We start from the raw sequence: 115,343 nt of genomic DNA, 5'->3' as shown, positions 1-115,343 counted from the left end.
GCCATGTTTACCGGCATAACGTGCCGAATATATGCCTGGCTCGTTATTAAGCGCCGCTATCTCCAGACCGCTATCATCACCAAAACAATTAAGGTTATATTTTTGGTAGATGTAACGGCTTTTAATGGATGCATTCTCATTAAAGGTTAAGCCGGTTTCTTCAATATCATCGTGGCAGCCAATATCATCAAGGCTAACTATTTTAAAATGGTCGCCAACTTTGGCCTGTACCTCTTCAAGTTTGTGGGCGTTATTGGTAGCAAATACTAATTGCTGCATATTACAAGGTTTTCATGTGTTCCCAAAATAGCTTTTTGTTATCGTTGCTACTCATCATCTCATCAAAACTAAAGCTGTACAACACGTGTGTTTTTTTGCCTTGTAAGGGCTGGTTCAAAGGCAATTTACCAATGCCCTCGGGTAATGAATCGGCACCCATAATAACCAGCTTTTTTGGCGTAAAGTGTGCGGCCAGTGCGGTAAGCTTTACAGGCGCGTATTTGTTAACGTTCAGTATTGCAACATCGTCAAGCGTAAGGTCTTTACGTTTCAGTATACTTTCCAGCGCGGCAAGGTGTGATGCTGCAATATGTTCTTCATTTGCATAGTTTACCAGCACCACAAAGTTCTTATTGTTTTTACCCAGATAATTAAATTCGTTATCAGGCGTTTGTACAATTGGCTGGGGTGTTATTGGTGTGTTAAGCACAGGGGTTGCAAGGGCCATGGACTGTTCTGCTGCTACAAGCGCGGCAGGTTGTGCAGGACTGTGTACCGGGACGGTTTCCGTAGGGGCTTGTTCTTCTATCGCACTACCTGTACACAGCCCCTTATCCTTGTTAAGCAGGTAAATTTCTTCCTGCATAATATAAGCGAAGGCCTGTGGGTTGTCAACTTTCATATTTAACATATTTTAACCAAAAATACCTATTCCTGTTAAAGCATTATAAGCATATTCGCATTACGGCTTAATTATACACTTATTATTAATAAATTTACCGAAATTCGCATTTTTAACGGATAAAATATCCGTACTAATTAGTTTAAAAAAGTACATGAGAAAAATCGCACTGTCCATTATAACTTCTTTAATATTTCTGTCATTTGCCCAGGCACAGGTACGCACACTTGATAAGATTGCGGCTGTTGTGGGCAGTGGTATAATTTTACAGTCAGACATCGAACTACAATACGCCCAATACCTGGTAAGCGGTCAGCAGCCGAACCCCAGCGTTAAATGCTATATTTTACAAAACCAGCTTACCCAAAAATTACTTGCCCAGCAGGCGGTTATTGATAGCGTGCAGGTAAAAGACGAAGAAGTTGATGCCGAGGTTGACCGCCGCATGCGTAGCTTTATACAACGCGCAGGCAGCCAGGATAAGTTGGAGGGCTTTTTAGGCCGCTCTGTAATTCAGTATAAAGATGAGCTTCGCCCGGATATTAAGGAGTCGCTTGTTGCCCAGCGCATGCGTTCAAAGATCACCGAGAAGGTGAATACCACCCCACAGGATGTAAAAAAATACTTTGAATCGATGCCTAAGGACAGCTTGCCATCTTATAATAAAGAGATAGAGGTTGGCGAGATCGTGTTTTCTCCAAAGCTTAACAAAGACGAAAAAGAGTTTTACAAACAAAAGGCAGAAGATTTAAGGGCAAGGGTAAAAAAAGGCGAAGACTTTGGCACATTAGCAAGGCTTTACTCGCAAGACCCCGGCTCTGCACCGGAGGGTGGTGACCTGGGCTTTTTTGACCGTACTGCCATGGTTAAAGAGTTTACAGCAAATGCTTTTAAACTTAAAACCGGCGAGATCTCCAATGTTTTCGAGACCGAAAATGGTTTCCACTTTTTACAGGTAATTGAGCGCCGCGGCGAGCAGGTGCATGTACGCCACTTGTTAGTTATCCCGGCTGTAACCGAAGCCAGCCTGGAACGTGCTAAAACCACTGCCGATAGTGTTTACAACGTGATGATGAAGGTTAAGAAATTTGATTTTAGCGCAGCCGCAGCTTTTTATTCTGATGATAAAGAAACCAAGTTTAATGGTGGTATGATGCTGAATGCCGATAACGTGCAAACACGTTCTACCTACATCCCGACAGATAAGCTTGATCCGCAGATAGCACTCACTACCGATACCATGAAAGTTGGTTCGGTATCAAAACCACAGTTATTTACCGATCAGCAAACCGGTAAAAAAGCGTATAAGATCTTATACCTAAAATCTGTCACTAACGCGCACAAAGCTAATTTAGAGCAGGACTTTGCAAAGCTTAAAGAGGCGGCTACCAACGATAAGCTAAGCCGTACCATTAGCCAGTGGTTTGACAAACGCCGTAAAGAAACCTTTATTAAAATTGACCCTGAGTACCAAAGCTGCCCGCCGTTAAAAGGCTGGATAACTGCTGAAACAACCGCGCAAGCTAAAACGGAATAAGTATGCCATACCGCTCAGATGTTGAGGCCGCCGATGCTTTAAAGAATTCCTATCAGCAAATACGCGCCGAAATTGGCAAAGTGATAGTAGGCCAGGACGAAGTAATTAAGTTTGTACTGATCTCCATCTTTAGCAACGGGCACTGCCTGCTTGTTGGCGTACCGGGGCTTGCCAAAACACTGCTGGTACAAACCGTAGCACAGGTTTTAGACCTCGATTTTAAGCGGATACAATTCACCCCCGACCTGATGCCGTCTGACATCGTTGGTTCGGAAATTTTAGGCGAGGACAGAAATTTTAAATTTATAAAAGGCCCGGTATTCTCTAACATCATCCTGGCCGATGAAATAAACCGCACACCGCCAAAGACGCAGGCCGCGCTGTTAGAGGCCATGCAGGAAAAAGCGGTTACAGCAGCAGGCGTTACACACACACTTGGTAAACCGTTTTTTGTATTAGCTACACAAAACCCTATTGAGCAGGAAGGAACTTACCCTTTACCCGAGGCGCAATTAGACCGGTTTATGTTTAATGTAGCTTTAGACTACCCTACGTTTAAAGAAGAATTGCAGGTTGTAAAAAACACCACCAGCACAGCCAACGTTAAGGTTGAAAAACAGCTCAACGCGGAGCAGATCATCTACTTCCAACAATTGGTTCGAAATATCCCCGTAAGTGATAATGTTTTGGAGTACGCCGTTAAACTGGTTAGTAAAACCAGGCCTAATGGCGAGTTTGCAAGCCCGCAGGTAAAGCGCTTGTTAAACTGGGGCGCTGGCCCGCGTGCTTCACAATTTCTAATCCTGGGGGCTAAATGCCACGCTGTACTCAACGGCAAGTACTCGCCGGATATTGAGGATGTACAGGCAGTAGCCAAGCCTATACTAAGCCACCGCATTGTACGCAGTTACCACGCCGAAGCCGAAGGCTTAACCGCGAATGATATTATTGAGCAGTTGTTTTAACAGTCCCGATAGCTATCAAGACCAAACGCTAAAGCTAATTCTGAATAGCTAAAAATCTAAAATCTTTTAGTTTTCTACCGTCGAGAAGATCTCTAACAACACGTTCCACCTGTGGTTGGCGTCTATTTCCCAAATACGCACATAGTTGTAGTTATTAACGATGTTGCCTTTTTTAATGCGGGCTGTGCCATAGGTGTAGGCAAGATCGTTACTGGTAGAGCGGCCAACATTAACCGTTTCGGCAAATATGCTGATGCCCTCGTTATCAATAAACTTCAATATTTTATCGGTACCCGCCATTGGTTCAAAACCCGGGAAGTAATAACGTGCTTCAGCGCTTAAAAATTCTTTATATCCTGCCAGCGTAGACAGCTCTAACGAGTGGTTGAGCGTTTTATCGGTAGCTATTAAAACATTCTTGCCGGCAAACGGGTCTTTGCTTGGTGCTTTTTGTTTGGTAAGGTCGGGCTCCTTAAAATCAGTTATTGCTTCCTGTTCAGGCTCGGGGTGTTGAATACCTAAGTTTAAAAGCAGCTTAAATTTTCGATCGGCATTATCCAGGCGCCATAAGGACACGTAATCGCCATAAACCTTGTCATCATCGTTTTTGCTGTTCTGATAAACATACGGGCCCGCGGTAAAGCCCAAGTCGCCATTGGCAGATATACGCGCGAATTTTGGCTGCGAGGTAAGTTTGCCGGGCTGCTTTTCTATACCGCTGTAAAAATCGGTTATTTTAACGGCATTAGGTTTAAACACAATGCCTTCGGCATCGGCTACGGCCAAAAAGCCGTCTTTAATTCCTTTACGTTCAACTGTTTTATTAAAACTTTCTTCGGCATTTACAACAGAGGCTACTTCTACCTTGGTTTGCGCATTTGCTGTAAGGTTAAGGCCCGATAATATAATAGCACTTAATAATAATTTTCTCATGTGTTTACGTAGTATAGATTTTGCCAGGGCAATTTAGTGATTATTTTAACTGATTAACATAAAGGCAGCCCGGCCCTAATTGTTTTAGTATAGTACTTGTTTTAACGTTTATTAACAAGAAGGCGTTTAGATCCTTACCCAGTCGGTTGTCCCCTGCTTACTGTCGTTTAGCTGAAAACCAATATTCTTTAGCCCTTCGCGTATCTTGTCAGATGTAGCGTAGTCTTTGTTTAATTTAGCTTCGTTACGGAGCTTAATAATCAGGTTCATCAGATCGTTTGTATCAGCATTCTCGTTATCGTCCTGCTTTAACCCTAAAACATCGTAAAAGAAATCATTATAAGTTTTCTTCATCCGTTCAAAGGTCTCCGCAGTTATTTCGCCCGAATTACGGGTAGCGGCAGCATACGAATTGATCCACTTTGACAGATTATTTAGAGCATCTAACGTTTTTGGCGAATTAAAATTGTCGTTCATGCTGTTGTAGCAATCATCGCAAATATCGTTTATGGCTTTATTTGTTTCTTCGTCGACGGTAGTTAACTCATTCTGTTGCAGCGAAGCAAGCTTCTTGGCGCTCTCGGCCAGTTTCTTATAAAATATCTCTGCCGCCTCAATAGCCTCGTTACTAAAATCTACCGTGCTGCGGTAGCTGGCCTGCATAAAAAAGAACCTTACCGTCATAGGGCTATAGCCCTTTTTTAACAATGGATGGTCGCCGGCGAATAGCTCATGTGGCAAAAAGCTGTTCCCTAGTGACTTAGACATCTTTTGCCCGTTCATGGTAAGCATATTGGTATGCAACCAGTACGATGCAGGGTTTTTGCCACAGCAAGCTACATTCTGCGCAATTTCGTTGGTGTGGTGTGTAGGCATCAGGTCGATACCTCCACCATGAATATCAAATTGGTGGCCGAGGTATTTATTACTCATGGCCGAGCACTCCAGGTGCCATCCCGGGAAACCCATCCCCCATGGCGAGGGCCATTGCATCAAATGTTCGGGCTTGGCTTTTATCCACAGTGCAAAATCAAGTTTGCCGTGCTTTTCGGCCTGCCCGCCAAGGCTGCGGGTATTGTTCAGCATATCTTCCAGCTTGCGGCCGTTCAGTATACCGTAATCTTTACTTTGATTATATTTTTCTACATCAAAATAAACCGAACCGTTTACTTCATAGGCATAACCTTTATCAAGAATGTCCTTTACCAGTTCAATTTGCTCAATAATGTGCCCCGTTGCGGTTGGCTCGATGCTTGGCGGAAGGGTATTAAACGTTTCCATCACCTTATGAAAATCTACAGTATATTTCTGTACAATTTCCATCGGCTCTAACTGGGCTATTTTTGCTTTTTTAGATACTTTGTCCTCGCCCTCGTCACTATCGCCCTCCAGGTGGCCTGCATCAGTAATATTACGCACGTAGCGCACTTTGTACCCAAGGTGCAACAGGTATCTGTAGATCAGGTCAAACGAAATAAAAGTACGGCAGTTGCCTATATGCACATCGCTGTATACGGTTGGCCCGCAAACGTACATACCTACGTGGCCTTCGTTCAGCGGCTTAAACTCTTCTTTTTTACGTGTTAAAGTATTGTAAACAAATAATTTTTGTTCCATAAGCGCAAACTTACAATTTTAGGCGTGGAGTTTAATTTGGATGTTATTATTTTAATGTAAGCAACGTGCTTAAAGGATAATGGTCTGACAATTTTTTTTCGATGATCTTATACTCCGCCACATCAAACTGGGGGCTTACCATTACATAATCTATCTGGTAGTTAGGGAAAGCGCCGTTGTAGGTGCGGCCTAACCCAGCTCCTTTTTCCCTGAACGCGTTTTTTAGGCCCCTGGCCATTTGATTTACAGCGAATGATGATGGCGTATCATTGAAATCGCCCGAAATAATATACGGATAAGGACATTGCCTGGCATGATCCTTTATCTTAAATACCTGCTCGGCACGTTTCTGGAAAGCGGTCTTCAGTTTCCATCCTACCCGTTTGGTGGCACCAATATCTGTTTTGCCTTTGCTCGAAAGGTTGCCCAGGTATTTATAATCCTGCGGTTCAAAAGCTATCGATTGCAAGTGCACGCTGTAGATCCTTAGCATAGTACTATCTTTTTGGACATCCACATATACACACTGGTTACCGCTTTTAGCGGTAAGCTGTACTAAACCATACGCTTTAATGGGAAACTTTGAAAATATAGCCATGCCTATAGATTCGCTGGCGCTGGTCATGGTGGGCTCAAAATAATAATGAGTGGCCCGCATTACTTTCTTGATAGAATCTATCATGGCATACTGCCCTTTTTTACGCGTAAAAAACTCCTGTATGCCTATTACATCCGGTAGCTCCTGGCCTATAAGGTCGAGTATCTCGTGCCTGGTAGAAACATCATTTTTAGCGCCGTACCTTTTAAAATCGTGCACATTGTAGGTCATCATACGCAACTGCCTTTTAGGCGCTGCCTGGCTTGCACCTGCAGGCAGCCGGATGCCAATATTATTATTAAGCACATTCCAGCCTATTAATATGGTAACCAGCGACAATCCAATAAACCAGCTGCGGCGGATAAGCCAGTAAAACATAATGATAACATTGGCTAACAGAAAGGGCGGATAAGCCAACCCGAAAAACGCGATGGGCCAAAATGTGCGCGGATCTATATACGGCGCCATGTAGCCCAACAGCAGAGCGGCGCACAATGCATAATTTATCCAAAGGAAAACACGGTCAATAAAGGGTAGCCGTTTATTCTTAGCCATTTTATTGCTTGCTCAAATTATCGAGGGTTTCCTTTTCCTGTTTGCTTAGGCTATCGTAACCCGTGGCTGATATTTTATCGAGGATACGATCCAGGTCTTCCTGTTTTGGCGCGGTTGAGGCTTTCCGTTGATTGGTATTATTGCTCACTACCCGCAATTTAGGTTTCGGGGCGAATAACTTATTGATACCAAGTATCCAGTCGTTGCCGCGTTGCATTTGTTTAATGTAAATAAAGCCAAACAACGCGCCGCCAAGGTGGGCAATCTCGCCGCCAGGATTATCTTCTGCAATCAATATAAAATCAATAATCACCATAAAAATCACCAAGTATTTTAATTTAACAGGGCCGATCAAAAACAATCCTACTGTGTAATTGGGAAGCAACGTAGCAGTAGCTACAACAACAGCCATAACACTGGCAGATGCACCAACAACCGAGCTAAAGGATGCCGCCTGTATATTTGTAAAAGCCGGCAATAAATTATAACAAGCTACAAACAACACCCCGCCTGTTAAACCTCCAAAAAGATACAAACCTATTGTGCGTTTGTTACCTAAAAAATCCTCGAATATCTGACCCATCCAGTATAACCATGCCATGTTAAATAAAACATGCATAGGCCCGGAGTGCATAAACATATAGGTAAAGGGTGTCCAAAAACGGTGGAGCAGTTTTGGCAACGACGCAGGGAGGAATAAATATTCATGAATAAAAGCCAGAATATGGCTGTTACCAAAACCTGTAATAAAAAGCTGTTCGGCAACAGCCGGCACGTTAATGATAAGAAAAACAATAATGTTTATACCGATAAGCCAAACAAGCTTATTGCCCGATCTTATCATTTTATATTGGATTTCTTGCCAGAGTGTCATAACCCGATTTTAAACTTATTTAACAGCCGCTAATAAAAATTGTTAGGGCGTTTTACTCCCCAAAGTTTAATTAACAGGAAGCCGAACAGCGCTCCGCCCAAGTGGGCGAAGTGGGCAATTTCGTCCCCTGCGAAACTTCCTACCCCGGTAAACAATTCAAGTGCGATATAGCCTATAACAACATATTTGGCTTTAATTGGTACGGGAATAAACATGATCATCATTTCCAAATTGGGGAACAACATAGCAAAACCAACAAGGATTCCGAATATTGCCCCAGATGCACCAACTAATCCACCATTGTAAAGGCCATAAAGGTGCTGGGCCTGCAATCTGTCGCCATATGCCAAAAATTGGTCGAGGTAGCCAATTTCGACATTTGGAATAGAAAAGGCCCCTACCGCAGCATGTATCGCTACCGCAGTCCATATAGTGTTAATTATATACCCACCAATACCTGTTATAAAGTAAAAGTTGAAAAACTTTTTAGACCCTATCGTATATTCCAGCATCGGTCCAAAAGAAACGAGTGCGAACATGTTAAAAAAGATATGGCCAAAACCGCCATGCATAAACATGTAAGTGATGGGCTGCCATGGCCTAAACAACGGTGAAGCAGGATAATGCGCTCCAAAAAGGACGCTCATATCTACTAAACTGGCTAAAGCATAAGTGGCAATAAAGAAAATAATATTAATGATAAGCAGGTTTTTTACAACCGGCGGCATATTGGCAAATGGTGATTGCATTTTGTGTACGTGTAAATATGGTTTAAGCTGTTAAGCTATTTTTCAAATCGTTCTGCTAACTCGTTAAGCGTAAAGGTACTAATTACGGGCTTGCCATTTAACGCAAGGTTTGGCATCTGGCAGGCAAAAAGCTGGTCTACCAGTTGGTTCATCTCTTCCATGCTAAGCTTTACACCAGTTTTTAGGGCGGCGTTGCGTGCCAGCGAGCGGGCAAGGTTATCGCGCTTATCTAACTTCAATATGCTCAGGTTGTTTTTAAACCCTTCCAGTAGTTGCTCAAGCAATTCATTCTCGCTGGCATTGGTAATATCTGCCGGGATGCCCTCTACCACAACGGTGTTACGGCCAAACTCGCGTATATCAAAACCAAGCGCGCGTATATCAGGCAATAGTTCTTTCAATAACTCAAAATCGCTGCTGTTTAGTGTAACAGATTGCGGAAATAAACTCTGTTGACTAACCCCGCTATGGTTTTGCAATTGCTGCAAAAAACGCTCGTACAAAATACGCTCATGGGCGGCCTGCTGGTTAATGAGCATAAATCCCGACTTTATCTGCGACAAGATAAACCTGTTATGCACCTGGAAGAATTGCTTCTCGCTGCTTTTGCTTATCTCCTGCTCATTTACCGGGATGCTTGCTTCCTCGTGCATCTGGTGCTGCAGGGTTTCTTCTTTCTTGCTTATTTCGTACAAAGTATCCCAGTTACGTGGGATAGCGGTTTGATGGCTTTGCGTATCGCGCAGGAAAGGGATCTCGCGGTCACTTGCCTTTTTTTCGCTGGCGAAGGGATTAAAATCCGGGTTAAAAGCAATTGTTGGCTGTATTATCTCTTCAAAAGGTTTTGGAGTGATAAGATGGCCTATGCTGTTCTCCTGGTCAAAATCCAATGTCGGCGTAATATTGTACTTACCTAATGAACGTTTTACCGCTGAGCGGATAATAGCGTAGATAGATTTTTCGTCCTGGTATTTTATCTCCGTTTTTGTAGGATGCACGTTGATATCTATCTTGGCCGGGTCAATATCAATAAAAAGCACATACAGCGGAAAGGTCTCATCGGGCAATAATTCCTGGAAGGCTGTTAACACCGCGTGGTTAAGGTAAGCATCCTTAATAAAACGGTTGTTTACAAAAAAGAACTGCTCGCCGCGGGTTTTACGTGCAAACTCGGGCTTACCTACAAAACCACGCAGGTTGATGATGGTGGTTTCTTCTTCCACGGGCACCAGCCGCTGGTTATAGTTATTCCCAAACAGATGTACAATACGTTGCTTTAACGCCGCGGCAGGCAGGTGATAAACTTCTTGCCCATCATGATGCAGCGTTAAAAAAACCTGCGGGTTTGCCAAGGCCACACGCTGAAACTCATCAATAATGTGGCGCATCTCTACCGGGTTACTTTTTAAAAAATTACGGCGGGCGGGCGTATTATAGAATAGGTTTTTGATGGATATGGAGGTGCCAAAATTGGCAGAGCAGGCCTCCTGGCTTATCACTTCCGATCCTTCTATCTGAATGCAGGTACCCAGCTCATCCTCGTGGCGGCGGGTTTTTAGTTCCACCTGCGCAATTGCTGCAATAGACGCCATAGCCTCGCCCCTGAAACCCATAGTACGGATGGCAAAAAGGTCTTCGGCCTTGCGGATCTTCGATGTTGCGTGGCGTTCAAAACACATGCGCGCGTCGGTAAGGCTCATACCGCAGCCGTTATCAATCACCTGCATCAGTGATTTACCCGCGTCCCTTAATATCAGCTGAATTTTATCGGCTCCGGCATCTATCGCGTTCTCTATCAATTCTTTTACTGCGGATGCGGGGCGTTGTACTACTTCGCCCGCGGCAATTTGATTGGCAACGGCATCCGGTAAAAGCTGAATTATATCTGGCATTAAAAATATTTCCCTTCCGGCACCCAAAACGGGCGCATCAATTAAGACGCTAAATTAATTATTTGATTGCATAACTTTACCTTTACATACTTGTATATAGTATTTACATTACTATTATTTACATCTACCTGTTTATTAATATGAAGAAACTCTGGCCCGTGCTGTTTTTGCTGGTGGCGGCATGTAAACAAAAAGAATACAATGCCGACCTGATCGTAAAAAACGCCCTTGTATATACTGTAGACAGTTCCTTTTCTACCGCTAATGCCTTTGTAGTGAGTAATGGCAAAATAACAGCCGTTGGTGATATTGACACCCTCGAAAAAAAATATTTAGCCCGCGAAGTAGTAGATGCCGGCGGCAAAGCTGTATATCCCGGCTTTATTGATGCCCACGCGCATTTTTATGAGTATGGATTAGGCTTGCAAAATGTGAACCTGGTTGGCCTTAAAAGCTGGGAGACTGTTTTAGATACCGTTAAAAGCTACGCCTCACATAACACCGAAGGCTGGATTGTAGGCGGCGGTTGGGACCAGAACATCTGGGCTAACAAAGCATTCCCTAATAAAGCTAAACTCGATTCGTTGTTCCCGGTACGCCCGGTAATATTGAACAGGGTTGACGGGCACGCGGCGATTGTTAACCAGGCAGCTCTGAATATAGCGGGGGTAAAACCCGGTCAAAAAATAATTGGCGGCGAGGTAGAAACCGTTGGCGGAAAACTTACCGGTATTTTGGTAGACAACGCAGTGGGCATTGTTACCCGCAAGATACCTACCCCAACCGAGCAAATGGTACAAAGCGGTTTGCTTGCCGCACAAAAAAATTGCTTCGCCGTTGGGTTAACTACCGTTGATGATTGCGGCGTACCATACCAGTTGATAAATGTTATTGCCGCCCTGCAGCACAAAGGCGACCTTAAAATGCGCCTTTACCTGATGCTTGCCGATCAGCAGGAGAACTACGATTACCTGTTTAAACGCGGCGCTTATAAAACACCGGGCTTAAACGTGCGCGCGTTTAAAGTTTATGCTGATGGCGCGCTTGGCTCGCGCGGGGCTTGTTTGTTGCGCCCCTACACCGACCAGGCAAAATGGAGCGGTTTTCTATTGAGCCCGAAAAGCCACTTTGAAGAAGTAGCTAAAAAGATAGCCGAAAAAGGTTTCCAGATGTGTACCCACGCTATTGGTGACAGCGCCAACCGCGTGATGCTTAAAATTTACGCCGCCAACCTAAAAGGGAAAAACGATAAACGCTGGCGGATAGAGCACGCGCAAATTGTATCGCCGGAGGATGTAAAAATATTTGGTGAGAATAATATCGTCCCATCCGTACAGCCTACCCATGCTACATCAGATATGGCATGGGCCGTAAAACGCCTTGGCGCCGACAGGTTAAAAACAGGTTATGCCTACAAAAACCTTATGAAACAAAATGGCTGGATTCCGCTGGGGACCGACTTCCCGGTAGAAAACATAAACCCCATGCACACGTTTTATGCTGCTACCGAGCGCAAGAATTTGCAGGGGCAACCGGGCGATGGTTTCCAGATGGAGAACGCTTTGAGTCGTATGGAGGCCCTGCGCGGCATGACCATGTGGGCAGCCAAAGCCAATTTTGAAGAAAAAGAAAAAGGCAGTATAGAGGTTGGCAAATATGCAGACTTTATAATACTTGACCAGGACATTATGAAAACCAAAGGCAGCAATTTGCCAAATGTTAAAGTTTTAAAAACGTATATAAATGGTGTTAAGGTTTATGAGAAAAAATAAGCAGCGTATCTATTTCCTGCTGCTATCGGGGTTTGCATTTTTTAATTCGGCTTGTGCGCAAAACCCACCATTAACGGGTAAGGCATACGTTAAAGAGCAACAATTGGTAGAACAGGCAACCGTTTTACTGAATAACGAAAAGCAGCTTATCCCCCTCCAAAACGTGGATAATAATAAAATAGCCAGCATTCACTTTTCATCTGTTTACAGCACCTCATTTGATAGCCTGCTGAATAAATATGCCAAAGTAGATGCTTTTAACGGCACCGACTACCTAACCGTTAAAACTTTGGAAATGCTGGCCCAGGATACCAAATTTTATAACACGCTCATCATACAGTTAACAGATGCTGAGGCGGGCAACCCGGGCATTATCAGTTTTATTAATGATAACCAGAAAATGAAGAACGTGTTGGTTTCCTTATTGGGAACCAACACGGCACTGGCTAAATTAAATGATGTGGTTTCGCCCATTGTATGGTCGTCTAAAAATTCTCAGATAGGCGCTTTCTACAGCGCCCAGGCTATTTTCGGCGGAGTAGCCATCACACAAAAGCTAACCAAAACGTATTCGCCAAAATACGCTGTCAACACAGGTTTCCTTACATCTAAAACCCGCCTGCAATATACCGTGCCCGAAGATGCCGGTGTTAATGCCGATAACCTGAAAGCCATTGATGCCATTGCGCAGGAAGCCATCAGCAGCAGGGCCACCCCGGGCTGTGTGGTGCTGGTAGCTAAAGATGGCAAGGTAATATTTAACAAGGCTTACGGCTATCACACCTATGACAATAGCATCCCCGACAAGATAACTGACATCTTCGACATCGCCTCCATGACCAAGATCTCGGCAACTACCATGGAGGCCATGCAACTATACGATCAGGGTAAGCTAAATCTCGATTCGACATTGGGAACTTATTGGCCAATCACTCGCAACACCAATAAAAAAACACTTACCGTGCGCGAGATACTGGAACACCAGGCCGGGCTGATCCCGGATATTTCCACCTTTGAAGTGATAAAGCCAGCCGACCATAGCACCGATTCATCTGCGGCCTTTCCTGTTAAGGTAAACGAAAGATATTATGTTCGTAAAGGTTACTTTAACGAAGTAATGTTGCCGGCTGCGTTAAGGTCTGCCGTTAAAACCCGTGGGCAGTACGTTTACAGCGATGTGGGCATGATATTTATGCAGCAAATTGAGGAAGCCATTACAGCCATCCCTTTAAATAAATATGTGCAGGAAAAATTTTACAATCCGCTGGGAATGCAAACCGCTGGCTTTTTGCCGCTATACCGTTTCCCTGCTGACCGCATCCCACCAACCGAAGACGATAGAAAAGACCGCAAAACCCTGATTGACGGTTATGTACACGACCCAACAGCCGCCTTGATGGGTGGCGTTGCCGGCCATGCTGGTGTGTTTGCCGGCGCCAATGATGTTGCCATTTTATATCAAATGATGCTTAACCGTGGCACTTATGGGGGCGTACAATACGTTAAACCCGCCACGGTAGACATGTGGACTTCCAAGCAATCGGCAATTAGCCGCCGTGGTTTAGGTTTCGACCGCTGGGATCCAATTGCCGACAGGCATTACCCTTCTAAACTGGCATCAGACCAGGCCTATGGTCACACCGGTTTTACCGGTACCTGTGTATGGGTAGATCCTAAATATGGATTGGTTTACATATTCCTGTCAAACCGGGTGCATCCTAATGTTAGCAATAAATTGGGCAGCCTAAACATTCGCCCAAGGATACAGGACGCGGTTTATGAGGCGATACAGAAGGGAATGTAAAAATCACCAAGGAATTAATCAAGCATCTTTAACAAGAGTCACCAATTGAAGTTTATTTAAAGTGGAATAACCCAAATATACAGAGAACCAGTATATTAACGCTATTATAAGCGATATGCCAGACACTAAAGCAATTGAGAACGCAACAGCGAGAGCACCGCAAATTGCATTTACCATAGTTGCATAATACCAAAGATATCGCTTATGTCTATACTTGGTGAAGTTAAATTGTAAAAAATAGACTACCGGGCAAAGTAACCAAAGCGCCACTAATAAAGCTGCTATATAATCTGACCATATTCTAATATAGCCGTCTTGCGGTTCGTAGTCAAACAACGCATAAAATAAACCTATCAAAAAAACGGTTGGAATTAAATGGATCCAAAAGAGTATAGTCGCAGCTTTTTTGATTGTAAAATTCATTCTAATCTATCCACTCAAACTTCGTATAAGGCACAAGCACCTCCGGTACTTTAATACCTTTATCGGTTTGGTTATTCTCCAACAAAGTAGCAACTATACGTGGCAAAGCGAGGGCACTGCCATTAAGTGTGTGGGCCAGTTGTGTTTTACCTTCGGCATTGCGGAAACGAAGTTTAAGTCGGTTGCTCTGGAAAGTTTCGAAGTTTGATACAGATGATACCTCTAACCAGCGCTGTTGTGCCGCACTCCAGGTTTCCATATCGTAAGTAAGTGCTGATGCAAAACCCATATCGCCACCGCAAAGGCGCAATACACGGTATGGCAAGCCAAGCTTTTGCAGCAGGCCTTGCACATGGGCGCTCATACCCTCTAAAACGTCGTAAGAATTATCGGGATGTACTATTTGTACTATCTCTACCTTATCAAACTGGTGCAAACGGTTCAAACCACGTACGTGCGCACCATAAGAACCTGCCTCGCGGCGGAAACATGGCGTATGCCCGCAGTTCTTTACAGGCAGCTCATCACCTTTCAGGATCACATCACGGTACAGGTTGGTAATAGGCACCTCTGCGGTGGGTATCAGATAAAGCTCGTCCTCATTCACAAAATACATCTGCCCTTCTTTATCCGGCAACTGCCCGGTTCCAAATCCTGAAGCAGCATTAACCATCAATGGAACGCTTACTTCACTGTAACCCGCTTTCTCGGCCTCATCAATAAAAAAGTTGATGAGCGCGCGTTGCAGTTTAGCACCTTTGTTCTTATAAACCGGAAAACCTGCACCCGTTATTTTAACACCGAGTTCAAAATCTATCAAATTATATTTAGCGGCAAGTTCCCAGTGCGGGAGGGCATTGACCGGTAACTGCGGCTTTTGGCCATTCTCTAATACAACTTCGTTTTCCTCGGGTGTTAAGCCTTTTGGTACTGATGAATGCGGCAGGTTGGGTAGCAATACCAGTTTATCCTGCAATTCGGTTTCAAACACGGCCAATTGTTCACCAAGCTGTTTGATTTCTTCTTTCCACTTGCCGGTATTGGCTTTTATGGCTTCGGCCTCGTCCTTTTTACCGTTGCGCATCAGCTCGCCAATTTGTTTGGCAGCGGCGTTAGCCTGCGACGATACGGTATCCAGCTGGTTCTGTGTTTGGCGGCGTTTCTCGTCAAGGCCAATCACTTCATCTACCAATTCGGGCTGTTTAAAATTTTTTACAGCCAAACGTTTTAAAACCTGTTCCCTGTTATCGCGGATATAACTAACTTGCAGCATTGATTTTATTTTAAAAAGCAAATATAACAGTTTGCAGTTTGCCGCAGGCAGTTTACAGTTTTTTTGTAGGCGCGGTGACGCTAACTGCAAACAGCCAACCGCAAACTGAATGACCGGCAAACTATATTTAGTACCTACCCCAATTGGCAACCTGGAGGACATGACCTTTAGGGCTATCCGTGTTTTAAAGGAAGCCGACCTTATACTGGCTGAAGATACCCGCACTTCTGCCCCTATGCTGAAACATTTCGACATTCAGAACAAGGTGTTCGCGCATCATCAGCATAACGAGCGCCAGGCCAGTAACGAAATTATCAAGTTCCTGTTAACAGGGCAAAACATAGCGCTGATAAGCGACGCGGGTACGCCGGCCATCTCCGACCCGGGTTTTTACCTTGTACGCGAGGCTTTGAAATTTAACATTGCGATTGAATGCCTGCCCGGCGCTACGGCATTTGTGCCGGCGCTGGTTAATTCAGGTTTCCCTACAGATAAGTTTTGTTTTGAAGGATTTTTACCGCTTAAGAAAGGCCGACAAACCCGTTATAAGTTCCTGGCGACGGAAGAGCGTACCATGATACTTTACGAGTCGCCGCACCGTTTATTGAAAACACTTGAGGAAATGGCAACCTATTTTGGCGCCGACAGGCAGCTTTCCGTATCGCGCGAGCTTACCAAGATGTTTGAAGAAACCGTACGGGGAACCGTAACCGAAGTGAAAGCGTATTTTGAAACGCATCCCATAAAAGGTGAATTTGTACTGTGCGTTGCCGGTGCCGTGCCTGCCGAAGGGGATAAAAAGAAAAAAAAGTATGGGGATGATGAGGATTAGTTTCTTCCAATTAATAAATATGTCATTGCGAGGAGCGATAGCGACGCGGCAATCTCGTCGCATGCAAATTAAACTTTATGCAGATAAATGAATTTGCTGTCTATATCATAACTAATAAAGCAAATACCGTGTTTTATATTGGCGTAACAAGCGACATACAAGGGTGAATTTTGCAACATAAACAAAAAATTTATAAAGGCTTTTCTACAAAGTATGATTGCAATAAATTGGTTTACTTTGAGGAGTTTCAGTGGATACAAGATGCTATTGACCGGGAAAAACAGCTAAAAGCAGGCTCGCGAAGAAAGAAAATAGATTTGATAATTAAAGATAATCCTGCCTGGAACGATTTAAGCAATGGCTGGTATGACTAAGCGGCTAGCATTGGCTACGAGATTGTCACGCTATCGCTCGCAATGACATATGGGGTTATTGCATAATTGATATTATACTAAATGAAAAAAAACTTACTACTCTCTATATTCTCCGGACTGCTGCTTTGGATAGCATGGCCGCCTACGCAGTACACCACATTCTTTTTATTTGTGGGCTTAGTGCCGATGCTGATCGCTATGGAAAATATTATCCGGGCTGATGTTGCCAAAAAGGGGAAAAAGATCTTCGCAACTACCTTCATTGGTTTCTTTATCTGGAATACGCTTTGTGTTTACTGGGTTTATAATTCGTTAAAAATAATTGGCCCGGTAGCGGCTGCGCCGATTTCGCTGATACCCTACTCGCTTGGGCCGCTTTTGATGGCTACGGCATGTTGGCTATACTACAGGGTAAGGCTAATCTCCAACCGGGCGCTTTCGTTGGTTGCTTTAGTTTGTTTTTGGATAGGTTACGAATACCTGCATCAAAGCTGGGATTTGAATTTCCCGTGGATGACGCTGGGTAACGGTTTTGCCACCTCGCACAAATGGGTGCAATGGTATGAGCACACCGGCGTTTATGGCGGCACCATCTGGATATGGGCAATCAATATTTTACTATTCCTGCTGTATGTCGGTTTACGTGAGCAACAAGGCAAAGCTACCCGCATCAAGCTTATAATTGCATCATTTTTAGTTTTGGTATTGCCTTTAAGTTTGTCTTTGTTTAGATACCACAGTTATAAGGAGCAGATAAACCCCTCAAACATTGTGGTGGCGCAGCCAAACATCGACCCATACGAGAAAGAGGGCATCATCCCCATTCAAACACAGATAGAAGCGCTTACCAGCCTTTCAGATTCAATCGGCCAACGTAATACCGAGTACTTTATTTGGCCCGAAACCGCGCTTTCGCAGGACATGGACGAAGACCATATTTATACTGAGGTCAGCTACCTGCAGGTACGGAAATTTTTAAATCGTTTTAAAAATGCCAACGTTTTAACCGGCGGGGAAACACATAAATTCTACACTAAACGTAGCACCAAAACAGCAAGCGAAATGCCTAACGAGCCGGGAATGTTTTACGACAGGTTTAGTTCGGCAATCAATATCGAAAATTCATCTAAGGTTCAGTTCTATCATAAATCGAGGTTGGTGCCGGGTGCCGAATCGCTGCCTTTTGGTAATACCTTATCGTTCCTGAAACCGGCCTTTGAGCATTTGGGCGGTGCTACCGGGGCTTATGGTATGCAAACCGAGCCAACCGTATTTTACTCGCAAAGCGGTATAGGCGCCGCACCGGTCATCTGTTTCGAATCCATTTGGGGCGAATGGGTATCCAAATATGTAAAGCAGGGCGCCCAGTTCATCGCCATTATAACCAACGATGGCTGGTGGGAAAATACATCTGGTAAAGACCAGCACCTCGATTACGCAAAGCTCCGCGCTATTGAAACCCGCCGCTGGGTATGCCGCTCGGCTAACACGGGTATCTCAGCATTCATCAACCAGCGTGGCGATATTGTGCAGCAAAGCAAATGGTGGGTACGCACCGCGTTAAAGCAGGACATTAATCTTAATTCCGATATAACGTTTTATGTACAATACGGCGATTACATTCCAAAGATCGCCAGCTTTTTAGCGGTGCTGGGGATATTTATGATCGGGTTAAAGAAGGGATTTAAGCATTGACGATAAACCCTATCCTCTTTTCAAAATAAACTCCAACAGATCGTTTATCGGTTGGCGGATGATCTTACCTACATGCACATCATTTTCTTCGCAAACGGCTTTTAGCTCATCGGCAAAAACATAGGCAATAGAGCCTACAAAGTGGCATTTAAATTTGTTGTATTGTGGGTACGATTTGATATTGGTATCAACAAACTCCAGCAGGCCTTTCTTAAGCAGTTGCTGCCCGTATTGTGTGTTGCGGATCTCGGTTAAAAACTTAGAGAAAATTGCCAGGTAAGAGTTCCCCCGCGGCTTTTGATATACGTTTACAATTACGTCTTCCTTTTTTAGGTTGTAAGCGGCCTTAAATTTAGCATTGATATCATCGGGCATATTGCCGTACAGGTAGTCGGTTACCAGGGCTTTGCCAAACCATGTGCCCGATCCTTCATCGCCCAGTGCATATCCCAGGCCATGCTGTCCGTCGTGAATATCTTCGCCATCAAAAAATGAGATGTTTGAGCCTGTACCTAACACACAGCAAAACCCTTTTTCGTGTCCGCAGGTTGCATACGCCGACGCCAGCAGGTCGCTGTCTACACTTACATATGCATTAGGTATTAAACTACTAATGGCGTTAGACACTATCTCGTGCCTGTCGGGGCTGGAACAGCCAGCGCCAAAAAAGTAGATCTCGGTAATATCCGCGGCTAAAGCCACCATATCAGGTACTTGCTCCTGTATGATCCTGGCTATTTCTTTTTCGGTTAAAAAATATGGGTTTAGTCCGGCGGACTTAAATGCTTTGTTTTCCTGTCCTGGTACTGATAGCAACCAGTCTGTTTTAGATGATCCGCTGTCTGCTACTAATATCATGTACTAAGTTCCTCAAGCGCCTGGTGCGTAAGCGGCTTATGAACAAAACGGGCAACATATTTATTGCCCATTGATTTATTCATATCGGTCGGGTCAAGAGACGAGGAAAGCATAAATATCTTCACTACGCCTTTGTTATCCAGATCAAGCGCTTCGTATTCCTGTAAAAACTCAAACCCACTCATCATGGGCATACGTATATCCAAAAAAATAGCGTCGGGCTTAATGCTCCCATCGCGCAAGGCGTTTATAGCATCTTGTGCTGATTGTATTACAATTATGTTATCTGCGTACTTGCCGCTCTCTAAAATTTTGCGCGTGACAAAGTTGTCAATATAATTGTCATCTATGAGCAGGCATGTATTGAAGTGAACAGGCATCGTTGTTCAAAAATAAACTTTTAATACAATTAAAAGTAGTTTATTGAATATTTATGCTGTTTGTTATCTGCTGCAGGGTAACCTCGGCCATTTTCGACTGGTACTGCGCCGAAAAAAACTTCGATTGCGCGTCCAGGTAGTTCCTTTGGGCCTCGCGGATCTCTAACTGGGTGATATTTCCTATTTTATATTTCTCTAACGATATGTCAAGGTTTTTCCTGGCAAGCTCTACGCTCGACTGACCGATCCTGATCAGGTCTAACCCCGAAAGGTAGGCCACATAAAAGTTGCTTATCTGCGCTTCAACATCAAGCATTACCTGCTTTTGGCTCAGCTCGGCATTGGCAATTTGCAGCTTGGCATTACGTTCGCGGCGCCATTGATTAAGCCCGTCGAATATATTTACCGATGCTGTTAAGCCGTAAGCAAAACCGTGGGCATTCTGGCTTAAAGTGAAACCTGCCGGGGTTTTGCTGTTGCTGAATGTATAACCGGAGGTAACCCCAATTACCGGGTAACGGGTTGACTTTACCTGGCGAAGGTTTATCTCGGCCAGGCGCTTATTTATCTGCGATGATAATATATCGGGGTTTTGCGCCTGCGCTTTAGCTAAAATATTTCCTAATATCAGTGTATTATTTACAACAATAGTATCCCCTACGGTAAAGTCTGTTTGCAGGTTGCGTACCAGCAACTGGTTCATCTGGATTTTAGTTTGGCGATATTGCTGAAGCTGCGTTATAAGATTTGATGTATCGGTATTTAAATTCACCTGTGCATTATAAACATCCAATCTTGATACCCGGCCAACCGTAAATTTATCATTTGAGTAGCGGAGTTGGGTACGCGAAATCTCTATAGCGCCACGCAATGCTTTTATCTGCTCGGTTTGGCTGATAAGGTTGTAGTAAGTATTGATAACATTTGCAACAGTGCTTTGAATGGTATCCTGCAAACGGATGGCGCCCAGCTTATCTTGCTCCTTTAACATGTCGTAATTGGCAAACATGTTAAAGCCGTCAAAAATTGTCCAGTTAAGGTTTACGCCGTAATTGTTGTTACTGTTATTGGCAGTAAGGTTGTTCACTGTACCATCGTTACGGGTTTGCTTAATTTTCTGGTTGCTTTTATTTAAAGCAGCATCTCCTGTAACTAATGGTAAAAAGCCGGCGTTGCCCAGCGTAACGTTATTGCTGGCAATGGTCGCGTTGTTTTGTGATAACCTTATGTTATAATTATTCTTCAGTGCTATTTCAACGGCATCTTTCAAGGTGAGCAAAGGGGCATCCTGCGCCCTTGCAACCGCAAAAGCAGCAACGCAAAAGATCAAGCAAATAATTCTTTTAATATTCATATTGCTTAAAGTTTTTCAATTAATAAGGGCGCTTTAGGTTCAACTTCCTCTTCCGGCTCATGATCGGGGTCGCGGCGGGTTTTAGCAGCAAATATCATGTACATGGTTGGGATAACATAAAGCGTTAACACCAACGAGAACAGCATCCCGCCAATAATCACAATACCTAACGATACACGGCTTTTAGCACCCGCACCCAATGCCAGCGCAATAGGTACCGAGCCCAATACTACCGCCAAACTGGTCATCAATATAGGGCGTAAACGCGATGTAGCCGCTTCAACAACCGCCTCATATTTGCTTAAGCCATGCTCCATTCGCTGGTTGGCAAATTCCACAATGAGGATCCCGTTCTTGGTTACCAAACCTACCAGGGTAATGATACCTATCTGGCTAAAGATATTAAACGTTTGATCGAACAGCCACAGCGACAGAAATGCCCCCGAAATAGCCAATGGTACCGTTAACATGACAATAAACGGATCCACAAAACTTTCGAACTGCGCGGCAAGTACCAGGTATATCAGCAACAAAGCAAAAACAAACGCGAAAAGAATGTTTGATGAACCCTCGGCGTAGTCACGTGAAGGGCCGCTAAGCGCTGTACTAAAGGTATCGTCAAGCAACTTCGCTTTAATACGTTCCATTTCGGCTATACCATCGCCTACGGTTTGGCCGGGCGCAAGGCCGGCTTGTACCGTTGCCGATTTATACCTGTTAAAGTGATAGATAGACGGCGGGCTTGCGCTTTCCGCAACCTTCACAACGTTATCTAACTGTACCAGACCACCTTTTGTGCTACGTACATAAACCGATTTAAGGTCTAAAGGTTGGTCGCGGTTAGCGCGGTCTACCTGGGCAATTACCTGGTATTGCTTACCGTTGATAAGGAAATAATCTAACCGGCCGGCGCTGTAATAAAGCTGCAGAGTTTGAGCGATATCATCAACAGATACGCCCAGGTCGCGGGCACGGTCGCGGTCGGTGGTTACCCTTAGCTCGGGTTTGGTGAATTTCAAGTTCACGTCCGATCCCTGGAAAACCGGGCTTTTAGATACTTCAGCAAAAAACTCCGGCAGTACCTTTCTTATCTTTTCAAAATCCTGGTTCTGTATAACGTATTGTACCGGCAACGAAGTACGCGCCCCGCTACCGCCGCCGCTTATGGTTTGTTCCTGCACCACAATAGCGCGGGCATCCGGCATTTTGGTCAATTTTTTATTGAGCCAGTCGGCAAGTTCCTGCTGGGTACGCACACGCTGGTCTGGGGCTACCAAACCTACACGGCCAAAGCCGGAGTTTGCAGAGCCACCACCACCAAATGATGGCGATACTATCTCCAGGTTTACATTTGCTTCGGGGATAGAGTCGGCAACCAAATTTGCAACCTTATCCATATAGCGGGTCATGTATTCGTAAGTAGCACCTTCAGAACCGGTTACCGAATACCGCAGCAAGCTGCGGTCATCAAGCGGGGCTAATTCTGACGGGGTAATTTTAAATAGTACGCCCGTCATGAGCAAACAGCCTGCAAGTATCACCCATGATACCCACGTTTTTTTCATAAACTTAACCAGGCTTTCGGTGTAGCTGTTGGTCATGTTTACAAAGAAGGGCTCGCTCCAAACGTAAAATTTCGATTTCTTTTGGTTCTTACGGATCAGCTTTACATTAAGCATCGGTGTTAGCGACAGCGACACAAAGGCCGAGATCAACACCGCCCCGGCGACAACGACCGCGAATTCGCGAAACAGCCTTCCTGTAAAACCCTGTAAAAAAACGATAGGAAGGAATACAGCCGCCAGCGTAACAGATGTTGATACCACCGCGAAGAAGATCTCGGCACTACCCTCAAAAGCCGCCTTACGGATAGCCATACCGGCCTCTACCTTTTTGTAGATATTCTCGGTTACAACAATACCATCATCTACCACCAAACCCGTTGCCAGCACAATGCCCAGCAAGGTTAGGATATTGATAGAAAACCCAAACACATACATGATAAAGAATGCACCTATTAAGGATACCGGGATATCTATCAGCGGGCGGAAGGCAATCAGCCAATCCCTAAAGAAAAGATAAATGATAATTACTACCAGTATGAATGAGATCAACAGGGTTTCCTTTACCTCGGTAATGGAGTTGTTGATAAAACGAGTATTATCTAAAGCCACCTTAACAGAAATATCCGGCGGAAGGTCTTTTTTTATCTGATCTAAGCGTTTGTAAAAATCTTTAGCTATCTGCACATAGTTGGCGCCCGGCTGTGGCACAATAGCTAAACCCACCATGGGCACGCCCGACTCCTTTAACGATGTTTCTTCATTAGCAGAACCTAACACCGCGTAACCAATATCGTTAAGCCTGATAACCCGGTTGCTATCTGCGCGGATGATAAGGTTATTAAAATCTTTTTCGGTAGTTAGCTTGCCAAGAGCACGGATGGTGATCTCGGTATTATTACCCTCAATTTTACCTGCAGGTAATTCCACATTCTCGCGCGAAAGCGCGGCACCAATATCGGTAGCAGTAAGGCCAAGTGCAGACAGCTTATTAGGATCTATCCACAAGCGCATGGCATACTGACGCTGGCCCTGTACGTTAATGGTACTTACACCGGGGATAGTCTGCAAACCTTCCAGCAGCACATTCTCCGCGTAATCATCCACTTGGGTAATGTTACGGGTGTTACTGCTTACGGTAAGGGTAATAATTTGATCGGCACTGGCATCGGCTTTGGTAACTACCGGCGGGGCGTTAATATCCTGCGGCAACTGGCGCTGGGCCTGGCTTACTTTATCGCGCACATCGTTAGCGGCAGTCTCAAGGTCGGCATCCAGATCAAACTCTACCGTTATATTGCTTGACCCCACCGAGCTTGTTGATGATATGTTACGGATACCCGGCACACCGTTAATTGCTTTTTCTAAAGGCTCGGTAATTTGCGACTCGATAACATCTGAGTTAGCCCCCGAGTAACTGGTAGAAACAGAAATAATAGGCGGATCGACCGACGGGAAATCGCGCACGCCCAAAAATTTGTACCCTATTACACCAAATACTACTATCACAACAGACATTACTGTTGCCAATACGGGCCTCTTTATACTTACGGAAGATAAACTCATATTAGTTATTTGATAACTTTAAGGATCTTAACAGGTGCTTTCGGGCGGATCTGAATTAAGCCTGATACAATGATGCTATCGCCGGCTTTAAGGCCATCTACAATTTGTATTTTGGTATCGGTACGCAAGTCGGTCTTTACATTCTGCGCTACCGCGATGCCATTTTTATACAAATAAATTTTGCTGCTTTTTAAATCTGGAATAACGCATTCGGTAGGCACCATAATGGTTTTCGGGATTTGATCCAGCGTTAGATTTATTTTAGCGAAAGCGCCCGCTGTTAAAACATTTTTAGGGTTTGGCGCCTTTGCACGCACGGTAATGGTACGCGAGTTTGCATCCAACGCGGGTTCAATAGCGTAAACAGTGGCGTTAAAGTTGTCGCGCGAGCTTTCTACCGTAAAGGTAACCTTGCTACCTGTGCCAATAATAGGCAGATAACGCTCGGGCACCGAAAAGGTAACCTTTGCCGGATCTATATTCACAAGGGTAGCAATTGGGGTTGATGGCGATAAGTAGCCACCCGGGCTAACATTTCTTAACCCAATAACACCGGAGAATGGCGCGCGGATCTCGGTGCGGCTTATTTGCGCCCTCACCACATCTGCTTGTGCCTGTAAAGATTGCAGCGACGATTGCGAGGTTTGATACTCCTCCTTGCTTACGGCTTCTTTTTGGTATAATATCTTGTTGCGGTTATTAATATCGCGGGCAAGCACCATTTGCGCTTCATATTGCTGTAACGATGCCTGGAGGTCTTGGTTGTAAACCTTAACCAACAGTTGCCCTTTTTTTACGCGGCTACCTTCGTTAAAATAAATGCCGGTGATATTACCTGCGGTTTGGCTAATAAGGTTTACCCTTTCGTTGGCATCAATAGTACCGGTAATATCTATCTGGTTGCTAACGGCGGTATCTTTAACAATCATCACGTTAACAGATACGGGGCCGTTTTTACGTTTGCCTTTACCCGCGGTAGCGGCAGCGTTTGCTTTACCTTTTTTACTAAAAAATTTATTATAAACTAAGAATGCAACAAGCAGCGCAAGTAAGGTATATATAATGTATTTGGCTTTCATATGTGCATGTTAGGGGTATATGTATTCATTTATAAGCGGTTATGATACAAACTTGTGTAAACATAAATTGTTAACTCATCACCACATGAATGGCGATGCCAAACAATTTAAACTGCAATATTAACCCCTTATATATCAATTTGATTGCATGTATCAACCATTTTACATCGCAACTGTTTTTACCCCGTTTAATTTAAAAACATAAATTTTATAACTTGCCGCATGAAAAAATTGCAATTAACCGCACTGGTACTTTTAACCCTCTTTTTTATGGACCCTAAATCGGGCAACGCTGCCGGCCTTGCTAAAATATCGTACAAGGTTAGTTTCCCAGAAGCCCAGGCACATTATGTAGATGTAGAAATGACCGTTTCTAATCTTGCACAGCCGTCACTTGAAGTTAAAATGCCTGTTTGGGCGCCGGGTTCGTACCTGGTACGCGAATTTGCTAAAAATATCGAATCACTTACCGCGAGCGCGAATGGCAAGGCCGTTTCTGCACCCAAGATCAATAAAAACACCTGGAAGCTGAATACTACAGGCCTTTCATCGGTAACCATAAAATATAAGGTATATGCTTTCGAGTTATCGGTACGCACCAGCTTTATAGATGTATCGCACGCTTTCCTTTCTACAACGGGTATCTTCCTGTTCCCTAAAGGAATGCTGGCACAACCATCAACCATTACCATAAAACCTTATAAAGACTGGAACAAGGTATCTACCAGCCTTGAAATGGTTAAGGGCGATGTATTTAGCCGCACCGCGCCAAATTTCGACATTTTGTACGATTCACCTTTAGAAATAGGTACGCAAGACGTGTTTGATTTTGACGTGGCAAATACGCATTACGAAGTAGCCATGTATGGCGGCGGCAATTACGATAAAGAACGCCTTAAAAAAGACATGGCCAAAATAATTGAGGCTGAGGCAGCCGTTTTTGGCGAGAACCCTAATAAGCACTACACCTTTATTGTGCATAACAAGCAGCGTAACGGCGGAGGCTTAGAGCATTTAAGCTCTACTGTTTTAGGCGCTTCGCGCGATGGCTACACCAATGAGCGCGTTTATCACGGCTTTTTAGGCTTGGTTGCGCATGAGCATTTCCATCTTTGGAATGTAAAACGCTTACGCCCAATTGCCTTAGGCCCCTTTGATTACGACAACGAAAATTATACTACCAACCTTTGGATAGCCGAAGGGTTTACTGCGTATTACCAAAACCTCATTTTGCGCTACGCCGACCTTGCCGATACCCAAACCTTTTTGAGTGATATGGTAAGCGATATTAACACGGTTGAAAACCAACCCGGCACCAAGGTGCAGCCGTTGGCCGAGTCGAGTTTTGACGCGTGGATAAAAAGTTACCGCCCTAACGAGAATTCATATAACACCGGCATCTCCTACTACGACAAGGGCGCGGTAATAGGTATGCTGTTAGATCTTGAGATCATTAACAACAGCAACGGCAAATACAGCCTTAACGATGTAATGAAGTATATGTATGACACGTATTACAAAGGAAAAAAACGCGGATATACTGATGCTGAATTTAAAGCAGGATTTGAAAAATTTGCAGGCAAGAACCTTAATGATTTTTACGCGCAATACATTAATGGCTTAGCTGCCATAAAGTATGATAAATACCTGGGCTATGCCGGTTATAAACTGGTTGATGAACTGGCATCTACCAATAACGCCGACCTTGGTGTTGCTGTTAATACCCGCAACATTATCACCACTGTTTTCCGCGACGGGGCGGGTTGGGTTGATGGCCTTAACGTAGGCGACCAGATCACCAACATTGACGATACTCCGGTTACCGATCTATCGGCTATAAAAGGTAAAAAAGTAGACGATAAAATAGTGGTTACCGTTAGCCGCGATGGACAGGCGTTTAAAATCCCTGTCACCCTAAAACGCAATGATAACGTGAAATATACCATTACCGAATTACCAAATGCTACACCACAGCAACTGGCTGTACGCAAAAAATGGTTAAAATTATAATTGTAACATACCTCATTACAAGGCCCTACCCGTTTCAGGATAGGGCCTTTTTTGTTGCCTTGCTTTGTAATATTGAGGCTTTGCAAGCATCCCTTTCTTTAAAAGAAAAAAATATAAAACATTTTTTATTGATTTAACATTTGTATAATAAACCAAAAAAAACCATTTAATACATTAACCATGAACTCATTATTATACACCATAGCAGTCATACTTGTAATAGGCTGGGCAATTGGCTTCTTCTTTACTGCTGTAGGCAGTTTAATTCACATTTTGCTTGTAATTGCGGTTATATCGGTAATATTAGGCATTATACGCAGGCCAACAGCAGTTTAAAGCGCCTGTAGAAAAAGTTTTAAAGGCCGGGCTACCCGGCCTTTTGTGTATCAAATCACCTGTTGCGTATTTAGATCATTTATATGAAAATTCCATTCACCCCGCAATTACTTGGCGACCTTATTGAAAAAGGCTATACCTATGTTTTGGCAAGCACAGCTACCGAAGCATCAAACATTGTATTAAAACCGGTGAGGGAAAAGCCAAAGTTGAACACACTCCCAGAGGGGTTTGATACTTTTTACAGAATAACGCGGGAACCTATGCAACTGGCTTGTGGTGTAGATGGGATAAATGTTGAAGTTGATTATGCCACGCTTAACCCAACCATTACCGGCGAGGATGTTTTTGAAGATAGTTATTTTAGAATGAGCGAAGATTTCTTTCGGCAGGTACTGGATAGTATTGAAGACTATGCTGTATTTACTACCGATAAAAATGGCGACGTAAATAGTTGGAACAGCGGCGCGGAACGTGTTTTAGGTTATACAGAAACTGACGCTATTGGCAGGTGCGCAGATATATTTTTTACGCCCGAAGATGTAGCAAAAGGCGCACCTGGTGTAGAGCTTGAAACCGCTAAACAGAAAGGCCGCGCAATTGACGAACGCTATCATGTGCGTAAAGATGGCTCGCGCTTTTGGGGTACCGGCCTTGTATTTCCTTTACTTGACGAAGACGGGATTCACCGTGGCTTTACCAAAATCATGCGCAACCTGGGCGAGGAAAAAGAAGCGCAGCGTGAGGGACCAGAGTTATAATAAAAAGCCGGTCTGTTTACATACAGGCCGGCGTAATTAAACTATAACTAACTGGTCATTTCTCTAACAGGCTCTTCTTTTTTGTTGTTATTAGTACAACGCCATTTTCTCCCCCCGAGCCGTAAAGCGCGGTTGCCGATTTATCTTTAAGTACTGTTATACTTTCAATAGAGCCTGCATTCAGGTACTTCATTTCACTTTGCTTAATTATTGTACCGTTAAGTACATAAAGCGGGGTTGTACCATATCCATTTCTTATTTTTATCAGAGGCGATGTTTTGTCGGTATCTCTCAAAAAAATTTCCGGGCCTTGTGCCGGCATATAACCTGTGGTTTTACCCTTTTTATCATTGTCAGCAGCAAGCGCAAAACTTAGTGGCACGCTGTATGCTACTTTAACTGGGGTACCATTGTCTTTTCCCGGTATCCACTTCGGGCTGCTGTTCATAACGCGCAGGGCTTCTTCGTCAATATCCCTGCTAACGCCTTTAACCACCCTTACACCAGTAAGCCGGCCATCTTCTTCAACCACAAAACTTACAATAACACGGCCCTGGATATTAGCTTCGCGCGCGGCTTTAGGGTATTTAACATTAGCGGCAAGCCACTTAGAAAAAGCTGGCAACCCACCGGGGAAGCTTGGCATATGTTCAACAGTGTTAGCAACTACGCCTCCCGAATTGTCGGCAGGCGTAGTTACCGCCCCTATCTTGTTATTGTTCATTGTAAAGTTTATGGGCACTGTGTATTGCACGCGTACTTTACGTTTGTTTTGTATGCCGGGGTTCCATTTTGGTGATGCTTTAAGCACCCTTATCGCTTCTTCATCGGTGCCGCTGCCTACAGACCTTACAACTTTGAAATCAGACAACGATCCGTCTTTCTCCACTACAAAAGTGATGATAGAACGGCCCTGAACATTATTTTTTACAGCCTCTGCAGGATATTTTAAATTGCTTGCAAGGTATTTTTCAAACGCCGCCTGCCCGCCCGGGAAAGTTGGTGAATGTTCAACCGCCGTAAATACCTGATTTTTGTTTTCATCCGGTACGGTATCAGCAGGCAGCTTATCTTTCGTTGGGTTGTAAGTAATAATAGTGGTTTTATAAGTGGTATCTGTTAATACCGCTTTTGCAGGTGCATCAAAAACCTTTTCGGCTTTGTTGTGAATGGCGCCGATGGCGTGGCTGTTTTCGATAGTTGCTGAGGATAGTATCAGCATCATAATAAACAACGGTGCCGAGAGGCCATATTTGATCAGCTTAACGCGCTGCGATCTGTTTTTTTGTAACATCATGATCCGTTTTTTTAGTAAACTGTGATTGTAAAATGGGTTAACTAACTGGTGTGCCGGCGTGTCAAACGTTTGGCTCAGCAATAACAATGCGTACTCTGCCTTGTCAGTACCTGCTTTAAGCGTATGCCTGTCGGCGATGTACTCGTGCACGTGTTTAATAGCATATCGGTACAGGTAAACCACGGGGTTAAACCAATTGATGATCATCACCGCTTCTATGATCAGCACGTCTGCTGAATGGAATTGGCGGGCATGCACCAGCTCGTGGCTTTCTATCACTTCCTTGCCATTTATACCATCGCTTATCTTTATCTTGTTAAAAAAAGAATAAGATACTGATGGTGAAGGGTCTTTAATTATTCGTCTTAATAATATCAGCTGGATGATTAGCTTAACTGCTAAAACTACTACCCCTACCGTATATAATGCAACCAGCACCTGCCCAATGGTTACGGGGTTGTTTTTTATAGGGGCTAAATCTGTTATGGTAATGGCATTGCCACCGTAAATACTGTATTGTACCTTTTGCGTTATAAACAGGCTTTTAACCCATTCGCTTTGTATCAGGGGGATAAAAAACGATAGTGTGGCTGTACCCACCAGGTAAATGCGGTTAAGCTGAAAGAACGTTTCGCGACGCAACAATAAACTGTAAAAGCCAAAAAACAGAGTCAGGTAAATATTTACCAGCAATAAATAATGCCACCAGTTCATAACTATTTATCTTTTAATTTCTCAATCAGTTTCATGATCTCATCGGCCTCTTTCAGGTTAATTTTCTCTTTGTTCACAAAAAAGGAAAGTATCCTGTTTACCGAGTTATCAAAGTAGCCGCTTAATAATTTATCGGCTGCAAAGTTTTTATATTGCTCTTTGCTCACTATAGGGTAATACTCGTGGCTTTTGCCAAAAGCTGTGTGGTCTACAAAGCCCTTGGTCTCTAATATCCTGATGATGGTTGATACCGTGTTATAGGCAGGTTTCGGCTCGGGTAAAACATCTAAAACATCTTTTACGAAGCCTTTTTCCAGCTGCCACAGCACTTGCATAATTTGCTCTTCGGCGCGGGTTAGATCTTTAATTTCCATTTAATAAGATGATTATTGTTATGTGAATACTAAGGTATACGATATAAACCAAATTAACAACTAAATGTTTAGTTTATTTTTTATTAAACTTTTATTTGTCTATTTGGTTCTCCAACACAACCTATTATAAATGGATATTACATTTCACGGAGCCGCCCGAAACGTAACCGGCAGCAAACACTTATTACGCTTACAGGATGGCACCGGCATATTATTAGATTGTGGCATGTTCCAGGGCCTTGGCGAACAAACCGAAGATATGAATGAGCACTTTGGCTTTAACCCAAAAAAGGTTGACCACCTCATACTCTCGCACGCGCATATTGACCATTGCGGCCTGATACCCCGCCTGGTTAAAGAAGGTTTTGAGGGGCCTATTTATTGTACTGCCGCTACTATGGATCTTGCACGGATCCTTTTAATGGATTCAGCCAAGATTCAGATGCAGGATGTAGAATATAGCAACAAGCAGCGCGAAAAAAAGAACGAGCCGCTGTTAGAAGCTTTATATACCGAAGAGGACGCCATAGCCGCATTAAGCCAGTTTAAGATTGTTGATTACCACGAGGAGTACCATATTAACCCAAACCTTAAATTTAAATTTACGGATGCAGGGCACGTACTGGGCAGCGCGGCGGTTCATATTGCCGCAACCGAAAATGGCAAAAAAACATACATAACCTTTAGCGGCGATGTTGGCCGTTACGGCGACCTGTTGTTAAAAAGCCCCCAAACCTTCCCGCAGGCCGATTATATATTGCTTGAATCTACTTACGGCGATTCGCTGCATAAGGATATAGGCCCAATTGAAGATGCTTTATTAAAAGTTATTAAACAAACTTGCGAGGTGAAAAAAGGCAAGGTTATTATACCCGCCTTCAGTGTTGGCCGTACCCAGGAATTACTATACGCCCTAAACGCGTTAGAGCTAAAAGGCCAATTACCAGATGAACCTTATTACGTAGATAGCCCACTATCTGAAAAAGCAACACAAGTTTTAAAGAACCACCCAGAGGTGTATAATAAAGATGTAAAGGAAGTGATGAAGGTTGATGCCGACCCATTTGGGTTTAAGGGACTTCGCTTTATACAAACAACAGAAGAATCCATCGCGCTGAATGATGATGTAAGGCCGTGCGTTATCATTTCCTCATCGGGCATGGCCGAGGCGGGGCGCGTTAAGCACCATATAAAAAACAATATCGGCAACCAAAAAAACACCATATTAATGGTTGGCTACGCCGAACCAAACTCCTTAGGAGGTAAACTTGCCCGGGGCGAGAGAGAGGTTCATATTTTTGGCGAGCAATACCAGGTAAACGCCGAGGTACAATCCATCAAAAGCATGAGCGCTCATGGCGACTATGAAGACCTGCTGCATTTCCTATCCTGCCAGGACCCCGCTTTAGTTAAAAAGATCTTCCTGGTACACGGCGAGTACGATGTGCAACAACACTTTGCCGAAAAACTAAAAGAGAAAGGTTTTGATGATATTCAGATACCTTACCAGCACGAAAAGTTAGTGTTAGATTAAAATTTAGGCCCGTGATACTTAAATCACGGGCCTAAATTTAATGCTTGTTAACCGCTTCAGCAGCACGGCAAATATCGCCCACTTTTGCTATCTCCTTGTTTTTGCCAAGGCTGGTTGCCATTTGCTCTAAGGCGAAATCTGATATTTGCCAGCCTAAAGGCAGCACAGGCCATAACTTTTTCCCCACGCCGCCAATTGGCTGTGCTGTAGGTCGTATCTCCAAATAACCATAACCTTTGCGTTTTGCAAGCGCATAATTTTGCACTTCCCTCGCTTCGGCTCCTCCATTGTACCGATTCGCTCGTGTTTATTTCCCATGATAAAAAGCATGCAGGCAAAAATGCTGCGATTTAAAGCACCAAACAAAAATTCAAATGTAATATGAACCTGAGCATAACAATTATTGCATTAATGCCAAAAATGAACATTTGAGGTAAGCATGGCATGTAGAATATTAATTGTATGACTTTATCATGTAAACAATCAAATCAGCAAATTTAATTCGTAAATAAAAACTTATAGTTATTAAAAATTTTAAAAAGTATTGTTTTTATATTAAATTTATTCACTAAATATGTAAAAGATTTATAAACCTGTATGCCTATTATTAAAAACTTTTACCTTCATAGCAATTTAATAAAGCATCATATTATTCACGGGCCGCTATCAATTAGCGAGTTAAGTGAGTTAATTAAACGCAGTATCCCATCAGTTACTAAAACCGTTAACGAATTAGTTGAAAAAGGGATATTGAAGGAAGACGGGGTACGTTCATCAAACGGTGGTCGCAGGCCTGCTACGTTTTCGTTAGTTAATAATATGGTTTATATACTGTCTGTAGCCGTAAACCAGCGTACCACACGCCTTGCAATAGTAGATATTAGCAACCATAATATCATTGAAGAGTTGGAGTTTAACCTCGACCTATACAACCACGAATATGACGCTCAAAGACTGGCCGATGGAGTTAAAACATTTTTAGAAAAAACAACCGTTCCTGCCGATAATATATTAGCCGCGGAAGTAACTATGCCCGGATTTGTAGATGCAAAATTGGGTACAAACAATTCATTTTTGAAACCGCCATACGGCACTCTTGCGGAGTTTTTAACAGATGAGGTAGGCTTACAGGTTTTTATTGATAACGACTCTACAGCCATTGCACTTGCCGAACAGATGTTTGGCGATACCAGCGCAGCTAAAAATTCAATGATAATTAACCTGGGTTGGGGCGTGGGCTTAGGCATGATCATGAACGGACAAATTTTTAGAGGCCATAGCGGGTATGCCGGCGAGTTTAGCCATATGGCTTTATTCCGTAACGGGAAATTGTGCCGCTGTGGTAAATATGGCTGTTTAGAAACGGAGGCATCCTTATTGGCCATAGAAGAAAAAGCGCGCGAGGGTGTAAAGGCCGGTAACAATACCAGCCTTTCAACCTATAAAAATATTGACTTTGACGACATCATAAAAGAATCGTTACGGGGGGATGCATTTTGTATTAAGATAATTTCTGAGGCCGCTTATAGTGTAGGGCAGGGATTAGCAATATTAATACACCTGATGAACCCCGAAAGTATTATACTAAGCGGTAAAGGAAGCGTGCTTGATAAATTATGGCTGGCGCCAATACAACAGGCATTAAATGAACATTGTATACCACAGCTTACAACTGATGTAAACCTGCTGGTTTCAAAGTTAGGGGCAAACGCCCAGTTTTATGGCGGCCTGGTATTGTTAGCCGAAAATTTACAATATATAAACCCAAGGCCCGTAGCTGAGAAGCGACCGGTTGCGGCAGGTAAAGAAATATACAATTAAGGAAACCCTTAATGTTTAAAGAATTTGATTTAGATTGATTATGAGTGGGCTGGTTAATTTTTTCCGGCTCACTTTTTTCCTCTACATCTATTACAGTTAAAATTAAATTTAGAAGTGAAGAGATCATGATACCCCATTTCATTCATATCTGTATTTTAATTTTTGCTTCGCCATTAATGGCGTGGTATGATGCTGCGCGTTATAGTATAGCTTTATTTCCCAATCAGCAAACAGTGCCTGTAGGTAATTTCATGATCAACAACCTTAGGCTTTCAAAAGATTTTAAGAGAATTATTAATACAACCAATGTTCTTAAACCGCTAAAGAACTACCGGGCGCATTGCGCCCTATTGAAATATAGTGGATTATATATTTAACCTAACTTAAAAAGTGCCTATGGGATAAAAAAATTACAAAAAATGGGCTGCTACCGGATGGTAACAATCCTGACATTAAAAAATTATGCTTACTCATGCATTAAAAAAAACGCTATTAATCACTTAACAAATCAAACTATGAACCATTTAACACATCCATCGGGTGTAAAAAACAAATACTGGCTGCAAAAGCCCGTATTAGTTATGAAACTGGTATGTTTTTTTACGGTAGCTTTTAGCCTCCAATCGGTGGCAAAGGTTAATACATCTAAAAACTTAACCCTTGATATAAAATCAAAAGTAATTTCTGATAAAAACAAATTAACTAACGCTGCCGTAATTACCGGTAAAGTTGTTGACGAAACCGGTATCGGCCTGCCTGGTGTAACGGTTAAAATTAAAGGCACCAATACAGCAACAGTAACCGATGCTTCGGGTAACTTCACTATTAACGCGCCGGATAATGCTGTATTGGTAATTTCATTTTTAGGCTACCAAACACAAGAAGTAAGTGTTGCAGGTAAAACAACCATTAGTGTTAGGTTGGTTACTGCAAGCACCGGCTTAAACGAGGTGGTAGTAACCGCGTTAGGTATAACCAAAGAGCAAAAGAAACTGGGATACGCGGTATCTACCGTTAAAGGCGAAGATTTAAACAAAGCCAAAGAAACCAACGTTGCCCTATCATTACAAGGCCGTGTTGCCGGTTTAAGCGTTGGTGCGTCAAACGCTGGTCCGGGTTCATCTGCACGTGTATTACTGCGTGGATTAACGAGCTTTACAGGCAGCAACAGCCCATTATACGTTATAAACGGTGTACCAATGGATAACACACAAAGAGGTGCATCCGGCGAGTGGGGCGGTGCCGATTATGGTGACGGTATCTCTAACTTAAACCCTGATGATATTGAAACAATGACTGTTCTTAAAGGCCAGTCTGCATCTGCGCTGTATGGTTCACGTGCTTCAAACGGTGTAATTTTAATAACTACCAAATCAGGTAAAAAGAACTCTGGTTTTGGTGTTGAGTTTAACACCAACATTCAGTTTGACCAGCCTGTTGATAATACAGATTTTCAACAGGTTTACGGCCAGGGTATACTTAATGCAGCGGGTGTAGCTGCAAAGCCAACTTCGCTTAACGAAGCCCGTAACTCTGGTAGCCTTGCATGGGGTACTAAAATGGATGGCAGCATGGTGCCTCAAATAGATGGTAAAGACCACCCTTACTCTCCGGTAAGCAATTATATTGATTTTTACCGTACAGCACCTTCATTTACCAACACTGTTGCACTTACAAATGGCGGTAAAGATGGCGCATTCAGGTTATCATTATCAGATCTACGCGCCAACTCAATGGTGCGTAACAGCTACCTTGATAGAAAAACGTTTAACTTTAACGGCTCACAAAACATCACCTCAAAACTTTCTGTCAACGTTGTTGCCAACTATGTGTTGGAGAATTCTAAAAACAGGTCTGGTTTAAGTGATGGTCCGGGTAACCCAAACAACGTACAGTTTTTGGCTCCAAACCAGGATCAGGCTACATTGGCTCCCGGAACAACTACCGGCGGTAGAGAGTTAACATTTACTGATGACAGTTATGTAACCAACCCTTATTTTGCCGCCAACTATTTCCAAAAAAATGTAAACAGGAACCGTTTAATATCATCTATATCTACCAAGTACGATTTTACTAAATGGTTGTTTGCACAGGCACGCGTTGGTTACGATCAAAGCAACGATAAAAGGGTTGATATTGAGCCAACAGGCACCGGTTATCGCGGCGATAATGGCACAATGAACCAAAGGAACGAGCAGATAACAGAGTTTAACGCCGACGTATTGGTAAACGCCAAACATAACATTGTTAAAGATTTCTTAGACCTTGACTTGAGCATTGGTGGTAACATACGTAAATCTGACTACACCGGTACTTTCATCAATGGCCAGGGTGGTTTTACACTTCCTTACTTTTACAGCTTAAAAAACTTCAAATCACGCGATTCGGGTCCGATCAACGAGCTTAGCAAAAAGCAGGTAAACTCAGCCTACTATTCAGCAGACTTTTCTATTAAAGACTTCCTGGTATTAAGCACCACCGGCCGTTACGATTACTATAGCACTATAGGTAAAGATGTTGGCCCGGGTATATTCTCGCCGTCGGTTTCTGGTAGCTTTATCTTCTCTGAGCTTTACCACATGAATGGCGTTGATCTGGGTAAACTTCGTTTGTCATTCGCGCAAACCAGTAATGATGCATCAGCCTTTGCTAACCGCGTTTATTACGACCTGAATAACTCTATAAATGGTGTACCAACAGCAGGTTTCAGCAGCCAACTGCCAAACTTGTTTTTAAAACCATTTACCTTAAAAGAGATCGAAGCAGGTTTAGAAATGAAGTTCTGGGGCGACAGGTTAGGTTTCGACCTTACTTTGTTTTCGCGCAAAACCAAAAACGAGATCGTTAACGGCAACTTAGACTGGTCAACCGGTTACAGCAACCGTTACATCGGTACAGGTTCTACACAAAACCGCGGTATTGAGTTAGAGTTACATGGTACACCGGTTAAAGGCTCGGGCTTTAGCTGGACTCCATCATTTAACTTCACTTACGTTAAAAACAAGATCCTTCAAACCGATGGTATCACCAACGATAAAATAGATTTTGGCAGGTTCCGTCCGTCAGCAAGCTCTGGCTTTGCAATCACTTCGATAGTTGCCGGTTTACCGGGCCCTCAAATTTTAGCTACCGACTACAAACGTGACGCCTCAGGTAACATTGTTTACGATGCCCAGGGCCGCCCTCAGCGTGGTAACCTGATCCCTATGGGTTCAACCATCCCTAAAATTTATGGTGGTCTTAACAATACATTCAACTACAAGCAGTTTAACTTAGGTTTCCTTGTTGATTACCGCTTTGGTAATAAAGTATTATCTGCAACTGAATATAGCAGCATATACAGAGGTTTAAATAAACTTACACTTGAAGGCCGCGAAACCGGTGTTGTTGGTGTAGGTGTTACCGAAGCCGGCACACCAAATACAGTAAGCACACCGGCACAAACCTATTACCAGGCTTTGGCTAATAATGTTGGTGTAGTAGATGTGTTAGATGGCAGCTTTATTAAATTACGCCAGGTTACTTTAGGTTATACATTCAACGCGGCTTTCTTAAGGGGCACCCCTTTCAGCAGCATAGGTGTATCGGCAGTTGCACGTAACCTTTGGACTATAATGAAACATACCAAAAATATCGATCCGGAGTCAGGTTTCTCAAACGATATTAAGTATGCGGGTATTGAAGGTGCAAGCTTACCTTTCGCCAGAACTTATGGTTTAAACGTAAACTTCAAATTTAAAAACTAAACAGATGAAAAAACGATATATCCTTAGCTGCCTCTTAGCGGCCGCTATGTCCATAACCAGTTGTACAAAAAACTTTGAAGAAATAAACACAAACCCCGATAAAACAACGGGAGAGTTTATTGACCCATATTTGTTCATACCACAGGCACAGATCACATTCTCTCAAACCGGGTACGATCAGTTGCTTTTCCAGGCAGGCTGGATGCAGTCTTTAGCATCAACCTTCAATTACTATAACAATGGCGATAAGTACGTGCTTGCAAGCGCCGGTACAGGTTATTATACCTATACATGGAACCGCGCCTACCAGGCTTATACGCTTATGTATGAAATGGGCCAGCTTGTTAAAGATAAACCTGCCAATACAAATCTTGATGCCGCAGGAAAGATCATGAGGGTTATGATCATTCAACGCCTTACCGACCTTTACGGCGATGTTCCTTATACAGAGGCAGGACAGGCAAAAACCGGAAACTTTACTCCGAAGTTTGACAAACAGCAGGATATTTATACCGACATGTTGAAACAGCTTGACGCAGCTACAGCGGCGCTTGACCCGGCAAAAGATAAATTAACTGCCGACCTGTTTTACAAAGGCGACATATCTCAATGGAAAAAGCTTGGCTATTCGCTTATGCTTAAAGTAGGTATGCGTTTAACTAAGGTAGCTCCCGATCTTGCAAAGCAATATGCAGAAAAAGCTTATGCCGGCGGCACTATGAGCAGTGTAGCCGACGATGCCAAAGTATATGCTGACAGAAACAATGCTGCCAGCAGCAACTCTGATGTGATACGTACACCTGATGATTTCCGCGAGTTACGCTGGGGTAAAACGTTAATAGATTATATGAAATCTACTAACGACCCACGTATATCTGCCATTGCAGAAATTGCCGCGGGTAACGGCCTTGCAGCAAACCAAAACCAAACTGCAGGCAATAATGCTGCAAATGTACAAATGGGCTTGCCAAATGGTTATACCATAAGCTCTGTTGTAAACGCGCCGGGCTACCCGGGTGCAACCCCTGCAGACCCTGCAGTAAAAGATGATTCACCGGCTCCTTTAGGTAAATATTCGCGCCCACGTTTCGATGTATATGCAGACAAGGGCAGCGCAAACTATATTTACACTTATGGTGAGTCTGAACTGTTGCTGGCCGAAGCATCTACAAGAGGTTGGAATACAGGCGTTGCAGCTACACACTGGAACAACGCTTTAGCAGCTGACATGAGGTCGTTAATTAACTATAATACAACCCCTATAGCAGTGGTTAGCGATGCCGACATTAATACCTTTGTAAGTACTCATCCGCTAAACCCGGCTACGGCGTTAGCACAAATTAACACTGAGTACTGGGTGGCTACTTCAACCCTGTTTAATTTTAATGAAACATTCTCTAACTGGAGAAGGTCTGGGTTCCCGGTATTAACGCCGGTTACTTTCCCTGGTCAGTACATTACAGGGCAGCTACCACGCAGAATGCCTTACCCTACTACGCTTATTTCACAAAACGGCGCCAATTATAATGCTGCCGTTCAAAGCCAGGGGGCTGATAATTTTGCTACACGCGTGTGGTGGGATAAATAATCACCCGCATGTTAATATAAAAAGGGAGACTAACGTCTCCCTTTTTATATTTTTAGTAACTTGTTTCCATATAAGCACCCTAACTTATATATCTATTGATATGTTTCTTTTTAAATTCATCCGTAACGTAACGGCATTAATAGCCGCAACTTTAGGTACTGCAAGTACATTATGTGCCCAGCAACCTTTATTTAAGCTATTACCACCAAACCAAACAGGTGTAAAATTTAGTAACGACATCATAGAAGAAGAATCGCTAAATGTACTTTCATACGAGTACTTTTACAATGGAGGAGGCGTAGCGGTTGGCGATATAAATAACGATGGCCTGCCCGACCTGTTCTTCACAGGCAACATAAAACCCAATAAGCTTTACCTAAACCTGGGTGGCTTAAAATTTAAGGACATCACCAAAGAAGCCTGCCCCGGTATGGAAGGCCGTAAAGGCGGTTGGAAAACCGGCGTAACAATGGCCGATATAAACGGCGACGGCTTGCTCGATATTTATGTATGCTATTCGGGTAAAACAGATAACGATACCCGCAGCAATCAGTTATTTATTAACTACGGAAAGAATAAATTCAAAGAAGAAGCTAAAACTTACGGCTTAGCCGAACCCGGTTATAGCACCCAGGCCGCGTTTTTTGATTACGATAATGATGGCGACCTGGATATGTTTTTACTGAACCATAACATCAAAAAAATTGATAATATGGAAATTGCAAGCTATAAGAACCTAACCGACGAACTTGCAAGCAACAAACTATACCAAAACAATAACGGGCATTTTACCGATGTTTCTAAAACTGCGGGCATAATACAAAACCCGCTTACTTTTGGGTTAGGTATTGCCATTGCCGATATTAATAAAGATGGCTGGCAGGATATATACGTAACCAACGATTATAACGAACCCGACTACATCTATATCAATAACCACAACGGCACTTTTACAGATAAGGCCAGGGAAATGGTAAGGCATATGTCGCATTTTTCGATGGGTGTGGATATTGCCGATTTTAATAACGATGGCAACGCGGATATCCTGACACTGGATATGATGCCAGCCGACAATCACCGCCAAAAATCACTACAACTCGAAGAAAATTACGAGACCTTCGCTTTAATGCAAAGCCAGGGCCTTTACAAACAATATATGCGTAATATGCTGCAGCTAAATAATGGCGACGGCACGTTCAGTGAAATTGCCCAGCTTGCAGGAATATCAAATACCGACTGGAGCTGGACGCCATTAATAGCCGATTTTGATAACGATGGATACAAGGATATTTTTATATCAAACGGTTACCTGCGCGATTACACTAATAAAGACTTTTTACGCTACTGGGGCGACTATAAAATAAAAAAGGCCATGGCCCGCGAACCTTTCCAACTAATGGACCTGGTTACAGCAATGCCATCAACCGCCGTGCCCGATTACATTTTTAAAAACAATCAAAACCTTACGTTTACCAACAAACAAGTGGAATGGGGCTTAAACCAGGGTGATGTATCCAGCGGCGCTGTATACGCCGACCTTGATAATGATGGTGACCTTGACCTGGTTATAAATGCCATAAATCAACCCGCCATCATATATCAAAATACAGCCACCGAAAACAATCATATAGCATATCTGGCAGTTAAATTAACCGGCTATCCTAAAAACACCAATGCTGTGGGTTCAAAAGTATATGTTTACGCGCAAGGCAATCAGCAATATCAGGAAGTACAACCCAACCGGGGCTATTTGTCATGTGTTTCTACAACGCTTAACTTTGGCCTTGGCAACAACACAAATATCGACTCGGTTAAAATAGTTTGGCCTGATCTGACGGTTCAGCTTTTAACCAACATAGCCCCAAAACAGTTATTAACTGTAAATTATAAAGCCGGCAATAAAATTTCTCCTGCAAAGGCAAATAACAAAACAGTTTTTACAGCAGCTGAACCGGTTATAAACTTTAAACCCGAAGAAATTACAATCAACGACTTTAAGCGGCAATTGCTGATGCTTTTCATGTACTCGAAAGTTTCACCTGTTATATGCAAGGCAGATGTTAATGGCGACGGACTGGAAGACCTGTTTATAAGCGGCGACCGCGGCATGGCGGGCAAATTATATATACAGCAAGCCGGGGGTAAATATATAATAAGTGAGATTGGTAAAGGGCAAAGTACGGGCACCACGTCTGCCGCTTTGTTTTTTGACGCCAACGGAGATGGTAAGCCCGACCTTTATATTGCCAAAGGTGGATATGACCTTTACACTTCCAATACCCCCGAATTACAGGATGAATTGTATATAAACAATGGCAAAGGAGATTACAATATTTCTACCGATGCGTTACCTATACTGAATGCGAGCAGCAAAAGTGTTGTTACAGCATGTGATTTTGATGGGGATGGAGATTTAGACCTTTTTGTAGGTGGGCGCATAATACCCGGCAAATACCCTGTTTCACCTCAAAGTTTTCTTCTGGTAAATGATGGAAAAGGCAAATTCGCTTCACAAAGCGTGCAGTTTGATAAAACAGGAATGGTTACTGATGCGCAATGGATAGATCTAAATGGCGACAAACGCCCCGATCTGGTATTATGCGGAGAAATGATGCCAATAACAATATTGACAAACACGGCATCGGGCTTTAAAAACGAAACTGCCCAATATTTTGCTACTCCGCAAAGTGGCTTTTGGTTTAAGCTTGCTTTTGCAGACGTTAACGCCGATGGTAAGCCTGACCTCATAGCCGGTAATTTAGGAATGAACACGCAGATACGGGCTTCTGAAAAAGAACCTGCCGAACTTTACTACGCCGATTTTGACGGGAACGGTTCAATAGACCCTTTCCTTAATTTTTATATCGATGGCAAAAGCTATCCGTTTGTAAGCAGGGATGAACTTAATGAGCAGATTTACCCTATGCGCCGCAGGTTTAATTCGTACAAAATGTATGCAGATGCCACCATTAACGAAGTTTTTACTGCGGATGAATTAAGCAAAGCTGATAAGCTAACAGTTAACGAAATTAATACACGTGTTTACATCAATACAGGCAACGGTTTCAAAGCTATACCATTACCTGCACAAGCACAGTTTGCACCTGCAACGCAAATAAAAACCGGAGATTTTGACGATGATGGTAATATAGATATTTTACTATTTGGCAACCGCTCTGATAATCGCCTTAAAATAGGGAGTATAGATGCAAACTACGGCTGCTTGCTAAAGGGTGACGGTAAAGGCGGCTTTAACTATGTTGAACAGGGAATTTCAGGGTTGTCTGTAAAGGGTGACGTAAAATCGGTAGTTGAAACCAAGATAAACGGACTACCTTACCTGCTACTTGGTTTAGCCGATGGCCCATTGCAATTTTATAAAGAGAAATGAAATTATTAAGCACTTATATGCTTTGCTGCCTTATGGCATCAGCTTGCCTGGCACAAAGTAAAAAAAATAACTACCCAGATTATTTGCAACCAGATCACGCCATTAATGCGGTAACAATGGTTATGGTACATGACGTTACCTCCCCGCCTGTTGCGGCACGTTATTACGCATATTGTATGTTGCCTGCTTATAACATTATATCAAAAAATAATGCGGCTATACCTACAGTGCAAAAGTTTGTAAAGGCCTTTAAACCATCGGGCAGTATTGATACCTTAAAGGGAAAATATGATACACGTATCGCCGCCTATTACAGCATATTAGAAACTGCAAAGCTATTATTGCCATCGGGGTTTATGCTTAAAGATGACCAGGACGCTTTTTTACAACTTTTACGAAAATTAAAAATAAATAATGCCATTATAGATGCATCTGTAAAAGCAGCAAAGCTGGCAACGGCAGATGTTATTGCTTTCTCTAAAACCGACCACTATGGCGAACTTAGCGCGCTTAAACGCTACACACCGCTAAAAGACGAGGGCAAGTGGTACCCAACGCCGCCCGGCTACTTTGAAGCGGTAGAGCCAAACTGGAAAACCATCCGCACATTGGTGATAGATTCCGCAGGGCAGTACAAACCATCGCCACTTACACCATTTTCAAAAGATTCGACATCCGCATTTTATAAAGGGGTAATGGCCGTTTATGAGGCCTCTAAAACACTTACAACAGATGAACTTAACCAGGCGCTTTTTTGGGATTGTAACCCCTTTGCCATTACCTCGTCGGGCCATATGGCCATAGGTTATAAAAAAATAAGCCCCGGCGGGCATTGGATGCACATAGCCGGGTTAGCCGCCCGCAAGGCAGGTTTAAACTTTGATGAGTCTGTATTAATTGCAACCATTGAGGGCTTTACATTAATGGATGCCTTTATAAGCTGCTGGGAAGAAAAATATGCCAGCAACCGGATACGGCCCGAAACCTACATAAACCGTTATATAGACCAAAAGTGGCAACCCGTTTTACAAACGCCACCGTTCCCCGAATATACCAGCGGGCACGCGGTTATATCATACGCATCGGCAGAGATATTGACTTATTTACTTGGCGATAACTTTGCCTATACAGATAATACCGAAGTACCATTTGGCAGCGGTGAGCGCGATTTTAAATCTTTTTTAAGCGCCGCGGCCGAAGCGTCAATGTCGCGTTTTTATGGGGGCATCCATTATAAAGAAAGTGTAGAGAATGGTAACGTACAGGGCCGGAAGATTGGCAGGGGCATTATAGAAAAAATTATGAAAGCCGGCATTAAGCCGGTTAAGCCTTGATCCCTCCTGTATTTCTTGCCGAAAAAAATATAAACGAATCACTTATTTAAGTTGCGGTTTAGCGGCAACCGCTTGCCATACACTCAATTTACAGAACAGTTGTTTTTTATCTCAATGTTCGGAATCCGGAGTAAGAAGTGCTAAAAACAAAAAACCCCGTAAATTATAAATTTACAGGGTTTGGGAATTAAAGTATCCCTTTGGTGGGAGTTACTGGGTTCGAACCAGTGACCCTCTGCTTGTAAGGCAGATGCTCTGAACCAGCTGAGCTAAACTCCCTTTGGCTTAAAGGGATTGGTTTATAGGTAATTGTGAAAAAAATTTACTTACTCGCTGCCGTCCTGTCGATGTGTTGTTATGAAATTTGCAAGCATTTGCAAGCGAGAGCACGCCGCCGAGCCATAAAATCAACTTTTTATGGTTTTCCCACATTTAGTTTTAGACGACCGCAGAGCCAAAGCAAATGGTACTTATCCTGTAATTATCCGGGTAACCCACAATCGTAGAACCGCTGCATTTCCCGTAGGTGTATCAATTAAGAAAGAACATTGGGACGAGCACAACTCCACACTACTCAAATCTCACCCTAACTTTAAAAGCCTTCATTCTGCTATTACCAACGCTTACCACAAGGTGCAGAAGTCTACTGAGGGGTTATTGGACAATCAACAGTTTACTTTGAAGGCCTTAAAGGAGAAAATAAGGGTGCAGCCGGTAATTGAAGTTGAAGCAACCAAACCACTTACCTTTAACGAATACTCGAACCGGTTAATAAATGACCTGTACCAAAATAATAAGGTTGGAAATGCTATTGTTTATCAGACTTCGGTTAACCGCCTTATATCGTTTGCAAACTTTGCCGAACTTATGTTTGAGCAAATAAATTACCGCTTTCTTGAAAACTTTAAAAGTAAGTTGGTTAGTGACGGCGTAAAGCCGAATACTATAAGCAACTACTTTAGGACTATTCGGGCGATTTTTAATAAGGCCATTAAAGAGAAGTTGGTAAGCAAAGATGCGTACTACTTTACCGATATTGCCTTTAAGCCCGAACGAACTGCCAAACGTGCAATCACAAAGGAAGAAATAATAAAGTTTGCAACCTACGATGCTGTACTCAATAAGCCTGAGTGGGATGCAAAAAACTATTTTATGCTAAGCTTTAGCCTTATAGGTATATCGTTTACCGACCTCGCATATTTAAAGCCCTCAAATATTAAGTCTGGTCGCTTACAGTATAAACGGCGCAAAACCGGTAAGCGTTACGATATTAGATTGACTACCGAAGCTTTGGCAATCTTCAAAAACTATTGTAATGAGAGCGGAACATATCTTTTACCCATCATGCCTAACGCTATTAAAGAAGACGGTGTAGAGGCAAAAAACATCATTCTGCAATGGATTAAGACCACTAATAAATACTTAAAAAGAATATCTGGTAACCTCGAAATTGGTGAAGTTACGACTTATGTTGCCCGGCACACTTGGGCTACGTTGGCTAAACGGATGGGGTACTCAAACGAGTTGATTGCCGAAGCAATGGGGCACCAATACGGTAACCGAACAACTGCAATTTACTTGGATGACTTTGAAAAGGATATAGTAGATGGCCTTAACTTGAATTTGCAGAAATCGGTCTACTCATAAATTCCGAAGATTATAATAAATACAGCACTAACATTGATTTAGTGCTGTATCATTTAAATTACTACGCTCTCTTGTGGTAGATTATTTACCTCCTTTACCACCACAATCGCAGGGGTATCAATATACACTTCTCGATAAATGGATAATCCTTGACCCGGATAAAGCTTGTCGAATGCATATTGAACGAGTGAATTTTCGATTGAATTTTTTTGTTGAATAGTTGTTGCTACTGCAACTACACCACTTAAAATTGCTCCGGTTTCTATACCACTTTGATTGTAAATCCGTTGAATCTTTATATTCATTTTTATATATTAAGTTGTTATAAATGTAGTAAAAAAGCATTTCGGTTAGCAACAGGATAATGCATAGGTATAAGATAAGAAAAATTGACAGATTTTCACACTATATTTGACTTTTAAACCTATTTACTTTTTGAAACTATGGGATTACTGCAAATAACAATTCAGCTTGACGACTCGCAAGCATTTATGTCTAACGATACTTTTTATTTGAGTTATAAATCGGATAAAAGAGGAGCCGTAAAAGCTTTTTCTGATTTGATTAATTCCAGAGAGTATGCGAACTTTTATGCAACTTTAGAAAAGAATAAAGAAAAATACACATTAGAGCTTCGTTCAGATTCTGACGAAGTAATAATAATTGATGATTTGGCAATTCAACATATATCTGAATTTGAATCTGCCGGTTCGCCAGCGTATTTAGGTTTTTGGATATATGAACATCTAAATGAGGACAAAACCAAAACTATTGGTGAATTCAAATTAAAAATTTCAACGCCAATTTTATCAATCAATATTTTTGAAAGCAGTGATGCTGGGTTTAGAGAAGAAGGACAAGAATAAAGGTAACCAGTATATTTTACCTATTACCTTTATGACTATATCCTCATAACATTGGCCTCTGTATATTGAAGTAAGCAGGTGCATAGCTGCCATGTGGCATTTCTTTACAAGGCCAGCCTCCCATCTGATTTTTAAACCAATAATTGTAACAGTCTGCCCATTTTATTGCTGCTTGAATGGCATACAAACAGCTTAAACCAGATTTATAAGACAAGTCTCCCGGAAAGAAATAACAAATTTGCCCCTTTGAATTGATATGGTTGTCTATGTGGCGAATAATATCATCGTTTCGACAATATAAATACGGTTGATTGATTTGAACTCCGTGTCGAAACTCTGCAAAATACACTATCAAAAAAACGAAAATATATGATTGACCCGGTAGAGATACTGAAAAAGCTATACTTTTTATCTTAGCTTCATGATATTTAACCTTCATTAGTGGTAAATCCCTTTCGATAAGTGCTTTCTGAACAAACCAGTCTATGCCTTCTAAATCTATCATTATCTACTCAATTATCCCATAATTACTATTATTAGGAGCAGGTGTACCATAATGAGTTACATTCGGAATACCGGTAGGAGAAATAAACGTTTCACCTGTTGAATAACCTAAAATTCTTAGCAACTCGTTATCATTATTGTTGAATTGTTTTATTTGTGCATTTTTATTAGAATCGTAATCAATATATATCTTATTGCTTTCTCTTTTAACAAATGGAAAATGGTTTGCAAGCCAAGATTGCCAATTAAACTTATGTTGCCGATATTGATTAATAATAAAATCATCAATAATTATCTTACCATCTTTCTGATAAGTGACACTTGAAGAATACTCATCTAATCTCAACCTTTCTTTCACATTATTACCGATAACAATACCGTTTGCCTCCGCATTTGACTGCATTTTCGGCACTACACTGGTGTGTAAACTAACTGTGGTAACTTCTGAGGCTTCACCAATACCAAACCTGTACCAAGTAACATCATTGTCGTCACCAAAATCAATTCCTGAGCGTGTTGATATTTTATCAAATTCATACTGCTTTAGTAATTCATTCAACTCATATTTCACAAAATAAGAGAAGAATGACGTTGCATGCAGTGCACTTTTAATTGCCTTTTCTTTCGTAATGTTTTTGCCGCCAAAGTAAACGAATAATCCATCATATTGAAGTCTCTGAACATGCCCTTCAAACAAAGAACATATAGCAATTGCCGCAGCCTGTATTGTTTGAATAATTAGGGCGATTTGATTGTTGTTATACTTATTGAAAAAAATAGTCGAGTTCTTTACATCCATAAATACTGAAACGATATAATGATTTTCTGAACTTTCAGTTACACCAATTTGATTAAAGTCTTTATGGGTTCCAGATGAAATATGAGGTTGCGGCAGATTTAATAATGCTCTTAACGGCTCTATGTGACCAAGGGGATTACCATGAGATAAACTTTCTGACAAGTTGATTTTGTTACTACCACTAAAGGTTGAAAAAGAGCGAGTTTGTAGGATATCCTTATTTCTGACTATATTATTTAAATCTTGTATGTACTTTCCGAAAATTATTTTCTTTTCCATTTGATTTACTTTTTTAAATGACTTGTTAGTAAAACTGTTAGGGGTATTAAAAGGATAAATTCACCCAAAACAAGCCACCCAGCCCATTTTAGTTTATTGTACTTGGACTTCAAACCTTCTGCTAAGCAGTACAGTTGACCACCGACATCATCTTTTAGTTCCTCAGTAGAGATGTCATTTAATCGTTTAATGAATACATCTTTCTCGTAAGCTGCTACACTACCATAAAAGAATATACTTGATGCAACTCCATTTTTTGTTCCAGTATTTAAAAATGGATTGATGGCTAAAAGAACTAAAGCAGTAGATATCAAACAGACACATAGAAATAATCCTATGAATGTGATTACTTCTTCGGTTAAGACAAATGAGGTATTCAACTTATCTATGTTAGCGATTACTGCACTAATAAAAAAGGTGTTTATTGCTAAATACAAAGTACCTTTAGTATTTACAGTTTCTAAATACTTATCGAATCGAGAAAATATAAGTTCCGACCTACTGTTAAAATTATCCATGATTTTTCAATAAAAAAGCCCTCCTTTTACAGAGGGCTTAGATTTAACCTTTGGGTGGATGTGAATCGTTACCGTAACTGTTTTTATCACGGATTTGACCATCTTTACCATGAATCAATAATTCCGAAGAATTATCAATTGCTCTTTGACGAGCATAGGACGACGCCTCGGCTTGTGTGTCAAATACTTTACTCAGTTTTGAGTTACCCTCAACTTTAACACCCCAATCTCCTTGGTGGGGTACTACATGTACATTCTTTTTCGACATGATGTTTTTTATAATAATTGTTACCGACTCCGACATTATCACGGATTAGGAGCTTATTGCCGGTACATTTTATTTGAGGTGTAATAAGTACAAACATTAGGATATCTCAATCTAATATCTATTTTTGTACAAGTTAATCACAATTAACACCCGGAATGCTACGGTAAAAAGCCGTAAAAAACATACAAATCAGCATTCCTATAAATGCTTCCGAAGTTGGTAGCTTCGTGAAGCATTTTTTTTAAAGTAACTTTAGCCTATTCATCTTCTTGATTCTTTTTCTGTTTTGGTTTTCGCATCTTCAATACGTACATGTCTTTATCATCGTATAATTGTTTTTTTATATCATAGATAATACTGTAATTTTTATAGTCTACCTCTAAGTCTTCAAAAAGGTTACCTACATTTAAATAATAGTAGTCGCCTGTTTTCGCAACTTTTGCCGCACCAGAAGCATTATCCTGCTCGATTAAGTAAATGTTTTTTAAAGTTTCGCCTGTTTCTCCTGCTACGGCTACTCTAAAGTTCTTCTTGTTACTTAACTCCATAAAAGCAATCGCCTCAGCATTAAAGCCAAGCCTTCCCGAAGCATGTACTGTTGCTTTTGGTTTTAATGGATTGGTATCTATTTCTATAAATTTTAATTCCATCGCTTCTTGCATCGCCTGATGTACAAAGATATATAAAAATCATATCGACTATAACAATTTAGTTATCCACAAAAAGTTAATAAATAAGCTCAATATTGTTAAGTTACTAACATTAGTACCATAATTACATGCAAATAATGATGCATATAAATTATATGAGATGATTATTGCTCAATAAAAATATATATAAATTTATAGTTCCGTACAAACGGATGAACGTAATCGAATTGGAACATAATGAATTCGACAATTTCTTCCTTTACCAAATGGAGTTTAATACAGAAGGAGCGTGCCAGTGTAGGTCGGTTAGTTAATTTACAAAACTGCGGACGGCTCGGTAGACGGATTGGGAAAGTTAGAGCGTAAGCGATTTTTCGGAAAAACCCTCCTTGCAGGCCATCATTAAAGGACTAAGAAAGGTTTTGACAGTATGTGAAATCAGTAAAGTAGACAAGGTGTCAACCAAAACAGTTATGATGGTAAACGCTTTTGTAGCTCTCAAATCTCTCTCGCAGGCGGTAGTGGAATAGCACTGGCTTCATTACTTAGATGAGGGTAATCGCAATACATTAACTCCCTGACTTTATAGAGATATTTATTAATAGCACGTTTAATTTTAACATAATTCCGGCCTTTAGTATTAGTGCCGGGAACCATATACACATCTCTGTTGACTTCAATCATCATTGAATGTACTCTGTTATCTTGTTGGTAATACTCTAATGGCACCATTGAACCTGAGTACGGTGTATTTATTTGCACCTTATAGCCAGCAAACTTGAAATAATTATAGGTAAACGTTATTAAACCTTCGGGTGTATGAAAACCATCAGTACCGATGCAGATAGCAGGGCGGGGTGTTTTCTTGTCTAAATCTCGGTTAAATGGTTCATTAGCGAATGAATGACAATCAATAATCAATGCCCGGCCATCCCTTTCTAACTGCTCAGCCACTGCGTTACTAAGCTTTTGATGATGTGGATAATAGTAATCGTTTAAGATACTGGCTTTTAATTCAGGCGACACATTACGTAGTTCGCTGCCGTCGTCACATTTGGTGTAGGCAACCCCCATGCCCACAGTTGACATTGATTCCCGGTTGTCATCAGCGAACCGCTCAACATCGCAAAATACCCGGTTAAAATCCGCAACACACCTAATACACCCCTCAAAGGCAAACAATTCCTCAGTGTACCAATCTGTAAGTAGTGACATTTCCTGTTTTAATCTATCATCGGTAACAACATACCCCGCTCTGTCCGGTATGTTATCGCTTGCATGGGGGATGTGTAGAATTAAATTTGATACCATCTGACAAACTGAATTTTTCTAAATTTTTTAACGGCTTAATTCTCGCTTCAACCCGCTTTTATTGTAGTAACTCTATACAAGACGACCCTGTTATTCGTGAATTTATAACAAAATCGGCTTTTGCTTGCCCTGGGCGGGCAGCTCTTTTGGACCAGTGGGTACAAAAAGGGAGGGTTTTTAAGAGTTATCACCCCCGTTAAATGGGGTTTCGGTACTGCCAATTACTAATCCAAACTACTTGGAAACCCATTGAAATTTGTTGTACAGTCCATTGTTCTTAGCCTATCCTGCTCGTCACGTATAGCAACCCTAATTTTATCAAAGGTGTGCTTCCCCATGTCTTCACCATTTTCAAACACCCCATGTAACATTACCTCAATTAGGCCAGCTTCATAATAAGGTAGGAAAGACCTACCTTGCACTACGAACATAGTACGCTGATTAATTACCTCTATCATATCACCAGCAGACGGTAGAATAGGGAATTTATAAGTTACCAATTCAGTAAAGAATTGAGTGTTATACAAAGTAATGCGGTAGTAGTTTCTTGCCATTATTTAATTGATGAAAATGCTGTGTAAAACATGTACCCGACTAAAAACAGTACAAACAACAGTGGTATAGCAATTAGGCCGAATAGCCATATTTGAGCAATCCTAACCCTTGCTGTAGGGCTGAATATCAACAGTAAACCAATGATTCCCGCTCCCCCGCCGAGCATCAATCGGGTTGATACATCAATTGTTGTACTCTTAACTGCAAATAAAAAAACTACCAGTAATATACACGCTAACAGCATCAACCCTCCAACAAGTAACAAGCTTGCCCCGGTTTCTTTAATGTCGCTTTTAATGCCGTTTTTGAAATCGTTATAGCTGTTGTTACTCATTGGTTACTGGTTGGTAATCTGATTTAGATAAAAACTTGCCAAAAACATTTAAGGTGCTTTTAACCCTATCCAATAGTTTTATATTCTCACGGAAATATCCCATACGCCCCATGTCCATCATTAACATGTTTCCTGCCGAGCGCATCTCTTCCAGTTCCAGTTGACCGACAGCATCTCTTTGAATAGTGATGTTGTTAATCAAAAACTCGTAACTCAGCACTTGTTTATTAGGCGATACAAGATTGAAAATCCGGGCTTGCCCTGACCAGTTTACAGAGTTGTATTCAGAGCCATATTCAATACCAATTACTATATCGGTGTATGGTGGCAAGGGGTTTCCGCTGTCATCAACGGATAGGGATGTATCAGTGTGTTTGCCCGGCAGATATTCTAATTTTAGGTAGCCTAACTGTTTTTTACCCCAAAAACCTTTCTTAAAGAAATGGTAAATTATGCCGTCCCGGATATACTCTTCCTCAATTATCGAATAAAGGAGTAGCAAGCCGCTAATAGTTTCAATAGTCTGTTGATACGCTTCAACAGTTGTAATAGAGGGCTGGATGCCTCCATAATCGGATATGTTTGCCATGTGATAAAATGGTAATTATCTAAATTGAAGATTGTAAACGTCGCTAAGGGAAGTAGCCTCATTGAAAGGCCGTTTAATTGGGTCGGTAACGATTTTTGTTTCCCAACTTTGGGTCTTGCTATTGTAGCGCACCCAATGGGCTTGATTCTGAAACAATCCTTCACCTGTAGTAGAGCGGGTTACTAACGGGGTGGTATCACGGTGATGCTCCCATTCTGTCCATTCGGATTTAGGTTTGTTTCTGAGTAACGTATAGACTACAATGAGCACTGCTACTGAAAGCATAATGATTACCGTCATCAATAATGGATTAGTTTAAATCTCTCTGGTTGAGGCTATAGATTTGAATTTACTACCGTATTGCAGCTTTACGATTCGTTCGGCTTCGCCGCCATTCTTGGCTTGTATGACTACCTCTATTGCACCGCTTGGGACGATGTAAAAGCGAACTAAAAATGATTTCATGGATAAAAATGAAGGTTAAACTCGAAATCTAAGGTACGAAAAAAAATCGACATACAACGCATCCGTTGTGCGATTAATTTGACGGTAACGCTACCATTATACATTGATGGAAAAAGAGATACTACTTAAAAACCTTGGCGAGCGTATACGTGAAATCCGGGAGAAAAAAGGTATCACTCAAAAACAACTTGCCCATTCAATTGATAAAGACCAGCAGTCTATACAACGTTTAGAGACAGGTAAGATTAATCCCTCTATATTTTACCTGAATGAGGTAGCCAATGGTTTAGGAATCGATTTGGAATTATTATTTAATAATCTAAAATTTTAACACTTCGGCAAACGCTTTTTTTATTTCAAAGTGTTCATCTTCGCTATCAATAATTTTTTTTAAGTCCGTGTATTTAATTATTCGGTTTGCAAATGTTGTTAACCTGTTGTATGTTGGCATATTTAAGTACAAACATCTTTTCACTTGATTACCAATGGTAATTTCAATCATTGAATACGGTATCGAAGCCTGTTCAAAACGATGAGCTATATTACATACATTACCGTTTTCAAATTCCAATCTTGTAGCAGTGTTAGGGTTTTCCTCCATTTCGAAAAAGCCTATATACACAGCATGTTTTATAAGTTTAAATACATCTAATACTGGTATATTGCTTTTCTGAATGGTAACCTTTTCGTATTCTCCCCTATATATAACATATCCGTCGCCCGAAATCGTAATTGTAAAATAGGGTAGTTTATTATATTGAAGTTTTTTTAGTAAGGTTATTTTTACATCTTCAATCTTAAAGGGATAACTAATCTTCATCTGTATTTATTTATTGTGTTTTGTCCCGTGATAAGATAAGACAAAACCTAATCTACTATTTATCACGGGTCAAAAAGTAAAAACAATCACTGTAGCTATTAATTGGTTGTTATAAATTCGCTCTAATGTAGGCCTCTTAATCTCAGTCTTTCAGACTTAATCCATTCCTTATTAGCATTTGTTGTCACTGGTCTAACTTCGCCATTTTCGTTTTCCATTAAAATAGTCAATACATATAACGGTGTAGTAGGAAGCTTCTGCTTAATAAGATGATTTGTTTTAGCTCCGTTTCCAAATATAAAAATATCAGGTAACTCATTTTCTAATTCTACACAAAACCAATCGGCATTACTGTCAAAATAATCATCAACGCAAGAGGCTGGAAGTTTGCCTGTCATGGTTTCACCGTTAACGATGACGGACAATTTATCGGAAAGATTTCTGCGTTTCACGGTCTTAAAATCGTTCTCAGACAATGAAACTAAAAGCTTCAATTTTTCATCATCTGTACCGTTAACACAATACATTTTACCACACCAATTGTATGCTGTATCTGTGCCTATATCGACGTAAATCCAAAAGTTAACAATGATTTCTTCCATTAAGCATTTTGATTTAAGCTATTATAAACCTTCTTTAACATATAATTCTTTACCAGCCCCCCGAAATCTTTATCATCCATCATCTTAGAGAATATATCTTGGTTCTGCTCCATACGGGAGATTAGCTTATCCATAAAGATGTCATCAAAGCCGAATTTAAAGTTCTCAATAGTGTTGCTTTTAGCCTGCTGGCTGAGTTTTGCATCGGCGACTAACTCAGCTTCAATCTGGTCAAAAAAGAGTTTGTCAGCATCATTGAATTCGGTTGAGAACCGTTTATTAAGTACCTCTATGATTTCCGATAGTGCCGCCCGTTCTTCCTTATTCATTCGAATACCGGCCTCATTCTGTCCATCTAAACCGTACTCACCTTGCGGCTCCATCAGGATGTTAGTTTCGGCTACTTTCTGTAATCGGTAGTACTCTAAGGATACCTCATCGCCTAATTGGAAACGGTCATTAGGGTTACGTGGTAGCTTCCTTAATAAGAATTTACCATACGTGTAAAGCTTTTCTAAATTTACATCCGTAAACGGCATAATTTGGGTTAGGAAGGAATACAGCCGGACAAACGATTGTAAAGAGTTTTTGAATCCCTCCTGAGTTGATTCTGTGTTGATTACATCATCTTTAATGTTCTCAATTGGGAGCTGTTCAAAGCGGTCTACAGCGGGGTCAATGTATGCGTTAAGCTTTCCTTGCTCAGCCACAGATAATGTCTTAGCGGACTTAAAATACACGTTACAGAAGTTATCTATCTCGGTATCCCATATTATCCGGGCTTTCCTGATTTCGGTCTCTAAATCGTAGAGGTGATTAGGGTCAGTTGTGGTCTCTACCGTGGTCAGTTCATAATATGGCTGGAACGAATCTAAGATGTCTTCGGTTTCGTTTGCAAAATCCAATACAAACGTGTCATCTTTACCGGCGCACATCCTGTTTAGCCGGGATAATGTCTGCACCGCTTTAACCCCGTATAGCTTTTTGTCTACGTACATGGTATGTAATAGCGGTTGGTCAAACCCGGTTTGGTACTTGTCAGCCACCAGTAATAATTGATACTCGTCCGTGTTAAACTTCTTAGGTAATTCTTTTTCCTTAAACCCGTTTAGTTCAACCTCAGTTACACCATCCGGGTACAAGTCGTAAATCACTTTACCCGAAAATGCCACAATGGTCTTTATATCGTTGTAACCTTGCTTGGTAATGTACTTATCAAATTCTTCTTTGTACCGAACTGCATGTAAGCGGGAACTGGTAACTACCATAGCCTTTGCCTTCCCACCAATTTTTTTTGATACCACCTGCCTGAAATGCTCTACCATTACTTCGGTCTTTTGCGCAAGGTTATGAGGGTGTAACGATAGAAAACGTGCTATAGCAGTTGCCGCTTGTTTTTTGTTTACATCGGGGTCGTCTTCAATCTCTTTAGATAGTTTAAAGAAGGTTTTATAAGTAGTGTAATTACGTAACACATCTAAAATAAAGCCCTCTTCAATAGCTTGCCGCATTGAATATAGGTGAAAAGGCTTTGGTTTACCGCTGGCATCGGGTGTGCCGAAAACCTCTACTGTTTTGGCTTTAGGTGTAGCAGTAAAGGCAAAAAAGCTAAGGTTAGTTTGCTTACCACGGGCTTGCATCGACTTCCTGATTTCATCCTCGGCCTCTTCATCCAAACCTGAAAAATTTTCATCTTGCTCAGCTTCTTCTAATGATTTTGCCGCCAAAACCTCCTTCATCTTCTTAGTTGCTTCACCGCCCTGAGAGGAGTGAGCCTCGTCAATTATTACAGCATATTTTTTATTTGCCAGTTCACCAACCTTATCTAATATGAATGGGAACTTTTGCAGGGTAGTGATGATAATGTTGGAACCTGTTTTGATAGCATCCGCCAATTGCTGCGAATCCTTATCTATCTTCTGTACTACACCCTGCTTGTGTTCAAACTGGTATATGGTATTTTGCAGTTGATTATCCAATACCGTCCTGTCCGTAATCACGATTACTGAATCAAAAATGCGGTTGTTATTATAATCGTGTAAACTGGATAATCGGTAGGCTAACCAAGCGATAGAATTGGATTTGCCCGAACCTGCACTATGTTGTATAAGGTAATTATGACCGGCACCAAGAGCTTTAGCGTTTTTGCTTACCGCTCGTACCACATCCATTTGGTGATAGCGGGGGAATACGATTGTTTCTTTTATTTTAGTAATGCCGTTAAACTCAAACTCCTCCGAACTCAGGTGTAGGAATTTACCGATAATATCTAAAAAACTATCCTTAGCCCAAACATACTCCCAAAGGTATGATGTACGGTAACCATGCTTATTTTGCGGATTACCGGCACCGTTGTTATCCCCTAAATTGAACGGCAAATAGCGGGTATGCTTACCATCTAACTTAGTAGTCATATAGCATTCATCGGTATCAACTGCGAAGTGGACTAATGACCTTTTTTTAAATTGAAATATTGGCTCGGTTGGCTCTCTGTCGTAAACGTACTGCTTTTTAGCGTGGTTAATATTTTGACCGGTAAACTGATTTTTAAGCTCTATAGTAGCAATAGGTAGACCGTTGAGGGATAATACCATATCAATAGAGTTATTGCCTTTACGTTCATAAAAAAGCTGTCGGGTAACAGATAAATGATTGGTATTGTAAAGCGTGTCAGCTGTAGGATTTAAAGATGACTCAGGCTTAAAATACCCCATCTTGAATTTAACACCATAATCAGTAAACCCATTACGTACAACATCCAGCGTACCACGCAAATCCAGTTCTTTTATCAGGCGTTGTATAACCTTTCTTTCGACATCAGTTTTATGGATAGATTCGATTTTAAGCCATTCTTTCCGCTGAGAGTCTTTTAAAAAATCTGTAACGTAAACCGGGAACAATCCTAAGTTTACATCAAAGTCAATAGAATTGCCAGAGACGTAACCACCGTTGGTAGTCAGTGAATCAGCAATAGCTGCTTCAAAAGTTTTCTCATTGTGAATGCCGTTTGCCATATTATGCGGTTGCTAATAATTCTGTGATTGCCTCATCTCGTATATCCACTTTCCCGGTTACCACTTCTGAAATTAAAGCAGTTTTATACTCTTTTAAATAATCTATTTCATTTCGGACTTTGTTAGCGATATTTAAAATCCTTTCCTCTTCAACTTTAATAAAATCTATAATCTGTTGTTGTTCATCTTTATTCGGACAAGGGACTTTTAAGGACTTTAATGCTTCGGAACTAATATTGGGTTGCCCCCCTCCCTTGGATAAATTTATTATTTGAGGTTTGTTGATAATAAACCAATAAAATAGAAATTCATTTATAATAACATCTGAATCATAAAATACGCAACATGCTTGATTTGTAGTAATTTCACAGTTAACCACACTTACCTTTCCGATTGTGGCACCGTACATTGCGATAACTACAGTACGAGCAGGGAATATCTTCAAAGCAGCGTAATCCTTTAAGGCACGTTCTGTAACTTTCTTGGATGTTTCAGTCAAAATGCCATCATTTAAGTCGCCAGTATTTAACCAATTGACTGTGCCATTTTCATGGTACAATGGATTTCCTGATTCAGGAGTTGTCCCGCTTCCGATTTTTTTAAATGCGTGACTTAGTTTCCAAATTTGCCATGAATCAGGGATTTTACCCGACCATTCAATGCCGCTATCAACCAATGGAGCATGAGGATTAAGTCCTTTAGTCATCGCACTATGGATAGTTGCAATACGCTCCTCCTTTAATAGCTCAATAAGTTTTTCTTTTTCGTAGATTAACTTGTCAAGTTGCTTTGTTTTAAAATCAAGGTATTGACTTATTCGGAATTGTTCTTCAAGCGGGGGTAACAAAACTTTGAATTTCCCTGTGTCTTCTTGTGATAACCCGTAAAATGTTGTGCCAGACTTATATAGTTCTATGTGGTTGTTAAAATGTTCGGATAAAAGCTGATAATACAAAAATCTTGGAAAATAAGCGTTATTAAGAGGACGTAAAACGAGTAAGTGACTATTCAATGAAGCCTTACCCGGTAAAGTGTCAACAAATAGAAGCTTTCCAATGGTGCCGTCCTTGGTCATTAAAATATCACCAATTTTCAATTGGATTTCAGGGGCTTCATTATATCTCTCCTCGCTGATATGATAAACTTCGTCCCACTGAATTATTCCATTTTTAAAATTCATGCCGGTGATTAAATAAGGTAAATTTTTATCCTCACTAAATTCAGAATGCTTTAAGCCTTGCCAGCCTATCCGACCCTTTAAATAACAATGTCTTTTTAACTTATCTATTCTCCAATGAGAGGGAATAGACTTAACAAAAGAATCACCTGAACTTTTATATTGGTTATAGCTTTTCATGTTCTAAGCAATAACATCATTAATTAATCCTAAGGTTTCTTGCTCCAATGCCAAAATATCCTTTTTTATTTCTTCCAAGGAACGCAGCGGTTTATACTGGTAGAAATATTTTGTAAAGTTAATTTCGTAACCAATTTTAGTTTTAGTTTCATCAACCCACGCATCCGGCACATGAGGCAACACCTCTTTTTGAATATAGGCTTTTATATCCTCTTTCAATGGGATGCTTTCCGTATCTCTTAAACTACTATCAGGTTTTGGTTTTCCATTCTTGTCGGTCTTTATATTGCCTTTAGAGTCTCTTTCGGGACGCTCAACGGTAATTTTTGAATACCCAAAATCCCGGTTATCAAAAATTTTACTTATTTCATTTGGCACAAATTCACCGTACACTTTAGTAATTTCGTTAATATGATTAGGGCTTAATTCGTTACGCTTATCGCCAAGGGATTTACTCATTTTTTTAGAAAAGTCCACGGCGTTGATAAGTTGTACTTTCCCCCGGCGATTAGCGGACTTGTGGTTGGACAGTATCCATATATAGGTACTTATACCAGTATTGTAAAACAATTGGTTTGGCAAGGCTATAATGGCTTCTAACAGGTCGTTTTCAATTATCCACTGACGTATGCTTGATTCATTTTTGGTTGCGCTTGGACTACCTGAAAACAATGGTGACCCGTTGAATACGATAGCCAGCCGTGACCCTTCGGGCTTCATTTTCGATATAAGAGACATGAGGAACAGGAAAGAGCCATCACCAGTTGAAGGCAAACCAGCACCAAACCTGCCACCAAATCCTTTTTCATCATGTTCGGCTTTAACTTTCTTGCCTATCTTTTCCCATTTCACACCAAATGGGGGATTGGTAATCAGGTAATCAAATTTCTCGTTCGGCAAATGGTCTTCCGATATGCTATTACCTTTTTTAATGTTAACCGGGTTCTGGCCTTTAATCAACATATCTGATTTACATATAGCATACGATTCAGGGTTAAGCTCCTGACCAAACACTTCTAACCGGGCATCCGGGTTAAGTTCGTGCAGGTATTCTTCGGCAACGCTAAGCATACCACCGGTACCGGCGCAACAATCGTATATTGTTTTTACAATGCCTTTTTGAGTTAATATATCCCGGTCGTTTAGGAACAATAGGTTTATCATTAACCGGATAACCTCACGGGGCGTAAAATGCTCCCCGGCAGTCTCGTTAGAGATTTCCGCAAACTTTCGTATCAGCTCTTCAAACAGGTAACCCATTTCCATGCTACTTACCTTGTTAGGATGCAGGTCGATTTCTTGGAACCGCTTAACCACCATAAACAACAGGTTATTGTTATCCATGCGGGTAATTTGGTTCTCAAACTCAAACTGCTCTATAATCTCCCGTGCATCAGCAGAAAAGCCGTTGATGTACTCTATCAGGTTAGCGGCAATGTTATTAGGGTCAGCAATTAGTTTATCAAATGTAAATTGGCTGCGGTTATGAAAATTGTACCCGGCTACCTTGTTTAGGATAGGGTCAATATTCTGGATGTTCATGGTTTTCGCCTGCTCGTACTTCTTTAGTACTTCGGTTTTGGTGGTATCCAAAACGCAATCTAAACGCCTCAGCACGGTTAACGGTAGTATAACCTTACCGTAGTCGCTCTGCTTATAGTCTCCCCTTAAAAGGTCAGCAATCGACCAGATAAAGTTCGCTGTTTCTCTAAAATTCTTCATGTAGTTCGTTGAAAAGGCTAAGTTCTTTTAAAAGTACAGAATAATTGCAAAATACCGGATTTATTTAACGTTAGCACTTGCATTTTGGACAGACTCGACTATGTTTGCTTAGTAGTAAAATGAGTGTAGAATAACAGCAATCGCAAGTATAAAATATTGATTACAGTGACGGTAATCTTAAAATAAAACTTGCATTCTTTAGAACCTATATTATGTTTACACAAGTGGTTTACTTATATGAACAACCACAAAACAATGAATTTTCGACTATGCGCAGAGTAATGAAAAATCAGGTTAAATTAAAATTCGGTTGTAGATAGCCCATGATTCTACCTCACGAATAATGTAGTCGTGGGGCAAGAAAAGTGAAAATGAATTTTATACTGCAAAACGAGGTTTATTTTAAAATCCTCAACGAAGTCCGCACACCAACCGGACGCATCTCTGAACCGCTGTACCAAAAGTACTTCTATGTGTTACATTACATCAATCGCTGTAGGCTTTTTGATACTGACGAATATGACTTAGGTGTACCTATGTACTACCCTGTGCTTGAAGAAATTTTGATGTTAAAACCTTCAAAAGTGAGTCGAATATTAAGATGGTTTGTAACCAACCAAGTTATAGTTAAAGTAAAGAATTACTCCAATGGCCGTAGTAGTTCACTTTATAAGCTTCATCCTGATATGGAAGTTAAGCAGATTGACTTCAATCGCATTACTGATAATGAGTCAAGACTGGTTAAGAAAATAAACCTATTTCATAAAAGACGAAACGCTAAGTGTGGAACCACCATAATTCAAGAAGGTATAGTATTCGACAAGCTTACGGTTAGTAGAAAAGGCAGAAAGTACTTAGCAGGCAAATACCCTGACCTTCCTATAATACGAGAGGTAAACTACTCTACTATTAATCCTAAAGACTTCTATTTAGCATCGTTATATATGGGTGACAGATATTGCCGCAGAGCTGAAAGCACCAGACGCATTTATTCAACTATTACCAGTATGCCAAGTCATTTAAGAAAGTATCTTTTGTTAGATGGTATGCCGTTGATGCAAATTGATTTAAAAAATGCTCAAATATTACTGAGCGTACCACTTATCATTAAAGAGTATCAAAGGAAATACGGGGAGCTCTGCATTATTCCTGATGATATATTAATGTTTAAAGAATTGGCAGAAACAGGTTGTTTCTATGAACACGTCGCATTTAACGCAGGCATAGACGTTCTTGGGTCTGTAAAACGTGAAGCTTTTAAAGAGCAATTCTTTAAACAAATATGGTACTCAAAAAAGAGGTCTTGGAACTCTAAGCTTAAAACGAGCTTCGTAGATGACTTCCCCAATGTGTGGGATGCAATTAATAGTCTAAAACGGGAGGACTACAGATTATTTGCCATCAACTTACAAAAGTTTGAGGCTCAAATTTTCATTGACGAAGTATTAGCAGAACTTTATAAACGCAAGATAACTGCGCTCTCTATTCACGATTCAATAGTCATCACAAATGTTGAGGACTTGTATCTTGCAGAAGAGCTCCTAAGAAGAGCACTTTTAAAACATGGATTAAATCCAAGCTTTAAAATTGAAGGAGACGAGAAGTATAAAATAGCATCTTAATATTGCCAGTTTCTATAAATCTATAGCCATCGATTAAAGGGGCTTCAAAAATCCCAAAAAAAATTCCAAAAAAAATTTTGACACCATCCCTCTACCCCCACAACCGGCCCGGATACAGGGGGGGGAGTAGGGGATACGGTGGGGAGGGCTCCCCCATGCCTTAAAACATATATCATGAAAAAAACACTATTTAATGCAACATTGAAAGAGTTACAGCAAAGTAACATGGCGTACATAATATAAGAATGACACCTTAATTAAGGTCTTTACAGAGTACTTAAACCCTCTTAGAGGCGATGGGTATGTAAACGTGTTTATTACCGTGGATGAAATACGTTATAATAGATGCTTCGAAAATAAAGTGTCAGACCTACACCTTGTTAATTTCATCAACAAATTTGTCAATAATTTAACCTACCGGGAGCAGTATATTAGAGACAAATAATTTACCTAATAAATTGGTAATCCCCTTAATTTTCGTATATTGTAGGTAATTAATCAAATCATTAACCGGTTTGGTTGCTTGCAGAATTTGCAAGCATTTGCAAGCAATTTGCAAACACATTGGTAAGATGGGAAAGTTAGGGGCAACAAAAAACCCCTTAGAAGTAATCTAAGAGGCTTTTTTTAAGTGGGAGTTACTGGGTTCGAACCAGTGACCCTCTGCTTGTAAGGCAGATGCTCTGAACCAGCTGAGCTAAACTCCCTTCGTTTTGGGTTTGCAAATATAGAAATTACCTACACTCCGTCAAAAAAATATTTCAAATAATTTATAATTAATAGATATACAGCCTATTGTATTTTACTACATAGCTATGTCCTGGCTTCCCCGGGGGTCTTCGGGCAGAATCTCCATCTCCGGGAACTCAATATAGTCGGCATACCATTGTATCGCTCCTACTACATCCAGTGCATCGTCGGCAGTAATGTTAATGGTTTCAAAAGCGTAGAGTTTATTGTTAGCATACCCATAAAGCTGTATTTCGCCTTCGTTTGGGGTAAACTGATCTTCGGTAAGGCAATACACACGGATCTTTAAACCAGTATCGCGTGAGTGTATTACATCCCGGCAAGGGTTGTTAGGGTCGGTAGCCAATAAATACACATTGTAATCCATACTACTTGTAACATTGATAGTTATAATAAGTTTCTAATAATTTATTATAGCACGCTAATTCGTGCAACGAAAGCTAAGGGGAATATAATTTTCTACACTGTGGGAAGCCGTTTCCACATATAAAATGTAGCATAACATTAAAAGATGCGTTTTTAAGGGGAATTAAAGCCTTTTTTAGTTGGGCATTAGGTTTGTATATACATTAGCAACCCTTCTCAAAGGGAGTTTTTCATAGGTAGATGTAGGGCCGAAATACTGCGAGAGTGTTTCGGCCTTTTTTATGCTTGTATTTTTTTATACTCCAATTTGCTATACCTACTCCAATTTGCTATAAACGACAAAATTTAAAATCTGAGTTAAAACTTTGAGCGTAAGTGACTGTACTATAAGTTACAAAAACACTACTAAAAATCAAACTATGAAATCAGAACTCAACCCAACAACAGACGGGGCAAATATGGCCCGAAGGTCGTTTTTGCGCTACGCCGGGGCAAGCGCGGCGGGCATAGCCCTTATTGGCTCTGCGGCCTCCTGTAAAAAAGACAAAATTGTACCAACAAACGGTATTGATATTGGCAGCGGCGATATTGGTATATTAAATTATGCCTACGCGCTTGAACAATTAGAAGCCGCATTTTACTTACAGGTAGCAGCTACGCCTTACAGCGGCATAAGTTCTATTGAAACCGCTTACCTTACAGACATTCGCGACCATGAAGTTTTGCACCGCGACTTTTTTAAGGCAGCTATTGGTACTAAGGCAATTACAACGCTAACAACCGATTTTTCTTCGATTGATTTTAGCAGCCGTGCTTCGGTACTTGCAGCAGCTAAATTATTAGAAGATACCGGCGTACGCGCCTATGATGGTGCCGGCTATTTAATTAAAGACCCGGGATATTTAACCATTGCCGGTAAAATTGTATCGGTAGAGGCAAGGCACGCCGCCTTGATAGCTAACCTGATTACACCGGGCAGCTTTGTAAGCGATGACCAGGTGGATGCAAATGGCTTAAACAAATCAAACACCATTGCCGAAGTATTGGGCGCAGCCAACGGTTTCTTAAAAACCAAAGTGAGCGCGGTTAATTACAATTATCAAGTTTAAAAATTATAGCCATGAATTTATTTAATATAATAGAAGAAATAGAAAAGGTTGATCCCGAGATAAACGACAGGTTAAACCCCCGCCGTGCAGCTATCAAAAACATAACCAGCTTTGGTTCAAAAGTGGCTGTAGCTGCTATGCCATTTGCAATTGGCACTATGTTTAAACGCGCATATGGCCAAACATCAAACGCTGTTGTTGATGTTTTAAACTTTGCCTTAACATTAGAACACCTCGAAGCTGCATTTTATAATGCCGGTGCTGCAAAATCTGGTTTAATACCGGCTGCAGACAGCGCTTATCTTAACCTGATCAGGAGAGATGAGAATGCTCACGTTAAATTTTTACAGGGTGTTATTACCTCCCTTGGTGGCACACCGGTTCCGCCTGCCACTTATGATGTTACCGGTGGTAATAACAAAGGCAACGGCCCTTTTCCTGATGTACTTACAAACTATGCCACATTTTTAGCCGTTGCGCAGGTACTTGAAGATACCGGGGTACGCGCATACAAAGGGCAGGCACCAAACCTCATTGGTAACAAGGATATTCTTACTCCTGCTTTATCTATCCACGCGGTAGAAGCACGCCATGCATCGGCTATACGTAAATTACGCCACGATTTAGGCCAGGCGCCTAATATAAAGCCGTATATTGTTAGTACAGCTACCCTAGGTAATGATACAGGTGTTACCGCCGCAAATAATAATTATAAAGGCGAAGAAAACGTATCTCAGGGTGGTGTTAATTTGGTTACCGCATTAAAGGTGTCTACAGCCGTAGCTACGGCAGCATTTGATGAACCACTATCTAAAGAAGATGTTGTTGCATTGGTAGTAGGGTCGTTTATAGTAACTAATTAACTTTAAATTTTAATACTGATCTTATAATGAAAAACGACCGGCATTCAACCGGTCGTTTTTTTATTGCTATAATTAGTTGCGTACAGGTCGGCCGCCTCCAGTTTCCCGAGGCTGTTGCTGCTGCCTTTGCTGCTCTTGTTGCTGGCGCATTTGGCGCTGCTGTTCCTGCTGTTGCTGGCGCTGCTGTTCTTGCTGTTGCTGACGTTGCTGTTCTTGCTGTTGCCTTTGCTGCTCGCGGGCCTGCTGTTGCTGCCTCTGTTGCTGTTGCGCCTGTTGGCGTTGCTGTTCCTGCTGCTGGCGCATCTGCTCCTGCTGTTGCTGCCTCTGTTGCTGCTGTACTTGTTGGCGTTGCAGTTCCTGTTGCTGGCGTTGCTGCTCCTGTTGTTGACGCACCTGTTGCTGTTGTTGCAATAACTGTTGCTGGCGTTGTTGCTCTTGCTGCTGCCTTTGTTGTTCCTGTTGTTGACGCACCTGTTGTTGCTGTTGCAATAACTGTTGCTGGCGGGTTTGCTCTTGCTGCTGCCTTTGTTGTTCCTGCTGCTGACGCACCTGTTGTTGCTGTTGTTGCAACTGTTGCTGGCGGGCTTGCTCTTGCTGTGCCCGGGCATCATCTGTTATAGCGCGAGTGCCGCGGCTTAATTGGTCCTGGCGCTGTTGCTCGCGCTGCTGCCTTTGCTGTTCACGGGCTTGCTGTTGTTGCTGGCGTTGCTGTATAACCATTTGCGATTGCTGATCGGCTTGCGATTGCTGTGTGGCTTGTTGCTGCCTTTGTTGCTCACGTATTTGTTGCTGTTGCCTGCGCATTTGCTGTTGTTGCACATCGCCTTGCTGCCTGTCTATATTACGCTGTTGCTGCGCATCACCTGTTAAAGGGCGTGTACCGCGGCCCGGCCTGTTATTATTATCTGGCGTAACAGTTGGCTGGTTTGAAACCGGCCTTCCATTATTAGGCCTGCCATCAACACTAGCGTTGTTATTATTCACCCTAACTATTCTCCCATCAGGGTTATTGGTTCTTGCCGCCTCGGCCAGTTTAGATGCATTAGCCGGATTATAACGAGTACCACGGCTCCTGTCTATACCACCAATACGCTGCGCTGGGTTTTGCTGCCTGTATGCTGTAGCGTCTACTACCCTTGCAGGGCGTGCGCCTGTATTTGTCCTGACACCGGGCCTGTAAATATTAATGTTATTGTTATTAACCGTAACACGCGATGGCCTGCTTACATTATTAATATTATATACCCTTACCGGTCTTGAGCTATAACGCTGTATATCCTCGCGCCTCGGGCTGTAATAACTGCGGTTATTATAAGTATAGCGGTTTCGTACCCAGTTGGTATTACGTATTATTACACTTACCCTGTTATAAGGCACATAGTAATTGTACACATTAGGGCTATTTATATACGCGTATGGTGCAAACACCCAATAGTTATCATTGATAGCGTAATTATTATCATTATAATAAGTATCGTAGTTTATATTAGGTTCCATAGGAGCCCAGCCGTAGTAGCCACCTCCATCTCTCCAGGTTACCCATGCAGGTGCCCATTCGCTGCCCGGAGACCATTCCCAACCGTAATAATTATCGTAATGCCACCTGCCGTAATGGAAAGCCGCCCAACCCCATGGGTAATCAGACACCCAGGTATTGCCGGCATCTGTCATGGCCCAATAACCCCTGGTAGCGTAAGGTTTAAAATCTTCCTCAACATCCGGGATCCAAACATTACCATACTGCTGGTCGTAGATCCAGGTACCGTAGGGCTGTAACTCGTCATAAAATTCCTGTTCGGATATATATTCGCCCTCCTGCTGGGCCATAATTCTGCTTTCGGCGCAGGATGTGAACAAGAACGCTAATAACGCTATGCTCAGTATTTTATTTAAGATTTTCATACTCTGGTATTTAATATAACTGGTATATTGTATTCGACTGATTATTGATTGAAACGTTTAACCGCACAATTGTTTTAAGAGCCAATGATATAAAACAAATGCCTCATAACAGGTATTTTATTCAATAAGCTTATATGTCCATAAAAAAATGGATAATTTTGCCTTATAATATTCAAAATATGAGTACAGTAAACATTCCACGCCTTGATCTTAATACTTACATAAATGGTACCGCCGAAGAGCGCAAAGCTTTTTCGGACAGTATTGGTAAAGCCTTTAACGAAACCGGCTTTGTAACCATAACCAACCATGGCCTTAGCAAGGAGCTGATAGATAAGCTTTATACCCAGGTTAAAGCCCTTTTTGCCCTGCCCGAGGATGTAAAACAAAAATATGAGATTCCCGGCCTTGCAGGCCAGCGCGGTTACACCGGTAAAAATAAAGAGACTGCCAAAGGCTTTAAAGTACCCGATCTGAAGGAGTTTTGGCAAATAGGGCAAACCGTAACAGATAACGACCCTATAAAGGAAACCTACCCCGAAAACATACAGGTGGCCGAGCAGCCCGAATTTAACAGCACCACTTTAGAAGTTTACAAAAAACTTGAGGCAGCAGGCACACACCTGCTAAGGGCTATTGCCGTTTATTTGGGTTTGGATGAGAATTACTTTGATGATAAAGTACACAACGGTAACTCCATATTACGCACGCTGCACTACTTCCCTATTGAAAACCCGGATGCTTTGCCTGACGATGCCGTGCGCGCCGGTGCACATGAAGACATTAACCTGATAACCCTTTTAATAGGTGCCAGCGCCGATGGACTTGAGTTGCTAACACGCGATAACCAATGGTTCCCGGTTACAGCATTTGGTGAGGACCTTGTAGTGAACGTAGGCGATATGCTGCAGCGTTTAACCAACAACAAACTAAAATCAACAACGCACAGGGTGGTTAACCCGCCCCGCGAGCAGATGAAGAATTCGCGCTTTTCGGTACCGTTCTTTCTGCACCCCAAAACCAATATGGACCTCACTAGCCTGCCATCAACTATTGATAAGGAGCACCCCAAACTATATACTGATATTACCGCGGGCGATTACCTTGATGAGCGCCTGCGCGAGATTGGTTTAAAAATGTAACTATACTATAAAGGCCTCCCTGCATAACAGAGAGGCCTTTATTACATATAAGTATTTATTCAGGCTTATTCAGGTCCTGCTTGTCGTTATCATCATTCGGGTTTTGATTACTTTGCTTAGCAGCGCGTGCGTCAAGCATAATTCCGATAGCCATACCGAATATCATCCCCAGGGCAAGCTTATGAAATATGATCCCAAATGCTATTCCTAAAATCAGATACAGAATAAAGTTATTTTGCTTTTTCATAATCATGCGTTAATCAACGCTAACTGTTAAGCCTTCTTGTTGTAATATTTTACGGTAGATCTCCATCTCGGTGAATGAGCCTTCCAATACCGCGCACTTACCCTCGTTATGTACTTTCCAGGCAATTTTTTCGCCCTGGCTTTCGGTATAATCCAGGTATTTCATCATGCAATGTATAACGTGCTCAAACGTGTTATGATCATCGTTCCATAAAATAAGGCGGTGCATTTCCTTAAGCCCGGCTAATATTTCCTCTAAGGTGAGGGTCTCTTCCTGTACTTCAGTTGGCATATGTACCAGCAAATTTACTCAAAAACGCGTTAAAATAATGTTTATCATCCTATAAAATTACACGCAACGCACTTATCCTGAATAAATCATAAATGAAACGTAGCATCCCCGCTACTAACACTTAATTGGAATGGGTGCGGGAATTCCTGGGGGAATTTTTGACTTTTGACTTTTGACGCTACTCCACCTTATACCTAAATACCTGCCTGCCAATATTGCCTTCATCATCTATCCCTTCAACCACAACACGGTAGGTACCGAGGCTGCCTGCATTAAAATACTCAATGGCGCCTTTGCCGTCGGCATCCGTTAACAGGTTGGGTTGCCAGTAGATGGTGGTACGCAGGTCGGCCAGTTTCTGATTGGTTTTCGCATCATATTTGGGCGAATAAAATTCGCGGCTCAGGTAAATTCCTTTTGGCTGGTAACGTATAACCCCTTGTTCAAACCGCTTGGTATCGTAAAAGGCTAAAGGCTCGTCGCCACGCCGTGTAGTAACCAATACCGCGCCGTATCCCCCGTAAACACTGGCCGCACCGCCACGTATTACCTCTATTGCTTCAACATCATTACTATTTAAAGTTTTCAGATCATTTGGATGCGCAACTACGCCATCAATTAAAACGGTCATTGGCCTGTCTATACGGGTAGAATATGGCAGGCCGCCTTTGAAGGTGACCCCCACAATACGCCCCTCAAGACATTCAACTAAATTGCGGCATCCCTGCCCTATTTGCCTGCCACTAAGGGTTTGGTCTACAAACTCCTTACTCACAATATTTGAGGAATGCTTTGTAGGATTAAATTTATCGTTTATGCGTACTTCTTTTAACATTCGCACATGGTTGCCCAAGCCTAACTTAAGCTGCTCATAATACAGCGCTTTATTATTTTCGGCATAAGTGTTTACAATACTTGCTACTCCGCTATAAAAATCTGCCGCGTTCTTATAGTTTGCAGCGGATGGTGCCCGGGTAGTATCCATAGTTATAATAACGTCTTTACTGTTTTTGGCGGTACGTGCATAAAGCAAGAAACGAATACTATCGATGTATATCAGATCTTTAAATGTAAAGCGGCCGTTTGCATCCGTAAGCGCATCCAATTTAATTACGCCCCCTTCATAATTTATTAGCTGCACTTTTCCCCTGGTTACAGGCAGGCCTTTGGGTGTTGTTACCCTGCCGGATATGGTAAAAGTTGTTTCGCGCCCAAATTTGTTGGGGGAGGCAGCACCACCTAATACTTTTTTCCACTCAAACCTGCGGTATCCCTGGGTAAGCATCAGTGCATCCAGATCGTCGCGGGTTTTATCGGTAGCATTATTAAAATAGTAGGCAGGCTGTTCTATATAGCCCTTTAAATCTGAGGTAAGCAGCAGATTCGCCATTATGCTACTCTCGTTATTCTCGTTAACAGGCACACGGGTTTCATCTATTACCGCTACCGATAAATTGCCCGGAGCGGGCAGGCCTTCGCCATCTTTTGTAGCTATGTTTAGCACAACTTTTTGCCTTGGCGCATATGTTTGCCTTTCGGCAGATATGGCCACGTCAAGCCTATCGTCAGGATTCTGCAAAAACACCAACCGCTCATTCAGCGGTTCGCCGGTTGATGAGAACAAGGTGAATTGCGCTATGCCCGTAGGGAATTTATTTTTTGGCACCAAGGCAGAGAATACTGTATTACCCGGGTTGCTTTTAGCCGTATAAAAAACCTTCCCGCCGCTTTGCCCAACCAGATTAAACGCATCAGAAGCACCCTTGGCAGTAGCCACGGTTATACGCAGGTTATCTGGGCCCGATTCAAATACTTTTAATACATAACCCTCGTTAATAGCCCTGGGCAAAGCAAAGGTGCGCTTAGAGCCATCGGGAAACTCTATATTTACAAAGTAGTCTTCGCCTGCTTTGGGGGTATAGTTTAAAACTCCCATACCTAAGTGCGAGGTAGTTAATTTAGCAACCCGGTTACCCGCGGTGTTTTCAACAATGCCTTTTATATCAATCCCCAAGCCATCGGTACCAACAGCCTTAAAGGCAAGCTTTGCCGGAATGCCATTAATAATATTGCCGCCTTCGGGGAAGAACTGAACATCTCCTTTTGCAGATAAGGCCCTAATAGGTATGGTATTAGTTACCACATAGCCTTTTGATACATTTACCCTGGTAATAATAGTACCATTATTTAAAAGCGCCGGTGTATTGCCTGCCAGGTTAAGTTGAAAATTCCCTGCGCTATCGGTTATACCTTTTCCTTTGGTTATTACTTTATCATCAAGCATCACCGTATAATTAACCGTGTTGCCCGTGTATGTATTACTGTTAATATCCGTATAATTAATAACCGCCGTTAAATTATCCGCGCCAGGTTTATTGCTGTAATTAAATGTTGCCCGCGCAAATACTTTGTTGGTAATAGCGTTCCCAATGCTGATAGCTTTATCAAAAATATAGTCTTTACCATCATTTAGCATGTATTGTGTATATGCACGTATGCGGTAGTTACCCGCATGCAGTGTATCGGGCAGGGCTATATCACCAAAGGCAGTGCCTTCATTCAATTGCAGCTTTAAGGTTTGTGTGATAGAATCCTGATCGTTTATCAACTCTACATTCAATACCCCGCTATAGTCAGATAATTTATGTAAACTACCAAGGGTAACGTAGGCCTTAAACCAAATATTTTCGCCGGCCGCGTAGTAAGGCTTATCAAGGTGAAGGTGCACTTTCTCTACAGGATGCACTTCAGACCATTTTTCCAGTTGCTGATTTACCTTATTAAGGATGTCATCATCAATAACAAAACTGTAAATACAAACAACACAAAATGCTGCTAACAGCCGGGTAGTGGTACGTTTAATATTCATAATTCAGCAAGGCAGGTGTATTGTAAATATACTAAAACCTTTATTTAAAAAATCAATACATATTACTCTACTTTGTAGCGTATTACCTGCCTGCCTATATTGCCTTCGCTGTCTACGCCTTCAATCACTACACGGTAATTCCCTGCATCCGCGTTGTAATATTCAACCGTTGATATACCGCCAACGGTTACAATATTCGGTTTCCAGTAAATGGTAGTCCGCAGGTCAGCCAGTGTCTGGCGGTTCTTTACATCATATTTTGGTGAATAAAAAGTACGTGAGCGATAAATACCCTTTGGCGCGTATGGTTTTATGCCGCGGCCAAATGTTTGCGGGTACTCTACAGGTTCGTCGCCGCGCTTGGTGGTTATAACAATTACGCCACTACCGGCATCCATTCCATAAATAGCATAGGTGCCGGGGTTGCGCAGCACTTCTATAGATTGGACATCATTTACATTAAGTGTATTAATAGCATTACTTTGAGAGCGAAGCCCGTCTATAACCACCAGCATACGGCCAAAGCCCCGTGTAGTGTAAGGAACCCCATTCCTAAATATAACGCCCAATAAACGCCCCTGCAGGCAATCAGCCAGTTGCGGGCAACCCATGTTGTAAAAATCTTTAGCCAAAAAAACCTGGTCGGCATTGCCCGGCCCGTTTAAGTTTGATGAATGTTTAAGGGCATTCCGCTTCTCGCGTATCTGTACCTCGCGCAGACTGATAACATGGTTACCCTGTCCATACTTCATTTGTTCGTAGTATAACGCTTTACTGTTTTGGGCGTAAGTAGCAAGAAAGCTACTTGTAGTCAATTTAAAATCGGCAATATTTTTATAATTATTTGCCGCAGGTGGCGGGATGCTATCCATGGTTATAATTACGTCGCGTTTATTCTTTGCCGTACGCGCCTGGATCAAAAACTTGATACTATCTGCAAATATCACGTCGTTAAAGGCAAAACGACCTGCCTGGTCTGTAATGGTGTCTATTTGTAATACGCCGTCGCCAAAGTTTATCAGCTCAACCTTACCACCGGCTACCGGGCTGCCCGATGGTGTTGTTACCCTGCCTGATATGGTAAAATTCTTTTGATTGGCATACCTGTTTACAGGCTGATTCGCGCTCAGCACATCCTTCCACTCGTATCTATGGTATCCCTGGGTTAGCATCAATACATCCAGGTCGGCGCGGGTTTTATCGTTTACGTTGTTAAAGTAATATGCAGGCTGTTCTATATACCCCTTAATGTCTGAAGTTAACAGCAGGTTGGCCAGTATATTGTTTTCGGAGTTCTCATCAACCGGCACTTTAGTTTCATTTGTTACAGCTATAGAGAAACTGCCTACAGCAGGTTTGCCTTCGTTATTTTTAGCATTGATGCTTAAACCTATCTTTTGCCTTGCCGAATAACTTTGCTTATCGGCAATAACCGATAAACTAAGGATGTCGTCGGGGTTATTGATAAATACCAAGCGCTCATTTAAAGGTGTACCCGATGAGGAGAACAATGTGAACTGCGCTATCCCCGATGGGAATTTACTTTTAGGTATCGTAGCCGAAAATACCTTATTGCCCGGCACACTGCTTGCCGCGTAATAAACCTTAACTCCGCTTTGCCCTATGAGGCTAAACCTATTGCTGTTTTGCTTTGTGGCACTTACTACTACCCTTAAATTTTGTGGCCCGGCATCAGCAACGTTCAGTACAAAACCATCATCGGTGGCTACAGGTAAATTAACCGTTCCCTTTGAACCATCGGTATAAGTTAAATTTGCTTTATAGGTATTTCCTGCCTGCGGGGTAAAATTAATTACACCCATACCTAAATGAGCTGTAGTTATTATCGCTACCTGCTTGCCCTTGCTATCGGTTACCGTACCTTTTACATCTACACCTAATCCATCGGTGCCAATAGCTTTAAACGCTAACCTGGTTTCTATGCCGTTTACCATCACACCCCCTTCGGGGAAAAACTGTACATCGGCATGGCCTGCCATTACCCTTACAAGGATACTTTTATAAACCGCTCCTCCCTGCCCTGTGCCGGTAATGCCCGTAACTATTCTGCCTGTTTTTAGTAAAGCGGTATTATCACCCGGCAACTCTATATGCAGGTTGCCATTTGCATCTGTTACGCCTTTGCCTTTTGCTATAACATTATTATTTAACATAAGTGAGTAACTCACCGCGTTACCGGAATAAGCAGCGCCGTTAGCATCAGTATAATTAATATCAGCGCTAACTGTGCTGCGGCCGTTTTGGCCGGCCGTACTAAACGTAGTTTTAGTAAATACTTTGTTAGTAATAATGTTGGTTATGCTAATGGCTTTATCAAAGACAAAGTCGTTACCAGCGTTCAGCATATATTGGGTGTACGCGCGTATGCGGTAGTTGCCCTCATGCAGGGTATCGGGCAGGGCGAAATCGCCGTAGGCAAGGCCGTTGTGTAGTTGTAGCTTTATGTTTTGTTTAACGGCATCCTGCTCATCTATCAGTTCCACATTAAGTATGCCGCTGTCGGACTGCAAACGGTGTTCGGGGCCGGTAATTACATAGGCTTTAAACCATATATCATCGCCGGCTGCATAATATGGCTTATCAAATTGCAGGTGTACTTTTTCGATAGGATGCGCCCCCGTCCACTTATCTAACTGGCGTTGTACGATGGCAGCAATATCCTCATCGGCGCTAAAACTATAAGCGCCAACAACACCAATGGCCAGCAAAAGGCCCGCTATAAAACGTTTGTAAGCCATACATTTACAGGTAAATCACAATATAAACAATGCTGCGCAATAATTGTGCTTACCTGTAACGCTAAAATTTATTCTTCCACATCATGCTCTCTACAGGGCGGGTAGTAGGGTTGTTATATTTGGCGTTGCTTTTAGTGTTGTACATGGTTCCTATTTCTCCCTCCACTACAAAGTAAATGAGCTGGCCTATAGGCATCCCCGCATATATCTTTACAGGCTGCGCGCACGATATCTCCAGCGTCCAGGTGTTACAAAAGCCTACATCGCCTTTACCGGCAGTGGCATGTATATCTATCCCCAAACGGCCCGTGCTCGATTTTCCCTCCAAAAAAGGCACATGTTTATGCGTTTCGGTATATTCTACTGTTACACCCAGATAAAGTGTATTGGGTTGCAGTATAAAACCCTCCTTGGGTATCTCAAAACCAATAATTTCGTTATGCAGCCTGGCATCCAGTACACGGTCTTTATAAGTGGCCAAATGCTTGCCTAAATGCACATCGTATGAGTTTGTGCCCAGGCATTCCGGTTTAAACGGCTCAATTATAATAGTCCCTTTTTCAATCTCCTCGAGGATGCGCTTGTCTGATAAAATCATTATAAAAATTACTGGGCTTAAAATTATAATTAATTGGCCTAACTCCCAACAGGTAATGTGCACCCTACAGTATATAAAACTAAAAAGCCGCCTGTACTATTGCACATGCGGCTAAATTGCACCACCAACCGGCGGTGCTTACTCACACTACCCTACTTTAAATTTAAAGCCCTTTTTGTATGCTTGTTTTTTTTGCCGCAGCCGTTTGATCAACGCGTTGTTTAATGCAACCTTCTGTAATGGCAACGGCCATCAATACAGCGGCCGATATGTATATCCTCTTCATATTGTGTTAACTGTGATGATTAAAGTGTTTAGTACTTGTATGACGTAGGTTTATGGCCATTAGTTACAGGCCAAAAAAAATAACGCTAATTATTATATTTAGCTGATACAAATTGGCAAGCTTTTTTGCAATTTTACCATTCATGGCTATAGCGTACCGACAACAGATTGATGATGATACAGAGTTTGCGCTGTGGCGGATAGAAGAAACCGCCGAAGACCTGTACAAACAACTTCAGCTTGACGACACCGAGAAAGCCTACACCAAAAAATTAAGCAAAAGTAAACGTTACCTGCATTGGCTTGGCACCCGTGTGTTGCTTCGTAAAATGCTGGGTACCGACGATTATATAGACGCTAAAGTTGATAGCCACGGTAAGCCTTACCTGGTGAACCAGCCATACCATATATCGTTAAGCCACTCGTTTGATTACGCGGCCGTTATGATCAGTAAAACCCGGCCTGTGGGAATAGATATAGAGCAGATAAAGGAAAAGGTAGAGCGCATTGCCCATAAGTTTTTATCCCAGCGCGAACTTGATTTTATTGCAGACGATCACAAGATACAGCGGCTTTACGTTTGCTGGTGCGCTAAAGAGGCGGTGTACAAATGCTACGGACAAAAGGAAGTGTCGTTTGCAGATAATATATCTTTGCAGTCATTCAATTTTCAGCACCATGATGTGCTGCAGGCTAAACTGCATAAAGGCAACGTGGATATTGATTACGAAGTTGGTTACATGCAGTACGAAGATTATATGATAGGTTATGTGAAGGGATAAGCCGGATGTGCGGATATGCAGATTTTAGATGTACAGATGCTTTACATTTGATAATTTGAGGTTCAGATTAAATAAATGCAGAACAAAAAAGTAATTTTTCAGGATTGGGGGTTAACCGATTACCAGATTGCCTGGGACCGCCAGGAGCAGTTGTTTGGCGAGACCGTTAAACTTAAGACCGACATCCGCAACCGCGCACTTGCACTTGCCGGTAGCGATGAAATTATAGAGGATGCCATTACGCCCAACTACCTTGTTTTTTGCGAACACCCGCATGTTTACACCCTTGGCAAAAGCGGCAAGGCGGAGCATTTACTGTTAGATGAACAGGGCCTTAAAGAGAAGAACGCCGTTTACTACCCCATTAACCGCGGTGGCGATATTACTTACCATGGCCCAGGGCAGTTGGTTAGCTACCCCATTTTGGACCTCGACAACTTTTTTACCGATATACACCTGTACCTGCGCACACTGGAAGAGGCGGTTATTCTAACGCTTGCCCATTACGGGTTAACCGCAGGCCGATACCCCGGCTATACCGGCGTTTGGTTTGATGCCGACAACGAACGCGCGCGCAAAATTTGTGCTATGGGTGTGCGCTGCAGCCGTTGGGTTACCATGCATGGGCTGGCCTTTAACGTAAACCCCGATCTTGATTATTTTAAGAACATTGTACCCTGCGGTATCGACGACAAAGCGGTAACCTCTATGCAAGCCGAGCTTGGCCGTTCGGTTGACATGAACGAAGTAAAAGAAATCCTAAAGCATCATATTTCCGTACTTTTTGGTATGGAGATGATATAATGCGGATACTAACACTATTATTTTTGATTGGAACTTTTGCGGCTTGTACCAAAGCTACTGTACCTACACAAGCCGCCGTACAAAAAACCAATGTCAACATGCCTGCCACCGACACATTAACATATCTTGCCCTTGGCGATTCGTACACCATTGGCGAAGCTGTGCCGCAAGAACACTCCTTCCCTTACCAGCTGGCGGCAAGGCTTAAGGCAAGCAACCATGTGGTAACAAACCCAGATATTATTGCCGTTACCGGCTGGACCACCGGAGAATTGAAACATGGCATTACCCAACGTGGCATCACTAAGCACGATTACAACATAGTAACCCTGCTTATCGGCGTCAACAACCAGTTTCGCGGGTATAGTAAAGATGATTACCGGAAAGAATTTATTGAACTACTAAATACCGCTATCAACTACGCGGGAGGCAACAAACAGCATGTATTTGTACTTTCTATCCCCGACTGGGGCGTTACGCCGTTCGCCAAAAACGGAGGATATGATGTCCAGAAGGTAGGCGCCGAGATAGACCAGTTTAACGCCATCAATAAACAGGAAACCGAAAGAACAGGTGTTACTTATGTAGACATCACGCCTGCGTCCCGCCGGGCAAGCTACACACCCGACCTGATAGCTAATGATGGCCTGCACCCATCAGCCATAATGTATAGCCTTTGGGTATCACAAATATTGCCGGTTGTAAATGCGCAGGTGAAGTAAGCTTCTGTCACAATTAAGCATGAAAATTAAGCTTTGCTTTTTATTGGCTATTATAATATCTCAGGCGGGCTATGGTCAAGCAAACCGCACCATTATAGATTCGGTCAGATATCTGGCTATGGGCGATTCTTATACCGTGGGCCGCTTTGTGCCAACTGCTAAAAGTTTTCCTTATCAGCTTGCAGCAAGCTTAAAAAACAAGGGTATAAATGTGGCGCTACCTATTGTGCTTGCGCAAAATGGCTGGCGTACAGATGAGTTATTAAAAGGGATTGCCGGATATCCCAGGACCGGAACTTTTGATTTTGTAACCCTCCTAATAGGTGTTAACAATCAATATCAAAATAAAAATCCCGACATCTACAAAACAGAGTTTACCCAAATACTTAACGCAGCCATAATTATGGCCAAAGGGAACCCAAAACATGTGTTTGTATTATCGATACCTGACTGGGGTTCTACGCCATTTGCCAACGGCCGTAATCTGGATAAAATTAGCGCAGAAATTGACGAATATAACTTCATAAATAAAGTAGTAGCTGATGCTGCCAAGGTACACTACATTAATATAACTGGACTGTCGCGTACAGACAGCATAAACACAGACCTCGTTACCACCGATCACCTTCACCCATCTGCCAGGATGTACAGTTGGTGGGTACAAAAAATTGCGAAAGTAGTCGCGAAAGAATTTAAGAAGTAATTTTCAAGCTTATTCATCACCACCTAACACTCCGGCAAGCTAATCGGGATATTAATAGCCAGACCTCCGTCTGAGGTTTCTTTGTATTTGGAGTTCATGTCCAGGGCGGTTTGCCACATAGTGCGTACTACTGCGTCGAGGCTTACCTTGGCTTTATCAGGGTTGCTTTGCAGGGCGAGTTGGGTGGCGGTAATAGCTTTTATGGCCCCCATGGTGTTGCGCTCTATGCAAGGCACCTGTACAAGGCCACCTATCGGGTCGCAGGTGAGGCCAAGGTGGTGTTCCATAGCGATCTCTGCAGCCATTAAAACCTGCCGCTGGCTACCGCCCAGGCACTCGGTAAGGGCCGCTGCCGCCATGGCAGACGATACGCCTATCTCGGCCTGGCAACCGCCCATAGCAGCAGATATGGTGGCACCTTTTTTAAAGATACTGCCCACCTCAGATGCGGTAAAAAGGAACCGGATTATTTTTTCCTCATCAAAACCGTCACAAAAACTAATATAATACTGCAACACAGCAGGTATTACCCCTGCGGCACCATTAGTTGGTGCGGTAACTACCCGGCCAAAGGAAGCGTTCTCTTCATTAACGGCAAGCGCGAAACAGCTTACCCAATCTAAAATATTCTGAAAGCCGTTGCCGGTTTGGCGCATGGCCTGTACCCACTCGGCGTAATTGCTGTAGGTATGGCCTTTTAGCAAACGTTTATTTAACGCCGATGCACGGCGGGCAACATTCAGGCCGCCCGGCAGGTTGCCGGAGGTATGGCAACCTCGGTACATACACTCCTGCATCACCTTAAAAATATTCAGCACGCCATCGCGCGTTTCCTTTTCGCTGCGCCAGGCCAGCTCGTTCTCTAATACCACTTCCGATATTTTAAGCCCTGTTTTACGGCACCAGTGCAGCAGGTCGCCTGCAGTATCAATAGGGAAAGGCAGATCAACCTCCGTTTTTTGGCCGGTTTGCTCGCCCTCTTTTACCACAAAGCCACCGCCAATAGAATAGTATGTGGCAGATACAGCCGTTTCGTTACTTAAAAATGCCTGGAAGGTTACCGCGTTAGGGTGAAACGGCAGGCTCTCGGCAAACAGGAACAACAGGTCATCATCAGTAAAAAAACTGATCTCTTTTTCGCCGCCCAGTTGCAGTTTATGGGTTTGGTTGATGTCGGCAATTTTGGCATCTATCTTGTCAACCTCAAAAGTTACCGGATCATCACCGCTAAGGCCAAGTAGTATGGCAATATCGGTACCGTGGCCCCTGCCTGTTTTAGCCAATGAGCCGTATAGTAAAATTTTTATTTGTACAACAAGCGGCAGGGCACTCTTCTGTTTAAGCAGCTCAACAAACTGTTGCGCGGCACGCCACGGCCCAAGCGTATGCGAGCTGGACGGGCCTATGCCTATCTTAAACATATCAAATACCGAGATTTGTTCGCGTTGTTGCATCAAACAATAATTAAGAAGTAAAAATAAGTAACATTTGGTGATTAATGGTTAGCGTACACGGATTAGTTTAGCAACATCAATCTTTAATCGCTACCTAAGCCATCCCGGGGAATTTGATACCTGCAGCTTTTATATCGTTGATTATCTTTTCCTGCAGCGCCATTTTGGTACCCAGGAAGTGAGCAGGGTCTACCCATACACGTACAGTAAAACGCATCCCATCACCTTCTAACAGAAGCACACCAACCTTAACGGCGGGTTCGCCCATTATATTGGGTACATTTTTAATTGCCGTAGTTAAAATACCCTTTACCTGTTCAATATCAACCCCATAACTCAATTTAAAATCAATATCTAAACGGCGCTTACCCTGGCGGCCTATATTGGTTATTACCTCATTAAAAAGTTTTCCGTTGGGTATAATAACCGTTTTATTATCGGCAGTAAGTATCTCGGTATAAAAAAGCTGTATGGTTTGTACACGTCCATCCTGCCCCTGGGCTATAATATGGTCTTCAATCTCGAATGGTTTTAGCAATAATATTAAAACCCCGCCCGCAAAGTTTTGTAACGTGCCCGATAATGCTAAACCAGCCGCAACACCTAAGGCACCAATAACAGTGCTGATAAACGTAAGCTGGAAACCAATAATGTTGAATACCGTAATGATGAGTACCGCATATAACGCGGTGATTGAAAGACTTAAAAAAAACGGTTGTAAGGACGAATGAATTTCGCGTTTACTCATCCGTTGGGTAAGCCGCGATTTAATGAACGCTATAGCCCAAAGTCCTACTAAAAATAGTATTATCCCGGCGGCGTAACTCGGCCCCCTATCGACTAACCAAACATGAAATTTATGATAGAATTCTTTAAGCTCCATAGACAGAGCCAAAATTAAGATTTTTATTTTAACTGTACAGGGTTACAAACAGCTCGGGGCCTTTAAACAAAACCCACTCTACAATGCGGCTGTGTATGTGCTTCCTTTTTTTAACTATTTGTTTCATACCGGCACATATTCAAATGCTGTGCCTAAATGCCAAAACACTTGTAATGTTACAAAACATTAATATTGGTGCACAAAATGGTGGGATATTCTCCTGTAAATCACCTCATATAGCCAACAACAGCCTTTAAAACGTTCTTAAAAAGTGCACAAACAAAAAAACCCCTGTCTGTTTTATCAGACAAGGGTTTTCATTAAGTATATAGTCTAAAGTACTAAGCCTTAAGTCGACTTCAGACTTCAGACATCGGACTTCCGACTTAGGTGATATTACATCATGCCGCCCATGCCGCCACCCATTGGAGGGCCGCCTGCGCCTTTATCATCTTCAGGCTCATCTGCCAACACACACTCGGTGGTTAACAACATAGATGCGATAGAAGCTGCATTCTCTAATGCTACACGGCTTACTTTAGTTGGGTCGATAACACCGGCGCCAATTAAGTTTTCGTAAACATCGGTACGTGCATTGTAACCAAAGTCGGCAGTGCCTTCTTTAACCTTTTGTACAATGATTGAACCTTCGATACCCGCGTTGTCGCAAATTTGACGAAGAGGCTCTTCGATAGCACGGCGAATGATCTGGATACCGGTATTCTCATCTTCGTTAGCGCCTTTAAGATCAGCTATTGAAGCAACCGCACGGATGAAGGCAACGCCACCACCTGCAACAATACCTTCTTCTACAGCCGCACGGGTTGCATGTAAAGCATCGTCTACACGGTCTTTTTTCTCTTTCATCTCAACTTCTGATGCTGCACCAATGTACAATACAGCAACACCGCCCGATAATTTAGCTAAGCGCTCTTGTAATTTTTCTTTATCGTAATCAGATGTGGTAGTTTCGATCTGTGCACGGATCTCGCCAACACGGCCTTTGATCATGTCTGCATCACCGGCACCATTAACTACAATTGTATTGTCTTTGTCGATAGTGATCTTTTCTGCCTGGCCTAACATAGAAAGGTCTGCGCTTTCTAATTTGTAACCACGCTCTTCAGAAATAACGGTACCACCGGTTAACACGGCGATATCTTCTAACATTGCTTTACGGCGATCGCCAAAGCCAGGTGCTTTAACAGCAGCAACTTTTAACGAACCACGAATTTTGTTAACTACCAATGTAGCTAATGCTTCGCCATCTAAGTCCTCAGCAATAATTAAAAGTGGTTTACCTGTTTGTACTTGTTTCTCCAGGATAGGAAGTAATTCCTTCATTGAAGAGATCTTTTTATCGTAAATCAAAATGTAAGGGCTTTCTAATTCCACTTCCATTTTGTCTGAATTGGTAACAAAGTAAGGTGATAGATAACCACGGTCAAACTGCATACCTTCTACTGTTTTCACTTCAGTTTCGGTACCTTTTGCTTCTTCAACCGTAATAACGCCTGATGTACCAACTTTACCCATAGCCTCAGCTATTAACGAACCAATAACCTCATCGTTATTAGCCGAAATAGATGCTACCTGTTTAATTTTGTTGTTATCCTCGCCTACGGTTTGTGATTGGGTTTTTAAGTTGGCTACAACAGCCGAAACCGCTTTGTCAATACCGCGTTTAAGGTCCATTGGGTTTGCACCTGCTGCAACGTTTTTAATACCTGCAGTAACAATAGCCTGTGCTAAAACAGTAGCAGTTGTAGTACCATCACCTGCAATATCAGCAGTTTTTGATGCAACTTCTTTAACCATTTGCGCACCCATGTTTTCGATAGGGTCTTTCAGTTCAATTTCTTTAGCTACAGTTACACCATCTTTGGTAACCGCAGGAGAACCAAATTTTTTATCGATAATTACGTGACGACCTTTTGGGCCTAATGTAACTTTAACCGCATTAGCTAAAATATCAACACCACGCTTTAAAGCGTCACGTGCCTCAACATTATATTTAACTTGTTTTGCCATGATTTAATTTTTGATTTATTGAATTAGTGATTTAGTGACTTTCCTAAACCGCCATTCATCGTTTTTTAAGTTTTAATTTTACTATAGCTATGACCAAATCAATAATTCAGTCATTCACCAAATCACTAATTATAATACCGCGTAAATGTCAGATTCGCGCATGATCAGGTATTCTTTACCGTCAATATTGATCTCGGTACCGGCATATTTTCCGTATAAAACAGAATCGCCAACTTTAACTGTAACAGGGATAAGTGTGCCAGAAACATCAGCATACTTACCTGGGCCTACAGATACTATAGTGCCTTTTTGAGGTTTTTCCTGGGCTGTTTCAGGAATGTAAATACCAGAAGCGGTTTTGGTTTCGGCTGCAGCAGCTTCTACAACCACTCTATCCGCAAGGGGTTTAATGTTTAATGACATAGTAGTACTATTTTGATTTTATAATTTTAAGTTTTCGTTTATGCTTTTCACATCAATTATGCCAAGCAGCAATTATTTATTGCATTGGCATATTTTCTGTTCAATTGTCACCTTTTAAACCCGGGTTACAACCATTTGATATAAGCTTGTTACCGCCCAAGTGTCAACGTGTCAGTCAGCTTCCATACCAACAAAAAAGGCTTTGGAGTATAGTCCAAAGCCTTTAATATATTTTTATATAACCCTATTACTTTTTAGGTTGGGCAGCAGGTGCAGGTGTAGTTGCAGGCGTACTTAACGGTGCAGTTACAGGCGCGGTTGTGCCTTTTGGTTTAGAGTCTTTCCTGATCTGTTCTAATAAAGCAGGGTCGCTGCCTTTTTGAGAACCATCCTTAACCGATACATTGATCATAAGAGACAGAACCATAATAGTGATAGCCAATACCCAGGTACCTTTTTCTAAAAAATCGCCGGTTTTTTGCACACCCATCAGTTGTGACGTGCCCGAAAAATTTGAAGCTAAACCGCCGCCTTTAGGGTTTTGGATTAATACGATCAGGCCTAAAAGGACACATAAAATGATCGTGATGATGATTAAAACTAAATACATTTCTTATTATATCAATTGGTTTTCTTTTCTAACTGTTCAATCTGGGCTGCAAAGTAAAGCTTTTTTTCCGGATATTTCAATATCAATTTTTTATAAGTAGCTATCGCTTTATGATATAGCATCTGGTCGCAATAGATACGTGCCAGTGTTTCTGTCACAAAATCGTTCTGGTCTTCCGAGCTTCTTTTCGCCTTGTTCTCATTATCCAGCTTATCTGCCGACAAGGGTTTTATTTGCGGCTCGGCGTGAATAAAGCGCTCTATTATTACATCTTCTTTCTTAGCGGGATCAAACGCTATCTTGCCATCGTTGGTATCGCGCTCTACTCCGCTTACCGATGTAAGGCTAAAGATGTTTTCGTAATACTGCTGCTGCAGTTCGCTGCCACCACCACCACGCCTTGCCGGGCCTGCTGTTTCTTGCGGTGCCTGTTTAGCATTATTTACCTGCTCCCGGGAGTTAACATAAGGCTGGTATGTACCAGCGTGCTCTTTACGGGTTTTACTTAGCCACCACATAAAGGTATACGGCATCTTATCATCATCGTAACGCGATACCTGGTGTTCGGTACTTTCGTTAAGCTGCGCCGCAGGCCCGCCTTCTGACGGCTCATTTTTCGGAGCGACGGTTTCCTCAACGTTTGCATTATTATTTACGCCGCGTAATTCATCCAGTTTTTTATCGAACGACAGGTAATCGGCACCAATAGCGCTGTCCATTATCAGGCGCTCTTCCTGCTCCTGGATGTGTTTATTCTCATCATCCAAATGCTCTGCAACCGGCTGCGGCTGATGAAACAACACTTCTGATGCTTCTTCTTCCTCGGGGCCGCTTTCTACATATGGCTCGCTAAACCTTGCTTCGGCAATAGGCTCGGCCGGGGTTTCGGTCGTATTCTGCTCAAAGCCAATATCCTCAATGCTTACGATCTCGTCATAAACATCATCTTCAATATCTTCCTGCGGCTGCTCCGGTTCCTGCGCGGGTATGTTTTGCACTACCGGCTTAGGGAAACGCGACCCAAACCTTGGCCCCTCGTATTGAGGAATAGGAGGAGGTGTATCTTCATCTGCCTGTGTTTCAACGGGTGTTTGTTCGTTGGATGCTTCGGGTTGATGGGACTGGTATGAATCTTCAATAATTGTTTCTGCCGCAGGCTGCTCTTCAACGTTTTCAGGCCCGCCAAACGATTGTTGGGTTTGGTCAAACCCGTTGTTAACAACAGGGGCTTCGGTAATTTCCTCAGCAATCCCTTCAGATGCTTCCTCAGTAGCTTCGGGCAGTTCAATAATTTGTATGGGCTCTTCTATTTGCTCATCAATAACCTGTATAGGTTGGTTTACAGGTTCATCGGCAATAACACTTTCCTGCCCGGCAGGTATATCGTACCCATTATTGTCAAATGCATCGGCATCAACAGATTCGGGGGCGGGTACACCTACGTTAAAATATCTTTGAGTACTGGTATAAACATCTTCTGTAGTATGTATAACACTTGCATCATTCACCACAGCCAGATCTTCGGGGTGGTAAACCACTTTGTGCAAGGTGCGTGGGTTGTAATAAACCGCGGCCCTGCTCACCTGTTTTTTATCGCCGGTACGGGCAAGTAATACCTGCAATAAGCCGCTCTGCGGGTTATCCCGGACCAAACGCTCCAGGCTTTGGGTATACAATGATCCGTTATCGGCCGGATTGGCCAACAAGTCCCATAAAATTTCTTTCTGCCTGCTATCTACGTATTGATCCACGTTTGTATTTGAACTATAATGCCTACCAGTTGGCAAAGGCCCTGTTAAAAATATCGTCGGTTAACTGCTTTACAATATCTTGTATCAAAGCCTGTTCCTGCGATGAACTTTCGCCCGTAAATTCTTTATATTTTGTAAACGACTCTTCAAAATTAAGCTTTTTATCGGCTTCATATACATATTTTACGTTAACCGTAATGGTTAAACGGCTGGCACCGGCAATTGGCGCGGTATTACTATTGGTAGCCTGTATAGAAACTGGTGCAATACTGTAGTTAGTGATAGAGCCGCTCATGGTAGCATTGGCCTCGCCACGGGTTATGCTGATACTTGTTTGCGAACGGATGCGGTTTTTTAAAGCCTCGGTAAAAGTTTGGCTTAAAGTAGGCACCACAAGTTGGGCGTTATTCTCAAAAAACTGCACGTCGATTGTTTTTAAGTCGAGCGGGATAGATGCGCCGCTAAGCGATAGCTTGTAGGCACACGAGTTAAAAAGCATAACCACCGCCCCTAATGTTACAATACTTAAAAATAACCTTCTTTTCATTTGTTACCCTATAAATCTAATTCTTTTATTTTGCGATATAAAGTTCTTTCTGATATCCCCAGCTCATTGGCTGCAAGCTTACGCTTGCCCTTATGCTTTTTAAGCGCTTTACGGATCAGGTCAGATTCCTTTTCTATCAGCGATAACGACTCCTCCACCTCTTCGGCATCGTGTGTTATATTATAATCGTTATTGCTATTGCTGTTAACGTTATTGTTAACGGGTTGCTGCAGGGTAAATTGTGGCTCGTGGCTATTGGTTGGCAATTCAATATCGCGGTAAAGCTGTGTTATAGCCGGCGAGTTGTTTACATAATTTGTACTTACGCCACCATGCTCAATAATATCGGCTACCAGTTTTTTAAGCTCCACCATATCGCGCTTCATATCAAACAGCACTTTGTACAGGATGTCTCGTTCAGAAAAATCCTCCTTTGGCTGGTTATCCAGGCGCATAGGCAAATTACTGCGGCTGGCTTCGTGCGGAATGTAGGTTAGCAGCGTTGGCGCGGTTATTACACGGTCGCGCTCTAACACGGCTAACTGCTCAGCCATGTTTTTTAACTGCCTTACATTGCCCGGCCACGAATAATTAATAAGTACCTGCTGCGCTTCATCATCCAACTGAATGGGCGGGGTACGGTATTTATCGGTAAAATCTGAGGTAAACTTACGGAATAGCAAAAATATATCTTCTTTCCTGTCGCGCAGTGGGGGGATGCGTAACGGAACGGTATTTAACCTGTAATAAAGATCCTCGCGGAACTTACCGGCCTTTACCGCATCGTAAACATCAACATTGGTCGCGGCAATAACCCGTACGTTGGTTTTCTCTACCTTAGATGAACCCACCCTGATGTATTGGCCCGATTCTAACACCCTAAGTAAACGCGCCTGTGTACCTAAAGGCATTTCGGCAATCTCATCTAAAAAGATGGTACCACCGTTAACGGTTTCAAAATAACCTTTACGCTCGCCAACGGCACCGGTGTACGCGCCTTTTTCGTGCCCGAATAATTCCGAATCAATGGTGCCTTCGGGTATCGCCCCGCAGTTTACCGCTATGAACGGCCCATGCTTACGTGGGCTCATCTGGTGAATGATGTGCGAAAAAACCTCCTTACCACTACCACTCTCCCCGGTAATTAATACCGAAATATCAGTAGGCGCAACCTGGTTGGCTATGTTTATTGCCCTGTTCAACAACGGCGAGTTGCCGATGATGCCAAAACGTTGTTTGATTTCTTGAATGTCCATTTATCCAATTTGAGGATTTGGCAATTTGAAAATTTGGAAATGATTCATCTTCAAATTTTCAAATCATCAAATTAATCAATTATCTTTCCCATTAACGTTGCTGATGTACTGCGTTCTATCAGCACGTTTACATACTGGCCCGGTTTATAATTTTCGTTAACCGGGAAAATAACCATCGCGTTTTGATCGCTGCGGCCACAGTAGTCCTTATCCGATTTTTTGGATAGGCCTTCGATCAGCACTTTTTCTACCTTGCCTATACGTGCCTGCAAACGGTAGAACGAATACTCGCGTTGCTTATCTACAATTTGCGTTAGGCGGCGTTGTTTTACATCTTCAGGAACGTCATCCGCATAGCGTTTGGCCGCTAACGTACCCGGCCTTTCGCTGTATTTAAACATGTAGGCATAATCATATTTTACGTAATCCATCATGGTTACGGTATCATCATGTTCTTTGTCTGTTTCACTACAAAAACCTGTTATGATATCTGTAGAAATGGCGCAATCACCAATTATCCTGCGGATGGCATCCACACGGTTCATGTACCACTCGCGGTCGTAAGTACGGTTCATCATGTCCAGTATGCGGCTGTTCCCGCTTTGTACCGGTAGGTGTATATAGTTACAGATATTATCGTATTTGGCAATGGTTTCCAAAACCTCATCAGTAATATCTTTTGGATGCGATGTGGAGAAACGTACACGCAGATCGGGGCTTACCAATGCCACCATTTCCAAAAGATTGGCAAAGTTTACAGCCTCCTCTAAATCTCCCCCGATAGGGGAGACTTTTTGAACCGCGTTGTCAGAACCCTCTCCTTCGGAGAGGGCAGGGAGAGGCTTCCATTTGTAAGAATCCACATTTTGGCCCAAAAGCGTTACTTCTCGGTAGCCCTGGTCAAACAAAGCCCGGCACTCGGCTACAACAGAATACGCATCGCGGCTGCGTTCGCGTCCGCGGGTAAATGGCACCACGCAAAAGCTGCACATATTATCGCAGCCACGCATAATAGATACAAATGCATTTATGCCGTTGCTGTTTAAGCGTACCGGGTTAATGTCGGCATAAGTTTCTTCGCGGCTAAGCAAAACATTAACCGCTTTTTGGCCGCCATCAACCTGTTCTATCAGGTTCGGCAGATCGCGGTAAGCATCAGGGCCAACTACAACATCAACCAGTTTTTCTTCTTCTAAAAATTTGGCTTTTAAGCGCTCGGCCATACAACCCAATACGCCTACCACCATACCGGGGTTTTTAGCCTTTGCCCAGGCAAATTCTTTGAGACGGTTACGAACGCGGGTCTCGGCGTTCTCGCGTATAGAGCAGGTGTTAATAAAAACCACATCGGCATTTTTAAAATCTGATGTAGTTTCGAATCCCTTCTCGGCTAATATCGATGCTACTATCTCGCTGTCAGAGAAATTCATGGCACAGCCATAGCTTTCTATATAAAGCTTACGGCCATTATGTTTACCAACAGGCTCTAATACTAAAGCCTCGCCCTGCCTGCTCTCATCATGCACTTTATCCGGTATAAGCAAATCCATTGTCATCTAAAAAATTGAACCGCAAAAATACAATTTTTTATATAATGAAATGACAGTTTGTCAGCGTTTAACAATTTTGATTTTTTGTTGTTGTAAGATACAGAAGCCACCGATCGGTTGCTTACATAAATAATAAGCAAACCAATAATGGCAACTAACATATTAAAATACCGCTGGCTAAAAATATTACTTATAGTAATAGGCTCATTAGCAATTATTACTGTTGTATTGGCTTTATGCATTAACAGCATACTTGCACCCAAGCTATCCGCCAAGCTTAAAGAAGCTGTTTTAAAAGGAACAGATAGCCTCTATACCATCAATTACAGCGACCTTGACCTGAACGTATTACAAGGCAGGGCCGTGTTATATGATTTAACTTTTAAAGCCGATACCGCCGTTTACCATCAAATGAAAAAACGCGGCACTGCCCCGGGCCAACTTTACGAACTACATGTAAAGCGACTGGCGATATCCGGAGCCCATGCATTTGAACTTTACTTTAAAAAGAAACTTAACATTGGCCGCGTTACACTCAATTCGCCCGAAATAGCTATTAATAAATATCTGCAGAAACCCGATACTGCTAAGAAAGATAAACGCACAATTTATCAGAAGCTATCTAAAAGCCTTAAGCTGATACATGTTGGCGAAATATTGCTTACAGATATTAATTACAAGCAGCGCGACTATACCGGGCCAAAAGCTGCCCTATCGCAGTTAAGGGAGATGGATGTAAAAGCTACTGACCTGCTGATAGATTCGGCCACGCAAAAAGATACCACGCGTTTTTTATATTGTAAGGATGTGACCACCCAGCTAAAAAACTACAGCAGCAAATCGGCCGATGGGTTGTATACGTTTAAAGTAAAAACGGTTAAACTATCAACGCAAACCAAAAAACTTACTGTAAGGGGGGTAAACTTACAGCCGGTAGATCACAACGTATTTTTTCAGAAAAGCAAAGCGGACCGTTTTACTGTGCGCATAGATTCGGTACAGTTTAATAATTTCGATTACATAACTTACCAGAAAGAGCAATCGCTGGATGTTAAACGTGTGGTGATGGCTAATGGCTTTTTTGAAGTTTATAGTAATTATAACGGCAAACTGCAAACCACCGACAGGCTGGTGACCTTTCCGCATTGGGCCATACGCCATGCCATAAAAGCTGCTGTAAATGTTGATACGCTCGACCTGAAACATTTCGAGGTGAATTACAAGCAGCTCAATAAAAAACCTATGAAAACGGGTGTGGTGATATTCAACAATATCTCGGCCCGTTTACGCAACCTCACTAATAACAAAGCGGCACTTGCCAAAAACAACATTGCAACTGCTAGCGTCACCAGTTATTTTATGGGCAAGGGTAAACTAAATCTATCTTTTAATTTTAACCTTAACGATGCCAATTATAAGTATAATTATAAAGGGCACCTTGGGCCAATGGATATTGCAGCAGCCAACCCTGCAACCATGCCCTTAGCTATGGTTAAGATCACATCTGGCAGGGTGAAAAGCCTCGACTTTAATTTCGGCAGCACACAAAAAACATCTACAGGCACGGTAAACTTTTTATATAGCGATTTGAAAGTTGATGTACTTAGGAAGGATGATGATAAAGGATACAGCAAAAAGTCCATTATATCGGTACTGGCAAATTCTATAATTATTAAACACGATAACCCCGACGATGGTAAGACCGCACCACGCACCGCCAAAGTAGTATTTATACGCCCGGCAAATTTCCCTTTCTTCAAAACCGTTTGGCTTTCTGTATTAAACGGTATCAAAGCCTGCGCCGGTGTTGGCGAGGCAAAAGAAAAAGGCAAAAAAGAAGACGCCGAAAAATTGAAAGAAGACCAGGAGAAACGCTTAAAAAAAGCCAAGGAGAAGAAAGAGGACGAGGATAAAAAGTTTAAAGAGAAGATGAAGGGTAAGAAGAATTAAATGACTATCATATAATCGCTGGACCATGTTATGGCTCTTGTTAAAACGATTGCAAGAGGAATAAAAATCTTGCGCTCGTCTGTGACAAGTGCTTAATATGGTTTTACGTTTGCAACGTAAAACCCCGTATTTAATATATCATATCCAATAAGCCGCCCTTGTAAAAACATCAATCCAATCAACAATTGTAAACGTCACAAAATACTTCTTCAAGATCCCTAACTTTATATTGATGCGACATAGGAATAAAAATAATAATTGTCGCGATATAATCGCTAAACCATGTTAAGCACTCGTCAAAGACGAGCGCAAGACTAAGGGAAAGAAAAGTTAATAATACCTCGTAATTATTGCAACAGCAACTTCAAATTAATACCAAAATTAGTGAACGAGGTATTAAACGATTGTGACGTGTAGGGCTTAGTAATGTTGCTATCGTAAAACAAATTGAGGTTAAAGCGCTGGTTTATCACATAATCTATAGCCGGCCGAAGCGTAATATTTTTAGCGCCCGACGATACTTCGGCAGCGGCTACATCGGCACGGTAAATAAGGGTTTTGTTATCGCGCACGGCAACGTCAAGCTTAAAGTTAATGTCATTGTTATCGCGGTTGCCGGTACCAAATAAGCCCCACGGCATCCTGAAATTTTTAGGGCGGTAACCAAAGCCAAACACTAATATATTTTCGTCCTGCTGGGCAAGCTGGCTGTTTAGCAAGCTTAAGTTTAACGAGCGGGTTTTGCGGTACTCAAAATTAGCTGTCATGCTGTTCTTGAACCTCACATCGGCCCCTAACAGAGGCACAAACTGCTCAAATATAGCCACCTGCGAAAACTGATAAAAGGGCAGGAAATCGTTATTAAAATCGCGCGAGCTAACGGCATTGTTATTTTCCTGGTATTGCAGCAAGGTGGTAAAGCTACTTACGTTATATGATGAGCGGTAACCATGCTTAAGGTCAAACGAATCGAACAGGTCGGCAAAGAATGGCATTTTACCCAGGCCCGCGTAAGAAATTTGCCAGTTAGGAATCGGGATCCTGGGGAACTGGCTGGTGCTTGATGATCCGGCATCCTTACCCGAGTATGCCGCCAAAAACGCCGGTACCAAAACATTTTGGGCGTTAGGCCCGTAACCATCGGCATAGCCATTTGCTGCCCCACCTGAATTTGGATTGGTAACACCAAGCCGCTGCGATATTACAGCCCGGTTATCCAAAAACTTCTGGTAAGTGGGCGATCTGCCGGTAACGCCTCCCGATTTGGCGAACGCCGTACCAAGCGAAAAGAAAGAGATACTATAAGTGCCGGTTGTTACCGGGCTCAGGTTCTCGATACTATTGGTTGACGCCAGGTATTTAAAATTGCTTTGGTAGTTTTTATCTTGTGTTTTAAACGCTATCAACTCTATCCGAAGATCAGATACAGGCTCAATAATGCTCCGCAGGCGGATGTCCTCGTTAAACGATTTTACATACAGTTGGTTCTGCAAGGTATCGGTAGTTATCCAGCCGTTGGCTATAGCACGAGGGCGCAGATCGGCCTGGCTGCCTATTAAAAAGCCTAAGCCCGGGGCATCGTAAGTAAAGTCCTGCCCAAAGAAATTCGATTTAGGCAAATACCCGGGCAGGAAAGTACCTTCGGTACGGGTATAGGTGCCGCTTACACTTTTAATACCGGTTAACAACCCCATAAAGAACTTGGCCGCCCCTGTTTTTTCGTTCCTTCCTTTGCGCAAACCGCTAAACTTATTGTAAAAGTTAGAAAAGTTAAGGTTGGGGTTGAATTGTATGGTACGCGCGTTCTGGATGCTGTTCCCCACATCATAGCTTGGGTTATTTATAGCAAACTCGGGTTGGCTTTGCCAGTTAAAGTTGGTACTATAGCGCACGGTTAAAGCCGTCCAGTCTAAACCGGGCAGCTTATTTACCGGCGCTGTCCAGTTTAAATTAATGGTGTGGTTATAATTGGTGGTGCGGCCCAGTTTCCAAAGGTTTTCCCAAAGGGTATCCCGCTTTAAGCCGTTAATGCGTCCGGCGGGTTCATCCACAACAGACAGGTTTGTGGCATCAATATCCAGCGTTAAAGATTTGGAAAGGTTCCACCCTATACCATAAACACGGGTAATATTAAAGTTTTTGTTGAAAGATGTTGGGATGGGTATAAAGTTGTTAGGATCGTTGTTACGTAGCGTATTCTCTGAGTAAAACCGGTCGAAATTAATGCTGAAATTTAGCCTCGACGGCAGGATGCTGAAATTAAAGTCGCGCGCCAGGGCCAACAGGTTGCTCTTAATGATCTTGGCAAACGGCGTGTAGTACTTAGGATCTTTATTGTAATTATAATTAAGTGCTACCCTGTAGGTTTTTGAAAAATCATTCTCAACATTAAAATCGTGGTGCTGATATTCGGTGTAAGCATAGGTAGCCGCGAAGTTTTCAATATCCCATACATGCACAGGCGCCGAAGGATCGGTGCGCTCTTTATGTACATTGGTGAAGTTGATGCTTTTACGGGTAGTAAAATCTTGGGTAACATTCTTTATCGAGTCGCGCGCTTTATTATCCGGTGCCGCGGCAAGCGATTTTTTCAGTTCTACGTCGGGCGATCCCGGGTCATATTGCGGGGTACTTACCTGGGTAGAGATATTTACATAAGCAGGTATGCGGATCCCGCTCTTCTCCGGGAAAAACTTACCCAGCTCTATACTTGCAGATGCATCTATGGCCTGGTTATCGCTCCGGTTACGGTCGCTCACCCTCGAATCCAGCGTACCAAAACCAATAGTACTTTTTGTACCCGATACGGTAATGTTCGCAAAGTCGGCCAGTGCGGCATCAACTCTTGCCGTAGCGGCCCAGCCACCACGCTGGTCAAAATCGGTAAGGCGCAATTCATCAAACCAAACGGTGCCCGTTTTATTTAAGCCATCATCGCCGGGCAGCCCGCCGGGTTTGTAGGGGTTGCGCACACCAAGCATAATGGTACGCAGGCGGCTCAGGTCGGGCTGGCCTTTAATAGTTACTTTATTTCTGCCATCGGTGTACACAAATGGCACCGTAAACGGCCAGGGCTGCCCGTTTAACTTGGCGTTATTGCGGGCAAGTTTTGCATCTATCAAAACAGAAAGCTGCAGGTCCAACTCGTTTACCGCCGGCCAAATACTTCCCGGGTCGCGGGTGCCGGGCTGGGTTACAGCCAACGGCACTTCGTATTCGTAATAATTGTCCTGGTAGTCCACACCTAAACGTACAAAACCATTCAGGTCGTTATCTCTCAGCTGCTCGCCCTCGGCGTGAATAAACATCTGGATACGCTTATACGACCGCAGGTCATTAAAGAAGGTGCGGAACGCCGCCCTCGAGTAACCATCGCGCAGGTTATTAACGTTTAACGATAGCGATTGCTCGTTAAGCTTGGTATCGGTTTGCAGGTTGTTATAGTTACGCTGGCGGTTAATGCCCGGCGGCACCACATAAGGTATTGGCGTACGGTTACCATTTTCCTCGATGTTTACGGCCTGCACGTCTAATGTAGAGCCATCAATAACGGGGCTGATAATGGCGGGGTCGGCAATTACGTTTTGCGGGTTATTTTCGGCGTTAAAGGTACGCCATTCGCCCCTTACCAGTTGCAGGGTAGCAAAACGCAGTATGGAGGTATCGGCAAAGTTTGTCATGAACATCCGCATAAAACGGATAGCCTTAAAATCCTGAATGTTACCAACCTTGCTTTGATACTCGGTTATTGGCACCCTAAACTGGTACCAGGTAACAGCCTGTGTTGTGCCATTTGGCAGTTTTATGTTAGATGTAATTTTATCATTAATAAAGTTTTGGCCAACAACCATGTCTTGCGGGCGGATAGACACACGGTACTGGAAATACTCGTCTGTTTGGCTCATATTGTTATCGCGGTTAATATCCTCACCATCCGGCAAAGATGTTGAGGCCGAGGTTTGGATGCCAAGTTCGGCTTGAGATTGCTCTGCTGTTTTTGAATTACCATCGGTACCGTTATAACGGCTATAACGCTCTAAAATACCGGCATTGGCCTGGTCAAGCGCAGCGCCCTGGTAATACTGGTAATTATCTGATGATGGGTCGTTTGATAAAACGGTTGCGGCCTGCGGACTTAATACGCCCTGTGCCTGTTGTACTATCGGGGCAAATTTGGCTTTCTCGTCGTTATCGTTCAACCCATCTAAACCCACATCCTGCAACCTGCGCGAATCAGGGTTGTTATCAAAAGCGTTAACAACCGGTTGTAATTTTGATACCCTTCCCCAAACGGTTTCGTCAACATTGGCGGCGCTGGCCGCGTCAACAGGCAGGCTGTTTTCTAAGCTTTTACGGCCGTCCTTCAAAATATCTTCAGATACGCTGCCCAGGTTGAAATAAAGGTCGCCACCTGCAGAGCTGGGTTTATAAATGAACGGGTCTAACATCCAAAATTCTATGTAACCCACGTTCAGCGATTCAAAATCGTTTGTCTCCAGCTTACGGAACATACCGCCCCAGCGTACTTTAGGGTTTTGTAGGGTGCCATCGTTATTTATACCTGTGGTAGTGTAGTTATAAGGCCCACGTACATTGGGGTAAAATACCATGTTAAGCGTAGAAAGGCTTAACGGCTGACCCGTGGTTGATTGCTTGTACGGGAACACCTCCTGCTCAATTACCTGCCTTACGTAGTGGTTAGACAATTCGCTGCGCGATACCGGGATGGTGCCCGAACTGGTATAAAATATGGGGTCGATGTTAAAGAAAGAAAGGCGGGCGCGGTTAAAACCGTAGCTTAAGTCGTTAAAGGCATCGCTCTCGGCAAACATCTGCGGTGTGCCCGAAATTTGCCAGTTTATAGAACTTTTAATATCAATTACCGAGCGGCTGTTCTCAAAATCGTCCAGGTAGGACGTTCCATTTTTAGACCCTGCGAAGTTTAAAGCTCCCGGGCTGCCGGGCATTAGCTTGGCAAACTCCCCGCTAAAGTTAATGGTTGACGGCGCCTTGGTATTGATGAACGGGATCTTATCAACCAGGCGGGTTAAAAAGCGCGATTGTGTGCTGTAATTGGCATCAAGCCCCCAAATAGTGTTAGAGATAGATTCTTCGCCAACAATTTCATTTTGGGTTATGGGCTGCTCGCTAAGGTGCATAATGGTACCTCCCAGCAATAACTTATCACTGGCGTGGTAATCAAACCTCGACCCGAACAATGATTTTTGTTGTACGCCAAAAAGCTCGTTATTCTCTAATTTAACGTTAATGCTTTGGCCCGATGCAAGCAGGGCCTGGTTAAGTATACGGATGCGGCCCGCGCTGTAATCAATAGTGTAATCGGCACCTTCCTGTAATTTAACCGACCCGGCAGTTACTACAACGGACCCTTGCGGAACATTCACAGCATTCAGTTGATACTCCGACCCGCTTTGGGCGGTATAAGTTCCTTTTATTAAATACCTGTTCAGTTTAGGGAAAAATTGCTGCGCTATGGTTTTGGTAGAGTCATACAACGGTTGGTAAACATACCGTGCAGCAAGGTCGGGTTCGCTGGCGGTAAATTGCCGGGCCAGATCGCTGCCAAATGGCTCAACCACCGGGAACATAATACGCCCCTGTTGCGAATCAATAGTTATCCCTTCTAAAAAGTCGAAATACCCATCCGGGCGTTTATCATTTTGCTGGTCTAAATTATCTACACTCGTAATTTGCATCCACCGTTTGCCTTTGGTGTTTGCCCCCTCATCCATAATAGTTTTTTCGATGCCCGATTTATCATCCAAACGCGAAATATTAAGCCTGAAGTTTGTAGAACTTATTTGGCCTGCACCAAGCGAATAGATGTTTTTCATCATCAGGTCCCAGGTTGGCAGGTTAGGTTTCAGCAGCTCGTTCTTTAATAACTTGGTATATAAAACTGTTGGGGTGTTGGGGTCAACGGCCCTGTCGCTGCTAAACTCACCCACCTGGTACTGCACACCATTTACCGAATATTGGTAAGCCACTGCCAACACCTCGTCGTTGTTTAAAGGGTAATTTAAAGAGATGTAACCCAATTGCGGGTGCAAGGTAAATTCCCTGTCGGTTAGTTTACGCGCGTAAGTAAGTTTGGCATAGTTATCCGTAGCGCCGGTACCCCTAAAGTATGATGCTACATCATTAGAGTTGGTTGTGCGCGCGCCCGGCGGCAGGTTATTTAATAATGAGTTGGATTGTTGCGTAAAGCCCGGGCCTTTAAAGCCGGCCGGTAAACCGCTAAAGCCCGGGCCACCCTGTATTAAGGTAGTGTTATAGGGCCTGTTCTCACCCAGGTCCAAAAAGGCCAGTATATCGCGCGAGTCGGTAGTTACGTTGGTACGGTTTGTTGTCCAAACTTCTATTTTAGTAATATTTACATTGGAACTGATAATAGGAATATTGGCCAACGCCTTGTTATAGTTGTTACGAAAATACTGCGAAAGGAAGAAGTGTTTATTGCCTTCGTAATCGGCAGCCGTAATATTTATGTTTTGCTGCTGGGTACCATTGGTGATAGTAATATTTTTTGATTGCGAGCGCTGTTGCGAGAAAATGCTGGTTACATCAAGCTTACCAAACTTTAGCTTTGTTTTAACACCAAATAATGCCTGGCTGCCCGATATTAATGTAGTATTTAAAGGCATGCTAACTGTACCTGCCTCAATTTTTTGAATGATCTCGTCGGGGTGGCCGGTATAGTCCAGTTTTATCTGGTTCTCGAATTGGAACTGCGCTTCGGTATTATAATTAGTGGTGATCTTTAGCTTATCACCTATCTCACCGGTAACATTCAGCTGTATCCTTTGGTCGAAATTAAAATTGAACTGGTTACGCTGGCGGGTATTGAACAAAGGGTTCTCGTTCTTGTTGACCTGCCCTGCCAGTATCACCTCTGCCGACCCTTGCGGGCGGATATTGATGTTTGAGCTGCCAAATATCTGTTCGAAAGTTTTGCTCCGCACCTTCATTTGCGGGATAAAGCCGGGCTTTTCAGACTCGATGTTATAATTGTCTGATAGCTGCTTAAAGTACTCGCGTTTTACACCGCGCTGCTGTAATAACAAATACTCGCCAAAGGTTAAATACTGCGGGGCGCGGTAAAGCAGGTTACCCACCCGCTCATATAAAATGTATTTATTGGTGGCAGCATCATATTCTACTGTGCGTACAAGGTTTGGCGGGTCAACAAAAAATATACCCGAGCGTTCCCTTTTGCTATGTGGTTCGGCAAGGTTTATAGGGCCCGGGCGTATGCCTGTATCTACCCTTAAAGCAGGGGTAGTGGTGGCCGTGGTTTTAGGTACTTGCTGCCCGGCCCGCTGTGGCTGTTGCGCGGTGGGTTGTTGCTGCTGGCCAGGGATATTTTGACCGGGGATCTGCGTGCCCTGCTGGTTGCCCTGGTTTTGTGGCATTACCGGCCTTGATATTGGTGTTTGCTGGGCAAACACCCTCCCCATTCCACTTAAAGCAGATACAAATAGTATAACTACAAAAAGTTTAAAGGTAAATTTTTTAATCAAGTGGTGTAATTTATTGCAAGGTAATTATAAGCTTTTTAGCGCAGATTTAATGAGTTGTTCCACAGTTAACACACCTGTATTTTTACTTATTTCCTGGTCTAAAACTTTTTCTGCAACATTACGAACAAATCCAAGCATTACAAGGGCAGAAAGGGCTTCATCTTTTGCCGTTTTTAACCCTGGCATTACCGTTAATGTATCCGGGCCTTCTTTTTTAAGCTTGTCCTGCAGCTCTAATATTACGCGTTGGGCCGATTTAGGGCCAATGCCTTTTATCCTTTGGATAGCCGCTACATTACCCTGCACAATAGCCGCCTGGATCTCGGCCGGGGTGATAGACGATAGCATCATGCGCCCGGTATTTGGCCCGATGCCCGATATAGATATCAGGTGCATAAAAAGCCTGCGTTCGCCCTCGGTAGCAAAGCCGTAGAGTGTATGCGCATCTTCTTTAACATGCATCCATATATAAAGCTTACACCGTTCGCCTTCGGGTAGCTGGCCGTAGGTATTTAATGATATATTGACGTGATAGCCTACCCCTCCGGCATCAATTACCACATGTGCGCCACCCCTAAAAACTAATCTGCCATCAATATAATCGTACATGGGTTATTACTTTTTAGCTTTTGATGGTTTTGCTTCGGCGCATTTAACCTGCGCATCAATAACGGCAATGGTTACCATGTTCACAATTTCGCGAACCGAGCTACCCAGCTGTAGCACATGAACCGGCTTTTTCATACCAAGTAATATTGGGCCCACCGCTTCGGCACCACCTATTTCCTGTAACAGTTTATAGGCGATGTTACCTGACGCTAAACCCGGGAAGATCAGCGTATTTGCAGGCTTGCCATTCAATACCGAGAAGCCGAAGTTATCGGCAAGTAGTTCGGAATTAAGCGCAAAGTTGGCCTGCATCTCGCCATCTACAACTATCTCCGGATATTTCTCATGCAGGATACGTACTGTTTCCCTTGTTTTTTCTGGTATTTCGCCGCCGTTAGAACCAAAGTTTGAATAGGATAATACGGCGATGCGCGGCTTAATATTAAGTTGTTTGATAGAGCGGTCCATCAACACGGTAATATCCACCAGTTCCTGCGCGGTTGGGTTGATATTTACGGTTGTATCCCCAAAAAATACCGGCCCCTTTTCGGTGATCATCAGGTACATACCTGCAACACGGTTTACGCTTGCCTCGGTACCAATAATTTGCAGGGCGGGTTTAATGGTAGTGGCATAATCTTTAGTTAGGCCCGAGATCAAAGCGTCGGCCTCGCCAAAGTGTACCATACACGCGCCAAAGTAGTTGCGGTCTACCATCAGCTTTTTAGCTTCGAACAAAGTTACCCCCTTGCGCTGGCGTTTTTTAAACAGGAACTGGGCAAACTCCAGTGAGCGCTCGGTTTCTACTTTAGGGTCTATGATCTGTACATCCTCAAGGTCAAGCTCATTCTCGCTCATGATCTCGCGAATACGCTCGGCATTACCCAAAAGTATTGGAGTAGCAATGCCTTCGTCTTTTACAATTTGGGCTGCGCGTAATATTTTATAGGTATCGGCCTCGGCAAATACTACTCGTTTTGGCGCTTGCTTGGCTTTATTCGTCAGATCGCGCAGCAACTTGTTGTTTGTACCCAGGCGCGATAATAGTTCTTCGTTATACGCGTCCCAGTCGGTAATGGTTTTACGCGCCACACCCGACTCGATAGCCGCCCTCGCGACCGCCGAAGAAACCTCGGTGATTAAGCGCTGATCCATTGGTTTGGGGATGATGTAATCGCGCCCAAACTTAAGGTTAGTAATATTATATGCTAAGTTTACAGCTTCGGGTACCGGTTTTTTAGCCATTTCGGCAATGGCCTTTACCGCGGCAATTTTCATTTCTTCGTTTATGGCGGTAGCCCTCACATCCAGCGCACCGCGGAAGATGTATGGGAAGCCTAATACGTTGTTCACCTGGTTAGGGAAGTCGGACCGGCCTGTTGCCATAATAATATCCTTACGGGCGGCAATTGCCAGGTCATAACTTATTTCGGGCTCGGGATTGGCCATCGCGAAAACGATTGGGTTTTTAGCCATGCTCACCAGCATAGCAGGGGTAACCACATTACCCGCCGAAAGGCCAACAAACACATCCGCGTTTTTCATGGCATCGGCAAGGTTGGTAATATCCTTACGGTTGGTGGCAAATTGCAGGCGCATTTCGTCAAGATCGGTACGCTCGGGTGTTAGCAACCCGTTGATGTCAAACATCACCAGGTTCTCTTTTTTAACACCAAGCGAAAGGTACATTTTGGTACATGATACCGCCGCCGCACCGGCGCCGTTCACCACCATTTTTATTTTATCAAGCTTTTTGCCCTGTATCTCGCAGGCGTTCATTAGCGCCGCGCCCGATATAATAGCCGTACCATGCTGGTCATCGTGCATCACCGGGATCTTCATTTCGGCTTTAAGCCTGCTCTCGATCTCAAAACAGGTTGGGGCCGATATATCCTCGAGGTTTACACCCCCAAAAGTTGGCTCCAACGCTTTTACTATATTTACAAATTCATCAACCGTTTTAGCATTTATCTCCAGATCGAATACATCTATATCCGCGTAGATCTTAAATAACAGGCCCTTACCTTCCATAACCGGTTTGCTCGCTTCGGGGCCAATATTACCCAGGCCAAGCACCGCGGTACCGTTACTTATAACGGCCACAAGGTTACCTTTTGCAGTATATTTATATACATCCTCCACATTATCGGCTATGCGCAGGCAAGGTTCGGCTACACCCGGGGAGTATGCTAATGTTAAGTCGCGCTGAGAGTTGGTAGGCTTTGTGGGCACTACCTGTATTTTGCCGGGACGGCCTTTTGAGTGATAGTTTAAGGCGTCCTGTTTACGATTTGGTTTATTCATGGTCTTCTCAAAAATTCAAGCGCTCAAAATTACGATTACTTTTCCTGAACTATCTAATAAAAAAAGCCCGGCCTCGAAATGCATCAAAACCGGGCTTCATTAAAGATCTGTTTATCCCCTGCCTATATTAACGATTAATCCCGGTAATAGCGGCAGTGTTGTATTGGTACCTAAATTTTTATTCCATTGCAGCAGGTCGCCAATTTTAACATTGTATTTAGCCGCTATATTTGCAAGGGTATCCCCCTTTTTTGTAATATGGACAGCCGGCACAACGCCACTTGCAGCAGACGTAGTTGCAGCCGATGGCTGAACAGGTGTTGCTATAGCAACGTACTGTATAGGTTTAGGTGTACGGATGGGCGCCGACAGATCGGCGATGGCATCACGTAAAATAGATTGCCTTTCCTCGTTTACTACTGGTATTACAATTTTGCGCGGAACAGCCGCCGTACCATTAACCAACTGCTGGCGATACGAAGGGTTTAACGTACAAATATCTTTCAGGGTCATCCCCAGGGCCTGGGCTACACGGCTTAGCGATACAAATTTATTTACCATTATGGTATCGGTAACAATTGCCAGGTCGCTGGTTTGTGGTACAATATAATGGTACTTGTGATACTTCATCACATAATTTATGGCGATGAATGCAGGCACATAGCCACGTGTTTCGGCAGGCAGCAATTCTCTTATGGACCAATAATCATGTGTACCGGTTTTCTCCAGCGCATGCTGTACATTGCTTTTGCCGCAATTATATGACGCTATGGCTAAAAGCCAGTCGCCAAATTGCTGGTAGGCATCTTTCAGGTATTCGGCCGCCGCGTTACTGGCTCGTACAGGGTCGCGGCGTTCATCAACATAATCGGTCATGGCAAGGCCGTAGATCTTAGCCGTTTCGGACATGAACTGCCATGGGCCGGCGGCGCCAACCCTCGAAATAGCGTTTGGATTTAGCGCCGACTCCACTATAGACAGGTATTTGATCTCATCCGGAATACCCGCTTCCATAAAAGCTTTTTCGTAAATAGGGAAGTAATATTTAGACAGACCCATCATGCGCCCCATCTCATCTTTACGCCTAACGTAGTTATCAATGTATGCCTGTACGTAGCCGTTATAATCTAACTGCACTTCCTTTTGAATGGTATCAAGGCGGCGTTTTATAATATTGTTTTGGTAGATAGATACCGGGGCCTGTATCACCGGGAGCAATACATTGGTATCCTGCTGAACCATCTCTGCCTCATTGTAAAATGCGGCTTTGGTATTTGCTTTAACTACTTGTATAAATAATGCACAAATAATAAAAGTAAACAGTTTCTTCATATTTTCGGGTGGCTATCCGTACGGATAGCCTTAGAATTATTTACTAATATATAAAATTTCTATAGTTGCAGGAAATATTCCGAGAAATTTAACAACTCCTGCTCACCAAAACTTTTGGTTAATAATTGTAACCCTAACGGCAAACCTTTTCCGTTATTGCCCGCCGGTAATGATATGGCCGGCATTCCAGAAAGCGAAGCCTGCACCGTAAAAATATCATGGAGATAAGTTACAACGGGGTCTTTTTCTTTCAGGCCAAGTGCAAACGCAGGCTCGGGCGCGGTTGGGGTTAGTATAAAGTCGAACTCTTTTAGTATTTCGTTGGTTTTATCCTGTATCAACCTGCGTACTTTTTGCGCTTTAGCATAATAGGCATCGTAGTACCCGGCGCTCAGCACGAATGTGCCCAGCATAATACGGCGCTTAACCTCTTTACCAAACCCTTCGGAACGGCTCAATTTATAAGTCGATTCCAGGTCTGTAGCATTGGGGCTACGATAGCCGTAATGCACACCATCGTAACGTGCAAGGTTTGATGAGGCCTCCGCCATAGCCAGTATGTAGTAGGTTGGCACCAGGTAATCTAACAGTTCAAAGGAGATGGGCTTAACCGTATGCCCATCGGCACGTAGTTTATCGATATATTGTGTAAGTGTGGCTTTAACATCAGCATCCACGCCGGGGCTTGATAAAGCCTCCTGCATGTAAGCTATCTTCTTTTTATCGTTTTCCTTTTTAAGGTTTTTTGCCTCGGGCACCGGTTGCTGAGATAATGTACCGTCAAACTCATCGGCGCCTGCTAAAACCTCCAATAATAGCGCAGCATCTGCAACCGACTTTGTGATTGGGCCAACCTGGTCAAAAGACGAAGCATAGCTAATAACACCGTGGCGCGAAATACGGCCATAAGTTGGCTTTAAACCAATTACCCCGCAAAATGCAGCAGGCTGCCTAACAGAGCCACCTGTATCTGTACCAATAGCGGCATGGCACATACCGGCCTGTACCGCTACTGCCGAGCCACCTGACGAACCACCAGATACACGCGTTGCATCCGCATAGTTTTTTACCGGGCCAAAAAACGAATTTTCGTTAGCGGCGCCCATGGCAAATTCATCGCAGTTGGCACGGCCTATAATAACGGCGTCCTCGGCCAGCAGGCGCTCAACTACGGTTGATGAATATATAGAAGTAAAATTCTCTAAAATTTTAGATGAGGCGGTTACTTTATGCCCCTTATAGCAAATATTATCTTTAATAGCTATAACCATACCTGCCAGTTTACCGGCGGTACCGTTAGCTATTTTCGCATCAATTTCTTTTGCTGCAGTAAGCGCTTCGGTATCAAAAACCTCGTTAAAAACGTTTAGATGCGCGTTTTGCTTTATTTGCTGAAGGTAGCCTTTTACAAGGCTTTCAGTTGAGATCTCCCCACTTTGCAACCCGCTCTTGATTTGGGTGTAAGCGGTATAGTTTTTAGCCATGGGCCTAAAATATAAAACTTATCTGTTGAAGCATAGAAATTTCAACAGATAAGTTTGTCTGGACCCGGGTTAACCGGATTAAATAATTCCCGAAATGATACCTAATCTAATTCATCAGGATATTGAAATTCCAATATCCTGTATATTCAGACTCGGTAGTTAGCAGAAAATTAAACCTTTGGCTTATCTTCTGTTGTAGTGTTTGTGTTTGCAGTGGTTTCGCCATTTTGCGCGTCTTTAAATTCTTTAACGCCACGGCCTAAACCTTTCATTAGTTCGGGAATTTTTTTCCCTCCGAACATAATTAATATTGCAACGATGATCAAAATGATCTCTGGTGCGCCTAATCCACCCATGATTTTTAAGTTTTATGTAATGTTAATATTTTTGTTGTTATTTATGTTCTTCTTCAGCTTTGGTTAAGTTGATCGTAGTAGCCTGTTCTGCATCTGGTCCGGGCTTAGCTATCGCGTCGTGCTCAAATGTAGCATCTTCTGCAATTTCTTTTGTTGTTATGGCATCATCTGCAGGCCCCGCGCTTGATGGCGCGCCGTGGCCCCTAAACGCCGGGATAGTACCCGCTACCGGCTCATAACCATACTCCGGCACTTCCTCTGTAGCGGTTTCGTCCTCAGTTTTCACCTCCTCAACAGCAGCCTGCACTTCAGCAACTTTTTCGGGCCTTTTTTCTTCGTAATTGTTTATCTGGTTATTTATCTCGCGTTTAACATCTTCTGATGCATCCTTAAAATCGCGAATGCCTTTTCCTAACCCTCGTGCTATTTCAGGTAATTTTTTACCACCAAAAAGCAATAACGCGGCAAAAACGATCACCACCATTTCCCCGCTACCTATATTTAAGAATAATAGAACTGTATTTAACATCGCATTAATTTAAGATTACAAATATACACAATTACGTATTGCACGAGATTAAAAATCAATTAGGAGCGAGCCACTGCCGGGGGTCGTTAAAAACCTTACCTTTTGAAAGTGTAAATATAGTAGTGGCGTCTCCTGTTGACGGATCGAGCGCTACTGTACCTATATTTTGCTTGGTGCTTACCTTTTGGCCCCTGCTTACGTTAACTGTACGTAAGTTTTGGTAGGCTGTAAAGTACTCGCCATGTTTTATTACCACTAAATATGTGCCGCTTATATCCATTATGGTAACCACTTCCCCTTCAAACACCGCCCTCACGGCTGCACCTGTGTTTGTCCGTATTTCGTAACCGTTACTTTCATTACGGATGCCATCATCGGTGTATGTACCAAAACCATGCACTAACTGCCCCGCGGCAACCGGCCACGGCAGGCGGCCCCTGTTCCCTAAAAAGTCGTTACTCAATTTAGCTGCTTCAGGGGTAGAGTTTAGGATCTCGCTGTTTGTTGAGGCTTTGGTTATCGGTTTTTTAACCGGTGCGGCCACCTCGCGGTTTTCGGCTTTGGCTTTTGCTGCTGCTATCCTGGCAGCTTCCCTTGCTTCGGCCTCGGCCCTGCGCTTAGCTTCCTCTACCTCGCGCCTAATGGCGTTTAATATCTCCTGTTTATTACGGGCCAGCCTCTTCTGCACATCGCGCTGCTGTTGTTTTAGCTCGCCCTGATGTTTACTCAGGTCGGTAATTACTTTTACCTGGTTATTTTTGGCTTTCCCTAACTCTTCTTTCTCTTTTTCCTGGCTTTGCAGCAGGTTATTTTTTTCTTTTTTGTTTTTATCCAGTTCAACAATTTTTACATGCAGATCTTTCTGGGTGCCCTGTATATAACCAGCCTGACGTTCGCGGTAGGTGCCAAACTGCTGTAAATACTTTAAACGCCTGTAGGCCTGGTTAAAGTCTTTTGCTGCAAAAATAAACATCAGCTTATTGTAGGCGCTTTGGTTGCGGTAGGCAAACAGCACCATGCCCGCATATTCTTTTTTTAACTGGTCTAACTGGCTTTGTAAACTACGTACGGTATTATTGCTCTCAGAGATTTGATTATCTAAATTTCTTACCTCGGCATTAATGTTGGTTATCTTCTCTTCGCGCAGGTTTATTTGCGCCTTAAGTATGTTTAGCTGTTTTAAAGATACCTTTTTATTATTTTTTGTTTCATCATACTCGCGGTTTAACTGCTCCAGTTCATCGGTCAATTTATCGCGCCTGCGTTTTAGTTCGGCACTGCTTTGTGCAAAAACGCCCGAGGCTGCAAGCATCAAAACAAAAAATAATGCGGCTCTAAAAAATTTCATCCACCAAAAATATAATTTAATTAGCAGGTTCGTAACTTTTTGGGATACTAAAAGGATATTCGAGCGCCTTATCAAACTCGGCCTGTGTGTACCGCAGGTTCACCTGGATCTTTTTGTCGCCCGCGGTAGATGAAATATCTATTTGTGAAGGTATTACCCTGTTATCGGCCTGTATAAACACTTTGTTTGCAACTTGTAACGAAGGCCCGCCAAACTTATTATTATTTAAATTGGTTTGCGTAACCTTCATATCCGGCCCAAGCAGCAATTTATAAAGCAAATCTTCAAGCGTGCCGCTAAGTATGGTATTACTACCCTCGGTCTGGAAATCTGCCGTAGTGTTCAATAACTCGGGCATGGCATTACCTACCAGCAGCGATTGTATGGTTTTGAAATTTATTTGCCTGCTGGCATAGGTATAAACATAACTAAAGGGCTTTTTAAGGTACACACTTTGCAGGCGGTTAACTACAATGATACTATCGGGTGTGATATGCGCGCGGGCTACCTCAATGCCTATAATGGCGGTTACCGAGATCCAGATCTTTTGATCTCTCGCTATGCGGATGTTCAGCGTAACATCGTTACTGTTACCGTTAATATCCAGCTTGGTTTTTGCCTTGCCGGAAAATGTGTTGAACGATACCTGCTTCGATCTGATAGCAGCCAGCCTGGCTTTTATGCTGTTTTCTTTACTAAGAGCGGCATAATCTACCGTGGTGGTGGGGCGGTTAACAACAACCAGTTTTTTAGATTTACAGGCAACAAGCGCTACAAGGCAAAAAACAACAGCTATTTTATTCAAAATATTTTTTCTCATTTATCTTACGGTCTAATACCGGCGATTTTGCACCCTGCATTTTTGCTTTGGCCCAGTTTTGTACCGCGGCATTGGTATCACCCAGCAAAAACAGGATATCGCCATAATGTTCTGTTTTAACGGCGCTATCGCCTTTATCATGTATGAGCGATTTTTCTATCCAAAGTTTAGCTTCTGCGTATTTTTTCTGTTTAAATAGTATCCAGGCATAAGTGTCTTCAAACGATGCTGTATTGGGCTGCAAATCGTTACTATGTTTGGACATTAGCCCAGCGCTTTCTAAACGCTCATTCCTTAACGACAAATAGTAGGCGTAATTGTTCAGCGTAAAAGCATTATCGGGGTTTATGGCTATCGCTTTTTCATAAGCGTTGTCTGATGCTTTATGATCATTTACAGAATGATAACAATCGCCAAGTGCCGAATATCCCTGACTAAGCAGGTCTTTATCCTGCGTTTCTAACGACACGGCATTTTTAAGGTAACTGATGGCCTTGTTATACTCGCGTTTTTGCTGCCATGCTACACCCACCATATAATTCATCCAGGATTGATTGGGGAATAACGACAGCGAGTTTTCACCATCTTTAATTGCAGCATCAATATCATTCTCGCCAAGGTCAATCCTCACTAATTGCTCCTGCACATTATAAGCCTGGTTATCTAAACTAACCGCTTTTTTATAAGCAGTTTTGGCCTCCGCAACTTTCTCACTTTGCAATAGCATGTCGCCGTACATGGCATAGGCCTTGCTATTGGCGGGGTGTGCTACTGTTAAGATACGGCTTAGCTCTAACGCGCTGGCCCTGGCGTTAGGCTCCGGAAATTTTGGTACATAGCCTAAAATGATCCGTATTTTCTGTTCAATGTCCAGATCCGGGACAGCGAAGGCGATCTCCAGCTCATCGTAACTGGCTTCGGGTTTATTTTGCTCGCGGTAAATATCGGCCAGGGCCAAATGGATCACACCATTCTGCGGGTCAATTGCTTTAGCTTTTTGCAGTATAGCCAGCGCTTTATCATTTAAGCCGTTAGAGTTGTATATTTCGGCCTGCATCAGATGATATTTCACCTGGTTAGGGTTAGCCGCTATCAATTCATCTAACGCGGACGCAGCCTTTTTTACATCACCCTGCCGCAGGTACACCTTTTGGCGGTTAAGCAGTAATTCCTCGTTTGGGCCATCCAGTTGTTCAATCTTATCATAAAGTTTTAAGGCCTCATCATACCTCTTTTGCAAAAACATGGCGTTAGCCTTATCATAGTAATAATCGGATTTATCGGGGTTAAGGCGGATAAGTTCATTAAAAACATTTTCCAGCTTGTTAATGTCGTTATTCTTTTCGTATGTACCGGCAAGCGCTATCCAGTACCATTCGTTATTGGGGTTAACCGTAACAGCGCGCTCTAAAAAGTTTTGCTGGGCGGCTACATTATTTTGGGCTTTCTCCAGGTTAGCAAGCTCAAACATGGTAGCGTCGTTAGCCGGATCTATTTGCAGGATGCGGTTAAAAAGTTCGGCAGCCAGTTTTGGGTTATCCACCGTTTTTTCGCGCAGGGCCGAAAAGAACAGTTGTTTAACCATGCCACTATCGGCATTGGTCATGGGGCGCCCGGCAATAATAATAGCAGAATTACCTTTGGCAGGTTTGCTTTGCGCGAAACCGCCAATAGCTATCCCTGTTAATAAAATAAATGCCGCCGCTTTTTTCATGCCGATGCTATTACCTGTTAAATATAGCTTTTAGTTCGTTGCGTTCATTGTATAATGCGCCCAAACCGAACAAAATAAGCAAACCATTGCCTATAAATATATTACGTTGAAATACGTAGAAAGATAAGTAAACGAGCAATGCTGAAGTTAAAATATAAACCAGGTTCTTTTTTAGATTGTATGGGATTGGATAATTTTTTTGGCCCCAGATGTAAGACATAATCATCATACCCGTGTAAGCCGCGAACGAAACCCACGCCGATGCCATATAACTATACTTAGGAATGAAGATAACGTTTAGCACAATGGTTAATAAGGCACCTATGCCGGATATGTATAAGCCATATTTAGTTTGATCGGATAGTTTATACCACACAGATAAATTCATGTATACTCCAAGGCTTATATAGCCGAACAGTAGCGGTGGTACAACATCAAGCCCAACCCAGTAAGTACGGTTACGTACGTAGTATTTCAAGATCTCGATATTGGCTATTACGCCTAAAAATATAATGCAAACCGTTATCACAAAATAATCCATGATACGCGCATAGGTTTGGCCGGAGTTCTTGTTTTTTGCATGACTAAAGAAGAAAGGCTCGGCCCCTAAACGGAACGCCTGTACAAAAATGCTTAAGAAAATAGAGATCTTAGCACAACCCGAATAGACACCAACATCATGCTCGCTTATATTTGCAGGGAGCAGTTTACCCAGCAAAAGCTTATCGAGGTTCTCATTAATAATGTATGACAGGTTGGCGACAAGAATAGGCCAACTATAAAGAAGCATTTCGGCAAACATGGCTTTGTCAAACTTAATTTGCAGTTGCAGCAATTGTGGCAATAAAAGCACAAGGGTAACCAAACTTGCCACAACATTTGAAAGGAATACGTAACCTATCCATCCGGGCACAAACCATTGCCTTATCCAGTCGCTGCCCGCCAATTCGTGCTTTAACCAAAATGGCAGTCCCCAAATAAATACCAGGTTAAGGCCCAGCATCACCACTATATTCACTATTTTGATGCTGCCGTATTTAATGGGCCGTCCATCTGCACGCAACTTGGCAAACGGAATAGTACACCAGGCATCCAGCACCAATATGGCTATAAAGTATTTGATAAAGGTTTGAAACTCGGCCTGCGGGGTATCCTTCCCTATTTTTATAAAGCCCGCTATTACATGGGTAAAAGGAACACTGAACAGCAGGAAAACTACGGATAATACAAAAACTACCCAAAAGCCGTTGTTGTAAACCTGTCTTTTATTAGCCCCTTCCTTATTAAGGTAACGGAAAAAAGTAGTTTCCATACCAAAAGAAAGTACCGCATTTAACAATGCGGCATAACTAAACATGGTTGTAAAAATACCGTAAACCGAAGGTTTGTACGCCGAGGTATAAATTGGTGTTAATAACGAGGCAAGCAACCGTTGTGCTATTGTGGTAACACCATACAGTGCCGTTTGCCCGGCAAACTTTTTAGCTGTTGACAATTAAGAAAGGATAAATGATTTATAAACGCTTTTTAACTATCTCAAAATTACGATAGTTTTTTAATTCGCCTTCATGCGCCTCAACGCTGTCTACAATGGCGTGTTCGGCGCCTTCGTGGCACCACTCTAAAAACATCTCCATCATTGTATCATCGGCTTCGGCAGCTATAAATACATCGCCATTGGGTTCGTTACTTACAAAACCGCGTACGCCAAGCTGGTTGGCAACGGCTTTGGCACCCGCTCTAAAAGATACGCCCTGCACTTTCCCCTTAACCGTAATATCCAAATGTTTCATTATTGGTGGATGATTGATCTGTAATTAATGAATGATTTAACGTAAACGCACTCATTTACTATTTGTTGGATGCAAATTAACTCAATCCAATGTAATCAACCTAAACTAATGTAACATCAAACCAATTTTTTAACCCTGGTATCGGGTGTAAGTTTAACCCCATCCATGCCGGTAAGTAAGTTAAGCCCGGGGGTTTTGCCCACTTCAATAGTTCCCTTTTCATTATCTATGCCTAAAAATTTCGCCCCGTTTATAGTTCCCCATTCCAGCAGGGTATCAATACTTAAGCTTGGGAAATTTTGCTGAAGCGTACGCATTTCGCTTAAAATGCAAAGCTTATCGTTTGATGCAAGACTATCGGTACCCAACGTTATGTTTAGCCCCTGGTTTACAAAAAGGTCTACCTTAGGCAGCCGCTTTTCTATATACAGGTTTGCATTAGGGCAAAAACACCAGTTTATCTTACGATCGAACCGTTTAATAAAGTAAATATCTTTCAGGTTGGTGCATGTATTGTGTACCAGTAATATCTTTTGCCTGTTAGTTAATAACGGTATGATAGATTGCAGCGAATTACGTGCCTGCGGGCGAAAGTAGCCAATATCGACCCCAAGATGTTTATACAGATCAATAAACCCACCCAGTTTATAGCGGTAAAACTTGTTTTCGTCCTCGCACTCCTGGTTATGAATGCTTAACAGGTTTGTACCTGCATCACTGTGCTTTTTTATCAGTTTAAAAAGCTCTTTAGATACCGAGTAAGGTGCGTGCGCGGTTATTGATGTTGATTGGGGTTTAAACCCTTCTGCAATTTCAAGCGCTTTTTCAAAAAGTTCGTCGGCCTTATCGGGCAAAAAGCCCAGTATCTCAATAAAAGTATGGTAGTAAAGTTTGCTTTTAGCCTTAAGGGGTGCAGTAAGAATGTTGTTAGAAATATCGCCAACTGCCACTATACCATTGTCATACATTTCCCGGTCTGCAGCCTCGGCAGCGGCAATTACTTCTGCTTCATCCGCAGTTCTGAAAGATAAAATGTCTTTTATGAAATCAATTAAACCGCCGCCTGCCGCAATGCGATCTTTCATGTGCGAAAGCTCGGTATGGCAATGGGTATTTATAAATCCCGGCACAATAATGCCGCTAACTTCTTCGAGAGGGGTGTCTGATGCTTGGGGGTGGTTGTCGTTGGTAACAGAAATGATCTTTCCGTTATCATCCACAGTAACAATTCCATTCTTTATCGGATCGGCACAAACAGTATAAACGTAATCGGCTTTAAAACTTTTCATTAAATATAACTTAGCATCAGCAATGTTTTTTTTAAAACCCAATCCCTATAGTAAATACAATTAACTTTTAGTTATTGTTTTTAATGTTAGAAAAGAATGACTTTAAAAAAAGAACAGAATTTTTAAATTTAAGTACTTTTGCATTGTGAACAGCAAAAAAGATAAAATAGATATCCGCAGCCTAAGCCTCGAAGCCTTACAGCAGCAATTCATCAGTATGGATGAAAAGGCTTTTAGGGCTAAACAGGTTTATGAATGGCTTTGGGAAAAATCATGCCTATCTTTTGATGCCATGAGCAATATTTCAAAAGAACTCCGTGCCAAACTTGATGAAAAGTTTGTAATTAACAATGTTAAAATACATACTTCGCAAGTAAGTGCTGATAAAACTATAAAAAATTCTTTTATATTACACGATACTCATCTTATTGAGGGTGTTTTAATTCCAACAACCGACCGCATGACGGCCTGTGTGTCATCTCAGGTAGGATGCAGCCTTACCTGTAAATTTTGCGCTACGGGGTATATGGAGCGTAAACGCAACCTAAACCCCGACGAGATTTACGACCAGGTGGTTTTAATTGATAAACAAGCGCGCGAAAACTACGGAATCCCATTATCAAACATTGTATACATGGGTATGGGCGAGCCCCTGCTTAACTATGCCAATGTAATGAAATCGATAGAGCGCATTACAGCAGAAGATGGCTTGAACATGTCGCCAAAGCGCATTACGGTTTCAACGGCAGGCATCGCCAAAATGATCCGCAAACTTGGAGATGACCAGGTAAAGTTTAACCTTGCCCTTTCCTTACATGCCGCTAACGACGAAAAGCGCAACACTATAATGCCCATAAACGAGCAAAACTCGCTTAAAGCATTGGCTGATGCCCTTAAATATTACTTCGCCAAAACCAAGAACCCGGTAACCTACGAATACATTATTTTCGACGGTGTAAACGATAACCTGCAAGACGCTATGGAACTTGCACGTTTTTGCAAGCACCTGCCCTGTAAGGTTAATATTATTGAGTATAACCCTATATCTATGGCAGCATTCATAAACGCCGGAGAGGATAAGGTTGAGGCCTTTGCCGATTACCTACGCAGCCAGGGCATTAACACTAACCTTCGACGCAGCCGTGGTAAAGATATTGATGCCGCATGCGGGCAACTGGCCATTAATGAAAATGATAAGGAAGTAGCTAAGGCGTAGAGCCTTTTTAAATTATATCGATGAGTTAACTCACTCCCTTGCCCCCTCTCTGCTGCGCAAAGAGGGGGTTCTTTTTTTGTCGGGGAAGCGTCGCGATAAATAAGAAACGTCTATATAATTCATTACCGTCCCTTTCAAGGGACGGAATAACAAACAAACAATATGGCTTTAGCCAAATGCAATATATTATTTCGATTAAAATATAACCGTCGGCTGAAGCCAACGGCAATGAAACTTCCTTATCCTCTTTCCGCCCAACAAAGATAGGTTGGTCGAGCGAAGCAACGACCGGGTTAGTAAATAACCGCCTCTTATTTTACATTTTGCCTTAAGATGCCTACCTTAAACCCATGCTAGCCCTTCGTACTTACCTGAGTGATTTTGTTTCGCTGATATTCCCGGAACTATGCCCGGCCTGCCACGCCAGTTTGATGGCCAATGAAGATACTTTATGCACCGATTGCCTGTATAACCTCCCCTTTACCAATTTCCATCAACAACCGGATAATATAGTGGCGAGGCAGTTTTCGGGTAAGCTGGCCATTGAAGCCGCCTATGCGCTTTACTATTTTAACAAAGGAGGCAAGGTGCAAAACATGGTACACGAGTTTAAATACAATGGCATGCACCGCATTGGTAACAAATTGGGCAATATTGCCGGCAAGCAATTGATACAAAACCCGGTATTTGGCACCGTTGACTATATCATACCTGTACCGTTACATAAAAAGCGGTTAAAAACACGCGGCTATAACCAAAGCGCCTGCTTTGCCGATGGGCTGGCCGATAAACTGAACGCGATTATTGAGACAGATAATTTAATAAGAATAGTAGCTACCCAAACGCAGACCCATAAATCGCGGTTTGCCAGGTTCCAGAATATGCAGGAAGTTTTCGCGGTGGCCAATCCCGATAAATTAGCGGGCAAGCATGTGTTGTTGGTTGATGATATTGTTACCACCGGCTCAACTTTAGAAGCTTGCGGGATTGAACTGTTAAAGGTGCCGGGGTTAAAGTTAAGCATCGCTACAATAGCGTATGCTGAATAAGTGATTAGTTGATTAAGGATCAGGCCTGATCAGCTTAAACTAATCTAATCTCTGGTTAACCAATCTCTCTAACTATTGCTTCTGATACCTGCTTAGCTTTTCGAATAACGTTGCTGGGTCGAATGGTTTCAGGATATAATCATTCATACCGGCGGTTTCTATTTGGCCCATCTGGTTGCTCAGCATAGATGCGGTTAGGGCTATAATTGGTAAATTTTGAAAATATGGCTCGGGCTTTGAACGGATAACGCCCGTGGCCTCTAAGCCCCCCATAACAGGCATATGAATATCCATCAAAACAACATCAAAGTTTTTATGCTGTTCAAGCTTATCAATGGCTTCCTGCCCGTTTTCGGCAAAATCGGCACTCGCGCCCCATTTTTTTAATACCTTATTAATTAATAACCGGTTTATCTGGTTATCATCAACTACAAGTACATTAATGTTTAATCCTGTATTCACGTTGTTAGATGTATTAGTTTGATGATTTACAAATTTGTTAAAAGTTATTGTAAACCAAAAAGTTGAGCCCTCTCCCGGTACGCTATCCACATTTATGCGGGAATCGTGCAGCTCTATTAAACGCTTGCTTATTGCAAGGCCTAAACCTGTCCCACCGTAATTGCGGGTTGTATCGGCCTCGGCTTGCTTAAAAGATTCAAATATGGTGTTTAATTTGTTCTTGGCAATACCAATACCGGTATCTGATACCCCAAAGCGGATCCTTACCGTGTCTTTTGTTTGCTCAATTACTTTTAAGTCAATGTTAGTGCCGCCCTTATTGGTAAATTTAACAGCATTGCTTACTAAATTTAGCAGTATTTGTACAAGGCGCGCCCTATCGCCCAAAACAATATCGGGTACATTTTCGTCAATGGTTTGAGTAAGGTA

Annotated in this window: 93 protein-coding genes, 2 tRNA genes and 1 pseudogene (2 of these 96 running past the window's edge); 30 read left to right on the top strand and 66 right to left on the bottom strand. The window is 42.6% G+C overall.

Annotation, left to right across the window (positions count from 1 at the left end; all coding sequences use genetic code 11):
* Nucleotides 1–279 carry the beginning of a non-canonical purine NTP diphosphatase gene (locus ACFQZI_RS13415; RefSeq protein WP_377143236.1) on the bottom strand. It extends 309 nt beyond the left edge of the window, so the window shows 279 of its 588 coding nt (coding positions 1–279); the start codon lies at nucleotides 277–279; its stop codon lies beyond the left edge, outside the window.
* A gap of 1 nt (nucleotide 280) precedes the next feature.
* Nucleotides 281–901, bottom strand: coding sequence for a hypothetical protein (locus ACFQZI_RS13410; RefSeq protein ID WP_377143234.1), 621 nt, complete (start codon nucleotides 899–901; stop codon nucleotides 281–283).
* A 154-nt stretch (nucleotides 902–1,055) separates the two neighbouring features.
* Between ACFQZI_RS13410 and ACFQZI_RS13405 the strand changes: the two genes are divergently transcribed.
* Together ACFQZI_RS13405 and ACFQZI_RS13400 are read left to right on the top strand one after the other, a co-directional pair.
* Entirely contained in the window at nucleotides 1,056–2,438 is a 1,383-nt protein-coding gene (locus ACFQZI_RS13405; RefSeq protein WP_377143232.1) for a peptidylprolyl isomerase, read from the top strand.
* 2 nt (nucleotides 2,439–2,440) lie between these two features.
* On the top strand, nucleotides 2,441–3,403 hold the full coding sequence (locus tag ACFQZI_RS13400) for an AAA family ATPase (protein WP_377143231.1): 963 nt from the start codon (nucleotides 2,441–2,443) through the stop codon (nucleotides 3,401–3,403).
* 66 nt (nucleotides 3,404–3,469) lie between these two features.
* On the opposite strand, the gene ACFQZI_RS13395 is transcribed toward ACFQZI_RS13400, so the two are convergent.
* The 6 genes from ACFQZI_RS13395 to mutL all read right to left on the bottom strand — a co-directional run bounded on the left by ACFQZI_RS13395 (nucleotide 3,470) and on the right by mutL (nucleotide 10,621).
* Complete coding sequence (locus ACFQZI_RS13395) at nucleotides 3,470–4,336, bottom strand: hypothetical protein (RefSeq protein WP_377143229.1); 867 nt, start codon at nucleotides 4,334–4,336, stop codon at nucleotides 3,470–3,472.
* A 126-nt stretch (nucleotides 4,337–4,462) separates the two neighbouring features.
* A complete protein-coding gene (gene cysS / locus ACFQZI_RS13390) occupies nucleotides 4,463–5,953 on the bottom strand; it encodes a cysteine--tRNA ligase (RefSeq protein ID WP_377143227.1) in 1,491 nt (496 codons plus the stop codon).
* Nucleotides 5,954–5,999: 46 nt separating this feature from the next.
* Nucleotides 6,000–7,106, bottom strand: coding sequence for an endonuclease/exonuclease/phosphatase family protein (locus ACFQZI_RS13385; RefSeq protein WP_377143225.1), 1,107 nt, complete (start codon nucleotides 7,104–7,106; stop codon nucleotides 6,000–6,002).
* A 1-nt stretch (nucleotide 7,107) separates the two neighbouring features.
* Nucleotides 7,108–7,950 carry a rhomboid family intramembrane serine protease gene (locus tag ACFQZI_RS13380; RefSeq protein WP_377143223.1) on the bottom strand — a complete coding sequence of 281 codons (843 nt, stop codon included), beginning with the start codon at nucleotides 7,948–7,950 and terminating at the stop codon, nucleotides 7,108–7,110.
* A 59-nt stretch (nucleotides 7,951–8,009) separates the two neighbouring features.
* The gene (locus ACFQZI_RS13375; RefSeq protein WP_377143221.1) at nucleotides 8,010–8,729 is read right to left on the bottom strand and encodes a rhomboid family intramembrane serine protease; all 720 of its coding nucleotides are present in this window, start codon (nucleotides 8,727–8,729) and stop codon (nucleotides 8,010–8,012) included.
* Between the two features lie 35 nt (nucleotides 8,730–8,764).
* Nucleotides 8,765–10,621, bottom strand: a complete 1,857-nt coding sequence (gene mutL / locus ACFQZI_RS13370; RefSeq protein WP_377143218.1) for a DNA mismatch repair endonuclease MutL — start codon at nucleotides 10,619–10,621, stop codon at nucleotides 8,765–8,767.
* A gap of 140 nt (nucleotides 10,622–10,761) precedes the next feature.
* Between mutL and ACFQZI_RS13365 the strand changes: the two genes are divergently transcribed.
* Together ACFQZI_RS13365 and ACFQZI_RS13360 are read left to right on the top strand one after the other, a co-directional pair.
* The gene (locus ACFQZI_RS13365) at nucleotides 10,762–12,393 is read left to right on the top strand and encodes an amidohydrolase (RefSeq protein WP_377143216.1); all 1,632 of its coding nucleotides are present in this window, start codon (nucleotides 10,762–10,764) and stop codon (nucleotides 12,391–12,393) included.
* Nucleotides 12,380–14,197: a serine hydrolase domain-containing protein gene (locus ACFQZI_RS13360; RefSeq protein ID WP_377143214.1), complete on the top strand. Its 1,818-nt coding sequence runs from the start codon at nucleotides 12,380–12,382 to the stop codon at nucleotides 14,195–14,197. The genes ACFQZI_RS13365 and ACFQZI_RS13360 overlap by 14 nt, the downstream gene beginning before the upstream one ends.
* A 424-nt stretch (nucleotides 14,198–14,621) precedes the next feature.
* Here the strand turns inward: ACFQZI_RS13360 and serS are convergent, their stop codons facing one another.
* Nucleotides 14,622–15,893, bottom strand: a complete 1,272-nt coding sequence (gene serS, locus ACFQZI_RS13355) for a serine--tRNA ligase (RefSeq protein WP_377143212.1) — start codon at nucleotides 15,891–15,893, stop codon at nucleotides 14,622–14,624.
* 109 nt (nucleotides 15,894–16,002) lie between these two features.
* Here serS and rsmI point away from each other — a divergent pair, with 109 nt between their 5' ends.
* From rsmI to lnt, 3 genes and pseudogenes are all read left to right on the top strand, one after another.
* Nucleotides 16,003–16,725, top strand: a complete 723-nt coding sequence (gene rsmI, locus ACFQZI_RS13350) for a 16S rRNA (cytidine(1402)-2'-O)-methyltransferase (RefSeq protein WP_377143210.1) — start codon at nucleotides 16,003–16,005, stop codon at nucleotides 16,723–16,725.
* 77 nt (nucleotides 16,726–16,802) lie between these two features.
* Nucleotides 16,803–17,099, top strand: a pseudogene (locus ACFQZI_RS13345) (GIY-YIG nuclease family protein).
* Nucleotides 17,100–17,180: 81 nt separating this feature from the next.
* Complete coding sequence (lnt, locus tag ACFQZI_RS13340; protein ID WP_377143208.1) at nucleotides 17,181–18,794, top strand: apolipoprotein N-acyltransferase; 1,614 nt, start codon at nucleotides 17,181–17,183, stop codon at nucleotides 18,792–18,794.
* A 9-nt stretch (nucleotides 18,795–18,803) separates the two neighbouring features.
* Here the strand turns inward: lnt and ACFQZI_RS13335 are convergent, their stop codons facing one another.
* The 5 genes from ACFQZI_RS13335 to ACFQZI_RS13315 are packed head-to-tail and all read right to left on the bottom strand — an operon-like array spanning nucleotide 18,804 to nucleotide 25,593.
* Nucleotides 18,804–19,652, bottom strand: a complete 849-nt coding sequence (locus tag ACFQZI_RS13335) for an N-acetylglucosamine kinase (protein ID WP_377143206.1) — start codon at nucleotides 19,650–19,652, stop codon at nucleotides 18,804–18,806.
* Nucleotides 19,649–20,032 (bottom strand): response regulator, encoded by a 384-nt coding sequence (locus tag ACFQZI_RS13330; RefSeq protein ID WP_377143204.1) that lies wholly within the window; start codon nucleotides 20,030–20,032, stop codon nucleotides 19,649–19,651. Before ACFQZI_RS13330 ends, ACFQZI_RS13335 begins: the two co-directional genes overlap by 4 nt.
* Nucleotides 20,033–20,072: 40 nt before the next feature.
* Nucleotides 20,073–21,386, bottom strand: a complete 1,314-nt coding sequence (locus ACFQZI_RS13325) for a TolC family protein (protein WP_377143202.1) — start codon at nucleotides 21,384–21,386, stop codon at nucleotides 20,073–20,075.
* A gap of 5 nt (nucleotides 21,387–21,391) precedes the next feature.
* Nucleotides 21,392–24,514: an efflux RND transporter permease subunit gene (locus tag ACFQZI_RS13320; protein WP_377143200.1), complete on the bottom strand. Its 3,123-nt coding sequence runs from the start codon at nucleotides 24,512–24,514 to the stop codon at nucleotides 21,392–21,394.
* Between the two features lie 5 nt (nucleotides 24,515–24,519).
* Complete coding sequence (locus ACFQZI_RS13315) at nucleotides 24,520–25,593, bottom strand: efflux RND transporter periplasmic adaptor subunit (RefSeq protein WP_377143198.1); 1,074 nt, start codon at nucleotides 25,591–25,593, stop codon at nucleotides 24,520–24,522.
* Between the two features lie 222 nt (nucleotides 25,594–25,815).
* On the opposite strand from ACFQZI_RS13315, the gene ACFQZI_RS13310 reads away from it, so the two are divergent.
* From ACFQZI_RS13310 to ACFQZI_RS13300, 3 genes are all read left to right on the top strand, one after another.
* Nucleotides 25,816–27,603 (top strand): M61 family metallopeptidase, encoded by a 1,788-nt coding sequence (locus ACFQZI_RS13310; protein WP_377143196.1) that lies wholly within the window; start codon nucleotides 25,816–25,818, stop codon nucleotides 27,601–27,603.
* Between the two features lie 180 nt (nucleotides 27,604–27,783).
* On the top strand, nucleotides 27,784–27,939 hold the full coding sequence (locus tag ACFQZI_RS13305; protein WP_377143194.1) for a lmo0937 family membrane protein: 156 nt from the start codon (nucleotides 27,784–27,786) through the stop codon (nucleotides 27,937–27,939).
* A gap of 83 nt (nucleotides 27,940–28,022) precedes the next feature.
* Nucleotides 28,023–28,700, top strand: a complete 678-nt coding sequence (locus tag ACFQZI_RS13300) for a PAS domain-containing protein (RefSeq protein WP_377143192.1) — start codon at nucleotides 28,023–28,025, stop codon at nucleotides 28,698–28,700.
* A 55-nt stretch (nucleotides 28,701–28,755) separates the two neighbouring features.
* Here the strand turns inward: ACFQZI_RS13300 and ACFQZI_RS13295 are convergent, their stop codons facing one another.
* Both ACFQZI_RS13295 and ACFQZI_RS13290 read right to left on the bottom strand, forming a co-directional pair.
* Nucleotides 28,756–30,711 (bottom strand): TonB family protein, encoded by a 1,956-nt coding sequence (locus tag ACFQZI_RS13295; protein ID WP_377143190.1) that lies wholly within the window; start codon nucleotides 30,709–30,711, stop codon nucleotides 28,756–28,758.
* A 2-nt stretch (nucleotides 30,712–30,713) separates the two neighbouring features.
* Nucleotides 30,714–31,085, bottom strand: a complete 372-nt coding sequence (locus ACFQZI_RS13290; protein ID WP_377143188.1) for a BlaI/MecI/CopY family transcriptional regulator — start codon at nucleotides 31,083–31,085, stop codon at nucleotides 30,714–30,716.
* 130 nt (nucleotides 31,086–31,215) lie between these two features.
* Between ACFQZI_RS13290 and ACFQZI_RS13285 the strand changes: the two genes are divergently transcribed.
* Nucleotides 31,216–32,619, top strand: a complete 1,404-nt coding sequence (locus ACFQZI_RS13285; protein ID WP_377143186.1) for an MBL fold metallo-hydrolase RNA specificity domain-containing protein — start codon at nucleotides 31,216–31,218, stop codon at nucleotides 32,617–32,619.
* Between the two features lie 37 nt (nucleotides 32,620–32,656).
* On the opposite strand, the gene ACFQZI_RS13280 is transcribed toward ACFQZI_RS13285, so the two are convergent.
* Nucleotides 32,657–32,884, bottom strand: coding sequence for a hypothetical protein (locus ACFQZI_RS13280; protein WP_377143184.1), 228 nt, complete (start codon nucleotides 32,882–32,884; stop codon nucleotides 32,657–32,659).
* Nucleotides 32,885–33,216: 332 nt separating this feature from the next.
* Here ACFQZI_RS13280 and ACFQZI_RS13275 point away from each other — a divergent pair, with 332 nt between their 5' ends.
* From ACFQZI_RS13275 to ACFQZI_RS13255, 5 genes are all read left to right on the top strand, one after another.
* A complete protein-coding gene (locus ACFQZI_RS13275; protein WP_377143182.1) occupies nucleotides 33,217–34,440 on the top strand; it encodes an ROK family transcriptional regulator in 1,224 nt (407 codons plus the stop codon).
* Nucleotides 34,441–34,955: 515 nt separating this feature from the next.
* Nucleotides 34,956–38,186, top strand: coding sequence for a SusC/RagA family TonB-linked outer membrane protein (locus ACFQZI_RS13270; RefSeq protein WP_377143181.1), 3,231 nt, complete (start codon nucleotides 34,956–34,958; stop codon nucleotides 38,184–38,186).
* Nucleotides 38,187–38,190: 4 nt separating this feature from the next.
* Complete coding sequence (locus ACFQZI_RS13265; RefSeq protein ID WP_377143179.1) at nucleotides 38,191–39,774, top strand: SusD/RagB family nutrient-binding outer membrane lipoprotein; 1,584 nt, start codon at nucleotides 38,191–38,193, stop codon at nucleotides 39,772–39,774.
* Nucleotides 39,775–39,874: 100 nt separating this feature from the next.
* Complete coding sequence (locus tag ACFQZI_RS13260) at nucleotides 39,875–43,165, top strand: VCBS repeat-containing protein (RefSeq protein ID WP_377143177.1); 3,291 nt, start codon at nucleotides 39,875–39,877, stop codon at nucleotides 43,163–43,165.
* On the top strand, nucleotides 43,162–44,499 hold the full coding sequence (locus tag ACFQZI_RS13255) for a vanadium-dependent haloperoxidase (RefSeq protein ID WP_377143175.1): 1,338 nt from the start codon (nucleotides 43,162–43,164) through the stop codon (nucleotides 44,497–44,499). Before ACFQZI_RS13260 ends, ACFQZI_RS13255 begins: the two co-directional genes overlap by 4 nt.
* Nucleotides 44,500–44,700: 201 nt before the next feature.
* Here ACFQZI_RS13255 and ACFQZI_RS13250 read toward each other — a convergent pair.
* A tRNA-Val gene (locus ACFQZI_RS13250) sits at nucleotides 44,701–44,778 on the bottom strand.
* 138 nt (nucleotides 44,779–44,916) lie between these two features.
* Here ACFQZI_RS13250 and ACFQZI_RS13245 point away from each other — a divergent pair.
* Entirely contained in the window at nucleotides 44,917–46,146 is a 1,230-nt protein-coding gene (locus ACFQZI_RS13245) for a phage integrase SAM-like domain-containing protein (protein ID WP_377143173.1), read from the top strand.
* Nucleotides 46,147–46,199: 53 nt separating this feature from the next.
* Here ACFQZI_RS13245 and ACFQZI_RS13240 read toward each other — a convergent pair whose 3' ends face one another.
* A complete protein-coding gene (locus ACFQZI_RS13240; protein WP_377143171.1) occupies nucleotides 46,200–46,451 on the bottom strand; it encodes a hypothetical protein in 252 nt (83 codons plus the stop codon).
* Between the two features lie 138 nt (nucleotides 46,452–46,589).
* Between ACFQZI_RS13240 and ACFQZI_RS13235 the strand changes: the two genes are divergently transcribed.
* A complete protein-coding gene (locus tag ACFQZI_RS13235; RefSeq protein ID WP_377143169.1) occupies nucleotides 46,590–47,012 on the top strand; it encodes a hypothetical protein in 423 nt (140 codons plus the stop codon).
* A 43-nt stretch (nucleotides 47,013–47,055) separates the two neighbouring features.
* Here the strand turns inward: ACFQZI_RS13235 and ACFQZI_RS13230 are convergent, their stop codons facing one another.
* The 10 genes from ACFQZI_RS13230 to ACFQZI_RS13185 form a co-directional block, all read right to left on the bottom strand.
* Nucleotides 47,056–47,517, bottom strand: coding sequence for a hypothetical protein (locus ACFQZI_RS13230; RefSeq protein ID WP_377143167.1), 462 nt, complete (start codon nucleotides 47,515–47,517; stop codon nucleotides 47,056–47,058).
* Nucleotides 47,518–47,520: 3 nt separating this feature from the next.
* On the bottom strand, nucleotides 47,521–48,594 hold the full coding sequence (locus tag ACFQZI_RS13225; protein WP_377143165.1) for a hypothetical protein: 1,074 nt from the start codon (nucleotides 48,592–48,594) through the stop codon (nucleotides 47,521–47,523).
* Between the two features lie 5 nt (nucleotides 48,595–48,599).
* Nucleotides 48,600–49,112, bottom strand: coding sequence for a Pycsar system effector family protein (locus ACFQZI_RS13220; RefSeq protein WP_377143162.1), 513 nt, complete (start codon nucleotides 49,110–49,112; stop codon nucleotides 48,600–48,602).
* A gap of 43 nt (nucleotides 49,113–49,155) precedes the next feature.
* Entirely contained in the window at nucleotides 49,156–49,380 is a 225-nt protein-coding gene (locus ACFQZI_RS13215) for a DUF2188 domain-containing protein (protein WP_377143159.1), read from the bottom strand.
* Nucleotides 49,381–49,637: 257 nt separating this feature from the next.
* Nucleotides 49,638–50,042 carry a hypothetical protein gene (locus ACFQZI_RS13210; protein WP_377143157.1) on the bottom strand — a complete coding sequence of 135 codons (405 nt, stop codon included), beginning with the start codon at nucleotides 50,040–50,042 and terminating at the stop codon, nucleotides 49,638–49,640.
* A 486-nt stretch (nucleotides 50,043–50,528) separates the two neighbouring features.
* Nucleotides 50,529–51,341 (bottom strand): N-formylglutamate amidohydrolase, encoded by an 813-nt coding sequence (locus ACFQZI_RS13205; RefSeq protein ID WP_377143155.1) that lies wholly within the window; start codon nucleotides 51,339–51,341, stop codon nucleotides 50,529–50,531.
* A 224-nt stretch (nucleotides 51,342–51,565) separates the two neighbouring features.
* Nucleotides 51,566–51,895, bottom strand: a complete 330-nt coding sequence (locus tag ACFQZI_RS13200) for a hypothetical protein (protein ID WP_377143153.1) — start codon at nucleotides 51,893–51,895, stop codon at nucleotides 51,566–51,568.
* Nucleotides 51,895–52,230 (bottom strand): hypothetical protein, encoded by a 336-nt coding sequence (locus tag ACFQZI_RS13195; protein ID WP_377143152.1) that lies wholly within the window; start codon nucleotides 52,228–52,230, stop codon nucleotides 51,895–51,897. The genes ACFQZI_RS13200 and ACFQZI_RS13195 overlap by 1 nt, the downstream gene beginning before the upstream one ends.
* Nucleotides 52,223–52,819 carry a hypothetical protein gene (locus ACFQZI_RS13190; RefSeq protein ID WP_377143150.1) on the bottom strand — a complete coding sequence of 199 codons (597 nt, stop codon included), beginning with the start codon at nucleotides 52,817–52,819 and terminating at the stop codon, nucleotides 52,223–52,225. The genes ACFQZI_RS13195 and ACFQZI_RS13190 overlap by 8 nt, the downstream gene beginning before the upstream one ends.
* A gap of 315 nt (nucleotides 52,820–53,134) precedes the next feature.
* Nucleotides 53,135–53,284, bottom strand: a complete 150-nt coding sequence (locus tag ACFQZI_RS13185) for a hypothetical protein (RefSeq protein ID WP_377143148.1) — start codon at nucleotides 53,282–53,284, stop codon at nucleotides 53,135–53,137.
* Between the two features lie 106 nt (nucleotides 53,285–53,390).
* Here ACFQZI_RS13185 and ACFQZI_RS13180 point away from each other — a divergent pair, with 106 nt between their 5' ends.
* Complete coding sequence (locus tag ACFQZI_RS13180; RefSeq protein ID WP_377143147.1) at nucleotides 53,391–53,615, top strand: helix-turn-helix domain-containing protein; 225 nt, start codon at nucleotides 53,391–53,393, stop codon at nucleotides 53,613–53,615.
* Here ACFQZI_RS13180 and ACFQZI_RS13175 read toward each other — a convergent pair.
* The 5 genes from ACFQZI_RS13175 to ACFQZI_RS13155 form a co-directional block, all read right to left on the bottom strand.
* Nucleotides 53,604–54,104, bottom strand: a complete 501-nt coding sequence (locus tag ACFQZI_RS13175) for a hypothetical protein (protein WP_377143145.1) — start codon at nucleotides 54,102–54,104, stop codon at nucleotides 53,604–53,606. The two genes, ACFQZI_RS13180 and ACFQZI_RS13175, sit on opposite strands and share 12 nt — an antisense overlap.
* Before the next feature lie 122 nt (nucleotides 54,105–54,226).
* Complete coding sequence (locus ACFQZI_RS13170) at nucleotides 54,227–54,706, bottom strand: hypothetical protein (RefSeq protein ID WP_377143144.1); 480 nt, start codon at nucleotides 54,704–54,706, stop codon at nucleotides 54,227–54,229.
* Entirely contained in the window at nucleotides 54,706–57,720 is a 3,015-nt protein-coding gene (locus ACFQZI_RS13165; RefSeq protein WP_377143143.1) for a type I restriction endonuclease subunit R, read from the bottom strand. Before ACFQZI_RS13165 ends, ACFQZI_RS13170 begins: the two co-directional genes overlap by 1 nt.
* A gap of 1 nt (nucleotide 57,721) precedes the next feature.
* Nucleotides 57,722–59,077, bottom strand: coding sequence for a restriction endonuclease subunit S (locus ACFQZI_RS13160; RefSeq protein ID WP_377143141.1), 1,356 nt, complete (start codon nucleotides 59,075–59,077; stop codon nucleotides 57,722–57,724).
* Between the two features lie 3 nt (nucleotides 59,078–59,080).
* The gene (locus tag ACFQZI_RS13155) at nucleotides 59,081–60,799 is read right to left on the bottom strand and encodes a type I restriction-modification system subunit M (RefSeq protein WP_377143139.1); all 1,719 of its coding nucleotides are present in this window, start codon (nucleotides 60,797–60,799) and stop codon (nucleotides 59,081–59,083) included.
* A 371-nt stretch (nucleotides 60,800–61,170) separates the two neighbouring features.
* Between ACFQZI_RS13155 and ACFQZI_RS13150 the strand changes: the two genes are divergently transcribed.
* A complete protein-coding gene (locus ACFQZI_RS13150) occupies nucleotides 61,171–62,421 on the top strand; it encodes a hypothetical protein (protein WP_377143137.1) in 1,251 nt (416 codons plus the stop codon).
* A 632-nt stretch (nucleotides 62,422–63,053) separates the two neighbouring features.
* Here the strand turns inward: ACFQZI_RS13150 and ACFQZI_RS13145 are convergent.
* Both ACFQZI_RS13145 and ACFQZI_RS13140 read right to left on the bottom strand, forming a co-directional pair.
* A tRNA-Val gene (locus ACFQZI_RS13145) sits at nucleotides 63,054–63,128 on the bottom strand.
* Nucleotides 63,129–63,226: 98 nt separating this feature from the next.
* Nucleotides 63,227–63,538: a hypothetical protein gene (locus ACFQZI_RS13140; RefSeq protein ID WP_377143135.1), complete on the bottom strand. Its 312-nt coding sequence runs from the start codon at nucleotides 63,536–63,538 to the stop codon at nucleotides 63,227–63,229.
* Nucleotides 63,539–63,956: 418 nt separating this feature from the next.
* Here ACFQZI_RS13140 and ACFQZI_RS13135 point away from each other — a divergent pair, with 418 nt between their 5' ends.
* Both ACFQZI_RS13135 and ACFQZI_RS13130 read left to right on the top strand, forming a co-directional pair.
* Nucleotides 63,957–64,646 (top strand): ferritin-like domain-containing protein, encoded by a 690-nt coding sequence (locus ACFQZI_RS13135; protein WP_377143133.1) that lies wholly within the window; start codon nucleotides 63,957–63,959, stop codon nucleotides 64,644–64,646.
* Between the two features lie 11 nt (nucleotides 64,647–64,657).
* Nucleotides 64,658–65,509, top strand: coding sequence for a ferritin-like domain-containing protein (locus tag ACFQZI_RS13130; protein WP_377143131.1), 852 nt, complete (start codon nucleotides 64,658–64,660; stop codon nucleotides 65,507–65,509).
* Nucleotides 65,510–65,581: 72 nt separating this feature from the next.
* Here the strand turns inward: ACFQZI_RS13130 and ACFQZI_RS13125 are convergent, their stop codons facing one another.
* On the bottom strand, nucleotides 65,582–67,411 hold the full coding sequence (locus ACFQZI_RS13125; protein ID WP_377143129.1) for a DUF6600 domain-containing protein: 1,830 nt from the start codon (nucleotides 67,409–67,411) through the stop codon (nucleotides 65,582–65,584).
* Nucleotides 67,412–67,590: 179 nt separating this feature from the next.
* Between ACFQZI_RS13125 and ACFQZI_RS13120 the strand changes: the two genes are divergently transcribed.
* Complete coding sequence (locus ACFQZI_RS13120) at nucleotides 67,591–68,553, top strand: isopenicillin N synthase family dioxygenase (protein ID WP_377143127.1); 963 nt, start codon at nucleotides 67,591–67,593, stop codon at nucleotides 68,551–68,553.
* Nucleotides 68,554–68,608: 55 nt separating this feature from the next.
* Here the strand turns inward: ACFQZI_RS13120 and ACFQZI_RS13115 are convergent, their stop codons facing one another.
* From ACFQZI_RS13115 to ACFQZI_RS13090, 6 genes are all read right to left on the bottom strand, one after another.
* A complete protein-coding gene (locus ACFQZI_RS13115; protein ID WP_377143125.1) occupies nucleotides 68,609–68,800 on the bottom strand; it encodes a hypothetical protein in 192 nt (63 codons plus the stop codon).
* Nucleotides 68,801–68,809: 9 nt separating this feature from the next.
* On the bottom strand, nucleotides 68,810–69,091 hold the full coding sequence (locus ACFQZI_RS13110) for an ATP-dependent Clp protease adaptor ClpS (RefSeq protein WP_377143123.1): 282 nt from the start codon (nucleotides 69,089–69,091) through the stop codon (nucleotides 68,810–68,812).
* A gap of 178 nt (nucleotides 69,092–69,269) precedes the next feature.
* Nucleotides 69,270–71,960: a TonB-dependent receptor plug domain-containing protein gene (locus ACFQZI_RS13105; RefSeq protein WP_377143121.1), complete on the bottom strand. Its 2,691-nt coding sequence runs from the start codon at nucleotides 71,958–71,960 to the stop codon at nucleotides 69,270–69,272.
* A gap of 62 nt (nucleotides 71,961–72,022) precedes the next feature.
* A complete protein-coding gene (locus tag ACFQZI_RS13100; RefSeq protein ID WP_377143120.1) occupies nucleotides 72,023–74,719 on the bottom strand; it encodes a TonB-dependent receptor plug domain-containing protein in 2,697 nt (898 codons plus the stop codon).
* Between the two features lie 61 nt (nucleotides 74,720–74,780).
* On the bottom strand, nucleotides 74,781–75,317 hold the full coding sequence (gene dcd / locus ACFQZI_RS13095; RefSeq protein ID WP_377143119.1) for a dCTP deaminase: 537 nt from the start codon (nucleotides 75,315–75,317) through the stop codon (nucleotides 74,781–74,783).
* 163 nt (nucleotides 75,318–75,480) lie between these two features.
* Nucleotides 75,481–75,603, bottom strand: a complete 123-nt coding sequence (locus tag ACFQZI_RS13090) for a hypothetical protein (protein ID WP_377143117.1) — start codon at nucleotides 75,601–75,603, stop codon at nucleotides 75,481–75,483.
* A 142-nt stretch (nucleotides 75,604–75,745) separates the two neighbouring features.
* Between ACFQZI_RS13090 and ACFQZI_RS13085 the strand changes: the two genes are divergently transcribed.
* The 4 genes from ACFQZI_RS13085 (at nucleotide 75,746) to ACFQZI_RS13070 (ending at nucleotide 78,613) form a co-directional block, all read left to right on the top strand.
* Nucleotides 75,746–76,384, top strand: a complete 639-nt coding sequence (locus tag ACFQZI_RS13085) for a 4'-phosphopantetheinyl transferase family protein (protein ID WP_377143115.1) — start codon at nucleotides 75,746–75,748, stop codon at nucleotides 76,382–76,384.
* A 75-nt stretch (nucleotides 76,385–76,459) separates the two neighbouring features.
* Entirely contained in the window at nucleotides 76,460–77,188 is a 729-nt protein-coding gene (gene lipB / locus ACFQZI_RS13080; protein WP_377143113.1) for a lipoyl(octanoyl) transferase LipB, read from the top strand.
* Between the two features lie 23 nt (nucleotides 77,189–77,211).
* Nucleotides 77,212–77,910, top strand: coding sequence for an SGNH/GDSL hydrolase family protein (locus tag ACFQZI_RS13075; RefSeq protein ID WP_377143112.1), 699 nt, complete (start codon nucleotides 77,212–77,214; stop codon nucleotides 77,908–77,910).
* Between the two features lie 19 nt (nucleotides 77,911–77,929).
* Nucleotides 77,930–78,613, top strand: coding sequence for an SGNH/GDSL hydrolase family protein (locus tag ACFQZI_RS13070; RefSeq protein ID WP_377143110.1), 684 nt, complete (start codon nucleotides 77,930–77,932; stop codon nucleotides 78,611–78,613).
* Nucleotides 78,614–78,636: 23 nt separating this feature from the next.
* Here the strand turns inward: ACFQZI_RS13070 and ACFQZI_RS13065 are convergent, their stop codons facing one another.
* The 9 genes from ACFQZI_RS13065 to ACFQZI_RS13025 form a co-directional block, all read right to left on the bottom strand.
* Nucleotides 78,637–80,067, bottom strand: coding sequence for an L-serine ammonia-lyase (locus ACFQZI_RS13065; RefSeq protein ID WP_377143108.1), 1,431 nt, complete (start codon nucleotides 80,065–80,067; stop codon nucleotides 78,637–78,639).
* A gap of 94 nt (nucleotides 80,068–80,161) precedes the next feature.
* Entirely contained in the window at nucleotides 80,162–80,815 is a 654-nt protein-coding gene (locus ACFQZI_RS13060; protein ID WP_377143107.1) for a mechanosensitive ion channel family protein, read from the bottom strand.
* Nucleotides 80,816–81,346: 531 nt separating this feature from the next.
* Complete coding sequence (groL, locus tag ACFQZI_RS13055) at nucleotides 81,347–82,981, bottom strand: chaperonin GroEL (protein ID WP_449288975.1); 1,635 nt, start codon at nucleotides 82,979–82,981, stop codon at nucleotides 81,347–81,349.
* 129 nt (nucleotides 82,982–83,110) lie between these two features.
* The gene (locus ACFQZI_RS13050; protein ID WP_377143106.1) at nucleotides 83,111–83,404 is read right to left on the bottom strand and encodes a co-chaperone GroES; all 294 of its coding nucleotides are present in this window, start codon (nucleotides 83,402–83,404) and stop codon (nucleotides 83,111–83,113) included.
* A 247-nt stretch (nucleotides 83,405–83,651) separates the two neighbouring features.
* Entirely contained in the window at nucleotides 83,652–84,014 is a 363-nt protein-coding gene (gene secG, locus ACFQZI_RS13045; protein ID WP_377143105.1) for a preprotein translocase subunit SecG, read from the bottom strand.
* Between the two features lie 11 nt (nucleotides 84,015–84,025).
* Nucleotides 84,026–85,765: a hypothetical protein gene (locus tag ACFQZI_RS13040; protein ID WP_377143103.1), complete on the bottom strand. Its 1,740-nt coding sequence runs from the start codon at nucleotides 85,763–85,765 to the stop codon at nucleotides 84,026–84,028.
* A gap of 22 nt (nucleotides 85,766–85,787) precedes the next feature.
* Nucleotides 85,788–86,312, bottom strand: coding sequence for an LptE family protein (locus ACFQZI_RS13035; protein WP_377143101.1), 525 nt, complete (start codon nucleotides 86,310–86,312; stop codon nucleotides 85,788–85,790).
* An 8-nt stretch (nucleotides 86,313–86,320) separates the two neighbouring features.
* A complete protein-coding gene (locus ACFQZI_RS13030) occupies nucleotides 86,321–87,568 on the bottom strand; it encodes a sigma-54 interaction domain-containing protein (protein ID WP_377143099.1) in 1,248 nt (415 codons plus the stop codon).
* Nucleotides 87,569–87,639: 71 nt separating this feature from the next.
* Entirely contained in the window at nucleotides 87,640–89,118 is a 1,479-nt protein-coding gene (locus tag ACFQZI_RS13025; protein WP_377143097.1) for a MiaB/RimO family radical SAM methylthiotransferase, read from the bottom strand.
* Nucleotides 89,119–89,265: 147 nt separating this feature from the next.
* Between ACFQZI_RS13025 and ACFQZI_RS13020 the strand changes: the two genes are divergently transcribed.
* Nucleotides 89,266–91,068, top strand: coding sequence for a hypothetical protein (locus tag ACFQZI_RS13020; protein WP_377143096.1), 1,803 nt, complete (start codon nucleotides 89,266–89,268; stop codon nucleotides 91,066–91,068).
* 347 nt (nucleotides 91,069–91,415) lie between these two features.
* On the opposite strand, the gene sov is transcribed toward ACFQZI_RS13020, so the two are convergent.
* The 13 genes from sov to ACFQZI_RS12955 all read right to left on the bottom strand — a co-directional run bounded on the left by sov (nucleotide 91,416) and on the right by ACFQZI_RS12955 (nucleotide 112,187).
* Entirely contained in the window at nucleotides 91,416–98,609 is a 7,194-nt protein-coding gene (gene sov, locus ACFQZI_RS13015) for a T9SS outer membrane translocon Sov/SprA (protein WP_377143094.1), read from the bottom strand.
* Nucleotides 98,610–98,633: 24 nt separating this feature from the next.
* Entirely contained in the window at nucleotides 98,634–99,218 is a 585-nt protein-coding gene (gene ruvA, locus ACFQZI_RS13010) for a Holliday junction branch migration protein RuvA (RefSeq protein ID WP_377143092.1), read from the bottom strand.
* A 6-nt stretch (nucleotides 99,219–99,224) separates the two neighbouring features.
* Nucleotides 99,225–101,522, bottom strand: a complete 2,298-nt coding sequence (locus ACFQZI_RS13005) for an NADP-dependent malic enzyme (RefSeq protein WP_377143090.1) — start codon at nucleotides 101,520–101,522, stop codon at nucleotides 99,225–99,227.
* A gap of 111 nt (nucleotides 101,523–101,633) precedes the next feature.
* On the bottom strand, nucleotides 101,634–102,854 hold the full coding sequence (locus ACFQZI_RS13000) for a lytic transglycosylase domain-containing protein (protein WP_377143089.1): 1,221 nt from the start codon (nucleotides 102,852–102,854) through the stop codon (nucleotides 101,634–101,636).
* Between the two features lie 59 nt (nucleotides 102,855–102,913).
* The gene (gene gatA / locus ACFQZI_RS12995) at nucleotides 102,914–104,338 is read right to left on the bottom strand and encodes an Asp-tRNA(Asn)/Glu-tRNA(Gln) amidotransferase subunit GatA (protein WP_377143087.1); all 1,425 of its coding nucleotides are present in this window, start codon (nucleotides 104,336–104,338) and stop codon (nucleotides 102,914–102,916) included.
* A 170-nt stretch (nucleotides 104,339–104,508) separates the two neighbouring features.
* The gene (gene tatA / locus ACFQZI_RS12990) at nucleotides 104,509–104,694 is read right to left on the bottom strand and encodes a twin-arginine translocase TatA/TatE family subunit (RefSeq protein ID WP_377143085.1); all 186 of its coding nucleotides are present in this window, start codon (nucleotides 104,692–104,694) and stop codon (nucleotides 104,509–104,511) included.
* Between the two features lie 37 nt (nucleotides 104,695–104,731).
* Entirely contained in the window at nucleotides 104,732–105,223 is a 492-nt protein-coding gene (locus ACFQZI_RS12985) for a twin-arginine translocase TatA/TatE family subunit (protein WP_377143083.1), read from the bottom strand.
* A gap of 55 nt (nucleotides 105,224–105,278) precedes the next feature.
* Nucleotides 105,279–106,571: a murein hydrolase activator EnvC family protein gene (locus tag ACFQZI_RS12980; protein ID WP_377143081.1), complete on the bottom strand. Its 1,293-nt coding sequence runs from the start codon at nucleotides 106,569–106,571 to the stop codon at nucleotides 105,279–105,281.
* Nucleotides 106,572–106,587: 16 nt separating this feature from the next.
* On the bottom strand, nucleotides 106,588–107,391 hold the full coding sequence (locus ACFQZI_RS12975; RefSeq protein ID WP_377143079.1) for a DUF4292 domain-containing protein: 804 nt from the start codon (nucleotides 107,389–107,391) through the stop codon (nucleotides 106,588–106,590).
* Entirely contained in the window at nucleotides 107,369–109,105 is a 1,737-nt protein-coding gene (locus tag ACFQZI_RS12970) for a tetratricopeptide repeat protein (protein ID WP_377143077.1), read from the bottom strand. The genes ACFQZI_RS12975 and ACFQZI_RS12970 overlap by 23 nt, the downstream gene beginning before the upstream one ends.
* 10 nt (nucleotides 109,106–109,115) lie before the next feature.
* The gene (locus ACFQZI_RS12965; RefSeq protein WP_377143075.1) at nucleotides 109,116–110,600 is read right to left on the bottom strand and encodes an oligosaccharide flippase family protein; all 1,485 of its coding nucleotides are present in this window, start codon (nucleotides 110,598–110,600) and stop codon (nucleotides 109,116–109,118) included.
* Between the two features lie 19 nt (nucleotides 110,601–110,619).
* Nucleotides 110,620–110,898 carry an acylphosphatase gene (locus ACFQZI_RS12960; RefSeq protein WP_377143073.1) on the bottom strand — a complete coding sequence of 93 codons (279 nt, stop codon included), beginning with the start codon at nucleotides 110,896–110,898 and terminating at the stop codon, nucleotides 110,620–110,622.
* A gap of 116 nt (nucleotides 110,899–111,014) precedes the next feature.
* Nucleotides 111,015–112,187, bottom strand: coding sequence for an amidohydrolase family protein (locus tag ACFQZI_RS12955; RefSeq protein ID WP_377143071.1), 1,173 nt, complete (start codon nucleotides 112,185–112,187; stop codon nucleotides 111,015–111,017).
* Nucleotides 112,188–112,332: 145 nt separating this feature from the next.
* Between ACFQZI_RS12955 and rlmN the strand changes: the two genes are divergently transcribed.
* On the top strand, nucleotides 112,333–113,403 hold the full coding sequence (gene rlmN / locus ACFQZI_RS12950) for a 23S rRNA (adenine(2503)-C(2))-methyltransferase RlmN (protein ID WP_377143069.1): 1,071 nt from the start codon (nucleotides 112,333–112,335) through the stop codon (nucleotides 113,401–113,403).
* Between the two features lie 350 nt (nucleotides 113,404–113,753).
* Complete coding sequence (locus ACFQZI_RS12945; protein WP_377143067.1) at nucleotides 113,754–114,452, top strand: ComF family protein; 699 nt, start codon at nucleotides 113,754–113,756, stop codon at nucleotides 114,450–114,452.
* A gap of 72 nt (nucleotides 114,453–114,524) precedes the next feature.
* Here the strand turns inward: ACFQZI_RS12945 and ACFQZI_RS12940 are convergent, their stop codons facing one another.
* Nucleotides 114,525–115,343: the end of a PAS domain S-box protein gene (locus tag ACFQZI_RS12940; RefSeq protein WP_377143065.1), read on the bottom strand. Its footprint extends 2,310 nt past the window's final position; the window shows 819 of its 3,129 coding nt (coding positions 2,311–3,129); its start codon lies beyond the right edge, outside the window; it ends in the stop codon at nucleotides 114,525–114,527.

It is taken from the genome of Mucilaginibacter lutimaris, from assembly GCF_042676625.1.
Taxonomy (GTDB): domain Bacteria; phylum Bacteroidota; class Bacteroidia; order Sphingobacteriales; family Sphingobacteriaceae; genus Mucilaginibacter; species Mucilaginibacter lutimaris.
Note: the sequence above shows the minus strand (reverse complement) of the source record. Positions and strands in the feature narration are given on the sequence as shown.

What these genes read in the sequence shown, in the direction of transcription:
- ACFQZI_RS13410 (WP_377143234.1), bottom strand. Translation starts at nt 901, where the DNA reads ATGAAAGTTGACAACCCACAGGCCTTCGCTTATATTATGCAGGAAGAA.
- ACFQZI_RS13405 (WP_377143232.1), top strand. Translation starts at nt 1,056, where the DNA reads ATGAGAAAAATCGCACTGTCCATTATAACTTCTTTAATATTTCTGTCA.
- ACFQZI_RS13400 (WP_377143231.1), top strand. Translation starts at nt 2,441, where the DNA reads ATGCCATACCGCTCAGATGTTGAGGCCGCCGATGCTTTAAAGAATTCC.
- ACFQZI_RS13395 (WP_377143229.1), bottom strand. Translation starts at nt 4,336, where the DNA reads ATGAGAAAATTATTATTAAGTGCTATTATATTATCGGGCCTTAACCTT.
- cysS (WP_377143227.1), bottom strand. Translation starts at nt 5,953, where the DNA reads ATGGAACAAAAATTATTTGTTTACAATACTTTAACACGTAAAAAAGAA.
- ACFQZI_RS13385 (WP_377143225.1), bottom strand. Translation starts at nt 7,106, where the DNA reads ATGGCTAAGAATAAACGGCTACCCTTTATTGACCGTGTTTTCCTTTGG.
- ACFQZI_RS13380 (WP_377143223.1), bottom strand. Translation starts at nt 7,950, where the DNA reads ATGATAAGATCGGGCAATAAGCTTGTTTGGCTTATCGGTATAAACATT.
- ACFQZI_RS13375 (WP_377143221.1), bottom strand. Translation starts at nt 8,729, where the DNA reads ATGCAATCACCATTTGCCAATATGCCGCCGGTTGTAAAAAACCTGCTT.
- mutL (WP_377143218.1), bottom strand. Translation starts at nt 10,621, where the DNA reads ATGCCAGATATAATTCAGCTTTTACCGGATGCCGTTGCCAATCAAATT.
- ACFQZI_RS13365 (WP_377143216.1), top strand. Translation starts at nt 10,762, where the DNA reads ATGAAGAAACTCTGGCCCGTGCTGTTTTTGCTGGTGGCGGCATGTAAA.
- ACFQZI_RS13360 (WP_377143214.1), top strand. Translation starts at nt 12,380, where the DNA reads ATGAGAAAAAATAAGCAGCGTATCTATTTCCTGCTGCTATCGGGGTTT.
- serS (WP_377143212.1), bottom strand. Translation starts at nt 15,893, where the DNA reads ATGCTGCAAGTTAGTTATATCCGCGATAACAGGGAACAGGTTTTAAAA.
- rsmI (WP_377143210.1), top strand. Translation starts at nt 16,003, where the DNA reads ATGACCGGCAAACTATATTTAGTACCTACCCCAATTGGCAACCTGGAG.
- lnt (WP_377143208.1), top strand. Translation starts at nt 17,181, where the DNA reads ATGAAAAAAAACTTACTACTCTCTATATTCTCCGGACTGCTGCTTTGG.
- ACFQZI_RS13335 (WP_377143206.1), bottom strand. Translation starts at nt 19,652, where the DNA reads ATGATATTAGTAGCAGACAGCGGATCATCTAAAACAGACTGGTTGCTA.
- ACFQZI_RS13330 (WP_377143204.1), bottom strand. Translation starts at nt 20,032, where the DNA reads ATGCCTGTTCACTTCAATACATGCCTGCTCATAGATGACAATTATATT.
- ACFQZI_RS13325 (WP_377143202.1), bottom strand. Translation starts at nt 21,386, where the DNA reads ATGAATATTAAAAGAATTATTTGCTTGATCTTTTGCGTTGCTGCTTTT.
- ACFQZI_RS13320 (WP_377143200.1), bottom strand. Translation starts at nt 24,514, where the DNA reads ATGAGTTTATCTTCCGTAAGTATAAAGAGGCCCGTATTGGCAACAGTA.
- ACFQZI_RS13315 (WP_377143198.1), bottom strand. Translation starts at nt 25,593, where the DNA reads ATGAAAGCCAAATACATTATATATACCTTACTTGCGCTGCTTGTTGCA.
- ACFQZI_RS13310 (WP_377143196.1), top strand. Translation starts at nt 25,816, where the DNA reads ATGAAAAAATTGCAATTAACCGCACTGGTACTTTTAACCCTCTTTTTT.
- ACFQZI_RS13305 (WP_377143194.1), top strand. Translation starts at nt 27,784, where the DNA reads ATGAACTCATTATTATACACCATAGCAGTCATACTTGTAATAGGCTGG.
- ACFQZI_RS13300 (WP_377143192.1), top strand. Translation starts at nt 28,023, where the DNA reads ATGAAAATTCCATTCACCCCGCAATTACTTGGCGACCTTATTGAAAAA.
- ACFQZI_RS13295 (WP_377143190.1), bottom strand. Translation starts at nt 30,711, where the DNA reads ATGAACTGGTGGCATTATTTATTGCTGGTAAATATTTACCTGACTCTG.
- ACFQZI_RS13290 (WP_377143188.1), bottom strand. Translation starts at nt 31,085, where the DNA reads ATGGAAATTAAAGATCTAACCCGCGCCGAAGAGCAAATTATGCAAGTG.
- ACFQZI_RS13285 (WP_377143186.1), top strand. Translation starts at nt 31,216, where the DNA reads ATGGATATTACATTTCACGGAGCCGCCCGAAACGTAACCGGCAGCAAA.
- ACFQZI_RS13275 (WP_377143182.1), top strand. Translation starts at nt 33,217, where the DNA reads ATGCCTATTATTAAAAACTTTTACCTTCATAGCAATTTAATAAAGCAT.
- ACFQZI_RS13270 (WP_377143181.1), top strand. Translation starts at nt 34,956, where the DNA reads ATGAACCATTTAACACATCCATCGGGTGTAAAAAACAAATACTGGCTG.
- ACFQZI_RS13265 (WP_377143179.1), top strand. Translation starts at nt 38,191, where the DNA reads ATGAAAAAACGATATATCCTTAGCTGCCTCTTAGCGGCCGCTATGTCC.
- ACFQZI_RS13260 (WP_377143177.1), top strand. Translation starts at nt 39,875, where the DNA reads ATGTTTCTTTTTAAATTCATCCGTAACGTAACGGCATTAATAGCCGCA.
- ACFQZI_RS13255 (WP_377143175.1), top strand. Translation starts at nt 43,162, where the DNA reads ATGAAATTATTAAGCACTTATATGCTTTGCTGCCTTATGGCATCAGCT.
- ACFQZI_RS13245 (WP_377143173.1), top strand. Translation starts at nt 44,917, where the DNA reads ATGGTTTTCCCACATTTAGTTTTAGACGACCGCAGAGCCAAAGCAAAT.
- ACFQZI_RS13240 (WP_377143171.1), bottom strand. Translation starts at nt 46,451, where the DNA reads ATGAATATAAAGATTCAACGGATTTACAATCAAAGTGGTATAGAAACC.
- ACFQZI_RS13235 (WP_377143169.1), top strand. Translation starts at nt 46,590, where the DNA reads ATGGGATTACTGCAAATAACAATTCAGCTTGACGACTCGCAAGCATTT.
- ACFQZI_RS13230 (WP_377143167.1), bottom strand. Translation starts at nt 47,517, where the DNA reads ATGATAGATTTAGAAGGCATAGACTGGTTTGTTCAGAAAGCACTTATC.
- ACFQZI_RS13225 (WP_377143165.1), bottom strand. Translation starts at nt 48,594, where the DNA reads ATGGAAAAGAAAATAATTTTCGGAAAGTACATACAAGATTTAAATAAT.
- ACFQZI_RS13220 (WP_377143162.1), bottom strand. Translation starts at nt 49,112, where the DNA reads ATGGATAATTTTAACAGTAGGTCGGAACTTATATTTTCTCGATTCGAT.
- ACFQZI_RS13215 (WP_377143159.1), bottom strand. Translation starts at nt 49,380, where the DNA reads ATGTCGAAAAAGAATGTACATGTAGTACCCCACCAAGGAGATTGGGGT.
- ACFQZI_RS13210 (WP_377143157.1), bottom strand. Translation starts at nt 50,042, where the DNA reads ATGCAAGAAGCGATGGAATTAAAATTTATAGAAATAGATACCAATCCA.
- ACFQZI_RS13205 (WP_377143155.1), bottom strand. Translation starts at nt 51,341, where the DNA reads ATGGTATCAAATTTAATTCTACACATCCCCCATGCAAGCGATAACATA.
- ACFQZI_RS13200 (WP_377143153.1), bottom strand. Translation starts at nt 51,895, where the DNA reads ATGGCAAGAAACTACTACCGCATTACTTTGTATAACACTCAATTCTTT.
- ACFQZI_RS13195 (WP_377143152.1), bottom strand. Translation starts at nt 52,230, where the DNA reads ATGAGTAACAACAGCTATAACGATTTCAAAAACGGCATTAAAAGCGAC.
- ACFQZI_RS13190 (WP_377143150.1), bottom strand. Translation starts at nt 52,819, where the DNA reads ATGGCAAACATATCCGATTATGGAGGCATCCAGCCCTCTATTACAACT.
- ACFQZI_RS13185 (WP_377143148.1), bottom strand. Translation starts at nt 53,284, where the DNA reads ATGAAATCATTTTTAGTTCGCTTTTACATCGTCCCAAGCGGTGCAATA.
- ACFQZI_RS13180 (WP_377143147.1), top strand. Translation starts at nt 53,391, where the DNA reads ATGGAAAAAGAGATACTACTTAAAAACCTTGGCGAGCGTATACGTGAA.
- ACFQZI_RS13175 (WP_377143145.1), bottom strand. Translation starts at nt 54,104, where the DNA reads ATGAAGATTAGTTATCCCTTTAAGATTGAAGATGTAAAAATAACCTTA.
- ACFQZI_RS13170 (WP_377143144.1), bottom strand. Translation starts at nt 54,706, where the DNA reads ATGGAAGAAATCATTGTTAACTTTTGGATTTACGTCGATATAGGCACA.
- ACFQZI_RS13165 (WP_377143143.1), bottom strand. Translation starts at nt 57,720, where the DNA reads ATGGCAAACGGCATTCACAATGAGAAAACTTTTGAAGCAGCTATTGCT.
- ACFQZI_RS13160 (WP_377143141.1), bottom strand. Translation starts at nt 59,077, where the DNA reads ATGAAAAGCTATAACCAATATAAAAGTTCAGGTGATTCTTTTGTTAAG.
- ACFQZI_RS13155 (WP_377143139.1), bottom strand. Translation starts at nt 60,799, where the DNA reads ATGAAGAATTTTAGAGAAACAGCGAACTTTATCTGGTCGATTGCTGAC.
- ACFQZI_RS13150 (WP_377143137.1), top strand. Translation starts at nt 61,171, where the DNA reads ATGAATTTTATACTGCAAAACGAGGTTTATTTTAAAATCCTCAACGAA.
- ACFQZI_RS13140 (WP_377143135.1), bottom strand. Translation starts at nt 63,538, where the DNA reads ATGGATTACAATGTGTATTTATTGGCTACCGACCCTAACAACCCTTGC.
- ACFQZI_RS13135 (WP_377143133.1), top strand. Translation starts at nt 63,957, where the DNA reads ATGAAATCAGAACTCAACCCAACAACAGACGGGGCAAATATGGCCCGA.
- ACFQZI_RS13130 (WP_377143131.1), top strand. Translation starts at nt 64,658, where the DNA reads ATGAATTTATTTAATATAATAGAAGAAATAGAAAAGGTTGATCCCGAG.
- ACFQZI_RS13125 (WP_377143129.1), bottom strand. Translation starts at nt 67,411, where the DNA reads ATGAAAATCTTAAATAAAATACTGAGCATAGCGTTATTAGCGTTCTTG.
- ACFQZI_RS13120 (WP_377143127.1), top strand. Translation starts at nt 67,591, where the DNA reads ATGAGTACAGTAAACATTCCACGCCTTGATCTTAATACTTACATAAAT.
- ACFQZI_RS13115 (WP_377143125.1), bottom strand. Translation starts at nt 68,800, where the DNA reads ATGAAAAAGCAAAATAACTTTATTCTGTATCTGATTTTAGGAATAGCA.
- ACFQZI_RS13110 (WP_377143123.1), bottom strand. Translation starts at nt 69,091, where the DNA reads ATGCCAACTGAAGTACAGGAAGAGACCCTCACCTTAGAGGAAATATTA.
- ACFQZI_RS13105 (WP_377143121.1), bottom strand. Translation starts at nt 71,960, where the DNA reads ATGAATATTAAACGTACCACTACCCGGCTGTTAGCAGCATTTTGTGTT.
- ACFQZI_RS13100 (WP_377143120.1), bottom strand. Translation starts at nt 74,719, where the DNA reads ATGGCTTACAAACGTTTTATAGCGGGCCTTTTGCTGGCCATTGGTGTT.
- dcd (WP_377143119.1), bottom strand. Translation starts at nt 75,317, where the DNA reads ATGATTTTATCAGACAAGCGCATCCTCGAGGAGATTGAAAAAGGGACT.
- ACFQZI_RS13090 (WP_377143117.1), bottom strand. Translation starts at nt 75,603, where the DNA reads ATGAAGAGGATATACATATCGGCCGCTGTATTGATGGCCGTTGCCATT.
- ACFQZI_RS13085 (WP_377143115.1), top strand. Translation starts at nt 75,746, where the DNA reads ATGGCTATAGCGTACCGACAACAGATTGATGATGATACAGAGTTTGCG.
- lipB (WP_377143113.1), top strand. Translation starts at nt 76,460, where the DNA reads ATGCAGAACAAAAAAGTAATTTTTCAGGATTGGGGGTTAACCGATTAC.
- ACFQZI_RS13070 (WP_377143110.1), top strand. Translation starts at nt 77,930, where the DNA reads ATGAAAATTAAGCTTTGCTTTTTATTGGCTATTATAATATCTCAGGCG.
- ACFQZI_RS13065 (WP_377143108.1), bottom strand. Translation starts at nt 80,067, where the DNA reads ATGCAACAACGCGAACAAATCTCGGTATTTGATATGTTTAAGATAGGC.
- ACFQZI_RS13060 (WP_377143107.1), bottom strand. Translation starts at nt 80,815, where the DNA reads ATGAGTAAACGCGAAATTCATTCGTCCTTACAACCGTTTTTTTTAAGT.
- groL (WP_449288975.1), bottom strand. Translation starts at nt 82,981, where the DNA reads ATGGCAAAACAAGTTAAATATAATGTTGAGGCACGTGACGCTTTAAAG.
- ACFQZI_RS13050 (WP_377143106.1), bottom strand. Translation starts at nt 83,404, where the DNA reads ATGTCATTAAACATTAAACCCCTTGCGGATAGAGTGGTTGTAGAAGCT.
- secG (WP_377143105.1), bottom strand. Translation starts at nt 84,014, where the DNA reads ATGTATTTAGTTTTAATCATCATCACGATCATTTTATGTGTCCTTTTA.
- ACFQZI_RS13035 (WP_377143101.1), bottom strand. Translation starts at nt 86,312, where the DNA reads ATGAAAAGAAGGTTATTTTTAAGTATTGTAACATTAGGGGCGGTGGTT.
- ACFQZI_RS13030 (WP_377143099.1), bottom strand. Translation starts at nt 87,568, where the DNA reads ATGGACATTCAAGAAATCAAACAACGTTTTGGCATCATCGGCAACTCG.
- ACFQZI_RS13025 (WP_377143097.1), bottom strand. Translation starts at nt 89,118, where the DNA reads ATGGATTTGCTTATACCGGATAAAGTGCATGATGAGAGCAGGCAGGGC.
- ACFQZI_RS13020 (WP_377143096.1), top strand. Translation starts at nt 89,266, where the DNA reads ATGGCAACTAACATATTAAAATACCGCTGGCTAAAAATATTACTTATA.
- ruvA (WP_377143092.1), bottom strand. Translation starts at nt 99,218, where the DNA reads ATGTACGATTATATTGATGGCAGATTAGTTTTTAGGGGTGGCGCACAT.
- ACFQZI_RS13005 (WP_377143090.1), bottom strand. Translation starts at nt 101,522, where the DNA reads ATGAATAAACCAAATCGTAAACAGGACGCCTTAAACTATCACTCAAAA.
- ACFQZI_RS13000 (WP_377143089.1), bottom strand. Translation starts at nt 102,854, where the DNA reads ATGAAGAAACTGTTTACTTTTATTATTTGTGCATTATTTATACAAGTA.
- gatA (WP_377143087.1), bottom strand. Translation starts at nt 104,338, where the DNA reads ATGGCTAAAAACTATACCGCTTACACCCAAATCAAGAGCGGGTTGCAA.
- tatA (WP_377143085.1), bottom strand. Translation starts at nt 104,694, where the DNA reads ATGGGTGGATTAGGCGCACCAGAGATCATTTTGATCATCGTTGCAATA.
- ACFQZI_RS12985 (WP_377143083.1), bottom strand. Translation starts at nt 105,223, where the DNA reads ATGTTAAATACAGTTCTATTATTCTTAAATATAGGTAGCGGGGAAATG.
- ACFQZI_RS12980 (WP_377143081.1), bottom strand. Translation starts at nt 106,571, where the DNA reads ATGAAATTTTTTAGAGCCGCATTATTTTTTGTTTTGATGCTTGCAGCC.
- ACFQZI_RS12975 (WP_377143079.1), bottom strand. Translation starts at nt 107,391, where the DNA reads ATGAGAAAAAATATTTTGAATAAAATAGCTGTTGTTTTTTGCCTTGTA.
- ACFQZI_RS12970 (WP_377143077.1), bottom strand. Translation starts at nt 109,105, where the DNA reads ATGAAAAAAGCGGCGGCATTTATTTTATTAACAGGGATAGCTATTGGC.
- ACFQZI_RS12960 (WP_377143073.1), bottom strand. Translation starts at nt 110,898, where the DNA reads ATGAAACATTTGGATATTACGGTTAAGGGGAAAGTGCAGGGCGTATCT.
- ACFQZI_RS12955 (WP_377143071.1), bottom strand. Translation starts at nt 112,187, where the DNA reads ATGAAAAGTTTTAAAGCCGATTACGTTTATACTGTTTGTGCCGATCCG.
- ACFQZI_RS12945 (WP_377143067.1), top strand. Translation starts at nt 113,754, where the DNA reads ATGCTAGCCCTTCGTACTTACCTGAGTGATTTTGTTTCGCTGATATTC.